Origin of the sequence: Emcibacter sp. SYSU 3D8, assembly GCF_039655875.1 — a bacterium.
Lineage (GTDB): Bacteria > Pseudomonadota > Alphaproteobacteria > SMXS01 > SMXS01 > RI-34.
This window is the reverse complement of sequence record NZ_JBBYXK010000001.1, coordinates 962,411-1,073,117: the sequence shown is the minus strand read 5'-3', so window position 1 is coordinate 1,073,117 and position 110,707 is coordinate 962,411. Positions and strand designations below refer to the sequence as shown.

General features: G+C 65.0%; 112 protein-coding genes and 1 tRNA gene (2 of these 113 cut by a window edge). 47 read left to right on the top strand and 66 right to left on the bottom strand.

Annotated features, from left to right (window positions below):
- The 8 genes from WJU21_RS05135 to WJU21_RS05100 all read right to left on the bottom strand — a co-directional run.
- A protein-coding gene (locus tag WJU21_RS05135; protein ID WP_346322303.1) for an MFS transporter crosses the window boundary here: on the bottom strand, nt 1-670 show its 5' portion. The gene continues 623 nt to the left of window position 1, outside the view; 670 of the gene's 1,293 nt are visible here — the first part of the coding sequence; its start codon is at nt 668-670; the stop codon falls past the left edge of the window.
- A gap of 54 nt (nt 671-724) precedes the next feature.
- Nucleotides 725-1,858, bottom strand: a complete 1,134-nt coding sequence (locus tag WJU21_RS05130; protein WP_346322302.1) for a nucleotidyltransferase family protein — start codon at nt 1,856-1,858, stop codon at nt 725-727.
- Nucleotides 1,859-1,864: 6 nt separating this feature from the next.
- The gene (locus WJU21_RS05125) at nt 1,865-2,560 is read right to left on the bottom strand and encodes a glycosyltransferase family A protein (RefSeq protein WP_346322301.1); all 696 of its coding nucleotides are present in this window, start codon (nt 2,558-2,560) and stop codon (nt 1,865-1,867) included.
- Between the two features lies 1 nt (nt 2,561).
- On the bottom strand, nt 2,562-2,969 hold the full coding sequence (locus WJU21_RS05120) for a PqqD family protein (protein WP_346322300.1): 408 nt from the start codon (nt 2,967-2,969) through the stop codon (nt 2,562-2,564).
- 74 nt (nt 2,970-3,043) lie between these two features.
- Nucleotides 3,044-4,165 (bottom strand): glycosyltransferase family 4 protein, encoded by a 1,122-nt coding sequence (locus WJU21_RS05115; protein WP_346322299.1) that lies wholly within the window; start codon nt 4,163-4,165, stop codon nt 3,044-3,046.
- On the bottom strand, nt 4,162-5,232 hold the full coding sequence (locus WJU21_RS05110; protein WP_346322298.1) for a hypothetical protein: 1,071 nt from the start codon (nt 5,230-5,232) through the stop codon (nt 4,162-4,164). The genes WJU21_RS05115 and WJU21_RS05110 overlap by 4 nt, the downstream gene beginning before the upstream one ends.
- 9 nt (nt 5,233-5,241) lie before the next feature.
- Nucleotides 5,242-6,360: a nucleotidyltransferase family protein gene (locus WJU21_RS05105; protein ID WP_346322297.1), complete on the bottom strand. Its 1,119-nt coding sequence runs from the start codon at nt 6,358-6,360 to the stop codon at nt 5,242-5,244.
- A 79-nt stretch (nt 6,361-6,439) separates the two neighbouring features.
- On the bottom strand, nt 6,440-7,972 hold the full coding sequence (locus tag WJU21_RS05100) for an alkaline phosphatase family protein (RefSeq protein WP_346322296.1): 1,533 nt from the start codon (nt 7,970-7,972) through the stop codon (nt 6,440-6,442).
- A gap of 191 nt (nt 7,973-8,163) precedes the next feature.
- On the opposite strand from WJU21_RS05100, the gene WJU21_RS05095 reads away from it, so the two are divergent.
- The 3 genes from WJU21_RS05095 (at nt 8,164) to WJU21_RS05085 (ending at nt 11,592) form a co-directional block, all read left to right on the top strand.
- Nucleotides 8,164-9,144, top strand: a complete 981-nt coding sequence (locus WJU21_RS05095) for an aldo/keto reductase (protein WP_346322295.1) — start codon at nt 8,164-8,166, stop codon at nt 9,142-9,144.
- Nucleotides 9,144-10,961: a DNA helicase RecQ gene (recQ, locus tag WJU21_RS05090; protein WP_346322294.1), complete on the top strand. Its 1,818-nt coding sequence runs from the start codon at nt 9,144-9,146 to the stop codon at nt 10,959-10,961. Before WJU21_RS05095 ends, recQ begins: the two co-directional genes overlap by 1 nt.
- Before the next feature lie 220 nt (nt 10,962-11,181).
- Nucleotides 11,182-11,592: a GNAT family N-acetyltransferase gene (locus tag WJU21_RS05085; RefSeq protein ID WP_346322293.1), complete on the top strand. Its 411-nt coding sequence runs from the start codon at nt 11,182-11,184 to the stop codon at nt 11,590-11,592.
- Nucleotides 11,593-11,626: 34 nt separating this feature from the next.
- Here the strand turns inward: WJU21_RS05085 and WJU21_RS05080 are convergent, their stop codons facing one another.
- The 9 genes from WJU21_RS05080 to WJU21_RS05040 all read right to left on the bottom strand — a co-directional run bounded on the left by WJU21_RS05080 (nt 11,627) and on the right by WJU21_RS05040 (nt 20,639).
- Nucleotides 11,627-11,881 (bottom strand): GlsB/YeaQ/YmgE family stress response membrane protein, encoded by a 255-nt coding sequence (locus tag WJU21_RS05080; protein ID WP_346322292.1) that lies wholly within the window; start codon nt 11,879-11,881, stop codon nt 11,627-11,629.
- 161 nt (nt 11,882-12,042) lie between these two features.
- Nucleotides 12,043-12,456, bottom strand: a complete 414-nt coding sequence (locus WJU21_RS05075) for a nuclear transport factor 2 family protein (protein ID WP_346322291.1) — start codon at nt 12,454-12,456, stop codon at nt 12,043-12,045.
- A gap of 23 nt (nt 12,457-12,479) precedes the next feature.
- Complete coding sequence (locus WJU21_RS05070) at nt 12,480-13,808, bottom strand: aromatic ring-hydroxylating dioxygenase subunit alpha (protein ID WP_346322290.1); 1,329 nt, start codon at nt 13,806-13,808, stop codon at nt 12,480-12,482.
- Nucleotides 13,809-14,052: 244 nt separating this feature from the next.
- Nucleotides 14,053-14,223, bottom strand: coding sequence for a hypothetical protein (locus WJU21_RS05065; protein ID WP_346322289.1), 171 nt, complete (start codon nt 14,221-14,223; stop codon nt 14,053-14,055).
- A gap of 301 nt (nt 14,224-14,524) precedes the next feature.
- The gene (locus WJU21_RS05060) at nt 14,525-14,698 is read right to left on the bottom strand and encodes a Nif11-like leader peptide family natural product precursor (RefSeq protein WP_346322288.1); all 174 of its coding nucleotides are present in this window, start codon (nt 14,696-14,698) and stop codon (nt 14,525-14,527) included.
- A 105-nt stretch (nt 14,699-14,803) separates the two neighbouring features.
- Nucleotides 14,804-16,183, bottom strand: a complete 1,380-nt coding sequence (locus WJU21_RS05055) for an aromatic ring-hydroxylating dioxygenase subunit alpha (protein WP_346322287.1) — start codon at nt 16,181-16,183, stop codon at nt 14,804-14,806.
- A gap of 116 nt (nt 16,184-16,299) precedes the next feature.
- A complete protein-coding gene (locus WJU21_RS05050; RefSeq protein ID WP_346322286.1) occupies nt 16,300-17,502 on the bottom strand; it encodes an acyl-CoA dehydrogenase family protein in 1,203 nt (400 codons plus the stop codon).
- A 69-nt stretch (nt 17,503-17,571) separates the two neighbouring features.
- Nucleotides 17,572-18,747, bottom strand: a complete 1,176-nt coding sequence (locus tag WJU21_RS05045) for an aromatic ring-hydroxylating dioxygenase subunit alpha (protein WP_346322285.1) — start codon at nt 18,745-18,747, stop codon at nt 17,572-17,574.
- Nucleotides 18,748-18,824: 77 nt separating this feature from the next.
- Complete coding sequence (locus WJU21_RS05040) at nt 18,825-20,639, bottom strand: acyclic terpene utilization AtuA family protein (protein WP_346322284.1); 1,815 nt, start codon at nt 20,637-20,639, stop codon at nt 18,825-18,827.
- A 113-nt stretch (nt 20,640-20,752) separates the two neighbouring features.
- On the opposite strand from WJU21_RS05040, the gene WJU21_RS05035 reads away from it, so the two are divergent.
- The gene (locus WJU21_RS05035) at nt 20,753-21,571 is read left to right on the top strand and encodes a ThuA domain-containing protein (RefSeq protein ID WP_346322283.1); all 819 of its coding nucleotides are present in this window, start codon (nt 20,753-20,755) and stop codon (nt 21,569-21,571) included.
- Between the two features lie 16 nt (nt 21,572-21,587).
- On the opposite strand, the gene WJU21_RS05030 is transcribed toward WJU21_RS05035, so the two are convergent.
- From WJU21_RS05030 to leuA, 3 genes are all read right to left on the bottom strand, one after another.
- Nucleotides 21,588-21,764, bottom strand: a complete 177-nt coding sequence (locus WJU21_RS05030) for a DUF1508 domain-containing protein (RefSeq protein WP_346322282.1) — start codon at nt 21,762-21,764, stop codon at nt 21,588-21,590.
- 83 nt (nt 21,765-21,847) lie between these two features.
- Nucleotides 21,848-22,273: a DUF1810 domain-containing protein gene (locus WJU21_RS05025; protein WP_346322281.1), complete on the bottom strand. Its 426-nt coding sequence runs from the start codon at nt 22,271-22,273 to the stop codon at nt 21,848-21,850.
- 116 nt (nt 22,274-22,389) lie between these two features.
- On the bottom strand, nt 22,390-24,060 hold the full coding sequence (leuA, locus tag WJU21_RS05020; RefSeq protein ID WP_346322455.1) for a 2-isopropylmalate synthase: 1,671 nt from the start codon (nt 24,058-24,060) through the stop codon (nt 22,390-22,392).
- Between the two features lie 442 nt (nt 24,061-24,502).
- On the opposite strand from leuA, the gene WJU21_RS05015 reads away from it, so the two are divergent.
- The 3 genes from WJU21_RS05015 to WJU21_RS05005 all read left to right on the top strand — a co-directional run bounded on the left by WJU21_RS05015 (nt 24,503) and on the right by WJU21_RS05005 (nt 26,718).
- Nucleotides 24,503-25,768 (top strand): DUF2254 domain-containing protein, encoded by a 1,266-nt coding sequence (locus tag WJU21_RS05015; RefSeq protein WP_346322280.1) that lies wholly within the window; start codon nt 24,503-24,505, stop codon nt 25,766-25,768.
- A gap of 73 nt (nt 25,769-25,841) precedes the next feature.
- Nucleotides 25,842-26,153, top strand: coding sequence for a ferritin (locus tag WJU21_RS05010; RefSeq protein ID WP_346322279.1), 312 nt, complete (start codon nt 25,842-25,844; stop codon nt 26,151-26,153).
- Nucleotides 26,154-26,262: 109 nt separating this feature from the next.
- Nucleotides 26,263-26,718: a hypothetical protein gene (locus WJU21_RS05005; RefSeq protein WP_346322278.1), complete on the top strand. Its 456-nt coding sequence runs from the start codon at nt 26,263-26,265 to the stop codon at nt 26,716-26,718.
- 26 nt (nt 26,719-26,744) lie between these two features.
- Here WJU21_RS05005 and WJU21_RS05000 read toward each other — a convergent pair whose 3' ends face one another.
- The 3 genes from WJU21_RS05000 to WJU21_RS04990 all read right to left on the bottom strand — a co-directional run bounded on the left by WJU21_RS05000 (nt 26,745) and on the right by WJU21_RS04990 (nt 30,070).
- Complete coding sequence (locus WJU21_RS05000; protein WP_346322277.1) at nt 26,745-27,569, bottom strand: peptidoglycan-binding protein; 825 nt, start codon at nt 27,567-27,569, stop codon at nt 26,745-26,747.
- Nucleotides 27,570-27,649: 80 nt separating this feature from the next.
- Nucleotides 27,650-29,530, bottom strand: a complete 1,881-nt coding sequence (locus WJU21_RS04995; protein WP_346322276.1) for an ABC-F family ATP-binding cassette domain-containing protein — start codon at nt 29,528-29,530, stop codon at nt 27,650-27,652.
- A 57-nt stretch (nt 29,531-29,587) separates the two neighbouring features.
- A complete protein-coding gene (locus tag WJU21_RS04990; protein ID WP_346322275.1) occupies nt 29,588-30,070 on the bottom strand; it encodes a DUF1772 domain-containing protein in 483 nt (160 codons plus the stop codon).
- 159 nt (nt 30,071-30,229) lie between these two features.
- Between WJU21_RS04990 and WJU21_RS04985 the strand changes: the two genes are divergently transcribed.
- The 4 genes from WJU21_RS04985 to WJU21_RS04970 all read left to right on the top strand — a co-directional run bounded on the left by WJU21_RS04985 (nt 30,230) and on the right by WJU21_RS04970 (nt 34,382).
- Entirely contained in the window at nt 30,230-30,775 is a 546-nt protein-coding gene (locus WJU21_RS04985) for a glutathione peroxidase (protein ID WP_346322274.1), read from the top strand.
- A gap of 143 nt (nt 30,776-30,918) precedes the next feature.
- On the top strand, nt 30,919-32,100 hold the full coding sequence (locus WJU21_RS04980) for an epoxide hydrolase family protein (protein ID WP_346322273.1): 1,182 nt from the start codon (nt 30,919-30,921) through the stop codon (nt 32,098-32,100).
- A 106-nt stretch (nt 32,101-32,206) separates the two neighbouring features.
- Entirely contained in the window at nt 32,207-32,866 is a 660-nt protein-coding gene (gene mtgA / locus WJU21_RS04975) for a monofunctional biosynthetic peptidoglycan transglycosylase (protein ID WP_346322454.1), read from the top strand.
- 4 nt (nt 32,867-32,870) lie between these two features.
- Complete coding sequence (locus tag WJU21_RS04970) at nt 32,871-34,382, top strand: helicase HerA-like C-terminal domain-containing protein (RefSeq protein ID WP_346322272.1); 1,512 nt, start codon at nt 32,871-32,873, stop codon at nt 34,380-34,382.
- Between the two features lie 55 nt (nt 34,383-34,437).
- Here the strand turns inward: WJU21_RS04970 and WJU21_RS04965 are convergent, their stop codons facing one another.
- The 3 genes from WJU21_RS04965 to WJU21_RS04955 are packed head-to-tail and all read right to left on the bottom strand — an operon-like array spanning nt 34,438 to nt 35,409.
- Nucleotides 34,438-34,881: a hypothetical protein gene (locus WJU21_RS04965; RefSeq protein ID WP_346322271.1), complete on the bottom strand. Its 444-nt coding sequence runs from the start codon at nt 34,879-34,881 to the stop codon at nt 34,438-34,440.
- A complete protein-coding gene (locus WJU21_RS04960; RefSeq protein WP_346322270.1) occupies nt 34,881-35,192 on the bottom strand; it encodes a hypothetical protein in 312 nt (103 codons plus the stop codon). Before WJU21_RS04960 ends, WJU21_RS04965 begins: the two co-directional genes overlap by 1 nt.
- A gap of 46 nt (nt 35,193-35,238) precedes the next feature.
- Nucleotides 35,239-35,409 (bottom strand): DUF1328 family protein, encoded by a 171-nt coding sequence (locus WJU21_RS04955; protein ID WP_346322269.1) that lies wholly within the window; start codon nt 35,407-35,409, stop codon nt 35,239-35,241.
- A gap of 231 nt (nt 35,410-35,640) precedes the next feature.
- On the opposite strand from WJU21_RS04955, the gene WJU21_RS04950 reads away from it, so the two are divergent.
- Genes WJU21_RS04950 through WJU21_RS04925 form a run of 6 tightly spaced genes read left to right on the top strand, consistent with a single transcriptional unit; the run spans nt 35,641 to nt 39,970 of the window.
- Nucleotides 35,641-36,303 carry a CerR family C-terminal domain-containing protein gene (locus WJU21_RS04950; protein WP_346322268.1) on the top strand — a complete coding sequence of 221 codons (663 nt, stop codon included), beginning with the start codon at nt 35,641-35,643 and terminating at the stop codon, nt 36,301-36,303.
- A complete protein-coding gene (locus WJU21_RS04945; protein WP_346322267.1) occupies nt 36,300-36,509 on the top strand; it encodes a hypothetical protein in 210 nt (69 codons plus the stop codon). Before WJU21_RS04950 ends, WJU21_RS04945 begins: the two co-directional genes overlap by 4 nt.
- The gene (locus tag WJU21_RS04940) at nt 36,509-37,255 is read left to right on the top strand and encodes an HlyD family efflux transporter periplasmic adaptor subunit (protein WP_346322266.1); all 747 of its coding nucleotides are present in this window, start codon (nt 36,509-36,511) and stop codon (nt 37,253-37,255) included. The genes WJU21_RS04945 and WJU21_RS04940 overlap by 1 nt, the downstream gene beginning before the upstream one ends.
- On the top strand, nt 37,245-37,868 hold the full coding sequence (locus WJU21_RS04935) for an ABC transporter ATP-binding protein (protein WP_346322265.1): 624 nt from the start codon (nt 37,245-37,247) through the stop codon (nt 37,866-37,868). Before WJU21_RS04940 ends, WJU21_RS04935 begins: the two co-directional genes overlap by 11 nt.
- Before the next feature lie 2 nt (nt 37,869-37,870).
- Nucleotides 37,871-38,992, top strand: a complete 1,122-nt coding sequence (locus WJU21_RS04930) for an ABC transporter permease (RefSeq protein WP_346322453.1) — start codon at nt 37,871-37,873, stop codon at nt 38,990-38,992.
- A 27-nt stretch (nt 38,993-39,019) separates the two neighbouring features.
- A complete protein-coding gene (locus tag WJU21_RS04925; protein WP_346322264.1) occupies nt 39,020-39,970 on the top strand; it encodes a metal-dependent hydrolase in 951 nt (316 codons plus the stop codon).
- Here the strand turns inward: WJU21_RS04925 and WJU21_RS04920 are convergent.
- Complete coding sequence (locus WJU21_RS04920) at nt 39,942-40,307, bottom strand: hypothetical protein (protein ID WP_346322263.1); 366 nt, start codon at nt 40,305-40,307, stop codon at nt 39,942-39,944. The genes WJU21_RS04925 and WJU21_RS04920 overlap by 29 nt on opposite strands.
- Nucleotides 40,308-40,413: 106 nt before the next feature.
- On the opposite strand from WJU21_RS04920, the gene WJU21_RS04915 reads away from it, so the two are divergent.
- Nucleotides 40,414-40,947 (top strand): helix-turn-helix domain-containing protein, encoded by a 534-nt coding sequence (locus WJU21_RS04915; protein WP_346322262.1) that lies wholly within the window; start codon nt 40,414-40,416, stop codon nt 40,945-40,947.
- Nucleotides 40,948-41,029: 82 nt separating this feature from the next.
- Nucleotides 41,030-41,653 (top strand): glutathione S-transferase family protein, encoded by a 624-nt coding sequence (locus WJU21_RS04910; protein WP_346322261.1) that lies wholly within the window; start codon nt 41,030-41,032, stop codon nt 41,651-41,653.
- A gap of 72 nt (nt 41,654-41,725) precedes the next feature.
- Here the strand turns inward: WJU21_RS04910 and WJU21_RS04905 are convergent, their stop codons facing one another.
- From WJU21_RS04905 to WJU21_RS04870, 8 genes are all read right to left on the bottom strand, one after another.
- The gene (locus WJU21_RS04905) at nt 41,726-42,274 is read right to left on the bottom strand and encodes a F0F1 ATP synthase subunit B (protein ID WP_346322260.1); all 549 of its coding nucleotides are present in this window, start codon (nt 42,272-42,274) and stop codon (nt 41,726-41,728) included.
- Nucleotide 42,275: 1 nt separating this feature from the next.
- Nucleotides 42,276-42,860, bottom strand: a complete 585-nt coding sequence (locus tag WJU21_RS04900; protein ID WP_346322259.1) for an ATP F0F1 synthase subunit B — start codon at nt 42,858-42,860, stop codon at nt 42,276-42,278.
- A gap of 26 nt (nt 42,861-42,886) precedes the next feature.
- The gene (locus tag WJU21_RS04895) at nt 42,887-43,111 is read right to left on the bottom strand and encodes a F0F1 ATP synthase subunit C (protein ID WP_346322258.1); all 225 of its coding nucleotides are present in this window, start codon (nt 43,109-43,111) and stop codon (nt 42,887-42,889) included.
- 37 nt (nt 43,112-43,148) lie between these two features.
- On the bottom strand, nt 43,149-43,892 hold the full coding sequence (locus WJU21_RS04890; RefSeq protein ID WP_346322257.1) for a F0F1 ATP synthase subunit A: 744 nt from the start codon (nt 43,890-43,892) through the stop codon (nt 43,149-43,151).
- A 15-nt stretch (nt 43,893-43,907) separates the two neighbouring features.
- Nucleotides 43,908-44,222, bottom strand: coding sequence for an AtpZ/AtpI family protein (locus WJU21_RS04885; protein ID WP_346322256.1), 315 nt, complete (start codon nt 44,220-44,222; stop codon nt 43,908-43,910).
- A 154-nt stretch (nt 44,223-44,376) separates the two neighbouring features.
- Nucleotides 44,377-47,832 carry a chromosome segregation protein SMC gene (smc, locus tag WJU21_RS04880; RefSeq protein ID WP_346322255.1) on the bottom strand — a complete coding sequence of 1,152 codons (3,456 nt, stop codon included), beginning with the start codon at nt 47,830-47,832 and terminating at the stop codon, nt 44,377-44,379.
- Nucleotides 47,833-47,851: 19 nt separating this feature from the next.
- Nucleotides 47,852-48,586 carry a thioredoxin domain-containing protein gene (locus WJU21_RS04875; RefSeq protein ID WP_346322254.1) on the bottom strand — a complete coding sequence of 245 codons (735 nt, stop codon included), beginning with the start codon at nt 48,584-48,586 and terminating at the stop codon, nt 47,852-47,854.
- Between the two features lie 71 nt (nt 48,587-48,657).
- On the bottom strand, nt 48,658-49,143 hold the full coding sequence (locus WJU21_RS04870) for a DciA family protein (RefSeq protein ID WP_346322253.1): 486 nt from the start codon (nt 49,141-49,143) through the stop codon (nt 48,658-48,660).
- A 117-nt stretch (nt 49,144-49,260) separates the two neighbouring features.
- On the opposite strand from WJU21_RS04870, the gene WJU21_RS04865 reads away from it, so the two are divergent.
- The 3 genes from WJU21_RS04865 to mutY all read left to right on the top strand — a co-directional run bounded on the left by WJU21_RS04865 (nt 49,261) and on the right by mutY (nt 53,321).
- A complete protein-coding gene (locus tag WJU21_RS04865; protein ID WP_346322252.1) occupies nt 49,261-51,420 on the top strand; it encodes a vWA domain-containing protein in 2,160 nt (719 codons plus the stop codon).
- 50 nt (nt 51,421-51,470) lie between these two features.
- Complete coding sequence (locus WJU21_RS04860; RefSeq protein WP_346322251.1) at nt 51,471-52,196, top strand: hypothetical protein; 726 nt, start codon at nt 51,471-51,473, stop codon at nt 52,194-52,196.
- A gap of 69 nt (nt 52,197-52,265) precedes the next feature.
- Complete coding sequence (mutY, locus tag WJU21_RS04855) at nt 52,266-53,321, top strand: A/G-specific adenine glycosylase (RefSeq protein ID WP_346322250.1); 1,056 nt, start codon at nt 52,266-52,268, stop codon at nt 53,319-53,321.
- Nucleotides 53,322-53,855: 534 nt separating this feature from the next.
- On the opposite strand, the gene WJU21_RS04850 is transcribed toward mutY, so the two are convergent.
- The 6 genes from WJU21_RS04850 to WJU21_RS04825 all read right to left on the bottom strand — a co-directional run bounded on the left by WJU21_RS04850 (nt 53,856) and on the right by WJU21_RS04825 (nt 60,500).
- Entirely contained in the window at nt 53,856-54,941 is a 1,086-nt protein-coding gene (locus tag WJU21_RS04850; RefSeq protein WP_346322249.1) for a site-specific DNA-methyltransferase, read from the bottom strand.
- Between the two features lie 103 nt (nt 54,942-55,044).
- Complete coding sequence (locus WJU21_RS04845) at nt 55,045-55,644, bottom strand: ribonuclease HII (protein ID WP_346322248.1); 600 nt, start codon at nt 55,642-55,644, stop codon at nt 55,045-55,047.
- Between the two features lie 42 nt (nt 55,645-55,686).
- Entirely contained in the window at nt 55,687-56,793 is a 1,107-nt protein-coding gene (locus tag WJU21_RS04840; RefSeq protein WP_346322247.1) for a PA0069 family radical SAM protein, read from the bottom strand.
- Nucleotides 56,794-57,323: 530 nt separating this feature from the next.
- Nucleotides 57,324-57,866 (bottom strand): molybdenum cofactor biosynthesis protein B, encoded by a 543-nt coding sequence (moaB, locus tag WJU21_RS04835; RefSeq protein ID WP_346322246.1) that lies wholly within the window; start codon nt 57,864-57,866, stop codon nt 57,324-57,326.
- Entirely contained in the window at nt 57,863-59,659 is a 1,797-nt protein-coding gene (locus WJU21_RS04830; protein ID WP_346322245.1) for a transglycosylase SLT domain-containing protein, read from the bottom strand. Before WJU21_RS04830 ends, moaB begins: the two co-directional genes overlap by 4 nt.
- 25 nt (nt 59,660-59,684) lie before the next feature.
- A complete protein-coding gene (locus tag WJU21_RS04825) occupies nt 59,685-60,500 on the bottom strand; it encodes a uracil-DNA glycosylase (RefSeq protein WP_346322244.1) in 816 nt (271 codons plus the stop codon).
- 83 nt (nt 60,501-60,583) lie between these two features.
- Between WJU21_RS04825 and WJU21_RS04820 the strand changes: the two genes are divergently transcribed.
- Nucleotides 60,584-60,874, top strand: a complete 291-nt coding sequence (locus tag WJU21_RS04820) for a DUF1244 domain-containing protein (RefSeq protein WP_346322243.1) — start codon at nt 60,584-60,586, stop codon at nt 60,872-60,874.
- A gap of 5 nt (nt 60,875-60,879) precedes the next feature.
- On the opposite strand, the gene WJU21_RS04815 is transcribed toward WJU21_RS04820, so the two are convergent.
- Nucleotides 60,880-61,035, bottom strand: coding sequence for a hypothetical protein (locus WJU21_RS04815; protein ID WP_346322242.1), 156 nt, complete (start codon nt 61,033-61,035; stop codon nt 60,880-60,882).
- Nucleotides 61,036-61,223: 188 nt separating this feature from the next.
- Between WJU21_RS04815 and WJU21_RS04810 the strand changes: the two genes are divergently transcribed.
- The 4 genes from WJU21_RS04810 (at nt 61,224) to WJU21_RS04795 (ending at nt 66,452) form a co-directional block, all read left to right on the top strand.
- Nucleotides 61,224-62,870: an electron transfer flavoprotein-ubiquinone oxidoreductase gene (locus tag WJU21_RS04810; protein ID WP_346322241.1), complete on the top strand. Its 1,647-nt coding sequence runs from the start codon at nt 61,224-61,226 to the stop codon at nt 62,868-62,870.
- An 86-nt stretch (nt 62,871-62,956) separates the two neighbouring features.
- Nucleotides 62,957-64,657 carry a tetratricopeptide repeat protein gene (locus tag WJU21_RS04805; protein ID WP_346322240.1) on the top strand — a complete coding sequence of 567 codons (1,701 nt, stop codon included), beginning with the start codon at nt 62,957-62,959 and terminating at the stop codon, nt 64,655-64,657.
- A 3-nt stretch (nt 64,658-64,660) separates the two neighbouring features.
- Complete coding sequence (locus tag WJU21_RS04800) at nt 64,661-65,545, top strand: 4-(cytidine 5'-diphospho)-2-C-methyl-D-erythritol kinase (protein WP_346322239.1); 885 nt, start codon at nt 64,661-64,663, stop codon at nt 65,543-65,545.
- Nucleotides 65,546-65,678: 133 nt separating this feature from the next.
- Nucleotides 65,679-66,452, top strand: a complete 774-nt coding sequence (locus WJU21_RS04795) for a hypothetical protein (protein ID WP_346322238.1) — start codon at nt 65,679-65,681, stop codon at nt 66,450-66,452.
- On the opposite strand, the gene WJU21_RS04790 is transcribed toward WJU21_RS04795, so the two are convergent.
- Both WJU21_RS04790 and WJU21_RS04785 read right to left on the bottom strand, forming a co-directional pair.
- The gene (locus WJU21_RS04790) at nt 66,413-67,177 is read right to left on the bottom strand and encodes a YdcF family protein (RefSeq protein WP_346322237.1); all 765 of its coding nucleotides are present in this window, start codon (nt 67,175-67,177) and stop codon (nt 66,413-66,415) included. The genes WJU21_RS04795 and WJU21_RS04790 overlap by 40 nt on opposite strands.
- Nucleotides 67,174-68,148 carry an NAD-dependent epimerase/dehydratase family protein gene (locus WJU21_RS04785; RefSeq protein ID WP_346322236.1) on the bottom strand — a complete coding sequence of 325 codons (975 nt, stop codon included), beginning with the start codon at nt 68,146-68,148 and terminating at the stop codon, nt 67,174-67,176. The genes WJU21_RS04790 and WJU21_RS04785 overlap by 4 nt, the downstream gene beginning before the upstream one ends.
- Nucleotides 68,149-68,261: 113 nt before the next feature.
- On the opposite strand from WJU21_RS04785, the gene wecB reads away from it, so the two are divergent.
- The 3 genes from wecB (at nt 68,262) to WJU21_RS04770 (ending at nt 70,815) form a co-directional block, all read left to right on the top strand.
- The gene (gene wecB / locus WJU21_RS04780; RefSeq protein ID WP_346322235.1) at nt 68,262-69,431 is read left to right on the top strand and encodes a UDP-N-acetylglucosamine 2-epimerase (non-hydrolyzing); all 1,170 of its coding nucleotides are present in this window, start codon (nt 68,262-68,264) and stop codon (nt 69,429-69,431) included.
- Nucleotides 69,432-69,439: 8 nt separating this feature from the next.
- Nucleotides 69,440-70,687, top strand: a complete 1,248-nt coding sequence (wecC, locus tag WJU21_RS04775; RefSeq protein WP_346322234.1) for a UDP-N-acetyl-D-mannosamine dehydrogenase — start codon at nt 69,440-69,442, stop codon at nt 70,685-70,687.
- A 53-nt stretch (nt 70,688-70,740) separates the two neighbouring features.
- Nucleotides 70,741-70,815: transfer RNA gene (locus WJU21_RS04770), tRNA-Gln, on the top strand.
- A gap of 872 nt (nt 70,816-71,687) precedes the next feature.
- Here WJU21_RS04770 and WJU21_RS04765 read toward each other — a convergent pair.
- Nucleotides 71,688-71,918, bottom strand: coding sequence for a hypothetical protein (locus WJU21_RS04765; RefSeq protein WP_346322233.1), 231 nt, complete (start codon nt 71,916-71,918; stop codon nt 71,688-71,690).
- A gap of 330 nt (nt 71,919-72,248) precedes the next feature.
- On the bottom strand, nt 72,249-72,953 hold the full coding sequence (locus WJU21_RS04760) for a Crp/Fnr family transcriptional regulator (RefSeq protein WP_346322232.1): 705 nt from the start codon (nt 72,951-72,953) through the stop codon (nt 72,249-72,251).
- A 301-nt stretch (nt 72,954-73,254) separates the two neighbouring features.
- On the opposite strand from WJU21_RS04760, the gene WJU21_RS04755 reads away from it, so the two are divergent.
- A complete protein-coding gene (locus WJU21_RS04755) occupies nt 73,255-73,614 on the top strand; it encodes a response regulator (RefSeq protein ID WP_346322231.1) in 360 nt (119 codons plus the stop codon).
- A 39-nt stretch (nt 73,615-73,653) separates the two neighbouring features.
- On the opposite strand, the gene WJU21_RS04750 is transcribed toward WJU21_RS04755, so the two are convergent.
- From WJU21_RS04750 to WJU21_RS04725, 6 genes are all read right to left on the bottom strand, one after another.
- Nucleotides 73,654-74,451, bottom strand: a complete 798-nt coding sequence (locus tag WJU21_RS04750; RefSeq protein ID WP_346322230.1) for an ABC transporter permease subunit — start codon at nt 74,449-74,451, stop codon at nt 73,654-73,656.
- Nucleotides 74,451-75,386, bottom strand: coding sequence for an ABC transporter permease subunit (locus tag WJU21_RS04745; protein WP_346322229.1), 936 nt, complete (start codon nt 75,384-75,386; stop codon nt 74,451-74,453). Before WJU21_RS04745 ends, WJU21_RS04750 begins: the two co-directional genes overlap by 1 nt.
- Entirely contained in the window at nt 75,383-76,525 is a 1,143-nt protein-coding gene (locus WJU21_RS04740; protein WP_346322228.1) for an ABC transporter ATP-binding protein, read from the bottom strand. Before WJU21_RS04740 ends, WJU21_RS04745 begins: the two co-directional genes overlap by 4 nt.
- A complete protein-coding gene (locus WJU21_RS04735; protein ID WP_346322227.1) occupies nt 76,526-77,665 on the bottom strand; it encodes a polyamine ABC transporter substrate-binding protein in 1,140 nt (379 codons plus the stop codon).
- 148 nt (nt 77,666-77,813) lie between these two features.
- Nucleotides 77,814-78,452, bottom strand: a complete 639-nt coding sequence (locus WJU21_RS04730; protein WP_346322226.1) for a carbonic anhydrase — start codon at nt 78,450-78,452, stop codon at nt 77,814-77,816.
- A gap of 1 nt (nt 78,453) precedes the next feature.
- Entirely contained in the window at nt 78,454-78,945 is a 492-nt protein-coding gene (locus WJU21_RS04725; RefSeq protein ID WP_346322225.1) for a MaoC family dehydratase, read from the bottom strand.
- An 82-nt stretch (nt 78,946-79,027) separates the two neighbouring features.
- On the opposite strand from WJU21_RS04725, the gene WJU21_RS04720 reads away from it, so the two are divergent.
- Complete coding sequence (locus WJU21_RS04720) at nt 79,028-80,641, top strand: tetratricopeptide repeat protein (RefSeq protein WP_346322224.1); 1,614 nt, start codon at nt 79,028-79,030, stop codon at nt 80,639-80,641.
- Here WJU21_RS04720 and WJU21_RS04715 read toward each other — a convergent pair.
- Both WJU21_RS04715 and WJU21_RS04710 read right to left on the bottom strand, forming a co-directional pair.
- Nucleotides 80,612-81,193 (bottom strand): uracil-DNA glycosylase family protein, encoded by a 582-nt coding sequence (locus WJU21_RS04715; RefSeq protein WP_346322223.1) that lies wholly within the window; start codon nt 81,191-81,193, stop codon nt 80,612-80,614. The two genes, WJU21_RS04720 and WJU21_RS04715, sit on opposite strands and share 30 nt — an antisense overlap.
- 146 nt (nt 81,194-81,339) lie before the next feature.
- Nucleotides 81,340-82,884: a choice-of-anchor I family protein gene (locus WJU21_RS04710; RefSeq protein WP_346322222.1), complete on the bottom strand. Its 1,545-nt coding sequence runs from the start codon at nt 82,882-82,884 to the stop codon at nt 81,340-81,342.
- 261 nt (nt 82,885-83,145) lie between these two features.
- On the opposite strand from WJU21_RS04710, the gene WJU21_RS04705 reads away from it, so the two are divergent.
- From WJU21_RS04705 to rpsD, 5 genes are all read left to right on the top strand, one after another.
- A complete protein-coding gene (locus WJU21_RS04705) occupies nt 83,146-84,801 on the top strand; it encodes a nitrite/sulfite reductase (RefSeq protein WP_346322221.1) in 1,656 nt (551 codons plus the stop codon).
- Entirely contained in the window at nt 84,788-85,273 is a 486-nt protein-coding gene (locus WJU21_RS04700) for a DUF934 domain-containing protein (protein WP_346322220.1), read from the top strand. Before WJU21_RS04705 ends, WJU21_RS04700 begins: the two co-directional genes overlap by 14 nt.
- 8 nt (nt 85,274-85,281) lie before the next feature.
- The gene (locus tag WJU21_RS04695; protein ID WP_346322219.1) at nt 85,282-86,025 is read left to right on the top strand and encodes an RNA methyltransferase; all 744 of its coding nucleotides are present in this window, start codon (nt 85,282-85,284) and stop codon (nt 86,023-86,025) included.
- Between the two features lie 16 nt (nt 86,026-86,041).
- Nucleotides 86,042-86,332 (top strand): putative quinol monooxygenase, encoded by a 291-nt coding sequence (locus WJU21_RS04690; RefSeq protein WP_346322218.1) that lies wholly within the window; start codon nt 86,042-86,044, stop codon nt 86,330-86,332.
- Nucleotides 86,333-86,655: 323 nt separating this feature from the next.
- Nucleotides 86,656-87,273, top strand: a complete 618-nt coding sequence (rpsD, locus tag WJU21_RS04685) for a 30S ribosomal protein S4 (RefSeq protein ID WP_346322217.1) — start codon at nt 86,656-86,658, stop codon at nt 87,271-87,273.
- A gap of 89 nt (nt 87,274-87,362) precedes the next feature.
- Here rpsD and WJU21_RS04680 read toward each other — a convergent pair whose 3' ends face one another.
- Nucleotides 87,363-89,366, bottom strand: a complete 2,004-nt coding sequence (locus tag WJU21_RS04680; RefSeq protein WP_346322216.1) for a PhoX family phosphatase — start codon at nt 89,364-89,366, stop codon at nt 87,363-87,365.
- A gap of 82 nt (nt 89,367-89,448) precedes the next feature.
- Here WJU21_RS04680 and WJU21_RS04675 point away from each other — a divergent pair, with 82 nt between their 5' ends.
- On the top strand, nt 89,449-89,760 hold the full coding sequence (locus WJU21_RS04675; protein WP_346322215.1) for an antibiotic biosynthesis monooxygenase: 312 nt from the start codon (nt 89,449-89,451) through the stop codon (nt 89,758-89,760).
- Nucleotides 89,761-89,836: 76 nt separating this feature from the next.
- Here WJU21_RS04675 and grxD read toward each other — a convergent pair whose 3' ends face one another.
- From grxD to purC, 6 genes are read right to left on the bottom strand one after another with little or no spacing between them, the layout of a single operon-like run.
- Nucleotides 89,837-90,175, bottom strand: a complete 339-nt coding sequence (gene grxD, locus WJU21_RS04670; protein WP_346322214.1) for a Grx4 family monothiol glutaredoxin — start codon at nt 90,173-90,175, stop codon at nt 89,837-89,839.
- A 9-nt stretch (nt 90,176-90,184) separates the two neighbouring features.
- Nucleotides 90,185-90,418 carry a BolA family transcriptional regulator gene (locus WJU21_RS04665; RefSeq protein WP_346322213.1) on the bottom strand — a complete coding sequence of 78 codons (234 nt, stop codon included), beginning with the start codon at nt 90,416-90,418 and terminating at the stop codon, nt 90,185-90,187.
- 18 nt (nt 90,419-90,436) lie between these two features.
- Nucleotides 90,437-92,626: a phosphoribosylformylglycinamidine synthase subunit PurL gene (gene purL / locus WJU21_RS04660; protein ID WP_346322212.1), complete on the bottom strand. Its 2,190-nt coding sequence runs from the start codon at nt 92,624-92,626 to the stop codon at nt 90,437-90,439.
- A complete protein-coding gene (purQ, locus tag WJU21_RS04655) occupies nt 92,623-93,282 on the bottom strand; it encodes a phosphoribosylformylglycinamidine synthase subunit PurQ (RefSeq protein ID WP_346322211.1) in 660 nt (219 codons plus the stop codon). Before purQ ends, purL begins: the two co-directional genes overlap by 4 nt.
- Complete coding sequence (gene purS / locus WJU21_RS04650; RefSeq protein WP_346322210.1) at nt 93,279-93,521, bottom strand: phosphoribosylformylglycinamidine synthase subunit PurS; 243 nt, start codon at nt 93,519-93,521, stop codon at nt 93,279-93,281. The genes purQ and purS overlap by 4 nt, the downstream gene beginning before the upstream one ends.
- On the bottom strand, nt 93,518-94,285 hold the full coding sequence (purC, locus tag WJU21_RS04645) for a phosphoribosylaminoimidazolesuccinocarboxamide synthase (protein WP_346322209.1): 768 nt from the start codon (nt 94,283-94,285) through the stop codon (nt 93,518-93,520). Before purC ends, purS begins: the two co-directional genes overlap by 4 nt.
- Nucleotides 94,286-94,439: 154 nt before the next feature.
- On the opposite strand from purC, the gene WJU21_RS04640 reads away from it, so the two are divergent.
- Both WJU21_RS04640 and WJU21_RS04635 read left to right on the top strand, forming a co-directional pair.
- Nucleotides 94,440-94,769, top strand: a complete 330-nt coding sequence (locus WJU21_RS04640; protein WP_346322208.1) for a DUF1476 domain-containing protein — start codon at nt 94,440-94,442, stop codon at nt 94,767-94,769.
- Between the two features lie 173 nt (nt 94,770-94,942).
- Entirely contained in the window at nt 94,943-96,775 is a 1,833-nt protein-coding gene (locus tag WJU21_RS04635) for an SLC13 family permease (RefSeq protein ID WP_346322207.1), read from the top strand.
- A gap of 3 nt (nt 96,776-96,778) precedes the next feature.
- Here WJU21_RS04635 and purB read toward each other — a convergent pair whose 3' ends face one another.
- The gene (purB, locus tag WJU21_RS04630) at nt 96,779-98,086 is read right to left on the bottom strand and encodes an adenylosuccinate lyase (RefSeq protein WP_346322206.1); all 1,308 of its coding nucleotides are present in this window, start codon (nt 98,084-98,086) and stop codon (nt 96,779-96,781) included.
- A gap of 168 nt (nt 98,087-98,254) precedes the next feature.
- Nucleotides 98,255-99,589, bottom strand: a complete 1,335-nt coding sequence (locus WJU21_RS04625; RefSeq protein WP_346322205.1) for an aromatic ring-hydroxylating dioxygenase subunit alpha — start codon at nt 99,587-99,589, stop codon at nt 98,255-98,257.
- Between the two features lie 167 nt (nt 99,590-99,756).
- Between WJU21_RS04625 and WJU21_RS04620 the strand changes: the two genes are divergently transcribed.
- The 6 genes from WJU21_RS04620 to WJU21_RS04595 all read left to right on the top strand — a co-directional run bounded on the left by WJU21_RS04620 (nt 99,757) and on the right by WJU21_RS04595 (nt 105,260).
- Complete coding sequence (locus tag WJU21_RS04620) at nt 99,757-100,437, top strand: TetR/AcrR family transcriptional regulator (RefSeq protein ID WP_346322204.1); 681 nt, start codon at nt 99,757-99,759, stop codon at nt 100,435-100,437.
- 245 nt (nt 100,438-100,682) lie between these two features.
- Nucleotides 100,683-101,528: an enoyl-CoA hydratase-related protein gene (locus WJU21_RS04615; RefSeq protein ID WP_346322203.1), complete on the top strand. Its 846-nt coding sequence runs from the start codon at nt 100,683-100,685 to the stop codon at nt 101,526-101,528.
- 4 nt (nt 101,529-101,532) lie between these two features.
- A complete protein-coding gene (locus WJU21_RS04610; RefSeq protein ID WP_346322202.1) occupies nt 101,533-102,660 on the top strand; it encodes an acyl-CoA dehydrogenase family protein in 1,128 nt (375 codons plus the stop codon).
- A 15-nt stretch (nt 102,661-102,675) separates the two neighbouring features.
- A complete protein-coding gene (locus WJU21_RS04605) occupies nt 102,676-103,893 on the top strand; it encodes an acyl-CoA dehydrogenase family protein (protein ID WP_346322201.1) in 1,218 nt (405 codons plus the stop codon).
- Nucleotides 103,894-103,901: 8 nt separating this feature from the next.
- Nucleotides 103,902-104,879: a nitronate monooxygenase family protein gene (locus WJU21_RS04600; RefSeq protein ID WP_346322200.1), complete on the top strand. Its 978-nt coding sequence runs from the start codon at nt 103,902-103,904 to the stop codon at nt 104,877-104,879.
- Between the two features lie 183 nt (nt 104,880-105,062).
- The gene (locus WJU21_RS04595) at nt 105,063-105,260 is read left to right on the top strand and encodes a hypothetical protein (RefSeq protein ID WP_346322199.1); all 198 of its coding nucleotides are present in this window, start codon (nt 105,063-105,065) and stop codon (nt 105,258-105,260) included.
- A 13-nt stretch (nt 105,261-105,273) separates the two neighbouring features.
- On the opposite strand, the gene WJU21_RS04590 is transcribed toward WJU21_RS04595, so the two are convergent.
- Nucleotides 105,274-107,340, bottom strand: a complete 2,067-nt coding sequence (locus WJU21_RS04590; RefSeq protein ID WP_346322198.1) for a PAS domain-containing protein — start codon at nt 107,338-107,340, stop codon at nt 105,274-105,276.
- A complete protein-coding gene (locus WJU21_RS04585; RefSeq protein ID WP_346322197.1) occupies nt 107,337-108,827 on the bottom strand; it encodes an ATPase domain-containing protein in 1,491 nt (496 codons plus the stop codon). The genes WJU21_RS04590 and WJU21_RS04585 overlap by 4 nt, the downstream gene beginning before the upstream one ends.
- A 354-nt stretch (nt 108,828-109,181) precedes the next feature.
- Between WJU21_RS04585 and WJU21_RS04580 the strand changes: the two genes are divergently transcribed.
- Complete coding sequence (locus tag WJU21_RS04580) at nt 109,182-110,525, top strand: aromatic ring-hydroxylating dioxygenase subunit alpha (RefSeq protein ID WP_346322196.1); 1,344 nt, start codon at nt 109,182-109,184, stop codon at nt 110,523-110,525.
- Nucleotides 110,526-110,538: 13 nt separating this feature from the next.
- Here WJU21_RS04580 and WJU21_RS04575 read toward each other — a convergent pair whose 3' ends face one another.
- Nucleotides 110,539-110,707, bottom strand: the end of a protein-coding gene (locus WJU21_RS04575) for a class I SAM-dependent methyltransferase (RefSeq protein ID WP_346322195.1). 524 nt of this gene lie beyond the right edge of the window; only the last 169 of its 693 coding nucleotides appear in the window; its start codon lies beyond the right edge, outside the window; its stop codon occupies nt 110,539-110,541.

Genomic DNA, 110,707 nt, shown 5'->3' with positions numbered 1-110,707 from the left:
CCATGGCGTCCTGGAACACCGGGCTCTCGACCAGCTTGAGCCGGACATAGAGGCCCACCACGAGCAGGGCCGCACTGGCCAGGAATGGAATGCGCCAGCCCCAGCTGCGGAACTGGTCGTCGTCCAGCGTCGCCGCGAGCACCAGGAACAGGCCATTGGCGGCGATGAAACCGACCGGCGCGCCGAGCTGTGGGAACATGCCGAACCAGGCGCGCTTTTCCGGCGGCGCGTTCTCCACGGCGAGCAGCGCCGCGCCGCCCCATTCGCCGCCAAGACCGATGCCCTGGCCAAAGCGCAGGATGCAGAGCACCACCGGCGCAACCAGTCCGATGGATTCGTAGGTTGGCAGCAGGCCCACCAGGGTCGTCGAGACGCCCATGATCATCAGCGATGCGACCAGCATGGATTTGCGCCCGATACGGTCGCCGAAATGTCCGAACAGCGCCGAGCCCAGCGGCCGGGCGATGAACGCTATGCTGAAGGTGGCGAAAGCCACGAGCTGGGAGGCGCTCGCCGATTCCTGGGGGAAAAACAGCAGTCCGAATACCAGCGCCGTGGCAGTCGCATAGACATAGAAATCATAGAATTCGATGGCCGTGCCGATGAAGCTGGCGACGACGATCTTGCCGGTTGTGTTGGTCGGCGCGGCCGCGATGGCTGCTGTGGACATGTGCTGTTCCCCCTAAGCGCGCAGAACCATTGCATCATCGGGCCAGGCGCGCAACTAACCCGCCAACCGCTGACGCGTCCGCTCCACCACGTAGGCGACAGGACGGTGAAGGCGTTGCAGCGTGCGGGCGACGGTCCCCGCCGGACCGTAGGTCCAGCCGAGGCACTGCGGCGAGGGCAGGGCAAGGAAGCGCGCGATCTCCAGCCGCTCAGGCAATCCTGCCCCGGGCGCCGAAAGTGCGCGGCGGGCCGCCGACAATCCGGTAAGAGCGCCCGCGAGGGCCGCTTCGCGGTCAATGGGCCGGGCGCGGGCCGCCTCGTCTTCCAGCCGCGCGATCACGCCGGCGGGAATGGCGGCATCGAGTGCCTCGGCCAGCCCCCGGCATAGCACGGCGAAAGGCAACGACAGACGGCGCCGGACGGTTTCGTCCACGAAAAGCCGCCAGTCCACGTCCGGCGCGGTCAGCCAGACGTCGCAGGCCCAGCGAAGGTTGCCGCGGTCTGGCGTGGATGCGGCGCGCGACAGCGCCATGATCAGGCGGTCGGTGGCGCCGGCGCCGGGCGCGGCCCGGTCTCCCAGGTCGACTGGCTGGGCGCGCGCCGCGATGCCGCCGTCCGGCAGCTGGTGGTGAGGATGAAATGCGATGTCCTGCCGCAGATTGAGCATCAGCATCTCGGCGTGCTGGAACGCGCCGGGCGAACCGGTGAGCGGCGTAAAGCCGGCCCGGGCCAGTGTGCCTGCCGCGCTGTCCGGCGCCAGCAGGTCGATGGCGTGACAATGGCGGTGGCTCGGTACCGGATAGACCGTATGGGCGGCGACGATTCCGCCCAGCAGGACATAGGGGATGCCATCGGCCTCGAGCGCTTCGAGCGTACCGAGCAGGATACGGTGGATGATCCGCGTGCGCAGGTCCTCGCGCAGCGTCGATGCCTTCAGATAGATGCCCATGCCATCCGGTCCGGGCAGGGCGTGGGCCCGCGTGGACGCGTCGAGCAACGGCAGGATGCCCTTCAGGCCCCGCGTTTCGGTTTCCAGCTCGCGTTTGGGGTTTCCGACGGCACCGCACCATGCGGCCCAAGCCCGTGTCGCGGGCTCCTTCTGCAGCAGGCACGCGCGCAACAGCTGGACGTCCTGCCAGTCCGGCAGGATGGCGGCCGCGAGCGCCGCATTCGATGGCGGTCGCCTCATCTCGGCCTAGCCGCGACCATCCGGCCGCCGGCGCTGCATCCTCTTGCGGGCGATCACCATTCGGTCCTGAATCTCCTGGTCGCCTCGCTGGCGGCTGGCGTTGGTGTGGTGGATGCGCCGGCGCACCAGAGTGTCGGGAATGGTCTCGACCACGCCGCCCACATCCTTGACCCGGAGCATCCATTCCACCAGGTCGAGATGCCTGAGGGTGTCGTCGAGCGGCCCTGTGCGCTCGAACAGGCTACGCCGCGCGAGGACGGTGGGAAATGCGCCGGTCTGCCTGTCATTGAGCAAAGACGAGTGGGTTTCCGCCTCATGTTGCAGCTCGGGGATCCACCAGTGCTCGGTACCGCAGAGACTGAGGTCGAGTTCGGGGCGGTGCTCGAAGCGCGCCATCTGCACGGCAAGCTTTTCCGGCTTCCACTCGTCGTCGGCGTCCAGGAAGGCGAAAAATGATCCCGAGGCGTGCGCCATGCCGAGATTACGGGCCGACGCGGAACCGCCGTTTTCCTTGCGAAAAGCGCGTATCCGCGTGCCGAGACCGGCGATCATGCGCGGCGTGTCGTCGGTCGAGCCATCATCGACGACGATGATTTCTACCGGCCCCCAACTTTGCGCCTCGATACTGGCGACCGCTTCCTCGAGGTAAAGGCCGCCATTGTAGATCGGCACCACGCAACTGATCGACTCGGCCGACGGCATATCAGCGTGGGGCGGCGGGCAGAGGCGGATCCAGGGCTAGCAACTCGGCCATGTCGTCGTAGCGCATCAGCGCGGGACTCTGATAGGTGGCAGGTGCCTCGCCGGGCAGGGCGCTGCCAGACGGCGAAGGACCGTCGGCCGGAACGATCAGTTCCGCGGCGACGAGTTCCCCGACAAGCCGGGCAATATCGGCCTCGGCCGTGTTCCGGTCCAGGGCATATTGCGCGGCAACGGCGTCGATGACCGCGCCGATCTCGTGACCGCTGGCAATGCCGTCCCAGACCAGGCAGCCGACGCCGTCCATGCTGTAATAGACGCCTGTGCCCAGATGAATGATGACAGCCTCGCCATCCATGACCTTGGCGGTTACATCCGGCTCGTTGAGTTTGAATCTGGTGGTATTGCCCATGGTCGACCCCTCTATTTCCATTGGCTTATTAGCACGGCGTGCCCGCAAAGCAAATTGGGGCCCGTGGCTGATCGCTACGCCGATGCTGCCATGCGGCGATATAACGCGTCATGGCTATCGGTGGACGCCTCCAGGCTGAACAGGCGCAGCGCCCGTTCGCGGGCCTTCCGTCCCATGGCGGCGAGGCTGGCGCGATCGGAGAGCAGCCCAATCGTCGCCTCGGCCAGACCGTCCGCGCTGTTGCGCGGCACCAGGCGCCCGGTGACGCCATCGACGATGATCTCGGTCAGGCCGCCATCCTCGGTGCCGATGACCGTCCGTCCCTGAAGCGCAGCCTCGACGGCGACGAGACCGAAGGGTTCGCGCCAGCGGGATGGCATGATCACCATGGTGGATTCGGCCATCAATTGTCCGACGTCGCCGGGCCGGATCCAGCCTACGAAGTCGACGGATCCGGCGATGCCGAGCGACGCTGCCAGCGCCTCCAGCGCCGCCCGCTGGTCGCCATCGCCGGCAATTACAAGACGCGCATCCGGGTATCGGCCGAGAACGGCAACGAATGCCTGCAGCGCCAGGTCGACGCCCTTGTTGTGGATCAGGCGCCCGACATACAGCAGTCGCGGCGGCCCGGACAGGTCCGGCGGACGCACCGTGGCCGAGGGCTCGACACCGCAATAGATGACCGAGGTCCGCGCGGTCGCGTCCGGCACGGCCTGGTTAATGTCCGCCTTGACGACATGCGAATTGGCGATCAGCCAGTCCGACCCGGCGAATATGCCTTGCATCAGCGATCCATCGCGCCGGACCTCGTCGAGGGTGCCGTGGAAGGTGGTGACCATCGGCGACGGCTGCACCTTGGCTGTCCTCATATGAAAGAATGCCATTGGCCCGCAGAAATTGAGGTGCATCACGCAGGGGCCGATTTCCTGCTTCAGCCGCCGGACCTGCCCGATTGTGTCCAGCAACATCGCCGGATCGCCGGAGTCGATCGCGGCGCGCACGGGCAGCCGGTGGACAGGGATGCCGTTGATGATTTCCAGGCCCGGTTCCTCGCCTTCCATGTTCGACGTCAGCACACGGATGTCGTAGCCCCGCTCGGCCAGCCGGGGCAGCATCGCGGCACAGAATGTTTCGATGCCGCCGACGGTGGGCCAGTAGAGTTCGGACCAGAAGAACAGCTTGGGAGGAGGGCTCATTTCCCGGCGCTTTCCGCATTGGCGTCGAGTTCATCGAACAGGGCGTTTACCGCGTGGGGGATGTCGTTGACGTCGCGGCCCAGCTCCAGCCAGTAGGCAGGCACTGCGTCGACCAGCCCCGCGAGGCGGTCCATGGCGCCATGCACCATGATGGGCAACGACATGACCGAACTTGGCGCCATGGTCAAAAGCGCCTGACCCTTGGTGGCGCGCCGGTAGATGGTGTCCGGACGGTCGACGATCCTGGGCATGACGATGGCGGCGATGGGCACGCTGGCGGCGAGGCGCATGTCGTCGATGGGCGCCATGTAGACCACGGCCTTGTCCTCATAGTCGTTGCGCGGCGCCAGAGAGACTGCGTTCAGGTCGGGAAAGCGCTTGAGATGCTCGACATTGACGAGGCAGGAACCGAAGAGGCCATGACCGGCGAAACCGTCGGCGGTCTGCTCGAGGCCGATGAAGTCGTCGCCAAGATAGGTCAGACCGCCTCGGAAACAGGCAATCGACGAGGTCGTCTTGCCGCTGCCGCTTTTGCCGACGAACAGCACGCCTTTCATGCCGCCGCTGACCGCATCCTCGCGGGCGACAAGGCCGGCATGCACGAACTGGACCCCCAGATCCCACATCCAGGCCGCGAGCAGCCGATGGAAAGGGCGGGCGCGCTCGTCGAGCGACCGCCGGGCCAGGCCCTCGGCGCAGCCGACGATCCGGCCGGCGGCGCAGTCCTGCCAGTAAGCCCCGGTCGCCCGCTGCATCCCCAGATAGCGCCTGTCGTCGGACATGAAGAAATTGCCGTAGGGCGAGTCCAGCCGGCCGCGGTCGCCCATTACGGCCGGCACGCCGCATTCCTCGGCATTCCACATGTCGGCGGTCAGCGCCGGCGAATCGCACGGCGGCATGCGTAGATGACGCAGGGGCAGGTCGATCTCTTCCGCCAGCATGGGCCCGGCGACGCGCACGCGGACAGGTTGGCCGGCGATGCGGTAGAAAGCGGTCGTGCCGCCCTTGGCGAAGGCTGTCTCGAATGCGGCTGAAGCCGCATCATAGTCGGTTGCGATTGTGGTCAAGTAGTCCCCCTAAACGTCGTATTGCCGCCGTTGCCAGAGGCGGCCCAGAAGGTTGCCGCGATATTTGCGGGCAACCTGGCGGATATGGCGCAGTCGAGCCTTCGCCAGCTTCACCGGATGGCCGGTGCCGCAATGGTACAGCAGGTCCATGCGGTGCAATTTGAACGGCGCCATCAACGCTGCCCACATCCGCGTGACGGCCATGGTTCTTGGAGCCTTCAGCAGCAGGCTGGCGCGGTGCAACCGCAACCGCGCGGCGGGACCAGGAGGCGCGCGCAGCGGCCACGGCAGTCCGAGAAGGCGCTCGGCCTGCAACAGTCTGGCGCGCATGACACCGTCCATGCCCGCATCTGTCATCATCTGGTCCAGGGCGGCCCAATCGATGCTCTCGCCGTGCCGGCGGCAGATGTCGACCAGGTCCGCGAGTTGGCGCAGCCAGATCAGGCCCGTACTGTGGCCCTGATCCTGAACCTGAGAGTGGAAGATATTGTGCCAGACCCGGTGCGTAGGCGACAGCACGCGTAGCCGCGGTTCCGTTTGCAGCGTCCGGATGTCACGCCAGGCCATGTCGGCCGACAGCAGCGAGCGCTGCTGCCCGACGCGGTGGTGCAATTCCACCGCCACCACGCCGCCGGGACGTTGCAGCGCCGGGTGGGTGTAGGTCGTGTCGTCGTCCGCCTCGTCCTTGACCATGTATCCCTGGTCCAGCATGGCGTCGACCACTGTATCCACCTGGTCTGCTGGGAGCAGGAAGTCCAGGTCGCGCATGGATCGGCCACCCAGCATCTCGGGCGGGGCTTCGAACAGGTAGGCGCCGCCCTTGAGGACCACAGGGGCGATCCCCAGCCTTTCGCACAACGCCGTCACGTGCAGTGCATCCTCGCGAATGCGTTCGTTGAGCAGGGCATTCATGGTGTAGCGGCGGTGCAATTGCGCCCGAACCTGAGCGGGCATGGCATCGTCCAGCCCCTTGCGGGCCAGTGCGAGCCGGAGGGCCGGCGCGAGCATATCGGCGTCCGCCGTCTGGACCAGGCCGGCCCACCCGGCCGCGTCGTCCAGGCGGGGCAATGAGGCGCGCAACTCGGCAACGGCGTTGGCGGAATCGTCGACCGACAGACATCGGCACAACAAAAGGAAAGGTATCATCGAACGTTAGACCAGCTTGTTGACCGCCAGTTTACGAGTGATGCCGTAAACCGTACAGGGTTTAGTCCAATTTTTGCCCCGCCGGCGCCGCATTATCCGCTGGAGCGAGCGGCAATGGATTGCCTTCGCAGCCCGGCAACACCACGCCCAGCAGCGCGCCGGCCGTCGCTGCCAGATCCACCAACGGACGCGGTTCCGATAGTCCGGCCGCGGCGATGCGGGGCCCGGCGGCAAACAGGATGCCGCCCGCAACATGCGCTCCTGTCCTTGGCGGCGCGCCCTGCTTCCTGACCTCTCCAACCCTGGCGGACACCGCCGCCGAAACGGGCCGCGACAGATTCCAGAACACGACCAGGTCAGGCAGATCGTCCAGATGCGGGCCCTGATGAATATCGCCAATGGGCACCACGTCCTGGATCACCCGTTCACCCGATTCCGGATCGACGAGATCGCGCAGGCCGCTGACCAGCTGGCGGCAATAATCCTCCACTTCGTGGGGCCGCAGGAGACCGTGCGGGTCGCGGCCGGCCAGGTTCAGCCGGATGCCGCTGACGTGTTCGCTGGGCTCGATGGCGAAGCACCGTTGACTGGCCCGGTAGTGCGCACCCACACCGCGGGCGGTGCGAACGACAATCGATCGGGCGGGGCCTCCGGTCATCCGGTAGAGCGCCCTGGCAAACGGTTTGAGCATGCCGCGAAAGCGCTTTGACGCTGGTCTGGGCGTTGGATCAAGCCGCTCGAGTATCTCCGACAGCAGCTTCGCCAGTCCATAATTGGGCCCCATGCCCAACACAGAAAAGACCAGCACCGTGGTCTCCGGTCCGGCCCGGTCGATCACCGCGCGCAGCGCGTCGTCGATCGCGCGGTAGCTGCGCAACAGCGGATCGCCTGTCCGCGCTGCGATGTCTGGATCATGGAGCGGATGGTTCGCGTCATGTAGGTGCCAGCCGTGATGTCCCGCGCAGTGGCTCTCCTTGAACACGGCGAGGAACAGATCCCAGGGTTCCCGGTCGAGTACCGACAGGCAGAGGTCCCGTTTCATCCTCACGGCAATGTCGAGCCGGTCCTGCATGGCCAGGTAGCCATCGGCATCGAGCGACGGCTGGGTAAAACCGCACAGACTTTCCGGCGCGGGGCCGAAACCCGCGACGGTCGCTTGCGCAAACCCTTCGGGAACGCTCACCGACGCGCTGCGACACCTGCCGTGAACCAGCCAGTCGCCCAGATAGATGCCGTTGAGCGCCCTGGGCAGCGGACTCTTGGGCACGTCGATGATTGCCACTCTCTTGCCGGCCTCTCCCAGGCTGATCCAGAACGGCTCGTGCCGCAGATCGCCATCGCCGAAATCGGGCAATTCATAGTTCCCGGCCCGCATTCGCCGGAAGAAATAGCGCCCGTGGGTTGCCGGCGAGACGCCCGTATAGGCTGTCGCCCATGTGCCGTCGTCGCCACAGCCGGGCGGGCCCTCCAGCGGGCAGGTGGTGCCGCGTTGCCGCAGTGACTGGATGGTGGGCAGCAGGCCCGCGTCGCTCCAGCGCAGGAGCAGATCGGGGTTGGCCCCGTCCACGCCAAGCATCAATACCTTCTCCGGCATCCCCGCCCCCTGAACGGTGCCCGATTCGTCGCAATGCGGCGTTTGTCGCACGTTGCGCTGCGGCGTGGCCAGCGTCCACGATGGCGCGCCGCCGCCGCCGCTTATCATAGCGCGGTATTGCGCAAGACATGAGTTCTGGTTGGCAGGCGCCGGCGGAGCGTCCAAGCTGGCGCCCGGAACGGGAGCACATCATGGAAACGAGACATCTGGGAAACCTCTGGCCGGTCAGCAGCCTGACGCTGGGCGGCGGCGGCATCGGCAACGTCTGGGGCGCGACGACCCGCGATGAGGCGGTCGCGACGGTGAAGGCGGCGGTCGATTCGGGAATCACGCTGCTCGATCTGGCGCCCGGTTATGGTCGGGGCGAGGCCGAGACGGTGGTGGGTGAAGCCTTCGGCGGCCGGCTGCCTGACGGCGTGCGCACCACGACGAAGTACCAGCTGGGATCGCCGGCCGGGCACGATGTCTACCTCAAGACCGAGCAATCGCTGCGCCGCAGCCTGCAGCACATGAAGCGCGAGCAGGTGGATCTTTTCTTCCTGCACTCGAACATCTGTCCCGACGATTTCAGCTATCCGCGCTTCGCCGAGCGGCAGGACAGGTTTGCGACCCGCTGGAGCCTCTATCTCGATGCGGTCATCCCGGCCATGGAGAAGCTGAAGGCGTCCGGCCTGATCGGCGCCTGGGGGATCACCGGTACCGGCGTGCCCATGATGATCCGGCAGGCGCTGACGCATTCGGTGAAGCCGGCGGCGGTGCAGGCCGTCGCCAATCTGATGGATGCCGTGGGCAACATGAAGCAATACGATGAGCCGGGCGAACCCCGCGCCATCATCGACACTGCCAGACAGAACGGCACCGGCGTCATGGGAATTCGCGCCGTCGCCGCCGGATCGTTGTGCGCCGAGGTCGACCGCGACCTGCCCGACGACGAGGCGACCATCGTCGACTATAACGCCGCCGCGCCGTTCCGCGCGCTGTGCGCGACATGGGGCGAGGACCCGGCCATCGTCGCCCATCGCTATGCCCTGTCCATGAAGGGCGTCGACACGGTGGTGCTGGGCGTGAAGAACCGGGCCGAGCTGGCCCAGTGCGTCGAGGCTGCCGATCGCGGCGCGCTGGATATCACAGAGGTGGCGGCGATCGATGCATTGGGGCTAAAACGGCCCTGATGATTCGAGCGGACGCGGCAGATTCCAGATACCAGGTCCTGAAGGACGTTTTCGGCTTTGACGGCTTCCGGCCCGGACAGGAGGAGGCGGTCGACGCGATTCTGGCCGGGCAACATGTGCTCACGGTGATGCCGACGGGCTCTGGCAAGTCGCTGTGCTTCCAGGTGCCGGCGCTCGTCCTGGGCGGGCTGACCATCGTGGTCTCGCCGCTGGTGGCGTTGATGCAGGACCAGGTGGCGGCGCTGCAACTGGCGGGGGTGGCGGCCGAGAGCATCAATTCGTCACGCCACCGGGATGACAACGTCATGGCGTGGAAACGCGCCGCTTCCGGCCAGACCCGGCTGCTCTACATGGCGCCCGAGCGGCTGATGACCGAGCGCATGCTGGCGGCGCTGGCCAAATTGCCGGTCAGCCTGATCGCCATCGACGAGGCTCACTGTATCTCGCAATGGGGGCCGGCGTTCCGGCCGGAATACGAAATGCTGTCGCGGCTGCGCGACGTATTTCCCGGCGTCCCGATCGCCGCGTTCACCGCGACCGCCGATGAGGTCACCCGCGCCGATGTCGCCCAGAAACTGTTCGGCGGCGCCGTCGAGGCGCAGGTGCTTGGTTTCGACCGGCCGAACATCAGGCTTACCGTCGAGCCCAAGCGCGAGTGGAAGCGCCAGCTGCTGGCTTTCGTGAAGGGCCATATGGGCAAGAGCGGCATCGTCTATTGCCTGTCGCGCAAGAAGACCGAGGAAGCCGCGCGGCTGCTGGCTGAAAACGGCGTGCGCGCCCGCGCCTATCACGCCGGCATGGACAAGGACGAGCGGGAGGCCAACCAGAACGCCTTCATGACCGAGCCGGGTATGGTCATGGTGGCGACCATCGCCTTCGGGATGGGCATCGACAAGTCGGACGTGCGCTATGTGTTCCATGCCGACCTGCCGGGAAGCCTGGAAGCCTATTACCAGGAAATCGGCCGCGCCGGTCGCGACGGCGAGGCGGCCGAGGCGCATATGCTGGTGGGCCTGGGCGACATTCGCATGCGCCGCATGTTCATCGATGACGAATCCTCGGACGCCGAGCGCAAGCGCCGCGAGCATCAGCGGCTCGACGCGCTGCTCGGCTATTGCGAGGCGCCGACCTGCCGCCGCCAGATCCTGCTTTCCTATTTCGGCGAAGCGTCCGAGCCCTGCGGCAATTGCGACGCCTGCCTATCCCCGGTGGCGCTGGAGGATCGGACGGTCGATGCCCGGAAGGCGATGACCGCCGTCCTCAGCACCGGCGAACGCTATGGCGCGGCCCATGTTATCGACGTGCTGCGCGGCGCCCAGACCGAAAAGGTGATGATGGCCGATCACCACCGCCTCCCGGCCTTCGGCACCGGCGAGGCGGTGAAGAAGGAGGAATGGCGCTCGATGGTCCGCCAGCTCGTGGCGGGCGGGCTCCTGAAGATCGACATCGGCGGTTTCGGCGGCTTGTCCATGACGCCCAGGGGCCGCGCGCTGTTGAACGGCGAGGGGATATTCGAGTTCCGGCCGGAAGTCCTGAAGCCCGTGTCTCGAAAGAAGGGGCGCGAGGCGGCCGCTGTGGAGATGACGGAGGAAGATCACTCCCTGCTCGACGCGCTGAAGGAAGTGCGGCTGCGCCTGGCCCGCGACCGGCAGGTGCCGGCCTATGTGATTTTTTCGGACAAGACCCTGACCGACATGGCCTCGCGCCGGCCCCGCGACAGCGATGAATTTGCCGAGGTCAACGGCGTCGGCGCCGCCAAGCTGCGGGAATTCGCCGACATATTCCTGACGGCGATCCGGGATCATGACGCCGCCTGACCCTCAGTGTCGTCTGTCACCCGAGGCAATGCCCTTGCCGGACTTTGGGATTTGCCTGTGGCATGGGATAATCGAGGCTGCTTCGACGGAGAAACCGCATGAGCAGCATCGTGCGCTTCACCGCCGGCGGGTTCCGGACCGCGCTGGCCTGCGTGATGAAGGACTAGCTGTGCCGGCTGTGGCTGAAGTCTCTGGAGGACGGGCGGCGTTGTGCCAGGCAGTGCTTGACGACTTGCCCGAATGGTTCGGCATTCCCGAAGCGAAAGACGCTTATGTGGCGGGCGCCGACACTTTGCCGATGCTGTCGTGCCGCGCCGGCAGCGACATTGCGGGGTTCCTGTCGCTGAAGCCGCAGACGGCGGCAGCAGCCGAGATCTATGTGATGGGCGTCCGGCGCAGTTTCCACCGGCAGGGCATCGGGCGTGCCCTGACGGATGCGGCGGCCCGGTGGGCCGTGGGGCGCGGATTGCGGTTCCTGACCGTGAAGACGCTGGCGGCGGACAATCCCGATCCGCATTACGCCCTGACCCGGCGCTTCTACGAGGCCGTCGGATTTCTGCCGCTGGAGGTGTTTCCGGCGCTGTGGGATGAACGCAATCCGTGCCTGCTGATGGTCCGGCCACTGGACTGATCAGCGGCGGATTCCTGTCGCGAGGTCGTGGCGGTCAGGCGTTCTTGCGCGCGGCAGCGGCCCAGATGGCGCAGAGTATGACCGCGCCGACCAGCGCACCGAGGAAGCCCGCGGTTTCGCCGGGCGCGTACCAGCCCATGTACCGCCCCGCAAAGGTGGCCAGGAAGGCGCCGGCAATACCCAGTATGGTGGTGAGGATGAAGCCCTTTGGCTCGTTGTTTCCCGGGGTGATGAATTTGGCGATCACGCCGACGATAAAGCCGATGATGATGGTCCAGAGTATCGCCATAGCGACCGCCCTCCGTTGCGCAGGCGCCGGTTGCGCCGCGATCCGTTCAGGGTAGCAGAGTGGTCCAATGGACGCTATCGGCTGGCGTCCGGGCTCTGGCGGCTACCGGCGTTGTCCCCTGCGCCGTGGAACGCGATCTCTCTGTCGCTTGCGGCCGTAACTTAGCTGGTGTGTAGCACCTTGAACACACGGCTCTTGAACAGCCACCGGCCGTTCTGCTTCACGAACTGGTCATCGTAGCACCCGGTCACCCGGTAGGTGGCGCCGGTGGAGTCGGTTACCAGTTCGGAGGTGTAGGCCCGCCCGGCGGCGGCGTCGCCGGTCACGGTCACCGCGCCCAGGGACTGGACGTTGATGTTCATCGGGTAGTTCTTCATGGCCTCGACCCAGGTCGAGACGATGGTGGACTTGCCCGACATCATCTCCCAGCCGGGAAAGTCGGGCATCGCCCAAGACGAGTCCTCGGCCCATAGCGCGGCCCAGTCCTCCGCGTTGTTGCGGGTGACCGCGTCGCCATAGGCGGCGACGAGTTCGCCGATCGCCAGCCGGTCCTCGGCAGGTCCGTCAAATGACATGATTTTCTCCGGCCGCAGGAGCCCTAGCGGCGCCCTTCGATGTAGTCGTTCAGGACTTCGTGGAAGCGCCGCACCCGGGTTTCCTGACCGCTGAGAAACGCGTCGGTGTAGCCGCGTGAATGGAAACCGTTCTGCTGGCCCACCGCCACGCCCAGATCCTGGATCAGGAACGAGTCCAGCATGTCCGGGATCGGCGTGCCGCTGCCATAGGGGACGAATTCATAATCGGCCTCGCGCAGCGGACGGGTGCCGACGATGGTCGCCACCTCGGTCTCGCCTTCGATCATCGGCACAAGAGCCCAATAGTCGAACGTGCATTTCTCCGGATCGGTCGGGTGCGGCTCGGTGCGGAAGAAGTGCACGCCGTCCGCCGTGCCGGTCATGGTCACGTTGGGAAACAGGGTGTGGTGGAAATAGTCGGTCAACTCGTCGTCGGACCACTCGGCGTAATGGTGATAACCCTTCTGCGGCCCCAGCTTGCGGCGCTGCTCCTGCAGCGCCAGGCGGCCGTCGCGGGCGCGACCGGCGAAGTTCTTCGGATCGAGACCCCACTGCGCGAGCATGGCGTCCCAAGGTTGCTCGACCTCGTTGGGATGGGGCGCGCGCATGGATGGCTGGCCCTGCTCGATCATCCGGTTATGGCCGTTGGGATACATCTCGAAGATGGTGTTCTTGTAGTCCTCGTCCGTGGTGGTCGCCAGCTCCGGATGAACCGTCGGCAGGTGATAGGACTCGTTGAAATTGTCCGACGAGAACTTCCAGTTGGCGTCTACGTCGAAGGTGCGCCACACCACGCGGACCATGTTCTCCAGGTCGCGGTTGCGGAACAGAAACGGGATCGGGTCGAGGAAATCCAGCAGCGGGCGCGGATTCGGGTCCATGTTGTACCAGATGAAGCCGCCCCAGGTGTCGACCGCGACTTCGGACAAATGCAGCTTGCCGCAGGGGTCGCCGCCCTCGAAATCGTCCGGATCCTGCACCTGCTCGAGGGTGCCGTCGATACCCCAGCGCCAGCCATGATACGAGCAGACCAGCTCGCCGCCGCCCAGTGTGCTCCAGGCCAGGCGGTTGCCGCGGTGCTTGCAGGAATTGTAGAAGCCGCGGACCGAGCCGTCGGCCTGGCGGAACACCACCACCGATTCGCGCTTGAAGTTGTGGACCACGTAGTCGCCGGTCTCGGGAATATCGCTCAGGCGGCCGGCGACGTGCCAGACCCGGGTCCACATATGGTCCCATTCCTGCTTCGCGAATTCCGGCGAATAGTAGCGGTCGCCGGTGATCGGGTCGCCGCGCAGCCGGTCGTTGATTGGCAGAGTGCCGGTGTTGATGCCGGCGATTTCGTCTTTCCCCATTTTCCGCTCCTGATGTCCGTCCTGTCCCGTCATTGGACAAACGACCAATAATCTTCCCCGATGGACGCCGTCCTGTCAATCGACGGCGGCGTATATGTCAGTTGTTATAAACCGAGGAGAAGCGAAACGCAAAGCGGCGGGACCGAGGATGCGCGGGTTTCAATCTGGCGCCGGTCACCAGCTGGCGCACGACGCCGCAGACAGGTGCGCGCGAGGCGCGCGATCAATGGCAGGGAGGCGTGGTTCAGTTGGGCTGTTCGCCGGCGCGGCGCAGGCATTGCCGGCACGTCACGCCGACGGCCGTAAGTTCTACGTTGTGCCGGGGCACGAGATAGCCGCAGAGCGTGTAGAACGCGGGAAGCGCCGCGTCGTGGGCTTGCCGCTGCACGCATTGATGAATATCGCGGTCGACCATTGCTGTCAGTTTTCGGTCCTGGACCGCCGTTGACCTGAACGCCGCGCTCGTTGATTGTTGAGTTCTGCGCCGCACCGGGGTCCGGAACGCCGCAATGCAAGTATTGTGCATCTGTTGGTCCTCCTGAAGCGTCGGCAGCGCTGACTATTGCTGTCCGACCGGCAAGATTTACAGATGATTATGCTTGAAGCTTGCTGACAATTTGCTGAACGGCCCACAGGCGGTGTCAGGCGCAGGACCCTTCAAACGAAAACAGCGCCCCGAAAGGCGCTGTCCGATGGATCGCGGTGAGGCGTTCCTGTTACTTCTTCAGGCCGTCGAGCACGGCGCAGACGAAATCGAAGGCGGAGCAGGAGGCACCGGCTTCGGCGCTGACCTTCTCGAAATTCTCCGGACCGGCCGATTTCACCTTCTGGATCAACGCCGGGTCTTCCTTGATGAATCGAATGAACCGGTCTGCATTCTCGACTGACATGTCTCGTTCCCCTGTTTCCCTGAATTCGTGCTGCCCAACCAGCAGGTGTAAATGTTTTAAGGCATTTACGCGGGCTGGCCAAGAGGGCAGTGGGCGAAAGCTCGCCTACCGGTTCAGGTACTTGTCCATGGTCTCGTGGACACGGCGGATGCGCGATTCCTGGTAGCGGGCGAGGGTTTCGGCACCCTTTTCGCTGGCCTGCATGCCCTCGTGCTGCCACGCGAGAATCTGGGTATCCTGGTCGAGCACGTCGCCCATGAACTCGCTGACACCGGGCACTTCCTTGTAGGAATTGGCCTCGGTGATCTTCACCACCTGTGCCGGTTCGGGCTCCTCGCCGGGTCTGGCGGGGCGGAACACCATGACCTCGAGGGTGCAGCGATTGACGTCGTTGCCCAGCGGCCGGACCTGCTGGATCTGCGGCAGGCCGGGGCCGCCATAGATGAACAGGTTGGGGAAGATGTTGTACTTCAGCGAGTCGATAACCTCGGCGTCGGACAGGTGCGACAGGTCGAGATCGTAGTTGTCCTTGAAGGTCTTGCGCATCTCGCGCGCCATGACGATGCGGGCGGTCTCGCCGTCGCCCACCTTTACCCGCTTCTCGGCGGGCACGATCTCCGGATCGCCCAGCAGCGACCGGTCGAGCAGGTCCTGCTCGCTCAGGCCCAGCTTGGATGTGGGGCTGGACACGGCGAGGGCGCACAGGTCGCGGCTGACATGGTCGCCGAAGATATCGTGCTGCATGTTCCAGTCGCCGACCACATGGGTCATCTCGGGATGGACCAGCGGCGTGTGATAGGCCTCCATGAAGGCTTCCTGCGCGGTCTTCCAGTTGCAACTCAGTTCCTTCTGGATGTGCAGGTAGGGATACCAGTTGGTGAAGTCCCAGTTCCTGAAGTGCTCGGGCACGACCTCCAGGTAGTCGAGCAGGGGCACGGCGTTCAGGTCCATGTTGATGAAGATGAAGCCATTCCAGCTCTCGACCAGCGCCTCGGGCAGGCTGTTCTTCTCATAGTCGAGATGCGGGAATTCCCACGCGCAGGGCACTTCCTGCAGCTTGCCTTCAAGGCTCCAGGTCCAGCCGTGATAGGGACACTGGATGCTGGCGGAATAGCCCGACGAGGCTGACGGCTTCAGCTTGGTGCCGCGGTGCAGGCAGGAATTGTGATAGGCCTTCAGCCCGCCGCCGTCCTGGCGGACGATGACGATCGAATAGCGGCCGATGTCGTAGACGTAATAGTCGCCCGGCTCGCGCACATGTTCGTCACGGCAGGCGAACTGCCAGACCTTGCGCCAGATCTTCTGCATCTCGAGCTCGAAGAATTCGGGCGAGATATAGCGATGGAACGGAATGTCGTCGGTGCCCTGCGGCGGGTTCGACCGTTGCAGCAGCACCTCTGCAGGCGGCGTGCTGTCGCCCCGGATGATGTCCTCGTAGGACTTGCCGGGAGTCTTGCTCTCGATCTTGCCAACTTCCACGTTCATTCGCCGTCTCCCCGAACTGCCGAGCGTCGTCTGGTTACCAACAGGATGGTCAGTTTATACCGCAATATAGTTCTTGAGTCACGGAGATGTGCGGCCGCGCCGCCCATGGCGGCCTGCTAAAGGTGCAGCACGGCCTTGGAGATGATCTCGCGCTGGATCTCCTTGGCGCCGCCATAGATCGAGGCGGCGCGCTTGTTGAGGTACTTGCCCATCACCGCCGCGCCGTAGGACGGGCCGGGATAATGGTCGTCATTGACCATGCCCGACGGGCTGGGCGGCGGCAGCGGCGCGGCGTAGTAATCCATCGCCTCGACGGCCAGCTCGCTGATCCGCTGGTTGATCTCGACGCCGGTGGCGCTCAGCACCGAGCCTTCTGGCCCCGGCCGCTGGCCGGCGGCGACCGACGACATGATGCGCCGCTCGGTCATCTCGAGGGCCATGACGCCGATCTCCAGCCTGGACAACTCGGTGGCAAAATACGGGTCCTTGATCAACGGTACCTGACCGCTGACCTGGGCGGCGCACATGCGGCGCAGCTTCTGGATGGCGGCCTTGTACTCGCCCGACGCGCCGCCCGCCCGCTCGAATTCCAGCAGGAACTTGCCGTAGTCCCACCCCTGGCCCTCGTCGCCGACCCGCTGGCTCACGGGAATGCGGACGTCGTCGAAGAACACCTGGTTGACCTCGTGGTCGAGGCCCAGCGTGATGATCGGGTCTACCTTGATGCCCGGCGACTTCATGTCGACCAGGACGAAAGTGATGCCTTGCTGCTTCCTGCCGCTGTTGTCGGTGCGCACCAGGCAGAAGATCCAGTCGGCGACATGGGCGTTGGTGGTCCAGATCTTCGAGCCGTTCAGCACATACTCGTCGCCGTCGCGCACCGCGCGCATGTTCAGCGACGCCAGGTCCGAGCCGGCGCCCGGCTCGGAATAGCCCTGGCACCAGTAATGCTCGCCCGACAGGATCCTGGGCAGGAAGTAGTCCTTCTGCTCCTGGGTGCCGTAGGTGAAGATCACCGGGCCCACATAGCGCAGGCTCATCGGAATGAGGCGGGGCGCGCCGGCCTGGGCACATTCCTGCAGGAAGATATATTGCTGGGTCGGGCTCCACCCGGTGCCGCCATATTCCTTGGGCCAGAAATAGCCGATCCAGCCCTTGCGGTAGAGCCGGCGGTGCCATTCCATCACGACCTCCTTGTCCACCCAGACGGTCGTGGTCTTGGCGGTGGCGTCGCGGATGTCCTGGGTCAACTGCTCGTCGAGGAACGCGCGCACTTCCTGCTGGAAGGCTTTCAGGTCGTCATCGAATTCCAGGTCCATGGAAGTATACCCCGGTATAGTTTGATCGCGGACGTTACCGCCGATCGGTCCGGCGGTGCAAGCGGAACCCTAAAGCTCGGGCGGACGCTCGTTGGGATTGCCGTTGATGTAGTAGTCCACCCAGCGATGGAAGTACTGGTTGCCGCGTTCGTTGCGTCCGAACACCACATTCTCGAACGGCTGGGCGTTGAGGCTCTTCTGGATGCGCTCGCCGAGCACATAATCCTCGCCATAGGTCACGTCGTACAGGAACTGGGCGGTCGCCAGCAGCGAGGCCTCTTCCTCGGCATCCTTCGGCGGGCGCGGATGGACGTAATAGAGGATGGTGCGGTTCTTGTCCGGCGTCGGCCCGGGGATGATCTGCGCGATCTGACCGAGGCCCAGGCCCAGATACATGGAGATGTTGGGAAACAGGGTGCGCACGAAGGTAAAGCCCTGCTCCTCGAACTTGTGCAGGTCGTCCCGGCCGGCGTCATCCATGACCGCGATATTGGTGGTGCCGTAGGCGACCCGCATATGCGGCCCGAAGGCATGGAACTCCATCAGGTTGTTGAGGGTCACCTTCAGGATGGTTTCCTTGTGCAGGGTCGAGAAATGATAGCCCTCGAGATAGCCGTCGAATGCGATCTTCCAGTTGGCGCCGGTCATCTCCTTGGCAATCAGGAAGTGCCAGTTCTCGAAACCGTGCGGGGCCACGTCCTCGGTCATCCCGCCCAGCCAGTCGTCCAGATCCATGTCGATGCCGGGCTTCAGGATGGCGAAGATCATGCCGGCGCGCTCGTCGCAGGACAGCTCGGTCAGGCCGAAATCGTCCTTGTCGATCTGACCGAACTTGTGCGGCTCGGACACGGCGAACAGCGAGCCGTCGTTGCGGAACGTCCAGCCGTGATAGGGGCAGACGAACCGGTTGGCGTGACCGAGACCATGGACGGCGATCGGCGCGCCGCGGTGGCGGCAGGCATTGATGAAGGCGCGCGGCTTGCCGTCCTTGCCACGGGCGATCAGCAGCGGGATGCCCACCATCTCGAACGCCTTGTAGTCGCCGGGCTTGGGCATCTCGCAGGTCAGCGCCACCATCACGGGCAGCTGCTTGAAGATCAACTCCACCTCGCGCGCCCAGCGACGGGGATCGCTGTAGGAGATGACCGGCACCTCCATGATGCCCTCGGCCTGATCGGTGGTGTCGTTCCGGTGATGCGCGACGATGCGCTCGGCGATGGCGTTGTATTCTTCCGCGCGGTCCATGGTGTTCCCCGTATGGCTAGACGGCTCTGCCCATCCTAACGGATTGCCGGACTGGCGGCTATGGCGGCCACCGGCGTCTAGGCCGCCAGCTTGATGCCCTTGGCCAGGGCGACGGGGATGGGGATGGAGATTTCCAGCAATTGCTGGGCCTTGCCCTTGGCGAGCTGGTCGAGGCGAAGGGTCGCCATGCCGCCGCCGCCCAGCGCCTCGTGGCACAGGAAATTAAGGGCGTTCATGCCGGGGACGTCGAAGCGCTCGACCCTCGGATTGGCGGCGCCCCTGAACTCGTGGGCGAACCAGTCCTTCACGACATTCTCGGTCAGCGCGGCGCGGATAAATGGCAGGAATTCGGGGCGGCGGGCGATGATGCCGACGTTGAACTTGTCGCCCTTGTCGCCGGACCGGCCCCAGGCGATGTCGACCAGCCTGACCCTGACCGCGTCCTGCCCCAGGGGCGGCGCCTCGGCGACGGACGGGCGCTCGATGGCGGCGGGATCGAAGCCGCCCGCGGTGGTGATAGAAACCGGCTCGGTCTTGCCGCCCAGGTCGATGGCCACCTTGACCCGGTCCTTCGGCAGGGCGAACGAGAACAGGCGCACCACCTTGTTCACATCCGGCCTTCCGCCATGCCAGCCGGTATTGCCCACCATCATGGAGGTCATCGGCGCGGTGATCTCGCGGGCGAACAGGGCGCAGGCATGCTTGTCGGCGTGCTCGATGGAAATCTTGGAAATCACCTCGCGGGCGCCGCGCATGCGGGTGTGGGCGCCATAGGTGCTCTCCGCGCCCAGGGTCTCGATGTTGACGGCGCGGAACGGCCCCATATTGCGCTCGCGCAGCATCTCCTCCATGCGCTCGATCAGCGCCGCCGCCTGCCGCTCGGCCTTGGCGGCGGCGTTCATGCCCAGGATCGGCAGGATGCCGATGCAGCGGTAGCCGTCCTCGAAGGTGGCGCAGACCTTGAACGTGCCGGTGGGCGCACGGCCCCTGGCGCCGGAGACGCGCACCCGGTCCTTGCCCGCCTGTTCGATCTTCACCTCGGTCCAGTCGCAGGCCACGTCGGGCAGCAGATAGGCCTGCGGGTCGCCGATTTCGTAGAGAGTCTGTTCCGAGATGGTGCCGACCGTGACGAGGCCGCCGGTGCCCGGCGCCTTGGTCATGACGAAGCTGCCGTCGGCCTGGCACTCCGCGATAGGATAGCCGATATGGGCCCAGTCCTCGACCAGTTCCCAGTCGGTGAACAGGCCGCCCGTGGCCTGCGCGCCGCATTCCAGCAGGTGGCCGGCCAGGCTGCCAGCCGACATCATGTCGTAATCCGTGTCGGCCCAGCCGAATTCGTGCATCAGCGGGCCGAGGACCAGCGCCGAATCCACCACGCGGCCGGTGATCACCACGTCGGCGCCGCGCGCCAGCGCCTCGGCGATGGGCCGTCCGCCCAGATAGGCGTTGGCGCTGGCGATGCGGGTGGGTTCGGGGAACGCCTCGCCGGAATACATCTCGGTGATGCCGCTTGCCGCCAGGGCCGGAATCTGGTCGAGGATGTTGTCGCCCTCGACGATGGCGATGTTCAGCGCCACGCCGGCCTCGGCGGCCAATTGTTCCATGCGGGCGCGGCAGGCGCGCGGATTGACGCCGCCGGCATTGGTGATCAGCTTGATTCCCTGGCGCGCGATCTCACGCAGATTGTCCTTCCATACCCAGTCGGTGAAGTCGTGGGCGTAACCGCCGTCGGGATTCTTGGCGTGGGCCTTGGCGAGGAACGACATGGTCATCTCGGCCAGATAATCCAGCACCAGATAGTCCAGTTCGCCGCCTTTGATGAGCTGGGGTGCGGCCACCGAGCTGTCGCCCAGGAACCCGCCCGCCGAACCGATCCGTACAATCCTGCTCATCGTCTTCTCCCGCTCGCCTTCAGCGCGCCGTATTGATAACCTGCGCCCGCGCTGGTTCCATCGGCTGTCTGGCTATCGTATAACCGGCGCGGGGAAAACTGGGGAAGTAAACAATGACCTTGAATGTTCTGCTGGTCACCAAGGGCCATCCGTTCGACTACAACGGCTTCTACGCCATCTTCGACGAGAACCAGGAGCTGAACACGACGGTGGTCGAGCAGCCCGCGGCGCAGATCATCCTGCGGCCGGAATACGTCAAGGATTACGACGCGGTGGTATTCTACGACATGTGGGGCACCGAGCATGACGGCGCCCGCGCGTTCAAGCAGCCGCCTGAGCATTTCATCAAGACCATGGGCGCGCTCCTCGAGAGCGGCAAGGGCATCGTGATGCTCAACCATGCGCTGGTGCAGTGGCCGGGCTGGGACCTGTGGCGCAGCCTGTCGGGTACCTCGTTCATGCTGGAAGAAGGCGAACTCTACGGCGAGACGGTGCCCGGTTCGGGCTATCGCGGCGGCGGCGGCGAGCCGCACCGGAACGGCACCCATTTCCTGTCCGTGGTCGACCCGGCGCATCCGGCGACGAAGAATTTGGGCAAGGGCTTCACGGTAACCGACGAGATCTACATCAAGACATCGGGCTTCGAGAAGAACCCGGACATCGTGCCGCTGCTGCGCAGCGATTACGATTTCTCGCCGGCCAACTTCAATCCGCCGCCGCTTGCGCCCCAGGAACAGCAGGAAAACTGGAACCATCCGCACGGCTCCAACCTGATCGCCTGGGCCAAGCGCAGCGGCAACAGCCCGGTGGTGTGCAGCGAGGCCGGTGACGGTCCGGCCGCCTATTCCAACCCGGCATTTCGCCAGTTTCTCGCCGATTCCATCAAGTGGGTGGCATCGGACGAGGCAAAGGCGTGGGCGCGGAAGAAGTAGGGAGACGCCCTGTCGGCTAGCTGTTGTCCTCGACGGCTGCACCGGGGCCGTTTTTCTTGATCGAGTCGATGGCGTTCTGGGCCGAGGCCTTGGACGAGTAGCCCTCGGTGGAGAACATGGTCTCCGAATTGTATTTGAACTTCACGCGGTACTCGCCCGCCTTGTCCTTCCATATCTCGAACTTGTGCGCCATGGGCCTGCTCCTCGGTCATCGGAAAGGCGCAGCGTACCATGGCACCGCCGGATTATCGGCATCCATCGATCACGACACCGTGATCAGTGGAGCAATTCCAGGGTCCGCGGGTCGGGCTGGCCGCCGTAGAAGGCGCCGAGCGCCGCATCGAACAGCGCGCTGTCCGCGCCGCTCGCGGCTTCGCGGAACAGCGTGAGACAGGAGCGGAGCTTCATGTCGTCGGGCGCACCGAGAATATCGGTCGCCGACCGTCCCGCATGGCGGAGCATGAGTTGCACGCCCTCGCGCAGCCGCGTCCCCAGCACATCATCGGCCAGATAGCGCCGGGCGTGGTCCAGGTCCTTGATGGCGTAAACCTGCGCCCGGTGGCTGAAGCCCAGCCCGGCGATTTGCGGGAACACGAACCACATCCAGTGGGTCCGCTTGCGCCCGGCCGCCAGCTCGGCAGTCACCTGCGGCCAGACGGCGTCCTGTGCTTCGATGAAGTGGCTGAGGTCTGAGGAAGACATGCGTTGAAAATACCATCGTCATGGCGATGCGGCGACGCCGGCTGAGCAACCCGGGCGTTGTTGCCGCCGTACCGGGTTGCCGCGCCACTGTGCGCCCCGCAATGACGAAGGTTCTGCTACCCCAGCATCCGGTTCACCGCGCTGGTCACTGCCAGCAGCGAGGCATCGACGATGTCGGCGCTGACGCCGACGCCCCAGACGGTCTTGCCGTCGGCCTGCTGGGCTTCGATATAGGTGACCGATTTCGCCTCGGCGCCGTGGCCGATGGCGTGCTGGTGATAGTCGAGCACGTTGAAGTCGATGCCGCAGTTCTTCCTGACCGCATCCACATAGGCGGCGATCGGGCCGTTGCCGAAACCCTCGATATCCTGCTTCACGCCGTTGAACACCACTTCGGCATGGATGTCGCGCTGGTCGGGCCGGCCGGAGACGGGCAGGGTGCTGTGGCTGTGATACTCGATGGGTGCGTTGCGGTTGAGGTATTCGCTCTGGAAGGTCTCCCAGATCAGGGCGGGCCCGATCTCCTTGCCAGTCTCGTCGGCGATCCGCTGGATCACCCGCGAGAACTCGACCTGCAGCAGGCGCGGCGTATCGAGCCCGTAATCGCTCTTCAGGATGTAGGCGATGCCGCCCTTGCCCGACTGGCTGTTGATCCGGATGATCGCCTCGTAGGAGCGGCCCAGATCGGCCGGATCGATCGGCAGATAGGGCACCTCCCATACCTTGCTGTTCGAGGCGGCCAGTGCGTCGAAGCCCTTCTTGATGGCGTCCTGGTGGGAACCGGAAAACGCCGTGAACACCAGGTCCCCGGCGTAGGGATGGCGCGGATGCACCGGCAGCTGGTTGCAATATTCAGCGGTCTGGCGCACCTCGTTGATGTGCGAGAAGTCCAGCGACGGATCGACACCCTGGGTGAACATGTTGAGCGCCAGGGTGACGATATCGACATTGCCGGTGCGCTCTCCATTGCCGAACAGCGTGCCCTCGATGCGGTCGGCGCCGGCCATGAAGCCCAGCTCGGCCGCGGCGACGCCGGTGCCCCGGTCGTTATGCGGATGCAGCGACAGGATCATGCTGTCCCGCTTGTGGAAGTTGCGGTGGCACCATTCGATCTGGTCGGCATAGATGTTGGGCGTGGCCATCTCGACGGTCGCGGGCAGGTTGATGATCATCTTGTGCTCGGGCGTGGACTCGAACGTATCGATCACCGCCGCGCAGACGTCGCGGGCGAATTCCAGCTCGGTGCCGGTGAAGCTTTCCGGCGAATATTCGAAGATCCAGTGGGTCTCCGGGTTGGCGTCGGCCAGCTGCTTGACCAGCTTCGCGCCGCGCACGGCGATATCGGTAATGCCGGCCTGGTCCAGTCCGAACACCACCCGCCGCTGCAGGGTCGATGTCGAATTGTAGAGATGGACGATGGCCCGGTGGACGCCCTTGAGCGACTGGAAGGTGCGCTCGATCAGCTCGGGCCGCGCCTGCGTCAGCACCTGGATGGTCACGTCCTCGGGGATCATCTTGTCTTCGATGATCTTGCGCACGAAGTCGAAGTCGGTATCGGAGGCGGCGGGAAAGCCGACCTCGATCTCCTTGAAGCCCAGCTTGACCAGCATGCTGAACATGCGTGCCTTGCGGTCGGCGTCCATGGGCTCGATCAGCGCCTGGTTGCCGTCGCGCAGATCGACCGAGCACCAGATCGGCGGCTTGGTGATGACGGCGGAAGGCCATTGCCGGTCGGTCAGGGGGATCGGCTTGAACTGGGGGTATTTCTGGGTGGCGTCGATGGGCATGTTGGTCACGGTACTGGTTCCTCTGGATGCCGGCGCTCTCGGTGCGCTCTGGCGGAATGGGTCAATGGTTGCGGCGCACGGTGCTGCCGGTGTTTTGGCTCGCGGGCAGGCGCTCTGGCGCCGGTCAGGCCCGCGAACCGCCCATAAGTCGCAGAGCGCGCCCAACCGCCGCGCCGTTTTCGATACTGTGTCTGTGGATTTGAACCGTCACTGTCCTGCTTCCGATCGCGTGTTCGTCTTTTGGCCATAAGGCAGGCCTCGCCCCGTCCTAGAGGGACAGGCCGGTAAGTCGAAGCGACAGCGATTCAGCGGTACGGATCATGAGGACATAACTATCCATGCGCGTGCTCTTGTCAAGTCTGCCGAACGAAACCGAGCTATGCTGCGGGGCGTTACTTGGATCAGGGCGCATTGCGCGCGGCGCATCCGGGGGTAGGGCTTGATGAATTCCAAATGGCAATTTCTTCTCTGGCGCATTACGCGCCAGACTTGGTTTCGCAGCACGCTTTATTGTGTCCTCGGCGCGGTGACCGCCATCGCCGCCCTGATCGTTGGCCCGTTCGTTCCCACGGACTACGCCGACCGGATCGGCGCCGGATCCGTCGATACCATTCTGACCATCCTGGCGTCGAGCATGCTGGCCGTCGCGACCTTCTCGCTGACCACCATGGTCTCGGCCTACAATGCCGCCTCGAACAGCACCACGCCCCGCGCGGCCACGCTGCTGATCGAGGACAGCACCTCGCACAACGCGCTGGCGACGTTCATCGGCGCCTTTCTGTTCAGCGTCGTCGGCATCGTGCTGCTCAGCACCAGGGTCTATGGTGGCGGCGGGCGTCTGGTGCTGCTTGCGGCCACCATTGCCGTCATCGTCATCGTCGTCGCCACCTTGCTCGGCTGGATCAACAAGCTTTCCCGGCTAGGCCGTGTCGGCGAGACCATTGACGAGGTCGAGAAAGTGGCCCAGGCGGCGCTTGTCGACCTGGCGCGCGCGCCATGGATGGGGGGATGCGCCCTCGACGGCCTGCCGGAGGGCGCGGCGCCGGTTCACGTGGACCGGGTTGCCTATGTCCAGCATGTGGATCTCGGCCGGTTGCAGGAAATTGCCGAGTCGCATGACCTGCAGATTCACGCGCCCGCACGCCCCGGCACCTTCGTCGAACCCGAGCGGGCACTGATGTACGTCTCGGGCAAGCCGGACGAGTCGGCGGCGGACTCGCTCAAGGGCGCTTTCACGCTGGCGGGTGAGCGCACCTTTGTTCAGGACCCGCGCTTTTGCCTGATCGCGCTTTCCGAGATCGCATCCCGCGCCCTGTCGCCGGGAGTCAACGACCCGGGAACCGCCATTGACGTGGTGGGGACGCTGGTCCGCCTGCTGGTGCGGTTCGACCGGGAAGCCAGCGAGTCACAGGCCAGCCCGGCATATGACCGTATCCATGTAGAGCCGCTGTCCATGGACGATCTTATCCTTGACGGGTTCCGCCCCATTGCCCGTGACGGCGCCGGGAATATCGAAGTATCCATCAGGTTGCGCAAGGCGCTCCTCAGTCTGGCTGCCTGCCAAACCCCCGACCTGGCCAAGGCGGCGGCGCGCATGGCCGACGATGCGCTCGCCAGGGCGGCGGCGGGCCTCGTCATGGAGCAGGACGTGGCCGATCTGCGGGCGGTTCAGCGCATTTCGACGCGATTTGACCGATCGCGGTATTGATGGGTCGCCTTCCCGCGCCAAGCCGATATCATGGTGCTTCGCCACTACGTTCTAACAAGCCAGGAGCACACCTATGTCGAGCGAAGACCTTCATGCCCCGCGCGAGCGCCTCACCAAGGAAACCATTTCCATGCATCAGGCGATCACGTCGCTGATGGAGGAACTGGAAGCGGTTGACTGGTACCGGCAACGGGCGGACGACTGCGATGACGCGGAACTGAAGGACATCCTGCTCCACAACATGCGCGAGGAAATGGAGCACGCGGCCATGGTGCTCGAGTGGATTCGCCGCAACAATCCGGACTTCGCCAAGCAGCTCCAGAGCAACATGTTCAAGGACGGCCGCATTGCCGGCGATCATGACGATCACGACGAGGAAGGCTGATCGCGGTCCATGCCGCTACGGCGTGCCGATGGGCTGGCGGATTTGACACAAGGTCTCGGAACCGGCTGCCGGACATGGCGCGGGGAAACGCCAGCATGAGCGCTATGCCATGACTCCCGAGGACATGCGGCAGCACGTTGCCGCCATCTGCCGGGACGAAAACATCAGGGTGCTGCCCCATTCGCGCGGCGGACGGGCGTCCAGGACCCACAGGATCATCGCCATCAGGCCGGTGAAGAGCGCCATTACCTATGCGGTGGCGCTGCACGAGCTTGGCCACGTACTGGGGCCGTGGCAGTCGCAGCCGCGGCTCTATGCCGAGGCCGGTGCGTGGAAATGGGCGAGGGAGGTGGCCGGCATCTGGACGCCGACCATGGACGTGAAGATGTCCCGCTCGCTGCACAGTTATGTGCTGTGGGCCGAGCGCCGAGCGCCGAGGGTCAAGTTGCCCGAGGACGACCACGAATTCTGGATATTGCTCGGCACGCCGCCCGAGCCCAGGAAACGGGCGCCGGCCAAGCGCCGGAGGCGGATAGGCGTGCTGCGGATGATCTTCGGACGCTAGGCGCCGGTGCCGGCTGGCGCCGGCGGTCAGCCCAGCCCCAGCGCCTTGAGCAGCGCCTTGTCGACCACGCCCGGCGGCAATCCCTGGTCGATCCTGAACCGGGTGATGGCGGCGCGTGTATTGGGGCCGATGTCGCCATCCGCGGCGCCGACTTCCGGGTAACCCAGGTCGCGGAGCCGACGCTGGATGTCGATCACATCCGGTGCGTCGGGCTGGTCGCTGACGGGAATGGGTGTGCCAAGCGTGCGGCGGACCTTGTTCAGCCATGCTTCCCGGTCCTCCTGGCCGTTCAGTCCGCCGTTGATCCGGCGGGTCACGTTGCCGAAATTGCCGGTGTCGCAGATGTCATTCAGGCCTTTCCAGCGCCAGAAGCCGCAGGCCACGGTCAAGGCGTGCTCGGGCGCGAAGGCGTTATCGGGCGCGGCCTCGAGATCGAGGCCGGCGCGCTGTCCAACCTGCTGGTAGCCGTCACGGCCGGTGATCTGGATGTAGCCGCGGCCGCGATAGCGCCAGCCGTCGCCTGAGTCGCGGCCCCGATTGCCCATGCGCTCGCCATAGACGGTGTTGGCAAGCAATTCCGGATTGCCGGCGCATTGGCCGGCTGACGCGAGGGTCGGGAACCGGCTGGGCCAGACCTCGCACAGCCGCTTGGCGCGATAGTTGAGATTCTCCTGCATGATCGTAAGCCCGCCCGATTCGTGGCCGATCTGAGCGAGGAAGTAGTGCAGGCGCGTGTCGTTGCCGGTGATGCCGAACCGGCCGAGTACATCCTCGGCTTGCGCGGCGAAGGCGGCCAGATGCTCGGCTGGCGCGCGCGGATACAGCGCGCGAATAATGTCGATGGAAAGCATGTCCCCTCCAAACCCCCGGCGCCCATTCCAGGACACCAGTTTACCTGAAGTGGGGCGGCGAGTCCCGGTGCGGGGAGGCGTCAGGCGCTGAGCGCGGCGTCGAGCTGTTCCTGCGCGGCCATCCACGCGGTCTCCTCGGCGGCCAGTTCGGCCTTGATGTCATTGACCAGGCGGCTGAGCCGCTCGATCCGGGCCTTGTCGCCGGCGGCGTAGATCTTGGGGTCGGCCAGGTTGACCTCGGCCTTGGCCAGGTCGGCTTCCAGCTTGGCGATGCGTGCCTCGTGGTCGCGGACCTTGTTGCGCAACGGTGTCGCGTTCTGCCGCTGGGATTTCGAGACCACCGGCCCGGCGGACGGCTTGTCGTTGCCCTTGCGGCCGGAGCCCGGTTCTTTCTTGGGGCCGCGCTGAGAAAGCAGCAGGCGCTTGTAGTCCTCCATGTCGCCGTCGAACGGCGCGACCTTGCCACCCTGGACCAGCCAGAGCTGGTCGGCGACCGTCTCGACCAGATGCGGATCATGGCTGATCAGGATGACCGCACCCGGATAATCGTTGAGCGCGTGAACGAGCACTTCGCGGCTTTCGATGTCCAGATGGTTGGTGGGCTCATCGAGAATCATGATGTGCGGTGCGTCGAGCGCGGCCAATGCCATCAGCAGCCGGGCCTTCTGGCCGCCGGACAGCTTCTCGACCGGATTGAGCACGATATCGGCCCCGATGCCCGCCGCGCCGAGCCGCCCGCGCAGCTGGCTCTGGCCTTCGTTGGGCAGCTTGCGCATGAGGTGCTGCAACGAGTTCTCGCCCTCGACCAGTTCGTCGAGCTGGTGCTGGGCGAAAAAGCCGATGCGCAGCTTGGACGACTTGGTCAGCTTGCCGGCCATCAGCGGCAGCCGCCCGGCCAGCAGCTTGGCGAAGGTGGATTTGCCTTCGCCGTTGGCGCCCAGCAGGGCGATGCGGTCATCCTGGTCGAGGCGCAGGTTCAGATTCTTCAGCACGGGCAGGCCGTCATAGCCGACGACCGCGTTCTCGAACGTCACGAGCGGCGGCGCCAACTCGTCGGGCGCCGGGAAATGGAACGGCGCGACGGCGTTTTCGGACACCGCCAGGATCGGCTTCATACGCTCGAGCATCTTGACCCGCGACTGGGCCTGACGCGCCTTCGAGGCCTTGGCCTTGAAGCGGTCGACGAAACTCTGGATGTGGGCACGCTGGGCGTCCTGCTTGCGCTTCATGGACAGCTGCTGTTCCAGCTTCATCCGGCGTTCGCTGTCGAACTGGTCGTAGGTGCCGGTGTAGTAGGTCAGCTTCTGGCCGGTGAGGTGCAGGATGCCGTCCACCGACCGGTTCAGCAACTCCCGGTCATGGGAGATGATCAGCGCCGTGTGCGGATATTTCGCGATGAAGCTTTCCAGCCAGACCGTGCCTTCGAGATCGAGATAATTGGTCGGCTCGTCGAGCAGCAGCAGGTCGGGCTGCGAGAACAGCACCGCACCCAGCGCGACGCGCATGCGCCAGCCGCCGGAGAATTCGTGGCATGGCCGCTGTTGCGTCTCGGCGTCGAAACCCAGGCCCGACAGGATCTGTCCGGCGCGGCTCTCTGCCGTATAGGCGTCGATGTCGGCCAGCCGGATCTGGATTTCGGCGATGCGGTTCGGCTCGGTCGCGGTCTCGGCTTCCTGCAGCAGTTCGTGGCGCTCCACGTCGGCCATCATCACGGTCTCGAGTAGGCTGTGCTCGGTGGCCGGTGCTTCCTGGGCGACGCCGCCGATGCGGAAGTTGCGCGGCACCTCGATCTCGCCGTCGTCCAGCGACAGCTCGCTGCGGATCAGCCGGAACAAGGTGGTCTTGCCCGTGCCGTTGCGGCCGACCATGCCGACCTTGTGCCCCGTCGGGATCACCGCCGAGGCATTGTCGAACAGGCGGTTGCCCACCATGGTGAAGGTTATGTTCCGGATCGCCAGCATGGCGCGAACAAGTGGCGGTTCGGGCCGCAGATGTCAACGGCCGGGTCTCCATAAGACCTATGCGCGTGGCGCTTGGCGCGTGTCGGCAAGGACCGACAGGAACAGCGCGGCCGCCGCCAGCAGCTTGGCTATGGCGACAGTGGTGTGGCCGAACTCCCATTGCTGGCGAACCGGATCGACGGCGACGGCGCCCACATACGTGCTCCAGTCCGCCATGACCGCGTTCATCGGCGATACCTGCGCGAACCACAGCCCGAGGCCGATGGCCAGCATGATGGCGGCGGTGAGGGAGAACGCGAAAGCGGGACGGCGGGCGCGGACCAGCACGGCAAGGATCGCGCAGGCCCCAATGGCGCTGACATCGATGACGGCGCCGATGCGGCCGAACATGTCGTAGAGACCGTGGAAGGTGGTGACATCAGCCCAGAAAGTGGCTGGCCAACGGAGCCGGACCGGCATTTCGAGCACGTGGGCGAAGGACATGCCCAGACTCAGGCTGGTCAGCAGCAGGCTCAGGAATCTCCACCAATAGATCAGCATTGCGCACCTTGCGGTTCAACGCCTTGCCCCGGTCCGGGTTCCGCCGGTCTGTGCGGAGGGAGTATCCGGTCGGCATATTGACCCGCAGGCGATGGCATGAGTTGCCAGCGGCACGCCCGTTCCCCTAAGCTTGCGGCTCCATCAGGATAGGGGAGCGACATGAGCATCTACGACATTCCGGTTCGCCGGATCGACGGCAAGGAAGCCTCGCTGAAGGACTACAAGGGTGACGTGCTGCTGGTTGTCAATGTGGCGTCGAAATGCGGCCTGACGCCGCAATACGAGGCGCTGGAGAAGACCTTTCAATCCTACCGTGACAAGGGCTTCAAGGTGCTGGGTTTCCCGGCCAACAATTTCGCCGGCCAGGAGCCGGGCTCCGACGCCGAAATCCAGGATTTCTGCTCGACCACGTTCGACGTGGATTTCCCCATGTTCTCGAAGATCAGCGTCCAGGGCGCCGACCGTCACCCGCTCTACAAGGAGCTGATCGCCGAGCATCCCGGCCGCACAAACAAGCCCGACAGCCAACTCAAGAAAATCCTCGACGAGCGCGGCCTTGCCTCGAAGAACGAGACCGACGTCATGTGGAACTTCGAGAAGTTCCTCGTCAGCCGCGACGGCAAGGTGGTCGGCCGCTTCGCGCCGGACATCGCGCCGGACGATCCGGCGATCACCGGCGCGATCGAGAGGGAACTGTCGGCCTAGGGCCGACAGCACCCTTCATCCGGCACCACGCGCCATCGTCTCGCCGGGCGGGGAAGGGACTAACCGATCAGATGGCCCCCTCTCCTCGCCGGGAAGAGGGTAGGGTGAGGGGGCCTTTCCGCGTACCGACGGAAAGGTCGCCCATGCATATCGAATCCTTCGCCGTCGCCATGCCCGACGAGGCCATCGACGACGTGAAGCGCCGCCTGAAGGCCACGCGTTTCCCGGACGACTTCGCCAACGATGACTGGAAATACGGCACGCCGACCGCGTATCTGAAGACGCTGGTCGAGTACTGGATCGACGGCTACGACTGGCGCGCCGCCGAGCGGGAGATGAATAAATTCTCCCACTTCCGGACCGAGATCGACGGCGTCCCGGTCCACTTCATCCACTACAAGAGCCGCAGGAAGCACGCGATCCCGATCATCGTCAGTCACGGCTGGCCATGGTGCTTCTGGGACATGCGGCACGTCATCAAGCCGCTGGCCGAGGGCAAGCCGGCATTCGACGTCATCGTGCCGTCGCTTCCCGGCTTCGGCTTCTCGACGCCGCTCAGGGTGCCCGGCATCAACTGGTGGCGCACCGCCGACCTGTGGCACAAGCTGATGACCGAGGGTCTCGGCTACAAGAAGTATGCTGCGAGCGGCGGCGACTGGGGCGCACTGGTCACCAGCCAGCTCGGCCACAAATACGCCGCCAGCCTCCACGGCATCCACCTGATGCATGCCATCCCGCTGACCCTGTTCAACCACGAGCGGCCCTGGGACATCACCGGCGGCGCGCTGGTGCCGCCGTCGGTCACCGGCGAGCTGCGCGAGGCGGTCCATGCCCGCCAGCGGCGCATCGCCAGCCATGTGGCGGTCCAGGTGCTCGATCCCATGACACTGGCCAATGGCCTCAACGATTCGCCGGCCGGGCTGCTGTCCTGGCTGGTCGAGCGCCGGCGCGCGTGGGGCGACACCCATGGCGACGTGGAATCGCGGTTCCCGAAAGAGCATCTGATCACCACCACCATGCTCTACTGGCTGACCGGCAGTTTCCACACCTCGGCCCGCTACTATGCCGAGGCGGCGCACAATCCGTGGACGCCGTCGCACGACCGGATGCCGGCCGTCGAGGCGCCCACCGCCGTCACCTTCCTCGGCGGCGAGAAGGATCCGGCAGTGACGGATCCGGTGGCCGCCTTCAAGGGCAGCGAGCGGGCGAAGGTCTACAACCTCCGGCAGGTCACGGCACATCCGACCGGCGGCCATTTCGGCCATTACGAGGAGCCGGAAGCGGTCGTCGCCGCGATCCGCGCCATGTTCGGCGCATCGCGCTAGTGAGGCTGCGCCATTGGCCTTATGCTGACGGCGAAACGCCCGCCGTCAGGAGGATTCAGCCATAGCGAAAAGGGCCAAACGCGGCATCGGCCGCCGAATCCTGCGCCTGCTCGGGATGCTGGTGATCTTCGCGCTGCTGGCGCCGCCGGCGATCCTGCTGGCCTACCGCTTCGTGCCGCCGCCGTTCACGCCGCTGATGCTGATCCGGCTGACCGAAGGCTACGGCATCGACAAGGACTGGACCTCGCTCGACCGCATCTCGCCCGATCTCCAGCGCGCCGTGATGGCGTCCGAGGACGCCAAGTTCTGCACCCATGACGGCTTCGACTGGGAAGCGCTCGAGGAAAACATCGACAAGCTCCAGCAGGGGCGGCGCTCACGGGGCGCCAGCACCATTTCCATGCAGACGTCGAAGAACCTGTTCCTCTGGCCGAACCGGTCGTTCATCCGCAAGGGCATCGAGGCGTATCTGACGGTCTGGCTGGAGCTGCTGGTGCCGAAGCAGCGCATCCTCGAGCTGTATCTGAACATCGCCGAGTGGGGCAAGGGCGTCTACGGCGCCGAGGCGGCAGCCCGGCACCATTTCGGCGTCCCGGCGGCAAAGCTGAGCCCGCGCCAGGCGGCGCTGCTGGCGGTGACCCTGCCCAGCCCGTTGCGCTATAACCCGGGCAAGCCCGGCCCCTATCTGTCGTCGCGCGCCGGGGTCATCCAGGGCCGCATGTACGCGGTGCCCTACACCAAAAATGGCGTCTGCAAGGAGCATTGAAGCCATGACACTCCTGAGGCCGGACAGCATCTATCTCGGTACCGGGGCAGCGCCCCAATATCTCAGCCTGAAACGGGCCAACCGGCACGGCCTGATCGCCGGGGCGACGGGCACGGGCAAGACGGTGTCGCTGCAGATCCTGGCCGAGGGCTTTTCCCGCGCCGGCGTGCCGGTGTTCATGGCCGACGCCAAGGGCGACCTGTCGGGGATCTGCCAGCAGGGCGATCCGAAGGATTTCCTGCTCAAGCGGGCGGCGAAAATCGGCCTGGACGATTATGGTTTCGAGGCGTTCCCGGTGGTGTTCTGGGACCTGTTCGGCGAGCAGGGGCATCCGGTGCGCACGACGGTGACGGAGATGGGGCCGCTGCTGTTGAGCCAGATGCTGGATCTCAACGACGTGCAGGAAGGCGTGCTCAATATCGCGTTCCGTGTCGCCGACGAGCAGGGACTGCTGCTGCTCGACATGAAGGACCTGCGCGCCATGCTGAACCATGTCGGCGAGAACGCATCCGAGCTCACCAGCCAGTACGGCAATGTCTCCAAGGCGTCCATCGGCGCCATCCAGCGCGCCCTGCTGACCCTGGAGAATGAGGGCGCCGACGGCTTCTTCGGCGAGCCCGCGCTGGAACTCCGGGATTTCATCGTGCGTGCGTCGGACGGACGCGGCGCCATCAATATCCTGGCCGCGGACCGGCTGATCCAGTCGCCCAAGACCTACGCCATCTTCCTGCTCTGGCTGCTGTCCGAGCTGTTCGAGGAGCTGCCCGAGGTGGGCGATCCGGACAAGCCGGTCCTGGTGTTTTTCTTCGATGAGGCGCATCTTCTGTTCAAGGACACGCCCAGGGCACTGATCGACAAGGTGACCCAGGTGGTGCGGCTGGTACGGTCGAAAGGCGTCGGCGTCTATTTCATCACCCAGAGCCCGGACGACATCCCCGACGACGTACTGGGCCAGCTCGGCAACCGTATCCAGCACGCCCTGCGCGCCTTCACGCCGCGCGACCAGGCCGCGGTGCGGACCGCCGCGCAGACCTTCCGGCAGAATCCGGCATTCGATACCAGCCAGGTAATCACCGAACTGGCCGTGGGCGAGGCGCTGGTCTCGACACTGGACGAGCGCGGCGTGCCGACCATGGTCGACAGGGCGCTGATCCGGCCGCCGCAATCGCGGCTGGGGCCGGCCAGTCCGCAGGAGCGCCGGCAGGTAATGACCGCCAGCGTCATGTCCGGCCGCTACGACACGACCCAGGACCGCGAATCTGCCTATGAGCGCCTGACCCGGCGGGTCGAGCCGCGCGAGGACACGCAGCGGGGCCCTTGGGGCGGCGCCGGCCGCGGCGACACGCCCCCGCCACGCAGCGCCGAGCCGCGTCAGCGGTCTGCACGGCGCACGCCCTCGACCCGACAGCGCCAGGGCGTGGGCGAGACATTCGCCAAGTCGATTGCGTCTTCGGTGGGCAGGGAAATCGGCCGGGCATTGCTGCGCGGCCTGATGGGATCGCTGAAACGCAAATAGCGCGCTTTGATCTTCCCCGCCATGGTGCGGCGTGAGGGCCGCAGGCTGGAGACTTCTAGCGACGCGGCCGATTGAAAAAGATCAGCGAAGCGACCGCTCCAACCAGCAGCGCGCCGCCAAGCGCCGTTATCGGCCGATTCGCCACCCAGTCTTCAGCCGCCTCCACGCCGCGGATCGCCTCGTCGGTCAGCAAGGACAGGTCGTTGCCGGGCTGGCTGATCGGCCGTGTCACCAGATTGTAGAGAGCGAAGGCGAAGATGCCGCCGATCGGCAGCAGGCCCGCGCCGACGGCGAAGGCGGCCCATCCTGCTCCCCAGATCGGGGCGAGCGCCAAGTAGATCGCCGCGAGCAGAAAGCCCGCGGCGGTCGTGAAAATGGCGAAACAGGCGCCGGTTAGAAACAGACCGGCGGGAATCCTGCCCCAGGGAACCGCTGTCGTCGGACGCGCTGCCGCCGAGACCGTCAGGAATAGCGTAACGGCCTTGGCGAGCATGCCCATCAGCGGCGGCCGAGCAACAGTGCGAGGATCGCGCCAACGCTGAACGCGACGCCAAGGCTGGTAAGGGGCTGCTTCTGCACGTTCAGCCTGACCGAATCAACAGCCTGCTGGCTGCGGTCGCTCAGGATGACCCCGAGGTCTTCCAGCCGTTCGCGGAGTGCTTCGATTTCTGCCTTTGCTTCGGTCATTCCCGTCCTCGTTCCTTCTCGCAGGAGTTGCTGAGTCGATACGACCAGCGAGTCCCAATCCTTCTGCAACTTGCGCAGATCCTTCTTCAGGGTGTCTACATCGTCCGTCGTTGCATCCGCCATCGCGTAGTCCTTTCGGTTGTCGTTACTCCGGTCGCAGGGCGGCCATTCATGGGCCGCGACGCCCGAATGCGTTGAAGAGAAGACCGGCCAGGAACAGCACCAGGAACACTACGAACAGGATCTTGGCGATACCGGCGGCCGCGCTGGCAATGCCGCCGAAGCCGAAAACACCGGCAACGAGCGCCAAGACCAGAAACACCAATGTCCAGTATAGCATGTTTCCACCTCCTCTGATGACGAAGGGCCGGTTCCAGGGAACACGGCCCATTCGAGCCATCAACGCAGGTGAAGGACAACGGTTCCTCCAAACTTCGGGTAAGACATTACCAGCGCACGCCTATCCGGCTCAACGGCGATCTGTAGCCCCCGTGCGCGCTGATTCAATCAATTGACTAAGTCAATCGATTGAATATAGTCGGCGTCCTCTGGACAAGAGGAGGTGCGAATCATGCTGGCGGCTGGGGAAAAGGCGGATGCGAAGCAGCGGCTCATCGAAGCGGCGCTGAGAGTGTTCGGCGAGCACGGCTTCAAGGGCGCGTCGACCCGGGCGATTGCCGGCGCAGCCGGCGTCAATATCGCCGCCATTCCCTATTACTTTGGCGGCAAGGAAGGCCTGTATATGGGGGTGGTGGGTCATATCGCTGACCAGATCACTGCCCGCATGAGTCCCGGTCTTCGCGCGGCCGAACAGCTTGCCAGCGATTCCGCGACCACGCCGGAGCAACGCCGTCAGGCCATGCTGGCGCTTGGCGACCGTTTCATATCCATGATGGTCGGCACCGAAGAGGCCGCGCTCTGGGCGCGCATCATGGTGCGCGAGCAATTCGATCCGACCGAAGCGTTCGATGTGCTCTACAGCCGGGTCATGGCGCCGTCCTACATGGCGGTCTCCAGACTTCTCGGTCCGTTGCTGGGTCTGCCGGCCGAATCGGAGGAGCTGAAGCTGCGGATTTTTTCGGTGATCGGCCAGGCGCTGATCTTCCGCGTTGCCCGCACGGCGGTCCTGCGCCGGCTGGAATGGGATGCCTACACGCCTGACCGGCTGGACCAGATCCGCGCCGCGGTACGCGCCAACATCATCGCCATCATGGACGCCGGGAGGCCCGCATGAGGACGCTCGCATCGCTTGGCCTTCTCCTGGCCGGCCTGCTGGCCGCCTGCGGTGACGGCGGATCGCCTTCCTGGCAGGGCTATGTGGAAGGCGATCCACTGCTGGTCGGCCCCAAGAGTTCGGGCCAGCTGAGCAGGCTCGCGGTGGAGTCGGGCGCGCCGGTGGAGCAGGGCGCGCTGCTGTTCATCCTGGAGCCGACACGGTGATGGCCCGGCGCGACCAGGCAGCGGCGCGCCGGCAGCAGGCGCAGGCGCAGCTCGACGACCTGCAAAAGGGCCGGCGCCCCGAAGAGATCGCCGTGGTCGATGCCCAGATCCGCGAGGCCGAGGCGCGCATTGCCGTGGCCCAGCGCGAGTTCGAGCGGATCGAAAAGCTGGCAGCGAGCAAGGTCGCGTCCCTCAAGGCGTTCGACAACGCCAGGGGTGACCGGGACATGGCCGCTGCCGCCCTGGAGCGGCTGAAGCGGGAGCGCCGCAGCCAGCTGCTGCCGGCCCGCTCGGACGCCGTCGAGGCAGCGCGCCGCAACGTGGCCGCCGCCCAGGCCCAGCTCGCCGAGGCCGAGACGGCGCTGCGTGAGCGTTCGGTCTATGCGCCGAAGGCCGGCATGGTTCAGGATGTGTTTTTCCGCGAGGGCGAGGTGGTCACCGAAGGCCGCCCGGTGGTGGCCATCCTGCCGCCTGCCAACCGCAAGCTGCTGTTCTATGTGCCCGAGGTCGATCTGGCGCGGATCAGCCGGGGCGCCATTGTCGGTGTCGGCTGCGACAGCTGCCCCTCGGGCATGACGGCAAAGGTGACATTCGTGTCGGGCGAGGCCGAGTTCACCCCGCCGGTGATCTTCTCGGTCCAGAACCGGGAAAAGCTGGTCTACAAGATCGAGGCGGTGCCGCAGGCGAACGCCGCGGCACTGAAGCCCGGCCAGCCGGTTGATGTGGTGCTGGACCATGAACGGTGAGGTGAACGCCATCGAGGCGGCAGGCCTGACCAAGCGCTTTGGCGAGAAGACGGTCGTCGACCAGGTCTCGCTCGAGGTGAAACAGGGCGAGATCGTCGGCTTTCTCGGCCCCAACGGCTCGGGCAAGACCACCACCATCCGCATGCTGACCGGGCTGCTGACGCCTGACAGCGGCACCGGCAGCTGCCTGGGCTTCGACATCGTCCGCGAAGCCGACCAGATCAAGCGCAACATCGGTTACATGACCCAGCGTTTCAGCTTCTACGAGGATCTGTCGATCCGGGAGAACCTGGAGTTCGTCGCCCGGCTCTACAATTTGACGCCGATGCGGGATTATGTGGACCGGACCCTGGAGCGGCTGGGCCTGACCACCTGGGTGATCCGCGGCGTCGCCAACGGCGCGCTGGCCGAGGACCTGCGCCGCCAGCCGGGTGTCGAGCAGGTCGCCCAGTTCGGCACCACATTGCACGTGGTCGGCGCCGACGCGGTGGCCCTGCGCGCCGCCATTGACCGCTACGCCGACCGTCCGGGCATCGCGATCGCGCCTGGCGAGACCAGCCTCGAGGACGTGTTCATCCGGCTGATGAGCCAGCACGGCGAGGTGCGGTCGTGAGTATGGGCAACCGCATCAAGGCCATCCTGATCAAGGAGTTCATCCAGCTCCGCCGCGACCGGCTGACCTTCGGTATGATGGTCGGTATCCCGATCATGCAGCTCATCCTGTTCGGCTTCGCCATCAACACCGACCCGAAGCAATTGCCGACGGCGATCATCGCGCCCAATCCCAGCGCCTATACCCGCGACATCCTGGCGGGCATGCACAATTCGGACTACTTCCGCTTCAAGGAAGACACCTACACCGAGGCCGAGGCTGAAAAGGGCCTTCAACGGGGCGAGTTGTCATTCGTGGTGACTTTTCCAACCGACTTCAGCCGCGACCTGGTGCGCGGCCAGCGGCCGCAGGTCCTGATCGAGGCCGATGCGACCGATCCGTCGGCCGCCAGCAATGCCGTAAGCGCGTTCAACCGCATCGTGGACGACGCCCTGCGCGACGATCTGGTCGGACCCCTGGCGGTGGAGAAACGCGGCCGGCCCGCCGTCGATGTGGTCGTCCACCGGCTCTACAATCCGGAAGGCATCACCCGCTACAACATCGTGCCCGGGCTGCTGGGCGTGATTCTCACCATGACCATGACGCTGATGACGGCGATCTCGCTGACCCGCGAGGCCGAGCGCGGCACCATGGAGAACCTGCTGGCCATGCCGGTGAAGCCCGTCGAGGTGATGATCGGCAAGATTGCCCCCTATATCGGCATCGGATTCGTCCAGGTGTCGATCATTCTGCTGGCGGCCTATTTCGTGTTCAATGTGCCGATGATGGGCTCGTTCGCGGCGCTGTTCGTCGGCCTGACCGCCTTCATCGCCACCAACCTGGCGCTGGGCTACACCTTCTCGACCATCGCCCGCAGCCAGATGCAGGCCATGCAGATGACGTTCTTCTTCTTCCTGCCGTCCATCCTGCTGTCGGGCTTCATGTTTCCGTTCCTCGGCATGCCGCAATGGGCCCAGTGGCTGGGGGCGGTGTTGCCGCTGACCCATTTCCTGCGCATTGTCCGCGGCACCCTGCTGAAGGGCAGCGACCTGTGGGACATCCTGCCCAATCTGTGGCCGATCCTGCTGATTTTCGCGATCGTCTCGACCATCGCCCTGCTGCGCTACCGCAAGACACTGGACTAGCGGCGGATTCTTTCCGCCAATAGGCGCATGGACAATCTGGCGCATACGCTGGCCGGCGCCGCCCTGGGCGAGGCGGGCCTGAAGAAGAAGACCGGGCTGGGGATGGCCACGCTGATGATCGCGGCCAATTTGCCGGATCTCGACGTCATCGGCCTGTTCTTCGGTGAAAATCTGGCCTGGCGGCGCGGCTGGACCCACGGACCCATCGCGCTTGTTCTGCTGCCGCCCGTGCTCGTTGCAATCATGGTGCGGTTCGACCGCTGGCAGGCGCGGCGAGGGCGGCGGCCGGAGGACCGGTTGCCGGTCCGGTCCGGCTGGCTGCTGGCCCTTGCCTATGTGGGCATCCTGTCGCACCCGTTGCTCGATTTCCTCAATACCTACGGTATCCGCTGCCTGATGCCGTTCTCGGACCGCTGGTTCTATGGCGACGCGCTGTTCATCATCGACCTGTTCGTATGGGCTTCGCTGGCGCTGGGCGTCTGGTTCGCCCGCCGCAGGGGCCGGCGCGGGTCGGCGGCCGCGGGCCGCCCGGCCATTGCCGCGCTGATGTTCGTCGCCGCCTATTCCGTCGCCATGGGCACCGCCAGCGTGGCGGCCGAACGCTTCGTCGCCCGCGACGTGGCGGCGCGCGGCATGGGGACGCCGACGGTCGTGCTGGCCAGCCCTGTACCGGTCGACCCGTTCCGGCGCAGCATCGTCTTCGGAACAGGAGACGCCTACGGATTTGGGGAGTTGCGCTGGAATCCGGCGCCGCATCTGACGCTCGAGCCGGACCTGGTGCCCACCAACATGAAGCATCCGGCGATCATCCGCGCAGCCCGGCAGGAGAAGCGTGTCGCCGATTTCCTCTATTGGTCGCGCCTGCCCTTCGCCGAGATCGTGCGCCGGCCCGGCCAGACAGAGGTTACCATCGGCGACGCGCGCTACAACAGCCTGCCGAGTGGGCGCTTCACCGTACGCGCGAGCGTGCCCGATTGAGCGCCACTGCCCAGCCGAGCGCGGCAAGGCCGGCAGCCAGCATCACCGCCAGCACCACCGCATAGAATCCGGCACTCGCCTTGGGCGGACCCGACATCAGGTGATCGAGCGTCGGCACCAGCAGCGACGCCGTAAAGCCGCAGAATGCACCCCATGCCACACCCAGCGGCATCGGCCCCGCGCGCCCGGCAATGGCCGATGCCGCAAGCAGGGCGGCGGCGATCAGCAACTCGTCGAATGCCAGCGGCAGGAAGCGGGCGTCGCCCCACCAGCGCGCAATTTCGCCCGCAGCGAGCAAAAGGGCGGCAATGGCGGTGACGATTCGCAACGTATTCATGGGGAGTCCCTCGAGTTTTGCTGAAGTTCCGGCCCGGACGCCGTCAAGTCAAGCCGCCGCTGTGCTTGCATGTTGCAACCGGAAGGGCCGCGGCGATAATGCGGGCATGGCCAATGAACATCGCTCTGCATGTCCCATCAACCTGACCGTCGAGGTCATCGGCGACAAATGGAGCATGCTGGTGCTCCGCGACATGATCTTCGGCGGCAGGCGGCATTTCCGCGAATTGCTGACCAAATCGGACGAGGGCATCGCCTCCAATATCCTGGCCGACCGCCTGCGAAGGCTGGCCGAGCAGGGCATCATCACCAGGGCAGACGATCCCAGCCACAAGCAGAAGGCCGTCTACAGCCTGACCGAAGCTGGAATCCAGCTGCTGCCGGTCCTGTGCCAGATGGGCATGTGGGGGCGGCGGCATATGCCGGTGTCCGAGGACATGGCCCTGCGGTCCCGCCTGCTGGAAGAGGGGGGATGGCCGCTGATCAGGGCGTTGATGGACGAGCTGCGCGAGGTCCATCTCGGGATTCCGCGGCCTCCGGGCACCCCGTCGGTCTCGGCTCAGCTGCTGGCCGCCTATGAAGGGGCCGTTGCCAGTCTCGGCCGCACGCCCGATACACAGATTGCCAGCAATAAAAACTGATTGCAAAAAACAACTGGTTTTGAATAAGGTTCTGATTATCGGCGCGACTTTGCGCGTTCGACCCTCAAACTGGGGACATATCATGAAGCTCTACGAATTTGCGCCGACACGCTCGATCCGTGTCCGCTGGACCTTGCAGGAACTTGGCGTGCCCTTCGAGGCTGTCGTCGTCAACATGATGAAGGGCGAGCATCGCGCCCCGGCGTACCTGAAGATCAATCGGGCGGGGAAACTGCCCGCGCTCGTCGACGGCGATCTGGTGCTGACCGAATCCATGGCGATCATCACCTATCTGGCCGAGAAGTATCCTGAAAAGGAGCTCATTCCGGCCGATATCAGGGCGCGGGCCGAGTTCCACAAATGGATCATGTTCACGGCTACCGAGCTTGAGCAGCCGCTCTGGCGCATCTCGCGCAACACCAGTCTCTATCGCAAGGACAAGCGCCAGCCCAGCGACGTGACGCGCGCTGCCGAGGACTTCAAGCCCATGGCGCAGGTGCTTGACGAGCACATGATCGGCCGGGAGTTCGTTGTCGGCGACCGGGCGACGGTCGCTGACTTCGCGCTGGCCTATACACTGGACTGGGCCAACGAAGCCGGGCTGCTGGGAGAGTTCCCCGGACTGGTGCACTACATGGAGCGCATGTACCAGCGCCCTCACGCCGGCACGCGCATCGGCGAGGCATTGGCCAGTCTCCGGAACTGAGGCGGCCTATTCCCGGATACAAAAAACCCCGCCGGACGGGCGGGGTTTTCAGTATCGAGTGGCTGATGCGGCTCAGTGCAGATGCTTGGGCAACTCGCGGATGGCATCTTCTACCAGGGCGTTCGCCTTGCCGGGATCGATGCTGGCGGCGATCACCTTGCGGGCGGCTTCCGTTGCAACCTCTACGGCGACCGTGCGGACTTCCTTCACCGCGGTGGCCTCGGCCTGGGCGATCTTCTCCACCGCCAGTTGCTCGCGGCGGGCGATGTTGGCCTCCAGCGCCTTCTGGGCGTCGGCGGCAACGCGCTTGGCCTCGGTCTCGGCGTGGGCGACGATCTGGTTTGCCTCGTCGTGCGCCTCGCGCTCCTTGCGCTGGTACTGGGCGAGCAGGGCTTCCGACTCCTCACGCAGCCGGCGGGCTTCGTCGATCTGCGTGGCAATGGCCGCCGAACGCTTGTCGAGCGTCGAGGCGATCAGCTTCGGCACCTTCACGTAGAGCAGCAAGGCAACGAAGGCCAGGAACGCAATGGCGACCCAGAACTCCGGCGACTGGTAGAAGGGCTCGGCGTGCGCGGCGGCCTCGCGGCCAACCTCGGTCATGGTGCCGTCTTCATACTCCATGCTACTTCACTCCCCGGCGCGACAGTTCCTCGCTCACCGCCTGGTCGACGCTGGCGCTGTCCGGCTGGGTGCCCAGCAGACGGCTGACCACGGCGACCGCCGTATCGGTGGCGATTTCCCGGACCTGGCCCAGGGCCTGGTCGCGGGTGGCGCGGATGCTGGCTTCGGCTTTGGCGGCCTGTGCCGACAAACGGGCTTCGGCTTCCGCCTGACGGGCGTCGGCTTCGGCCTGAATGGTGGCGCGGGTCTGCGTGGCGATCTCGGTCGCCTTGGCACGGGCTTCCGCCAGTGCCTGCTCGTAACCCTTCAGCGCCGCATCGGCTTCGCGGTTCAGCTGTTCGGCCCGGTTCAGGTCGCCGGCGATCTTCTCCTCACGGGTGCGGAGAATGTTGCCCACGCGCGGCAGCGCGAGTTTCGACATGAGCAGGTAGAGCAGCAGAAAGCTGACAGCCAGCCAGAACAATTGCGGCGGAAACCGCGTCAGGTCGAGCTGGGGCAGTCCGCCCTCCGCGGCATGCGCGGCCTGTCCGGCCGCGGCGGCGAAGGATCCGGTCAGGACCAGAGCCACTGTTGAGAACTGGCGCATACGGGGCATCCCCGATCCGGTTCGCTTTAGCCGAACAGGATCATCATGGAGACAAGCAGACCGAACAGGCCAGTCGCCTCGCAGAGCGCGAAGCCCAGGAACATGTTGGTGGTCTGGGTCGAGGCGGCGGCGGGGTTGCGCAGTGCACCCTGCAGATAGCTGCCGAATACGATACCCACGCCGATACCGGCGCCAATGAGGGCGGTGGCGGCGATACCGGCACCAATGAGCTTTGCGGCTTCAGCTTCCATGGATCAGTTCCTTAGCTGTGTGTTGTTGTTTTCTTGTTTAGTGCAGATGGATTGCATCGTTGAGATAGATGCAGGTGAGGATCGAGAAGATGTAGGCCTGCAGGACGGCGACCAGAACTTCAAGGCCGGTCAGCGCGACCATGAATGCCAGCGGGAAGATGCCCAGCGGGACCAGAATGGCGCCCAGCGAGATCACGAAGCCGGCGAACACCTTCAGCATCACGTGACCGGCCATCATGTTGGCGAACAGTCGGACCGAGAGGCTGATCGGGCGCATCAGATACGAGATGATCTCGATCGGCACCAGCAGAAACAGGACCGGAAGCGGCACGCCCGACGGCGCGAACAGTTTCAGGTAGCCCAGGCCGTGCTTGGCGAAGCCGATCAGCGTGACGCCGATGAAGACCACGGCGGCCAGGGCGAAGGTGACGGCGATATGGCTCGTCACGGTAAAGGTATAGGGGATCATGCCGGTCAGGTTGGCCACGAGCACGAACATGAACAGGCTGAACACGAACGGGAAGTACTTCTTCCCGCCGGAGCCGACGGTATCGCGGATCATGCCCGCGATGGCTTCGTAGCTCATCTCGACCATGGACTGCCAGCGGCCGGGCACCATGGCCTTCTTGCGGGCGCCGATCAGCATGAACAGCGTGATCACCGCGATGGTCGAAACCATGAACGCGGACGAATTGGTAAAGGAGATATCGTAGCCACCTGCTTCCAGGGGCACGAGTGTCTTGATCTGGAACTGTTCGAGCGGATTATGACCAGCAGCCACGGGACGTTCCCTGTATCAGGGCCCGGTGTCGGTATCCTTCCGGGCCTTACTGTTATCCTCTTGCGCGGCGCGAATGGTATTTCGCAATCCGGCCGCGATGCCCAGTATCATGAGCACGACCATCAGCCAGGGCGCGGTGCCAAGCCAACGATCCAGGGCAATCCCGGCGATGAGCCCGAACGCCACACCCGCAAACAACTCGATCCCTGCTCTCATGCTCACAGCTTTGGCGCTGGGAGCTTTCGATGGGGGCGGCGCGGCCTTGCGGCGCGCCTCGTCGATGCGGGCCTGGAGGTCCGACGCCGCGCGGGGCGGATCACGATCGTCCAAACAAGCCTCCTTTAGGGTGCCGACTCGGTCCCCCAAAGGCGCGTGCACCATAGGCGGGCCGATATGGCGTGTCAAGCATAGGGCGGAACGTCATAACCTATTGACTGATATGCAAAAATTGGAACCGGCGAGTTACTGCAACAGTGCCTTGCACTTACTCGGCCGCAACCAGATGTTCAGCTTCTCCCAAGTCCACGGAAACCAGCTGGGAGATGCCGCGCTCGGACATGGTAACACCATAGAGGCGGTGCAGGTTGGCCATGGTCAGCGCATGGTGGGTGACCACCAGGAATCGGGTGCCGGTCTGGCCGGAGATGTCGTGCAGCAGGTTGCAGAACCGCTCCACATTGGCGTCGTCCAGCGGCGCGTCGACCTCGTCGAGGATGCAGATCGGCGCCGGATTGGTCAGGAAGACGGCGAAAATCAGGGCCAGTGCCGTCAATGCCTGCTCACCGCCCGACAACAGCGCCAGATGCTGCAGCCGCTTGCCGGGAGGGCTGGCGTAGATTTCGAGGCCTGCATCCAGGGGATCGTCGGAATCCGTCAGCGTCAGATGGGCGGCGCCGCCGCCGAACAGATGGGTGAACAGCTGCTCGAAATGGGCATTGACCGTGCCGAACGCGGCCTGCAGCCGCTCGCGGCCTTCCTTGTTCAGCGCGGCGATGGCGTGGCGCAGCTTGCCAATCGCGGCGTCGAGATCGTCGCGCTCGCGCACCATGTTGTCGAGCTGAGCCTGAACCTCGACGGCCTCTTCGTCGGCGCGCAGATTGACCGGCCCCATGGTGTCGCGTTCGCGGCGCAGCCGATCGAGATGCTGGGAGACGTTTTCGATCTCGGGCAGGGGCGCGCCTTCTTCGTGTTCGGCAAGCGCCAGGGTTTCCCCGGGCGTGCAGTCCAGATCCTCGGTGATCTGGGCGACGACGGTGTCGAAGCGTTCCTGGGCATGCTCGGCGTCGGCTTCGGCGCGCACACGCAATTCGCGGGAACGTGACAGGTCCTGCTCGGCGGCGCGCAAGGCCGCATCCATCCGGGACAGTTCGGATTCCGCCTCGGCCAGTACGGCGGCCGACGTCTGGCGCCTGTCCTCGGCTGCGGCGATGAGGTCGGCGAGCTGCATGCGTTTTTCTTCCAGGCCGGCGGGCTGGTCCTTTACCTCGGCCAGCGCCGCCTCGGCTTCGGCCTGGCGGGCGCGAAGCTGGGCTATCTGGCCGGCGGCGCTTTGCGCCCGCGCCTTCCACGACGTCTCGTCGCGGCCATTGGCGGCAATGCGGTTGGCGCGGAAACCGGCCTCGCGGTTCAGGCCGTCGCGGGCGGCCTTGGCCTCGGACAGGGCGTTGCGCGCGGCATCGACGGCCCGGCGCAGGTCCTGCAGCGGCGCGGCAAAGCTGTCGGCGGGCGGCAGTGTCTCGATGGATCGGAGAATGTCCTTCAGCCGGTCGTCGTTCCCACCCAGTTCCTCGCGCAGCCGGCCACCGGTCTCCTGCAGCGCGGCGATGCGGCTGTTCTGTTCTGCCAGCAACCGGGCAACCCTGGCTTCGGCGTTGCGGGCGGCGATCAGCCCGTCTTCGGAGTCGCGCACCTGCCGCTGGGCGGTCTTGTCGCGGTTGGCGGCCGCGTCGAGCGCATCGACCAGCGCTGAAAGCGCCTGCTGCGCCGATGCCTGTTCAGCCTCGACCTCGGCCAGTTCCCTGCGGACCGTCTCCAGCCGGTTGCGTTGCTCCAGCCGCGTCGCGGCGGCGCTCGGTGCGCCGGCCCGTGAAACCTTGCCGTCCCAGCGCCAGGCATCGCCCGTGCGGCTGACCAATATCTGGCCGGGGAGCAGGGTGGGCTGCAGCCGGTCGCCGTCACCGGTATCGACGACGCCGATCTGCGCCAGCGCACGCGCCAGTGCGGCGGGGCCGGTGACAAAGCCGGCCAGCGCCTTGGCGCCGCCCGGCAGCGCGGCGGCGCCATCAACCGGCGGCAAGGTCTGCCAGAAGGCGGCGGCCTCGCTGCTGTCGGACAGGTCGAGATCCTCGCCGAAGGCCGCGGCCAGCGCCGCCTCATAGCCGGATTTCACCTTGATCTGATCGAGAATGGGCGTGAAACCGCCCTGGGCGGTCTGGGTGAGGGCGGCGAGACCGCGTTCCTCGGCCTGCAGCTCCCGCGCCCGGCCCCTGATTTCGTCGAAGGCGGCGCGCGCCCCGGTTTCCTCGGCCTGCGCCGTTATCCGGGCGGCGCTCGCGGCTTCGGCTTCCGCACGTGCCTCGTCGACCTTGTGGCGCGCCAGTTCAACAGCGCGGGCCGCCTCCTGCTCGGCGTTGTCGGCGGACTTGCCGGCGATCAGCCTGGCCATCTCCGCTTCCGTCGCCTGCAGCCGATCCTTCAGCCGGGCGACCTGCTGGGACAATTGGTTGGCCTGCTCGGTCAGGCCGCGGCGGCGTGCGGCGGCTTCCTGGGACTTGCCATTCAGGGTATCGAGCGCGCTTTCGGCGGCCAGGGTCTCGGCGGCGATCCGGTCGACCGCCTTCACGGCCGCATCCATGCGCGCGGGATGGCCGGCGTCTTCCTTTGCCAGTTCCGCCTGCTCGGCGGCGAGTTGCCCGAGATGGCCCGCGGCGTCCTTTGCCTGGGCTTCCTCGCGGCCGATGTCGCCGGCGATCTGGGCCAGCCGCGACTGGAACCCGGCGATGGCGTCACGCAGGCGCCGCGCCTCGGCATCCAGATTTTCCTGCTCGACCTTCAGCCGGTGGGTGGCGGCGGCGGCCTCGGCGGCGGCCTCCCGCAACGGCGGCAGCCTGGCGCTGGCCTCAGCCTGCGCGGTGCTGGCGGCGGCAGCGGCGCGGGTGCGCTCGGTGACGACGGCTTCGGCCTCCTTCAGGTGTTCCTTGGCGGCGGCCAGCGCCGCGGTCGCATGCAGCCAGCGCAGGTGAAGCATCATGGCCTCGGCGGCCCGCAGCCGACCGCTGAGGGTCTTGTAACGCGCCGCCTGCCGCGCCTGCCGCTTCAGGCCGGCCAGTTGGGCCTCGATCTGCACCATGATGTCGGAGAGCCGCTCCAGATTGGTCTGGGCCGCCTTCAACCGCAGCTCCGCCTCGTGCCGGCGCGAGTGCAGGCCGCTGGTGCCGGCGGCTTCCTCGAGAATGGCCCGGCGATCCTTCGGCTTGGCGGCGATCAGCGCGCTGATGCGGCCCTGCGACACCAGCGATGGCGAATGGGCGCCGGTTGCCAGGTCCGCGAACAGCAATTGTACGTCGCGGGCCCGGACTTCCTTGCCGTTCAGCCGGTAGACCGAGCCGCTTTCCCGCTCGATGCGGCGCGATATCTCGATCTGTTCGTGCTCGTTGAACGTCACCGGTGCGGTGCGGTCGGCGTTGTCCATCATCAACGTGACTTCGGCCAGATTACGCGGCGGCCGCAGCGCCGTGCCGGCGAAGATCACGTCTTCCATGCCTTCGCCGCGCATGTTGGTGGGCTTGGTCTCGCCCATTACCCAGCGCAGCGCCTCGAGCAGATTGGATTTGCCGCAGCCGTTCGGACCGACGATCCCCGTCAGACCGGGTTCGATATAAAGCTCCGTCGGATCGACGAAGGACTTGAACCCGGTCAGTCTGAGGCGCTGAAACTGCAAGCGGTTTCTCCGTCGGGTCTCACTTGGGCGTGGCGTCCTTGATCGCCTGCGCCACGTCGGCATAGGACGACGAGGCCGCGAGCTTGCCGTTGACCACGACCGCTGGCGTGCCGTTCACCTTGTAGCGTTCCCTGGCCTCGTCCATGCGGTTGGCCAGATGATCCTTCAGCGGCTTGTTGTCCAGGCAAGCCTGGTACTTCTTTTCGTCAACGCCGAACTCCTCGCCATAGGCGGCCAGGCGGTCCTGCGTCGCCTCGCGCGATACTTCGCTGATCGGGCCGGGCGCCGGCATCCACTGCAGCTGCTCGGCGAACAGCTTGTTCAGAACCTTGAAGTAGTTCTCGGTGCCGGAACAGCGGACCAGGATCGAGGCGTCGACCGCGTAGCTGTCGAGCGGAAATTCGCGGAAGATGAAGCGGATCTTGCCGGTGTCGATGAAATCGCGCTTCAGCAGCGGAAAGGTTTCCTGCTGGAAGTGCGCGCAGTGCGGGCAGGTCATCGACGCGAACTCGATCACGGTCACGGGCGCGTCGACCGAGCCTTCCGCCATGTCGTCGAGCGGCACGCCGGGGATGGGCTTGGCGTTTGCCGGATCTTCGGCGGCAGGTGCCGCGGTGTCGGCTGTCTCGGCCTTTGCCGGTTCCGGAGCCTTGGCCCCGCCATCACCGCACGCGGCCACGGAAAGGCCAAGCGCCAGCAAGAGGGCGGCGGGCAGGCGAAACACTTTAGACATGAGATGTTGTTGGTGTGTCATGGCTCATCCACAAGATGTTGTGAGTATAAGAGGTTCATGAGGGCGCGACAATAGTCCGCGAACGCCGTTGGTCACGCTTTTCCATCGGCCAGGATTCGCCGTCCAAGGCGGCCCAGCGCCTCCTTCAATGGCCCCGGCTTGAGCGTGTCGAGGCTGCGTGCCAGTCCCGCCTCCGTCTCGGCCGGCAAGGCCGCCACGGTAACGGAAGGACGCGGCGCGGCGCGCGGGATGGGGCCCTGCTTCATCACCAGCTTGGCGACCGCCCGATAGCCATAGAACGTGTTCACCTTTTCCAGGATCTGGGGGGTGAGGTGCTGGAACTCCAGCGCGAAGCTGCTTTCCACGCGGATAAACAGGACGCCGTCGATTCGCTCGCCCTGCGGAAAGCGCAGACGTTCGGGCATGGAGCGGGAGGCGAGCAGCGCGCCGACGACATCGCGCCAGCGGGTCACGATTTCGTTCTGGGCGAAGCCCTGCTTGCGCAGCGCGGGACTCAGCAATGGCCGCGCCAGGTCGCCGAATCGGCGGGGTCCATGGCCTGAGCGTTTGTTGGTCATGGAGCAGAGTTTTGACAGCGCCCCGGTGGACTGGCAACGATTTTCCGGGCCGCCGCGGGTTGTCTCCCGTGTCCAAAGCCGCCATGGTCAAGGCTTCTGGGGAGCAGGGGGCAGATCATGCAAACACTTCTTCGGACCGCCATGGTGCTGGCGTCGACGGGCGCCGTGCTGTTGGCAGGTCACCAGAGTTTCGCTGAAAGCGGTGCGGCCGGCGGCGCGCCGGTGACGGCTTCCCGGGACACGATCCTGATCCTCGATGCCTCCGGTTCGATGTGGGGGCAGATCAAGGGCGCCAACAAGATCGTCATTGCCAAGGACGTCGTCGAAGGGCTGGTGCGGGGATTGCCGGCGCAGCAGCGGGTCGGCCTGGTGGCATACGGCCATCGGCGCGAAGGCGACTGCGGCGACATCGAGACGCTGGCCGATGTGGGCGCCGAGCGGGGCAAGATCATCGGCGCGCTGCGAGAGCTTTCGCCCAAGGGAAAGACGCCGCTGACGCGTTCGGTGGAGCATGCCGCCACGGCGCTGAACTACACGAAAAAGGCGGCGACAATCATCCTTGTGTCCGACGGACTCGAAACCTGCAATGCGGATCCCTGCGCGCTGGCGCGGGCGCTTGAGGAGGGCGGTCTGGATTTCACCGTGCATGTGGTGGGCTTCGACGTGACCGAGAAGGAGCGCGCCGGCCTGCGCTGCATCGCCGAGGAAACCGGCGGGAGGTTCCTGGCGGCCGGCGATGCCGACGAACTCACCGATGCGCTGGCGCAGGTCGCCGGCGAAGGAACCGGCGGCACGGCGGCGCCTGAAGGCGAGCCGGTGCCCTCGACCCTGGCCATGAAGGCGACCATCCTCGATGGCGGTCCGCTGATCGATTCGGGGCTGTCCTGGACGGTGACCCCCGCCGTCGGCGGCGTTCCCGTCTTCACCGCCAATGGCGGGGCGGCGGAAACCGAGATCGTGCCGGGCGAGTATGTGGCGGAAGCGGTCTGGACCGGGTGGCGGGATGGAAAGCCGAAGAAGGGAAAGCTCGCATTTACGGTGAAGGAACAGCAACCCAAGGTCATCACGGTGCCGATCGACCTGGAAATTCCGGTTAGCTTGTCTGCGCCGGCGACTACGGCCGAAGGCGTGGCCATCGACGTGGCATGGTCGGGCCCGGACGATCTGGGTGCAGCGGTCAGCATGAACCGGCCCGATGATTCGCCCTTGGCGCACATCTATTTCTTTCCGGCGGCGAGGGCCCGCACCAGCGACAAGAGCGCCGTGGATACGGATGGCGATGGCGATGTCGACCAGGACGACCGGGCGACGGCGAAGCTGGGCGCGCCGACAGTGCCGGGCGAGTACGAGGTCCGCTATGTCCTCAACGATCCGGCGCTGATCCTGGCAAGGCGGCCCATCACCGTGACCGACAGCCTCTATGCCATCGACGCGCCCGCCGCCGTTCCCGTCTCGACCAGGCTCGACATTGCATGGAGCGGGCCGCTGACCCCTGGCGATGTCCTCACCCTGGTGCCCGCGGGCTTCGAACGGCCTTTTGACAACAAGCGCTACACGCCGCTCAAGGAAGGCCAGCCCGCGGTGCTGACGACGCCCGAGACGCCCGGCGACTATGAGATCCGGTATGTGATGTATGGCGGCTACACCACCTATCCCGGCATGATGCACGCCGTGCAGCACACCGTCCCCATCACGGTGACCGATGTGTCCGCGAGCGTCTCGGCGCCGGAGACGGCGGTCGGCGGCTCGACCATCGACGTCATATGGCAGGGACCGACGCAGGACTGGCAGGACGATTTCGTCTCGGTCGTCGAGCCCGGCGCCGAGGCCTACAACCGGAACAGCTGGGCACGGATATCCAGGAATGACAACCCCGTCAGCCCGGCGCCGATTCGGGTTCCCGCGATCGAGGGACAATACGAGGTGGTCTATGTGCTTCAGCCCGGCGGCCGGGTCATGGCGCGCACACCCCTGACCGTGACCCGGGCAAAGGCCACCGTGGATGCGCCCGCGACAGTCAAGGCGGGCGAGGACTTCGAGGTTGCCTGGACCGGCGACGGCTTTGGCCAGGACCGGGTCGTCGTCGTCGAGGCGGGCTATCCGGACCACAAAATGTGGAGCATCGGCAGCAATTACGGGTTCGCCGCCACCACGGGCGCCGCCACTGGAAAGGTCCACGGCCGGGTGGTCAAGAAGCCGGGACAGTACGAAGTGCGCTATGTCACAGGGTTGCAGCATCAGGTGCTGGCGCGTGACATCTTCACTGTCACCGAATAGCAGGGGGCAATGATGGATCGATGGAACGGTCAATCGGCGGGAGTGGCGGCATGACGCGCGGCAAACGTATCGCCCTGGGCGTCGTCTTCGTCATCTTCCTGGTGCTCTGCGGCCTGGTTGCCGGAACATTTGTCGGCGGACGCTTCTTCGTCCCCCCAGGCAGCGGCCTGGCAGGGCCGGCCATCGCCCTGGGCTATGGTCTTCTCGGGGCGGCCGTCGCCGGCGTGGCCGGCGGTTTGCTGGCCTATTTCCTGCCACCGAAATGGCTGCTCGGCGCGGCGCTGCCGGTCTCGGTCGCCGGCCTCCTGATCGGTATCAAGTTGACCGACATCTATCTGGACTCGGCCAGGGCAGGGCAGGCGCATCTCGAACAGGCCTATAACGACCTCAACAAGTTCAGGTTCGTCCTCGTCCATCACGAGCCCGGTGCGCCGTTCCAGCGCCTCGAGGCCGATTGGGGCCAGCGCCGCTATGTGGTCGTCAGCGAAGGCCGCCAGTGCGCCGGCCCGCTTTCGGGAAAGGAAGCGGTGGCGCTGCTGGGAGCGTTGCGGGAGGTGGAAGGGCTTGTCTACAGGACGCCCGATCCTTGCGCCGGCAGCACCGGCAGCGTCGAACGCGAACTCGACTGGTTCATCCCGGAACATCTGCCGCCCGATACGCAGGGCAAACATGCGATCACCGCCAGCTGCGCCGCCCTGCACCCGGAACTCGAGAAGCCGTTCGAGGCCGCCACGGAGATATTCTCGCGCGGCGGACACCGGAAACGCTGCCAGTAACAGGGTCCGTCATCGGTCCCCGCCGAGTCATGGTTTCGTGTTGCTGCCGATTGGTTTAATCACGCTTCGATGATTCTGAACGATGCGCAGCGCCTGCAATCCGATCTGCTCGCCTGGTACGACCGGCACCGGCGCACATTGCCGTGGCGGGCGCCGCCGGGCGAGGTTGCCGACCCCTACGCCGTCTGGCTCAGCGAGATCATGCTGCAGCAGACCACGGTCGCGACGGTGAAGGGCTATTTCGAGCGGTTCCTGACGCGCTGGCCCACGGTTGCGGACCTGGCCGCCGCACCTCTCGACGACGTGCTGACCGAATGGGCCGGGCTGGGCTACTACGCCCGCGCCCGCAACCTGCACAAATGCGCGAACGTCGTGGTCGAGCGCCATGGCGGCCGTTTTCCCGCCAACGAGGCGGTGCTGCTGGAATTGCCGGGCATCGGCCGCTATACGGCGGCTGCCATCGCCGCCATCGCCTTCGATCAAGGCGCGACCGTGGTCGACGGCAATGTGGAGCGGGTGATCAGCCGGCTGCGTGCGATCGAGACGCCGCTGCCCGACTCGAAGCCGGAGATCTGGCGCTGGGCCGAGGCGATCACGCCCGCCGCGCGCGCCGGCGATTTCGCCCAGGCGATGATGGATCTTGGCGCGACCGTGTGCACGCCGCGCACTCCGCTGTGCATGGTCTGTCCATGGTCATGGGCCTGCGAGGCGCGCGCCGCCGGCATCGCGGCCGATCTGCCGCGCAAGAAGGCCAGGAAGCCGCGGCCGACCCGTTACGGCATGGCGTTCTGGCTGGAGCGCGAGGGCAAGGCGGGCAGGGAGGTGCTGCTGCGCCGCCGTCCCGAGGAAGGACTGCTCGGCGGCATGATGGAGGTGCCGTCCAGCCCATGGACCGAGGACCCGGCAGCCGACGGCTGGAGCCACGCACCGGCACAGGCCGAATGGACGGCGGTCGACGAGCCGGTGGTGCATGTGTTCACCCACTTCCGGCTGGAACTGGATGTGGTGCGGGGAGAGGTTTCGGCCGGTGTAGTTGCGGAGGGGGTCTGGGTGCGGCTCGATCGGCTAGCGGACTATGCGTTACCCACGGTGATGACGAAAGCAATCAAAGCCGCAAGGGGTTAGCCTCGCTTCCGCCACCCCAAGGCCGTCATCCCCGCGCACGCGGGGACCCAGCTCTTCGTAGGGCTTGTTGATCCTTGCCTGCGCCCAGCGCAGCCAAAAAGGATTCTTCGTGACCGAGCGGTTGAGATGCCACGTGACGGCCCCGACTGGGTCCCCGCGTGCGCGGGGATGACGATATATTTTAAGGGTTTAGGGTAAGAGCTCGATCAAAAAGCTCAGCTTCGATCTCAAATCACCGAGTGGTCCGAGACGAGCGCAAATTTCTCTTTCCAGGTCCGTGACGCCGTTAGGTCCAACGCACCCGCCCTGGCTTTCACGGCGAGTGCGGCCAGCAGGTAGCACGCGAACAGGATCGAGCACGCTGCATAGAATGCCAGTCCGAGCAGAAACCGTTCGATAAATTACGGCTCGCGACTCAGAAATACGACTAGCCAGATGATGAGGGACAGCCACGCGATATCCCGGAAGCCGACGAGCAGCGCCGGGATGACGTAGCCCGGCAATGGCCTCATGGCTGTTCCTGCCGCGCCGGTGTCAGACCACCATCGCCGATCGCAGCTTCTGGCGCAGCAGGTCGATGGGGATCAGGCTCCCCTTGTCCTCGAAGTGCCAGAAGGTCCAGCCATTGCAGGCGGGGGCGCCCTGGACGCGGGCGCCGATCTGGTGAATCGAGCCGGTGGAATCCATGGATGACAGCGAACCATCGGCGCGCACCTTGGCGCGGTGGCGCCGGGTCGGGTCGAACAGCACGGTGCCGGGCTGCAGCAGGCCCTGCTCGACCACCGTGCCGAACGGGATGCGGGGCTGGGCGCGCTTGGATACGGTAGTGTCGAGGGCGTCATCAGGCAGGGTGCGGACCTTGGCCAGCCGGTCGAGCGCCACCTCGATATAGCGGCGTTCGCGCTCGACGCCGATATAGTGGCGGCCGAGCCGCTTGGCGACGGCGCCAGACGTGCCCGAGCCGAAGAACGGGTCGAGGATCACGTCGCCGCGATTGGTGGTCGCCAGGATCAGGCGGTGGAGCAGGGCTTCGGGCTTCTGTGTGGCGTGCGCCTTGTGGCCGTCCACCTTGATCCGCTCGCGGCCCGAGCAGATCGGGAACAGCCAGTCGGAACGCATCTGCAGGTCGTCGTTGGAGACCTTCATGGCCTCGTAGTTGAACGTGTAGCGTTTCTGGTGCTCATCCTTGGCGCACCAGATCAGTGTCTCGTGGGCGTTGGTGAAGCGGGTGCCCTTGAAATTCGGCATCGGGTTGGTCTTGCGCCAGACCACATCGTTCAGCATCCAGAAACCCAGATCCTGCAGCGCCGCGCCGATACGGAAGATGTTGTGATAGGTGCCGATCACCCACAGCGCGCCGTCGTCCTTCAGCACGCGCTTGGCCTCGGTCAGCCAGGCATGGGTAAAGCTGTCGTAGTCGCCGAAGCCGGAGAATTTGTCCCAGTCGTCATCGACGCCGTCGACCCTGGAATTGTCGGGCCGGTGCAGATCCTGCTTGAGCTGGAGGAAATAGGGTGGATCGGCGAACACCAGGTTGACTGATTTGTCCGGCAGCGAACGCATCACTTCGATGCAATCGCCCTCCATGATGGTGTCGAGCCGCAAGCCCGGAGTCGCCATGTTTCCCGCCCTTATGTCGCACGGCCTTTTTGCCGATTCGCGCCATGGTGAGTCAGGCGATTATTCACGTCAACGATTAACTTTTAGGATTCACTGCGTGGAATCAATTGCTTGTGCGTGAATCCTGATTCATGAGTCGATATATCGGTTCGAAGCTTCTGCGATGATGAGGCGATATTCCTACCAGAGATAGCGCCCGCTGGTGCTCCGGCGTACCATATCCTGCGTTGCGCTCCCAACCGTAATGGGGGTGATCGAGCGCCAGCGCGGTCATGATCCGGTCGCGCGTGACCTTGGCGATAATCGACGCGGCCGCGATGGACAGGCTGATGGCGTCGCCGCGGATCACCGTCCGGCAGGCGCAGGGCAGGGATCCGGGCTGCCGGTTGCCGTCGATCAGCACGTGGTGCGGCGCGACCGGCAGCGCCTCGATGGCGCGGGTCATGGCGAGCAACGTCGCCTGCAGGATGTTGATGCTGTCGATTTCCTCGACGCTCGCCATGCCGACGCCCACCTGGGCCGAGGCCGCGATCAGGCCATGCAGCATTTCGCGCCGCTCGCGCGGCACCTTCTTGGAATCGTCGATGCCGTCCGGGAGGCGGCCGATGTCGAGAATGACCGCGGCCGCGACCACCGGTCCGGCCAGCGGCCCGCGCCCCGCCTCGTCCACTCCGGCAACCATGCCGCCGATCTCGAGTTCCATGGAATAATCCGGCATGGGGCGGTTTTAGCCCGGTGGCCGGTTTCAGAAAAGCGCCAACTGATCCCCGGCCGCAGGCGGCGGACTGAACCTGGAAAAATCGACCGGATGGGGCGCCTTGTTCATGTCCAGCCGCCGGCACGCCGCCCGGAAGCGCTGGCCGATCAGTTCGGCATAGGGACCCTTGCCCTTGCCGCGGGTGAAGAACTCGCTGTCATAGTCCCTGCCGCCGCGCGCCGCGCGGATCAGGTTGATCACCTTCTTCGCCCGGTCCGGATAATTCTCGGCAAGCCAGTCGCGGAACAGATCCTTGATCTCGAACGGCATGCGCAGCAGCACGTAGCCGGCGCGGCGGGTGCCCGCATCGTGGGCGGCCTGGAGCAGCGCGTCGATCTCGTGGTCGTTGAGGCCCGGGATCAGCGGCGCGGTCATGATGGTGGTGGGCACGCCGGCCTTGTTCAGCGCCTCCAGCGTCGCCAGGCGGCGGTGCGGCGTCGCCGCGCGCGGCTCCATGCGCCGGGCGAGCTCGCGGTCGAGCGAGGTGATCGACACCGCGGCCATGACGAGCTGGCGCTCCGCCATGTCGGCAAGGATGTCGATGTCGCGCTGGATCAGCTGTGACTTGGTGATGATGCTCACCGGATGGTTGAAGGCGCTCAGCACCTCGAGGAGGCGGCGGGTGATGCGGTGCTCGCGCTCGATGGGCTGGTAGCAGTCGGTGTTGACGCCCAGCGCGATCATGGCGGGCTGGTAACCTTTCTTGCGCAGCTCCTTTGCCAGCAAGTCGGGCGCGTCGAACTTGGCGAACAGCCGGCTCTCGAAATCAAGGCCCGGCGACAGGCCCAGATAGGCATGGCTCGGCCTGGCGAAGCAGTAGACGCAGCCATGCTCGCAGCCCCGGTACGGGTTGATTGACCGGTCGAAATGGATGTCGGGCGACTGGTTGTAGGTGATGACGCTGCGCGCGGTGTCCGCCTGTACGGTGGTGCGCAGCGGCGGCGGCTCTTCGTCGACGGTGTCCCAGCCGTCGTCGAACACTTCAGTCTGGAACCGCTCGAACCGCCCGGCGGATTTCGAGGCGGCGCCGCGCCCGCGCCGGGCGTCCGACTGGACGGCGTGAACGGTCGCGGGTGGTTTGTAGAGGCGGGGCATGAGTCGATAATAGATCGGCGGGAGCGAACAAAACAAGAACATTAGTCTCCATACCATCATCGTCACCCCGGCGGAGGCCGGGGCCCAGACTGGAGAATCCGGCGCATTTTGCGCCGGTTTCTTCGTAAGAGGGACTGGGTCCCGGCCTTCGCCGGGATGACGAACGAGGGGTTGGCGCGTGCGGAGGTTAGCTCGTTCGCTCGCCGCGATCATAGGTCGCGACGACCTGTATCACGCCGACAATCCGGGCGTTGAATGCGTCCAGTTCCTCGGCGGGCACCCAAAGCTCCCGGTGCATGCTCGCGCCGACGGTCTGCGGCTCGTAGCGAGCGGCAAAATCGTCGTCGACCTCGAACCCCGATAACCCGTGTCCTCGCGCTTGGAGTTCCAGTCGCGGGCGATCTGCTCGGCATAGGGGAAGTTCATCACCGGGTAGAATATCGGCTGGTCAGGTAGGCGCGGTGGAAACGTCTTGAAACCGCTCTGTTCGATCAGCGCCAGCTCACTTGGGCCGGTCGGCCGAAACAGGATCACTTCCGCCCCTTCACATGCTCCTGCAGCCGGGGCATCAGCTCGACGAAGTTGCAGGGCTTGAAGCGGTAGTCGAGCTGGTCCTTCAGGATGCCGTCCCAGCCGTCGCGGCAGGCGCCGGGCGATCCGGGCAGGGCGAACAGGTAGGTGCCGCCGGCGACGCCGCCGGTGGCGCGGGACTGGATGGTCGAGGTGCCGATCAGCTTGTAGCTGAGCATGCGGAACATCTCGCCAAAGCCCTCGATCTTCTTCTCATAGACCTGCTCGAACGCCTCGGGCGTCACGTCGCGGCCGGTCACGCCGGTGCCGCCGGTGGAGACCACCACGTCCACCTCGGGATCGGCGATCCAGGCGCGGAGCTGGCCGGTGATGGCCTCGACGTCATCGGTGACGATGGCGCGGGCCGCCAGAACATGGCCGGCCGCCGCGATCCGGTCGACAAGGGTCTGGCCCGATTTGTCGTCGTCCAGCGTGCGGGTATCCGATACGGTCAGCACGGCGATGCGGACCGGGACGAACGGCCTGCTCTCGTCGATGCTCATTGGGCCGCCAGCTCGCGCGGGTCGCTGCGCGAATACAGCGGCGCCTCGCCCACCACCATGGCGTCGAGCGACGGCGACGGCTGGTTGAAGCGGGCGCGGTAAACCCAGAGATTTTCGAGGACGTGCTCCACATAGGCGCGGGTCTCGAAAATCGGGATCGATTCCATGAACAGCAGCCAGTCGCCCAGCGAATCGTCCCGGTCGAGCCATTTCGACACATTGCCCGGCCCCGCGTTGTAGGAGGCCGCCACCAGGATCAGGTTGCTCTGGGTCACGCCCTTGTCGAACAGATAGAGCAGGTATTTCTGGCCCAGCATCATGTTGAAGGACGGATCGAACAGTTTCTCGGCGTTGCGGTTCTTGAGGGTCGGATCCGCGGAGATATAGGCGGCGGTCGACGGCATCAGCTGCATCAGGCCGCGGGCGCCGGCGGAACTCACCACCCGGGCCATGAAGTTGGATTCCTGCCGGGTGAACGCAAACAGCAGCGCCCGGTCAAGCTTGAAGCCGTCCTGCGGCTGCCATTGCGGCAGCGGATACAGCGCCGCCTCGATAACGGGGCCGCCCTTGCGTTCGGCCTGGCGGGCCAGGGTGACCGCCGAGCCGATGAAGTCGAGCCGGAACGCCACCCGCAGCAGGCTGGCGCGCGGCGAGTCCGGCGCAAGGCGGCGGATCACCAGCCGCATTTCCTCGTCGGCCCTGGCCGTGTCGCCGACCTGCGCCAGCGCAGCGGCGCGTCGGACACCCTGATTATCCAGCGCTTCGTTGAAGTCGGCCTGGGTCAGCTGAGGGGCCGACCAATCGTAGGGCAGGGGCATGCCGAGCTGGCGGGCGGCCAGGATGCCGTAGAAGGTGCGGCGATTCTGAACCGCCAGATTCAGCATCTCGAAAGCCTTTTCCGGCTCGCGGTCCTTCAGATGGGCGCGGGCCGACCAGTAAGCCCCGGCCGAGCCCAGGCTGTTGCCGGAATCGCGGGCGCGGGCGCACTTCTCGAACAGCTTTGCCGCCCGGCCGTATTTCTGCATGCGCCAGGCCGACAGGCCGGCAACCCAGGCCGCCTCGGCGATCTCGCCCTCATTGCGCTCGGCGGCGTCCGAGCCAAGGTCCAGCGCCTTCTTGTATTTCTGGTTGAAATAATAGGCCTTGGAGATCAGCGACATCTGGGTGTCGAAGCCGGCAGAGGTGAAGATGCCCTTGCCCTTCACCGCCATCAGCGCGCGCTCGGCCTTCTCCGGATCGCGGCTCCTGAGCGCCGAGGAGATCTGCGACCGAATGGCGGATTCCTTCCGGCGGCGCTCCAGTTCCTCGGGCGGCAGCGGCTCGCCCTCGCCGATGATTTCGGGCGGCACGTAGCGCTGCGGCACGGGTGGCACCGGCGCGACATCCCGCTTCGGCTTGCGCCGCATGGCCAGCGAATAGATGTCGTTGGCTTCGGGATGGTCGGCATAGAGCGTCATCCAGTCGCGCAGCTCGTGGAAGGTCGAGCGGTACTTGGTCGGATGCATGTAACGCTGGTAGAGCACATGGCCCATCAGCGCCGTATCCTTGATTTTCCTGATGAGCTTGTCGGCCTCGGCCCAGCGGCCATCCTGCTGCAGCTCGAATATCTTGCGATAGGCCTGGGCGTCGTCGGGCGAAAGCACCTTTGGCTCGATGACCGCAGGCACGGTGGTGCTGGCGGCCGAGGCTGCCGTCACGGCCGTCTGTGGCGCCGCCGCGTTCTGGGCAGCCGCCGCGTTGCCCACCAGCAGGGACACGCCCGCCGCCATGATGATCCTGAACTGCAATTTCATGCGCTTTGTCGACCCGTTCTTTCCGTCATACGCCGCTCATGGACGCCAGACGATTCTTGACGTCCAGGAAATCCCGCCACGCCTCGCGCTTCGCCGGCGCATGACGCAGCAGATAGGCCGGATGGTAGGTGGGCATGACCGGCACGTCGAGACCGCTCTTGGTGTAGGTCTTCCATTTGCCGCGGAGGCGGGTGATTGCGTCGGCGGTCTCCAGCACGACGCCGGCCGCCTGCTTGCCAACCAGCAACAGCACCTTGGGGCGCACCAGCTCGATGTGACGCTCGAGAAACGGCATGCACAGCGCCGATTCCAGCTGGGTCGGGGTGCGGTTTCCCGGCGGCCGCCAGAAAATGGTGTTGGTGATATAGGCCGTGGTCCTGTCGCGGCCGATCGCGGCCAGCATGCGGTCGAGCAGCTTGCCGCTGGCGCCCACGAATGGCAGGCCTTGCCGGTCCTCGTCGGCGCCCGGCGCCTCGCCGATCAGCATCAGCCCGGCGTCCGGGTTGCCGTCGGCAAAGACGAGATTGGTTGCCGTCGCCCTGAGCGGACACAGGTCGAAGCTGGACAGGGCCTCGCGCAGCTCGTCCAGGCTGGTGCAGCCCTGAGCGATGCGGCGGGCGGTGGAGACGGATTCCTGCACGGCTTCCAGCGGCAGCGCCTGCGATGCCTGGGCTGCACCCCGCGCCGGCGCGGAAGGCTGACGCGGCGCCTCGGGCAGGGCGGCTGGCGGGGGCGGCGGCGCGGCAAGCCGGTTGACGGACACGTCGCCGATGGCCTCGTCCGCGCCCATCTCCACCTGCCAGCGCAGCAGGGCAAGGGCGAGGTCGCGATCATCGGTCATGTCGGCTCCGGGATAAGGGCTGGGTTGGCGGTCTGGCCGCGCCGAACATATAGTAAGACAAATCCCGACCAAGGAGCACTGTTATGGACAAGCAAACCCAGACCGAAATCGAGGCCGCCGCGTTCCGGCGGCTTGTCGAGCACCTGCGCACGCGGCCCGACGTGCAGAATCTGGACCTGATGAATCTGGCAGGGTTCTGCCGGAACTGTCTGTCGAACTGGTTCCAGGAAGCGGCCAAGGATGTGGGTATCGATGTCACCCGTGACGCGGCTCGCGAACGGGTCTACGGCATGCCCTACGAGGAATGGAAGGCGAAGCACCAGACCGAGGCGCCCGCGGAAAAGCTCGCGGCCTTCCAGCAGCACAAGCACTGACGCGTCTAATCCCTGTCCCGCCCGCGGCGCAGGATTGCCGCCATGGCGATGCCAAGGGCGATACCTATGCCGATGCCCATGACCGGGCTGCCGTACATGGCGCCGATCGACACGCCGATGATCACACCCACGATGATGCCGGCCGCTGATCCAGTATCCATGAGGATCAGGTAGCGCTTTGCAGGCGTTGCACAACTGCCGATCGAGTGCTGTCGCCACGCACATGGCGGAAAAAGGCCGCGCGCCGGGATTTCATTGGGGCGGCGCCGCGATTCGACCTATCGTTGACCCTCGTGCCCGGCGGCGCATATAAGGCGGGCACCTCAGGAGCGAATATAAGGGGCGCAATATGGAACGTGAGTCGATGGAGTTCGACGTCGTCATCGTGGGCGCTGGTCCGGCCGGACTGGCTGCCGCGATACGGCTCAAGAAGCTCTGCCAGGAGAATGACGTCGACTACAGTGTCTGCGTCATCGAGAAGGGCTCGGAAGTGGGCGCCCACATCCTGTCGGGCGCGGTATTCGAACCGCGCGCGCTCAGTGAGCTGATTCCGGACTGGAAGGAACGTGGCGCGCCGATCGACACCCCGTGTGTCGAGGACAAGTTCATGTACCTCACCGAGAAAAGCTCGATCAGCTTTCCGAATTTCATGCTGCCGCCGGTGCTGCACAACAAGGGCAATTACATTGTCAGCCTGGCGAACGTGACCCGCTGGCTTGCGACCCAGGCGGAGGAGCTTGGGGTCGAGATCTATCCGGGCTTCGCCGCCGCCGAGGTGCTGTTTCATGAAGATGGCAGCGTCAAGGGCGTGGCCACCGGCGACATGGGCGTGCACCGTGACGGCAGCCATGGCCCGAACTTCACGCCGGGCATCGAGCTTCATGCCAAATATACGTTCTTCGCCGAAGGCGCGCGCGGCTCCCTGACTCGCCAACTCACCGACAAGTTCGACCTGCGCGACGGTGTCGGACCGCAGAAATACGGTATTGGCATCAAGGAATTGTGGGAGATCGATCCTGCCAAGTTCAAGGCGGGATATGTCCAGCACAGCTTCGGCTGGCCGATGGACACGCAGACCTATGGCGGCTCGTTCCTCTATCATTTCGGCGAGAACCTGGTGTCGGTGGGCTTCGTGGTCGGCCTCGACTACGCCAACCCCTACCTGTCACCGTTCGACGAGTTCCAGCGGTTCAAGAACCATCCGGCGGTGCGGCCATTCTTCGAGGGCGGCAAACGCATCGCCTATGGCGCCCGCGCCATGACGGCGGGCGGCTTCCAGTCGGTGCCAAAGCTGGTATTCCCCGGCGGCGTGCTGATCGGCTGCACGGCGGGCTTCATGAACGTGCCCAAGATCAAGGGCTCGAACAACGCCATGAAGACCGGCATGCTCGCGGCCGACGCGGCATTCCAGGCGCTGAAGGAAGGCTCCGAGGGCCATGACGAACTGACCGGCTATAGCAAGGCCTACCAGAAGTCGTGGGTCTACGAGGACCTGAAGAAGGTGCGCAACGCCAAGCCGGCCTTCGCCTGGGGGCTGATTCCGGGCGTGCTGATGACCGGCATTCAGGGCTGGCTGGGCGGCCATCTGCCATTCACGCTCAAGCACAAGAAGGCCGACCACGAGGCGCTGCGGCCCAAGTCCGAATTCCAGCCCATCGCCTATCCCAAGCCGGACGGCCTGGTCACCTTCGACAAGCTGTCTTCGGTGTTCGTGTCCAACACCAATCACGAGGAAGACCAGCCGATCCACCTGACGCTGAAGGATCCGTCGGTACCGATCGAGATCAACCTGGCCCAGTACGACGCCCCGGAGCAGCGCTATTGCCCGGCCGGCGTCTACGAAATAGTTCGGGATGAAAACGGCGAAAATCCGCGCTTGCAGATCAATGCCCAGAATTGTGTGCACTGCAAAACTTGCGATATCAAGGACCCGACGCAAAATATAGTGTGGGTGACGCCCGAAGGCGGCGGCGGTCCCAACTATCCGAACATGTAAGGAGCGGTATGACGACAGCGGCGCGCTCGGGGCGCGAAACAGCTCCAGGATCAAGGCCGGGCCGTCGCCGGGTGTGGCGGCTGTTGTTGGCGGGGGGATTGGCGCTGGCGGTGCCGCTGACGTCGGCCGCGTCGCAGCAGCCGGTCCAGGGCCGGCCGGACCGCGCCACACAGGATGCCGATGCGAAGGCGTTCGGCGATTATCTTGCCGGCCGCTTCGCCATCGTCAACCGCGACACCGAGGCCGCGGCCGATTACTACATCCGTGCCGTTCAGGGCGATCCCCGGAACGCCGAACTGGTGCACCAGGCATTTTCGGTAGCGGTCGCCAGTGGCCGGCATGAAGACGCGGTTCGCCTGGCCCGCCAGCTCGCCGACCTGAAGGAGAAGCCCACCGGCCTGACCGAGTTGGTGCTGCTTTCGGACGAACTCAGGAAGAACGATCTGGCTGCCGCCCGCGCCCGGCTCGGCACCATCGCGAAGACCGGCATCGTCGAGTTGATGGCGCCGGTCATCTTGGCCTGGATCGATGCCGCCGAGGGCAATACCGACAAGGCGCTGGTCAGCCTCGATGCGTTGGCGGGCAACAAGGGCTTCATGTCGTTCATGAAGACCCACCGCGCCTACATCCTGGATTTCGCCGGCGAGGTCGATCTGGCAACGGCCGCATATGACGAAGCGATCGCCCTGCAGAAGGGATCGGATCTGCGGCTGGTGCTGGCCTACGGCCGGTTCCTTTCCCGCCACGGCAAGGACGAGCAGGCCAAGGCGGTCTACAAGGCCTACCTGGATTCCTATCCGAGCAACGTGCTGATCGAGGCTGCCCAGAATGGCTCCAAGGACGACGGCGCGCTCTATCCGGTGATCCGCAACGCCGCGGACGGCGCGGCCGAGGCGTTTTTCAGCACCGGCCGGGCGCTGGCGCAGGAGCGTTCGCGCGGCCCGGCGGTGATGTATCTGCGTCTGGGCCTCGCGTTGAAACCCGACTTTCCCGTGGCCTATCTGCTGCTGGGCGACGTTCTTGACCGTGACGGCCAGTTCGACGAGGCGCTGACCGCCTATCAGGCTGTGGTGGATGATCCGGTGTTGGGCTGGGACGCGCGGTTCGAAGCGGCGCTGCTGCTGAACCAGATGGAGAAGCCCGAGGAATCGATCGAGGCGCTGCAGGGCATGCTTGCCGAACAGCCCGAAAACCTCAACGTGCTGACCTCGCTGGCCGATACGCTGCGCGCGCAGCAACGGCTTCCGGAAGCCGAGGCTGCCTACGACAAGGTGGTCGCGAAAATCGGAACGCCGGCCGAGCGGCACTGGGCGCTGTTCTATGCCCGCGGCATCACGCGGGAGCGCCAGGGCCGCTGGGAGGAGGCCGAGGCCGACCTGCAAAAGGCCCTCGAACTCTCGCCCGACCAGCCGCTGGTGCTGAACTATCTCGGCTACAGCTGGATCGAGCAGCGCATGAACCTGGACCAGGCGCTGACCATGATCCAGAAGGCGGTGGAGCAGCGGCCCGACGACGGCTACATCGTCGATAGCCTGGGCTGGGCGCTCTACAAGCTCGGCCGCTTTGCCGAGGCCGTCGACTGGCTGGAGAAGGCGGCCGCGCTGATCCCCGAGGACCCGACCATCAACGACCATCTGGGCGATGCGTACTGGCAGGTCGGGCGCCGTCTCGACGCGACCTTCCAGTGGCGGCATGCGGCGGCGATGAAACCCGAAGCCGATGCACTGGGCAAGATCGAGGCCAAGATCAAGTCGGGCCTCGACGCCGAAAAGCGCAGCGAGAAGTGACGCTTGACGGTATCGGCTGACGGCCCGCTGATCGAGACTGCCTGGGCCAAACTCAACCTCTATCTCCATGTCACCGCCATCCGCGAGAATGGCTATCACGAGCTCGACAGCCTGTTCGCCTTCGTTGGCGTTGGCGACAGGCTGACGGTGACGCCGGCGGCTGATATCGACTTTGCCGTGGATGGTCCCTTCGCGGCGGGCATTCCGGAGGGCGGCGACAATCTGGTGGTCCGCGCCGCCCGCGTCCTGTCGCCCAACGGGACGCCCGGCGCGCGCATCACGCTGACCAAGAACCTGCCCGTCGCCTCCGGCATCGGCGGCGGCTCGGCCGATGCCGCGGCCACCTTGCGCGCGCTCAACACCCTGTGGCGCCTGGACCTGCCCGCCAAACGGCTCGAGCGCATCGCCGAAGGGCTGGGCGCCGACGTGCCGGCCTGCGTGGGCAGCGTACCGGTGCAGGTCTCCGGGATCGGAGAAATTCTCGCCCCAGCCGCCGCGCTGCCCGAATGCTGGGTGGTGCTGGTCAATCCGGGCGTCGCGGTCTCGACGCCGGCGGTATTCCGCCGGTTCGACGCGGATGTGACCCGCTTCCGGGCACCGGCGCCGATCGGTCCGTCGGGAACGGCAGCGGAGCTGGCGGCGGCGCTTGCCGAGCGCGCCAACGATCTGGAACCGGCCGCGCGGGCCATGGCGCCGGTGATCGGCGAGGCACTGGCCCTGATCCGCGACACGGCCGGGTGCCTGCTGGCGCGCATGTCGGGTAGCGGCGCTACCTGCTTCGGCCTCTATGCGTCCGAGAGCGAGGCGGGTATGGCGGCCGCGAGGGTTGCCGATCACAATCCGTCATGGTGGGCTGCTCACGGCGCCCTTCGTGGTGGCGGCGCCTGACGGGCCTGCGTATCATGCCCGTCCAGTGGCGCAGCATCCCGGACCGGTCTTGAGAAATCTTCGTGTCATTTCGGCTCTAGCAGCGGCCCTGACGGTTGCGGCCTGCGCCAGCAATCCGACCCCTGCGGGCCGCATGTCCGATCTGGAGCTGACCTGGCACCAGGCACAGTCGGCGGTGCCGGAAATGGTCGGCGGCGGCGTCACGTTCCTGTCGGACGCCTCCCGCCAGGAACAACTCGCGCGCACCGGCCGCAAGTTCCCGGTGGTCGTCTACATGCATGGCTGTACCGGGATCAGCGATTCCGACCGCGGCCTGATGCGGACCATCGCCAAGGCTGGCTACGTGGTCGTCGCGCCCAACAGCATGGCCCGCAAGTTCCGGCCGCTGCAATGCGCCTCGTGGAACAAGCAGGGCGGTTTCAACCTGTTCGTCTTCGACTTCCGCCAGGAAGAGATCAACTTCGCCCTGCAGGAGATCGCGGGCGCGGGCTGGGCCGACTGGGACAATCTGTTCATCGTCGGCGTGAGCGAGGGCGGCCTCGCGGCGGCCCATTTCAGGGGCGGCCTGTTCAAGGCGCGGGTGATCACCCAGTGGACGTGCCAGGGCTCCACCTGGGTGCGCGGGATCGACGGCCCCGAGGATACGCCGGTGCTCGCGGTCGTGCGCAAGGACGACCCCTGGTACAACGGTGGCTCGGGCAAGCAGGCCGGCGATTGCGGCAGCTATTTCGGTGACAAGCGGCCCGGCTCGGAATCGGTGGTGCTGGAACAGGGCAAGGGACACGACGTCATCGACGACCCCGCGGTGGCGGCGCGGATCGTCGACTTTCTGGGACGCTACCGGGTTGCGACGCCCCAGCCGCCGGTTCAGCGCGGGAACAATTCGGGCGTCCTGCCCATCAGGTGATACGCCACGAGCGCCGCCCACTCGCGCACCACATAGTCGAACTCGCCCAGCCTGTAGCCCACATTGTCCAGATCCCAGCGCACCGACCCGTCGGTGAAATAGTCCACCGGATAGGGAATGACCTGCCAGCCCAGTTCGCGGAAGACACCGACGGCTCGCGGCATGTGGAACGACGACGTCACCAGCACCCAGGTTTCTCCCGGTGCGGGTTTGACCAGATCTCGGCTGAGTACGCCGTTTTCCCATGTCGTACGTGACTTGCCCTCGAACATGGTGTGATCGAGCGGATGGCCCAGCTCGCTGAGCAGGCCGCGCGCGATCTCGGCTTCGGCGAGCGTGTCGGCCGGGTCGTAGTGGCCGCCTGAAATCAACAGCGCCGCATCGGGATAGCGCTGCGACAGGGTGATCGCTTCGGTCAGCCGTTCGGCGTGCTCGTTCATCTGCGGCCTGCCCCAGCGTTGGGTGCTGCGGCTGTTGAGCGCGCCCCCCAGCGTGATGATGCCGTCAACTTTCTCCGGCAGTTCGGAAGCCGGAAAGCGCGTTTCCAGCGTGACCATGAGATAGCTCGACAGCGGCAGCACCATGATCGCGGCGAAGGCGATCACCGACAGGGACATCAGCCATTTCCCCGCCCGCCGGTGTCCGGCGACCAGCAACACGAAGCCAAGCGCGAACGCCAGGAACAGGCTGTTGCTCGGCTGGAAGATGTCCCACAGCAGCCTCATGCGCGTTGTCCCCGCCAGTTGCGATACCAGTCCACGAACTTCGGCACGCCCTGCTCGAGCGGTGTCGTCGGCTCGAATCCATGGTCGCGCCTGATGGCGGTGATGTCGGCATAGGTCGCCGGAACGTCGCCGGGCTGCATGGGTTCGCTGATGATCTCGGCCTTTCGGCCGGTAGCCTGTTCGATGATCTCGACCAGCCGGGTCACCCGTTCAGGCTTGTTGTTGCCGATGTTGTACAGCCGGTGCGGCCGTTCCCCCGAGGGCGGGCCGTCAAGCACCGCAAGGACGCCGGCGACGATATCGTCCACATAGGTGAAGTCCCGCTGCAGCGAGCCGTTCTCGAACAGCCGGATGGGCCGACCCTCGAACAGCGCCTCGGTGAACAGCCACACTGCCATGTCGGGCCGTCCCGATGGGCCATAGACCGTGAAGAACCGAAGCCCGGTCTGCGGGATGCCGTACAGATGGGCATAGGTATCGCTCATCAGTTCGTCGGCCCGCTTCGTGGCGGCATAGAGCGACACGGGATGCTCGACCGGGTCGGTTTCCGAGAACGGCAGCTTGGTGTTGCCGCCATAGACCGAGCTCGAGCTGGCGTAAACCAGATGCCTCAGGCTCTTGATGCCGCGCGCCAGTTCCAGAACGGCCAGATGTCCGGTCAGGTTGGCAGCGGCGTAGGCCATCGGATGGTCGATGGAATAGCGGACGCCGGGCTGGGCGCCGAGATGGACGATGCGGTCGATGCCGCTGCCGCCGACAGCCGCGCGCATCCCGTCCAGATTGGCGAAATCCTGCCTGATGAAGGTGAAACCACGGTGAGGCTTCAGTTCGGCGACACGGGATTCCTTGAGCGTGGTGCTGTAGTAGCTGTTGACGTTGTCGATGCCGATGACCTGTTCGCCGCGCGCCAGCAACGTCTTGCAGACGTGATAGCCGATGAAGCCGGCGGCACCGGTAACCAGAACGCTCATGCGGGAAACCTCACAGGACGGCAGACTGACCGGAGGATACAGGAAACGCGTTGCGGTTTCATGTGCGTGATCGGTAATGTCGGCCACATGACAGCGAAGGCGGCACGACGCCCATGACCAGCCGGCACCGCATTCTGACCGTGTTCGGCACGCGCCCCGAGGCGATCAAGATGGCGCCTGTGGTCAAGGCGCTGGAGGAAAGCGCCGTGCTTGATGCCCGGGTCTGCGTCACCTCGCAGCACCGCCAGATGCTCGACGGGGTGCTGGACCTCTTCGCCATCCGGCCCCGGTGGGACCTGGACATCATGAAGCATGGGCAGACCCTGGATGACGTTACCTCGGATGTGCTTGCCGGCATGACCGGCGTCTTCCGCGACTGGCGGCCCGACCGCATCCTGGTTCATGGTGACACCACAACCACCTTCGCGGCCTCGCTCGCGGCCTATTACCACAAGGTGCCTGTGGGCCATGTCGAAGCCGGGCTGCGCACCGGCGATCGCTATAGCCCGTGGCCCGAGGAGATGAACCGGCGTTTGACCGGCGTGCTGGCCGATCTGCATTTTGCCCCCACCGGTCGGGCCCGCGACAACCTGCTGGCCGAGAACACGCCCGCCGGCAGCATCTATGTGACCGGCAATACGGTAATCGATGCGCTTGCCATGATCAGCCGCCGCCTGACCGCCGATCTGGACCAGGCGCGCAGACATGACGAACGGTTCGCCTTCCTGGGAACGAAGCGGCTGATCCTGGTGACCGGCCACCGCCGGGAGAGCTTCGGGGAGGGATTGCGGCAAATGTGCCTGGCGCTGGCCGACCTGGCGGCGCGTGGCGATGTCACGGTGCTTTATCCAGTGCACCTCAATCCCAATGTGCGCCAACCGGTGCATGACATTCTCGGCGGCCTGCCGGACATTCACCTGACCGAGCCGGAGGAGTACCTGCCTTTCGTCTATCTGATGAACCGCAGCGCGCTGATCATCACGGATTCCGGCGGAATCCAGGAGGAGGCGCCGTCGCTGGGCAAGCCGGTCCTGGTGACACGCGACACCACCGAGCGTCCCGAGGCCGTCGACGCCGGCACGGTCATCATGACCGGCACCGACCGGAACAGGATCGTGGCCGAGGCATCGCGCCTGCTGGACGACGCCGATCATTACGACCGCATGTGCCACGCCCACAATCCCTATGGCGACGGCCACGCGGCGGGGCGCATCGTGCGCTATCTCGAGGCCCTGGCCGGGCAGGGTGAGCCGCCGGAGCCCTGGGCGGGCCGGGCGGCCTAGGAGGCATCATGGCGCGTTTCGACAAATCCATCTGTGTGCTGGGGCTTGGCTATATCGGCCTGCCGACGGCGAGTCTGCTGGCGACGCGGGGCTACACGGTGCTGGGCGTGGATGTGGACAGCCGGGTTGTCGGTGCCGTGCAGGCCGGCAATCTGCACTTCCATGAGCCCGATCTCGACATCTTGGTCGCATCGGCGGTCGGCAGCGGTCAACTCACGGCGGATCATGTGCCGGCGCCCGCCGACATCTACATTATCGCCGTGCCCACGCCATTCGCCGACGATCATGCGCCCGACATGTCCCATGTTGAGGCCGCCACCAGGGCGCTGGCGGCGCATCTGCGTCCCGGCAACCTGGTTATCCTGGAATCGACCAGCCCGGTCGGCACCACCGAGCGCATTGCCGGCTGGATCGGCGAGGAACGTCCCGATCTGGGACCCGATGTCACCAGGAGCGACGCGCGCATCTTCCTGGCGCATTCGCCCGAGCGGGTGCTGCCCGGCCGTGTGCTGCAGGAACTTGTGGTCAACGATCGCATCGTCGGCGGCATCGACACCGCCTCGGCGGAAGCCGGCGCGGCATTTTACCGCACCTTTACCACCGGCACCGTTTTCACAACCAGGGCGCGCACCGCCGAGTTGTCGAAGCTGGCCGAGAACGCGTTCCGCGACGTCAACATTGCCTATGCCAACGAGCTGTCGCTGATCTGCGACCGGCTGGGGGTGAATGTGTGGGAGTTGATCCAGCTTGCCAACCGGCATCCGCGGGTGAACATCCTGCAGCCGGGACCGGGCGTGGGCGGACATTGCATTGCCGTCGACCCGTGGTTCATCGTCCATTCGGCACCCGAGCAAAGCCGGCTGATCCAGACGGCGCGGGAGGTCAACGACGCCAAGCCGCGCTGGGTCATCGACCAGGTGAGAAGCGCCGCGGATCGCTTCAAGGACCCGGTAATTGCCTGCCTCGGCCTCGCCTTCAAGGCCAATATCGATGATCTGCGCGAGAGTCCGGCCCTGGCGATCACCGCAGCGCTGGCTGAGGAATGTTCGGCAAAAATCCTTGCGGTCGAACCCTTTGTGGATGAATGCCCCGCAAGCCTTTCGGCCTTGCTGAATGTGGAATTTGTCGGCGTCGACGAGGCGCTGGACCGCGCCGACATCCTGTTGCTGCTGGTCGACCATGACCGCTTCAAGCTGATCGAACGCGAGCAACTCGCGCGCAAGGTGCTCATCGACACAAGGGGCGTGTTCCGCTGAGCTTTCTGGCGGTTGATCGGGTGCGTTTCTCGCACTATTGTCCGCCGCCTTGCTGGGGCGTAGCCAAGTGGTACGGCAACGGATTTTGATTCCGTCATTCGCAGGTTCGATCCCTGCCGCCCCAGCCAATCTCCCGCCAGATCCCGACATTTGCGTTTTCCGGATTGGCCATGATCCGGACCCCGGATCATCCGGCGCAGCGAGACCGTTTCACGATAACCCCGGACCGGCACCGCGCCGCAGCTTGCGCGGCGGCTGATCCGTGGTTCAAAGGTTCCCAGGGTGGCCCGAATGTAAGAGTGGCGCATGCGCGCATAAGTTGTGCAAAGAAGAAGGACTAAATTACCGTGGTATAATATGATCTTATGAAGTATACTTCGAGTTATTGATCAAATAGAGGGCGGGATGGATTCTTGTTCAATCCAGCAACTGCTCGTCGACATAGGGCGCGCCGCAAGGCGGTTCATATTTGTCAGGGATGCGGTCTTTGCCGCACAAGGTGCCGGGGCGTCGGGGCGGAACCGGAGACGTTCAGGGGGATCGCAATAGCTGGATCGGATCTGGTGTGGCCGACTGCCCCGAGAGCGCGGCACGGCGGGATCCGGCGTGTGACGGGATGGAGCAAACCGGAGCGACGGGGAGGCGTGAGCGCGCCGCCCTGCGAAATACTGGGTCAGCACGGGTCATGGCCTCGCAAGGCGATGTCCCGAGTGGGGAGCGAGCCATGCAAAATATCAACATCGCCAAGACCAAATGGTGTCCTCTGGCGCGTGCGGAGGGGGATAGCCTCTCAAAAGCCGGTATCAATCGAGCATCCGACGGAAGTGCACATCCAGAGTGCCGTTGCCTTGCCAGCGGATGCATGCTCTGGGTAGAGCACAGCTATGATCACGGCTATTGCGGATTGAGCGGATCCGCCAAGTAAGCGCTGCTGCTGATTGCCGGCCGCACGGCAATGAATTGCAGTGCGGGCCTGGCGGGCGCCCTGGGCTGGGTGTGGCTACTTCTTTTTGGCAGCGGCCTTCGCGGCGGCCTTCTCGGCCTTCTCTATTTTTGCCTGCTCCGCCGTTTCCTTGTCAGCGGCTTCCTTGGCAATCCTGAGGGCCTTGAGCCGCGCGGTCTTGTCCATCAGCTCCTTGTGCGCCTTGTCGCGCGCCTTGATGGCGTCGTCTTCGGCGGGGCGCAACTTGGCGAACTTTTCCTCGGCACGGGATCTTGCTGGGTCGGCCATGGATGTCTCTCCTCCAATTCGATGAAAACGCCTCTGGCGCACGCGGCGGCCGAGGGCTGGGCAGAAGCGGAATTAGGACGTGCTCGTCGGCAAGGCCGGGCGCGCCCGTCTGGTCTTTGGTCGAAGGGCCGCGCCGGTCCCCAAATACCGGCGCAGAAGGCGGCATTGGCGCACAGCCACCTGTGACATGAGGCGGATCCCTGAGGACGCGCCTGACTGTCTCTCGGTCTTACCTTATAGGGAAACCGGTGCGCCGGGCAATCCTGTATGGAGCCGGCGACCGAGACGCCGGCGCCGGCTGTCAGCAGGCTCGAACCCTATCCCGGCAAATCAGGCCGATGAGGCAGAGAGTTTTTCCGCCACGCCGTAACCATCGCCGGCGATCTTCTCGAGCGCCAGACGATCGGTGATCGCGATCACACCGCGCCGCGAACTTAGTATGCTCCGGGTCTGGAGCGACTTGAGCGTCAGCGACACGCCCGCCCGGCGCACATTGAGCATCAGCGACAGAATTTCATGTGTCATGAACAGGTCGTCGCCATCCGAGCGGTCGTGATACATGAGCAGCCAGCGCGCGAGACGCTCCTCGAGGGTGCATGATGCGTTGGCGAGGGTGGTGCTCGAGACCTGGACCAGCAGCGCATGGGAGTATCGCAGCAATTCGCTGCGCAGGGTCTCGCTGCGTTGCAGCGCACCCTGTATCGCCGCGATCTGGATCCGGTAGGCCTGGCCGGCCGCCTGCACGAATACGCGTAGCGACGAGTGGTTCAGGGTGTGGAGCACGGCAACATCGACCATGCCATCACAGCCAACCAGACCGACTTCGGTCTGGTCGCCGCGAAGCGTGCCGGCAACGATCGAGGCGATGCCGGCCTCGATGAACCAGCAGAACTGCATCTCCTCACCCGGCTCGATCAGGATCTGGTGCTTTTCAAGGTCGACCAGCACGAGGTGAGGCGTCAGCAGCGCCGCGTCACTGCCGGACAGCGCGGCAAGCAACCGGTTGCGAAGGGGTTTCGTGATAACGGATTGCACATTGCCTCCCTTCAGCCAGGGCGGGAGGACATACTCTCAGCCGGCCGCGCCCAACGAGCATCTGCAGGCCGATGCCCCTTATATAGGGCGCACACGCTATGTTCATGAAATTATTCTGTCGGTACGAACACGTACACAATCCGTACGGAATGATGATTCTTGGCGAACCAATCAGTGAACTGTACGTTATCGTACGAATAGTGCCGATAATCTTGCGGCTGCTCATGCTCAAGGGAGCCTGAAGCCGCGAGAGAAAAGTTCGGTGCTCGAATATCTTGGAAATCTTGCGGGACGGTGTGACATGTTCGATGGCGTCCCAATCCTCATCGTTGAAGATGAACCCTTCATTGCCATGGACCTGGCAGATGCCGTCAGAACTGCCGGTGGCGCGGTCATTGGCCCGGTTTCGACGGTGAGGCAAGGCCTGGCGCTGCTCAGGGATGCGACCGTCGCCGGCGCCATCCTGGATTGCAACCTGAGGGACAGGGACGTCACGCCGCTCGCGGAAGTGCTCCTCGCGGGCGGCGTTCCCATTGTCCTGTTTACAGCAGCCAATCTGCCGGCCGCCCTGGAGCCGCGGCGCGGCGAAGTGGCGCTGCTCCGCAAGCCTGCGCCACCCGATGAGGTGGTGGCGCTGCTGGCCGCTCTGATCGCAAAATGAGGTCGGGGACCGGGGTGAACCGGCCACCCGCCGACGGCCCTAGGCGCGCCGGCGAAAGGCGATCTGGTTGGCGATGACCACCATGCTGGTCACCACGACGATGAAGATGGTGGCGAGCGCATTGATCTGGGGGCTGACGCCCATGCGGACGCTGGAGAAGACTTCCATCGGCAGGGTTTTGGCGCCCGGTCCCGAGGTGAAGGTGGCAATGACCAGATCGTCGAACGACAGGGTGAAGGCGAGCAGCCAGCCGGCCAGCATGGCGGGCCAGATCAGCGGCAGGGTGATCACCCGCACCACCTTGAACGGCTTTGCGCCCAGGTCCAGGGCCGCTTCCTCGAGGCTCATGTCCAGTTGGCCGAGCCGTGACTGGACGACGACGGTCACATAAGCTGTCGCGAAGGTGGCGTGCGCGATGACGATGGTCATCATGCCGCGTCCGGGCCACCCGATAACGCCCTCCATGGCGACGAACAGCAGCAGAAGCGAAAGCCCCGTGATCACCTCGGGCATCACCAGGGGCGCGGTGACCATGCCCGCGAACAGGGTGCGGCCCCGAAAATTTCCGAACCGGATCAACGCGAACGCGGCAAGGGTGCCCAGCACCACCGCCAGCGTTGCCGTCAGGAAGGCGATCTGCACGCTGCGCCAGGCGCCCTCGAGCAGCGCGTCGTTGTGCATCAGCTCGCCATACCACTTGGTCGAGAAGCCGGCCCACACCGTGACGAGACGCGATTCGTTGAACGAATAGACGATCAGCGAAACAATGGGGCTGTAGAGAAACAGGTAGCCCAGGACGAGCATGGAGATGGCGAACCAGGGCGTGCGTCCAGCCATCAGCGTGCCCGGAAATATTTGCTGGCGAAGCGGTCGAACATCATGACCGGCACGACCAGCAGCGCCAGCATGGCGACGGCGACCGCCGACGCCACCGGCCAGTCGCGATTGTTGAAGAACTCGGCCCATAACACCTTGCCGATCATCGGCGAGCCGAGGCCTCCGAGCAGCTCGGGGATAACAAACTCGCCCACGGCCGGAATGAATACCAGCAGCGAGCCGGCGATCACGCCGGGCATGGACAGGGGCAACGTCACCCGCAGGAACGCCTTCCACGGCTTCGCGCCCAGGTCGCTGGCCGCCTCGAGCAGACTCGGGTCCATGCGCTCGAGCGCCGCATAGATCGGCAGCACCATGAAGGGCAGGTAGGAGTAGACGATGCCGATATAGATGGCGGCCGGCGTATACATGATCGGCAGCGGCTGATCGATGACGCCCAGCGCCATCAGCACATTGTTGATCAGCCCGTTGTCCTTCAGGAAGCCGATCATCGCGTAGATGCGGATCAGGAAGGACGTCCAGAACGGGATGATGATCAGCATCAGCAGCAGGTAGCGCCAGCGCAGCGGGCTGCGCACGATGCCGTAGGCCATGGTGTAGCCGAGCAGGACCGACACCAGCGTGGAGATGGCGGCGATCTTCACCGAATTGAGGTAGGCAACCACATACAGATTGTCGCGCAGCAGCAGCATGAAGTTCGAGAAGGTCAGGTGTATCTGCACCCGTGCGTTCTCGGCGGCCTTGAAGATCGGCTCGTAGGGCGGAATGCCCATGACGCTTTCCGACACGCTGATCTTCAGCACGATCAGCAGCGGCAGCAGGAAGAACAGGGCAAGCCACGCATAGGGTATGGACAGCGCCACCAGACGCCCGCCAGCGCCGGGCTGGTGAAGCCTGCGGACCGCGGCGGCCAGGGTTTTGGCGGGCGACCTCATATCACCAGCAGGATGCCGTTGGCGGGATGCCACTGGAACCGGACCTTGTCGTCCCAGGTCAGCGGGTTGTCGGTTGTGTGCAACAGGTTGGCGCGGGTGAACTGGATGCGTTTTCCCGACGGCAGTTCGACATGATAGACCGACACGTCGCCCAGATACGCGATCTCGCGAACGATGCCCTCGGCCCAGTTGAAACCCGCCGCAGGGCTGCCGTCGGCGATGACCTGGATTTTCTCCGGCCGCACCATGACGCTGACAGACGCGCCCACCGCCGCCGTGCCGCCGGTGCCGACGACGATGTCGGCGCCCAGGTCAGGCGATGCCACGCGGGTCTGTGTCGGGCTTGCCTCGATCACCACGCCGTCGAACAGGTTGGCGGCGCCGATGAAGTCGGCGACGAAGCGTGAATTTGGATATTCGTAGACTTCGGCCGGCGCGCCGACCTGTTCGACCATGCCCGCATTCATCACGCAGACGCGGCTGGCCATGGTCATGGCCTCTTCCTGGTCGTGGGTGACGATGACGAAGGTCATTCCCAGCTCTTCCTGGATATTGACCAACTCGAACTGGGTCTGTTCGCGCAGCTTCCGGTCTAGTGCGCCCAACGGCTCGTCGAGCAGCACCAGCTTGGGACGCTTCACCAGCGCCCGGGCCAGCGCCACGCGCTGCCGCTGGCCGCCGGAAAGCTGATCGGGCTTGCGCTTTTCCAGCGCCCGGATCTGTACCAGATCCAGCATCTCGGCCACGCGCCCGGCGATTTCGGCCCTGGCGACCCCGTCCTGCTGCAGGCCAAACGCCACGTTCTGGCCCACGGTCATGTGCGGAAACAGCGCGTAGGACTGGAACATCATGTTCACCGGGCGCCGATAGGGCGGGATGCCCGCCATATCGACGCCGTCGATGAATATCCTGCCGGCGCTGGGCGTCTCGAATCCGGCGAGCATGCGCAGCAGGGTGGTCTTGCCGCAGCCCGACGCGCCAAGCAGGGCGAAGAACTCGCCCCGGTAGATATTGAGGTCGACGCCGTTGACCGCCGCGACGTCACCGAAGTGTTTCGAAACGCCTTCGATACGGATGAATGGCTCGGCGGTCGGATCGGTCCATGGTTTGTCCTGCAGGCCGCCAGACCCAACGGCCAATTAATTGATCTCCGTCTTGAGCGTCGACCATGCCCGGGTGCGCTCCCGCTCGTAATCCTTGTCGGCAGGCGGCACCGAGAAGCCCTTGGCGCGCTCCTCGTCGGAGGGATAGATGAACGGATCGGACTTGATCGCGTCGTCAACGTTCTCGAGCGACGCCGGCACGGCGTTGGCATAGCCCGTGGTGTTGGTGATCGCCGCCACCACGCCGGGCCGCATCATGTAATTGATGAAGATGTGGGCGTTGCCGGGATGCGGCGCATCCTTGGGAATTGCCATGGTGTCGATGACGAACGCCGTGCCCTCCCGCGGCAGCAGGGCCATGATCTCGACGCCGTTGTCGGCTTCCTTGGCCCGGTCGCGGGCCTGGATCAGGTCGCCGCCATAGCCCTGCGCCACGCACAGGTCGCCATTGGCCAGGTCGTTGATGTAGGACGACGAGTGGATGTATTTCAGGTTGGGCCGGATTTCCTTCAGGACCTCCATGGCGGCGGCCAGATCCGCCGGGTCCTGGCTGATCGGATCCTTGCCCATCCAGGCGAGTACCGCCGGAATCACATCGACGGGATCGTCCAGCAGGCTGATGCCGCAATCCTCCAGCTTCGCCGTGACCTCGGGGCTGAACAGCAGGTCGCCGCTGCCCTGCGGCACGGCGCCCAGGCGCTCCTTCACCTTCGCCACGTTAATGCCGATCCCGGTGGGCGCGACCATGTAGGGCACGCTGTAGGTGTTTTCCGGGTCGTTCTTCGACATCGTCTTGAGGATCGTCGGCGACAGGCCGGCGGAATTGGTCAGCTTCGACCAGTCGAGTGGCTGGTAGATGCCTGCCTTGATCTGCTGCGCCAGAAACGGGGTCAGCGACGGAAACACCACGTCATAACCAGACCCGCCGGCAAGCAGCTTCGCCTCGAGCATGGACATGGAATCATAGACGTCGTACCGGACCTTGATGCCGGTTTCCTTCTGGAAGTTCTCCAGTGTGTCGGCGGCGATGTAATCGGACCAGTTGTAGACGTTGACGATTTTCTCTTCGTTGTTCGCCGCGCCTGCATCGGATTTGCCGCTGACGGTGTCGTCGCCGCAGGCCGTGAGCGCGGTGCCCAGAACAATGAGAACGCCCAGAGATATCCAGTTCCGCATCGGTTGCCCCTCCGTCGGTGCGAGCCGGCTCTGCAGCCGGGTCTGTCGTACACAGCACTCGCCGCAGGTGCGGCGGTCAGGAAACTCTGCTGATATCAGTCGCGGCAGTCAACGGATGTGCCGAACGCGGCTTGATCCTTGCCGGCTGTCAGAACGGCAGTGGGCCAAATGCATCGGACGCCGAATCGTAGGCGAGCAGGTCGCCGGAATGAATGTCGAACCACCAGCCATGAATGAACAGGCTGCCCGCCTGGACACGTTCCACGACGAAGGGAAAGCTGTCCAGGTTTCGCAGCGACTGCACGATGGAGCGCTGCTCGAGCAGGCGTTGCTGCTCGGCCACCGGGCGATCGCCGGCTTCCTTCAGCACTGCATTGCGGATCGGCGAGATCATCGACACCCAGGTGCCGATGAACTGGCTCTCGCCGGCCAGCTCGCCCGCCAGCGCCGCGGCAATGCCGCCGCACTCGGCGTGACCCATCACCACGATATGGCTGACACCCAGATTCTTTACCGCGAACTCCAGCGCCGCGCTGGTGCCGTGATGGTGCATGTCCGGCTCGTAGGGCGGAATCAGATTGGCGATGTTGCGGGCGATGAACAGGTCGCCGGGACCCGCGTCCAGGATGAGCGACGGCTCGACCCGCGAATCGCAGCAACTGACCAGCATCACCTTGGGTGTCTGGCCATCGCGCAACTGTTGGAACAGCTGCCGGTTCTTCTCGAAATAGTTCTGGCGGAAGGACCTGTAGCCCTGCGCGAACCGCCGGATCCAGTGTTGCGGCATCTTACTCCTTGGACAGGCTGTTGGTGCCCGTGCCGGGATACATCAGTCCGAGGCTCTCGGCAATCAATGCCGGACGCTCCTGGCCTTCGATTTCCACGGTGACCTCGTAGGTCATCTGCTTGCCCCCGTCCTTGCGGGTTTCGACGTTCTTCAGGGTCTGGTGGGCGCGCACGCGCGAGCCGACCTTGACCATGTTGGTGAAGCGCACCTTGTTGCTGCCATAGTTGATGCCGTGTCCCACACCCTCGACCGCAAGGATATCCTGCATCAGACCGGGCAGCAGCGACAGCGTCAGATAGCCATGGGCGATGGTGCCGCCTGCCGGAAATTCCTTGGCCGCGCGTTCCGGATTGACGTGGATCCACTGGAAATCACCGGTCGCCTCGGCGAATTTATTGACCCTGTCCTGATCCACCAGCAACCAGTCGGACGTACCAAGCTTCTTGCCGATCAATTCCTCGATCTTGTCGAAATGAGTCGTTACCTGTGCCACGCGGCGTCTCCCGTTTCCCGAATGTCCCTTGTCGGGCCGACCCTAGCTCCACATCTCTTGTCCGGTAAAGGGGATAGACTGCATGGCCGCTAAGAAGCTTGGATGGCTGGTGCTCGTGACCATGTTCGCCGTAACGGCGGCACCCTCATGCGCCGGCGCCGCCGATGTCAGCAAGATTGCCGAAGCTTCGTGGACCGAGGCGCGCACCGACAATTTCGTCGTGCTGACAAACGCCGGCGAGGGCCGCGCCCGCTACCTCATCGAGAATCTCGAGGACTTCCGCAGGTTGGTGATCGAGGCGACCAACCTCGATATCGAATCGAATCCGCTGCCGTTCCATATTGTCGCGCTGGTTGGCGCCAGCCAGCTCAAGGCGCTGATCGGCACCGATAACGTGTTCGGGGCATTCCAGCAGAGTTATCGCGGCGGTCTGGCCGCGGTCAACCTGACCGCCCGGGCGCCCGACGGCACCGACAGTCTCCAGATCACTTATACCGCCTATGGCCCGATCTACCGCGCCAGGCAGAATACCCGCACTGTCGGCATGGACGGCGTGTTCCATGAATATGTCCACTACCTGCTGGAGATCGATGCCAAGAGGCGATATCCGCTGTGGTTCCATGAGGGCTATGCCGAATTCCTGTCGACGTTCGACGTCAGCGGCGACGGGCGTTACAAGGTCGGGGCGCCGCCCATGCACCGTGTGCTGACCCTTGAGAAGACGCGGCGGATTCCGATTGGCTCGTTGCTCAACGCCAGGGGTTACGAGACCGGCCACGGAAACAGCGACTTCAATGCGGAATCCTGGCTGGTTGTGCACTATCTGATGACCGACCCGGACCGGCGGGCGAAGCTCTATGCGTTTCTCGATCGCCTCAATACGCCCATGGTCGACTTCGTGCCGGCGTTCGAGGATGTCTTCGGTGAGTCGATCGAGGACTTTTCGCGCCATCTGCGGCAATACCGGCGTATGGCCCGCTATGGCGTGGAGCGATTCGAACGGCCTGCGGGCCCGTTGCCGCAGCCCGCGATTCGGGTGCCGCCGGCCGATGAAGTCCGCGAGCAGCTGGCCTATACGCTGCTGCATTTTTCACCCGTGCAAAGCAAGGGCGTGGAACTGCTGCAGAGCGCCATTGCCACCAATCCTGGCAATATGAGGGCAAGGGCGCTGCTTGCCGCGGTCGCCATTACCAACGACGACATCGCCAAGGCAGAGACAATCCTGGCACAAGCCGGCCCGGCCGCTGACGCCGACCCGGACGTGGCAAGCCTCAGGGGCGAGTTGGATCTGCGGCGCGCGGCGGAGCTGGTTTCTGCGGACAAACCGGGCGGCGAGGGGTTCCTTGCTGCCGCGACCAAGTCGTACCGCCGGGCGCTGGCAATCGATCCTGATCATGCCCAGTCCCTGTCGGGACTGGCGCGCACCTGGTTGATCCAGCCGGGCAGGCCTCCCGACGAAATAATCGCGCTGGTCCAGCGGGCGCAGCGGCTGTTGCCCATGAACCAGGAGATCGAGCTGATCGCGGCCCATACCCACCTGAAGCGCGGCGAGATCGTTGATGCGGTCCGGTCCTATGAGCATGTGGTCGCGTGGGGCCGCGATCCGGTCGTGGTGCGTCAGGCGCGCGAACGGCTGGAGGCGATTTACGCGGTCGCCGGAGACTCGCTAAAGCAGGGTCTCGAGGCGACGCCTTAGCGCGGGCAGGGCCACATCCGAGAACCACGGATTTTTCTTCAGCCAGGCCGTATTCCGCCAGCTCGGATGCGGCGTCGGAAAGAAGTGCGGCAGGTAATCGGCCCAGCGGCCGACAGTCTCGGTCATGGTGGAGCCGCGCCTTTCGCCCAGATAGCGGGCCTGCGCGTAGGCGCCGACCAGCAGGGTGAGTTCGATGTCCGGCAGCTGGGCGCGGAGCTGGTCGTGCCATAGCGGCGCGCATTCCGGCCGGGGCGGTGCGTCGCCGCCATTGGGGTGGGTGCCGGGATAGCAGAATCCCATGGGTACGATGGCGATGCGGCTCTCGTCATAGAATGTGTTGCTGTCCAGCCCGAGCCATTCCCGCAGCCGGTCGCCGCTGCGGTCGTTCCACGGGATGCCGGTTTCATGGACGCGGGTGCCCGGGGCCTGGCCAACGATCATGATCCGTGCCGATCGGGCGGCGCGCAGCGTCGGACGGGGCCCGAGCGGCAATCTGGCCTCGCACACGCGGCAGGCCCGGATATCGGCAAGAAGCTGGGCAAGGTCGGTCATGCACCTTGATTCCATGCCTGCCGCGGAAATGCAAAAGCCGTTGTGGTCTGCCGGCTGTCGAGCGGGCATCGCCAAAATGACGAAGGACCGCTTCAGCCTTGGCCGAAGCGGTCCTTCGAGGATAAGTGGCGCCGGAAGGAGCGCGTTTACCTGGAGACCGTGTAGAGGGTGACGGTGCCGCTCACCTCGGAGGCGACGGCTAGCAGCGGCACGCCGTACGGGCTCTTGTCGGCGGGAATGAACCTGACGCATTCGGGGCCCAGATCGCCTGCCGCCTTGAGGTCGCCCGGCAGCGAGAAGTCGAGCGAGGTGGTGAAGTCGCGGTTGTTCTCGTAGCCCGCATAGGTTGGGCTGGCGGGATTGGACACGTTGAACATCATCACGCCGCCGACGCGCTCCAGTCCGATGAACGCATAGGTGTAGCCATCGATCACGCCGACATCGACAGTTTCGGGCTCGGGTCCCTTGTCGTCGCTGCGGCTTTCGTATTTGTTCTCGTCGTTGTTGTTGTTGAAGTTGTTGCCCAGGCGGGCGGCGGTGATCTTTTCGATCTGGTCGCCGCTGTCCCATACCACCTTGCCGTCAATGTCCCAGATGGTGACCGAACGGGCGCCGTAGGCGTGCAGCGCGTCGATGTCGCCGTCACCGTCGGTATCGCCGTCGATGGTCGAGATTTTCAGCCGCTCCAGCTTTTTCCTCTGATCACCGGACAGGGCGGCGGGGTCGATCTTCGCCTTCTCGACCCGTTCGTCTTCATTGCGAGCATCACCCTCGTTGGCGGTGATGAGATACGCATTACCGCCGACACTGAACGCGGCGATGGTGTCGGGCATGTAGAGTCCGCGCACCGGCACCGGCGCAATGTCGATCTTGCCGTCCTTGTCGTTCGGATCCATCCCCATGCCTGCCTGACTGTGGTCCTTGGTGCCCAGCGGCAGCACGGCGGTCAGGGTGGCGGTGGCGATGTCGAATTTGGCCAGCGCGTTGTTCTCCTGCAGCGACACCCAGGCGGTGGTGCTGTCAGCCGACACGGCGATGTATTCCGGCTCGAAATCGGTCCGGGGTTCCTTGCCCGGGAACACGCGAACGCCGGCGGCCCGCATGGCGTCGGCGGTCAGACTCTCGAAGCCGATGGTAACGGCCCTGGCCGCGGCGGCGCCGCCCGAGATATCGATGATGCTGACCGACCCTTCCGGGTCCATATCGTCGGTCGGCTCGCCCTCATTGGCCGTGAGCACAAACTTGCCGTCGGGTGTGAAGGTGACCATGTCGGGAAGGAAGCCGGTCTCGACTTCGGCCAGCCTTGTGCCCGCGGCGTCGAAGAAGATCACCTTGCCCGGCCGGCCCAGTTCCTTGGCGCCGTGCACCGCCGCGACCACCAGGCCGTCATGGACGGCGACGCTGGTCGGCGATTCGTTCTCCCCGAGGGCGAGCGTGCCCGCTTCGGACCACGAGGCGGTGTCGGCCGACGATCCGTCGCCCAGTTGCAGGATGTCGATCGAGGGGGAGGCGCCATTGACGACGTAGAAGCGCTTGCTGCCCGCGTCGAAGACCACGATTTCGGCGGCGCTCTTGTCGAAGACGCCGCTTTCGTGGCGGAGAATTTGTTTGAGGGTCAGCGCCGATGCGTCCTGGGCGGCGAACAGCCCGGCGGCCGCGGCAGCCAGGGCAAGCGTAAGAATGGACCGCATGGGAGTTCTCCAGTGCATTTTTTGTTGCGTCTTCTCTACTGCGGCCGAGCGTCAATCCGGTGACCGATCGGTTTCGGATTTGTGACATGGCGCTGGAGTCCCACGCGAAGGTTACAGTTGATCCGCGCAAAACCACCCTGTAGAATGTGAAATCATATTAACAACACACATATAGTGTGGAATAGGGGTTGCTCTCGGCGGGCAAGGCGAGTAAAAGGCGCCTGCCTGCGGTCACCGCAGAGCGCTCAGGAGCGGCACGACATGTATCAGTACGACAGCTTCGACCATCAGGTTCTGGCCGAACGCAATGCCCAGTTTCGTGGACAGGTGGAACGTCGCCTGCGCGGCGACCTCACGGAAGAGGAGTTCCGGCCGCTCCGGCTGATGAACGGCCTTTACCTGCAGCTTCACGCCTACATGCTGCGCGTCGCGGTGCCCTATGGTGTCCTGTCATCGGACCAGCTGCGCCAATTGGCGATGATCGCGCGCAAGTACGACCGCGACTACGGCCATTTCACCACCCGGCAGAACCTCCAGTACAACTGGATCAAGCTGGAAGACATGCCCGATATCCTCGACGATCTGGCCAAGGTCGAGATGCACGCCATCCAGACCTCGGGCAACTGCATCCGCAATATTTCGACGGACCAGTTCGCCGGTGTCGCGCGCGACGAACTCGAAGACCCGCGGCCCTATGCGGAAATCCTGCGCCAGTGGTCGACCTTCCACCCCGAATTCTCGTATCTGCCGCGCAAGTTCAAGCTTGCACTGACCGGCGCCGAGCGTGACCGCGCGGCCGTCTACTTCCACGACATGGCCTACCGGCTGGTGAAGAACGAATCCGGCGAGGTCGGTTTCCAGATCATCGTGGGTGGCGGCATGGGCCGCACGCCCATCGTCGGCAAGATCATCAAGGAATTCGTGCCGAAGAAGCATCTGCTGTCCTATTCGGAATCGGTGATGCGCGTCTATAACGGCTACGGACGGCGCGACAACATCTTCAAGGCCCGAATCAAGATTCTGGTGCAGGATCTGGGCATCGAGGAATTCCGCCGTCAGGTCGACGAAGACTTTGCAAAGAACATGAGCCGTTCGCTCGAGCTGGACGACGCCGAAATCGAACGCATGAAGGCGTTCTTCACGCCGCCGTCCTACCGGGCGCTGCCGGATGGCGACGCGGCGGTCGACTCGCTCGTTGCGAGCAACAAGCAGTTCAAGATGTGGCATGACCGGAATGTGACCGCGCACAAGGCGCCCGGCTATTCCATCGTCACCATCTCGCTGAAGCCGAAGGGCGTTGCACCGGGCGACGCGACCACCGACCAGATGTACGCCGTGGCCGACCTGGCCGACGATTATTCGTTCGGCACGCTGCGGACCACCTTCAAGCAGAACCTGGTGCTGACCGATGTCGAGACGTCGCGTCTGCCCGAGCTGTGGGGCAAGCTGAAGGACCTGGGCATGGCCAGCGCCACGGTCGATACCCTGACCGATATCATCGCCTGCCCCGGCCTGGATTATTGCAGCCTGGCCAACGCGCGCTCGATTCCGGTTGCCCAGCGCCTGATCGACCGGTTCGACGATCTGGATTTCGTCCACGACCTGGGCGATCTGCGGCTCAACATCTCCGGGTGCATCAACGCCTGCGGCCACCACCATGCCGGCAATATCGGCATTCTGGGCGTGGACAAGAAGGGCGAGGAATTCTACCAGGTCACCCTCGGCGGATCGCCGGAGGATGACGCGTCGGTGGGCAAGATCATGGGGCCCGCATTCTCCGAGGCGGACGTCGTGCCCGCCATTGAAAAAGTCATCGAGGTCTTCGTCGCCAATCGCGAGCCCGAGGAGCGGTTCATCGACTGCTACCGGCGCATCGGCATGGAACCCTTCAAGGAACGCGTCTATGCAGATCATTAAGGGTCGCACCATCGTCGAGGACGGCTGGCAGCATGTGGAAGACGGTGCGCCGCTTCCCGAGGGCAAGATCATCGTGTCGCTGTCGCGCTGGCGGACCGAGCGCGAGGCGTTGATCGGCCGCCGCAACAGCGGCCTGGGCATCCAGCTTGCGTCCAGCGAGCATGCCGAGGACATTGCCGCCGATCTCGACAATTTCGAGGTCGTGGCGCTGAACTTTCCGATCTTCCGGGACGGCCGTGCCTTCACCACGGCCCGGCTGCTGCGCGAGCGTTACGGCTTCAAGGGCGAGTTGCGCGCGACCGGTGACGTGTTGCGCGACCAGATTTTCTTCATGCACCGCGTCGGCTTCGACGCCTTCGAGGTGCGGCCCGATCGCAGCATCGAGGATGCACTGAAGGCGTTCGACGATTTCACGGTCACCTATCAGCCCTCGACCGACCAGGACCAGCCGCTCTGGCGGCGCCGGGGCTAGGCACGGCCTTGGCCGCTCCTGCCGTCATTCTTGTCGTGCCGCAGATGGGCGAGAACATCGGCGCGGCCGCGCGGGCCATGAACAATTTCGGCCTGACGGACCTGCGCCTGGTGCGGCCCCGCGACGGCTGGCCCAATCCCGATGCCGTGCCCATGGCGGCGGGTTCGACCGACATCCTCGACAACGCCACGGTGTTCCGCACCACCGAGGATGCCATCGCCGATCTCAATTATGTGGTCGCCACCACGGCGCGCCAGCGCGGTATGATCAAGCCGGTGCTGAGCCCGCGTGCGACTGCCGAGGATCTGTGGTCGCGCAGCGGGCGGGGAGAGAAGACCGGCATCCTGTTCGGCGGCGAACGGTCCGGGCTCGCCAACGAAGACGTGGCGCTGGCAGACGCTGTCGTCACCATCCCGACCAATCCCGACTATGCCTCCATCAACATTGCCCAGGCCGTGCTGCTGCTGGGCTATGAGTGGATGATGGCGACCGGCGGCACGGTCGCCGCGCCCGCGGCCGACGAGCGCTCGCGGCCGGCGACCAAGGAAGAGCTGGTCGGCTTCATGGAACACATGGAGCAGGCGCTCGACCAGGCGGGCTTCCTGTTCCCGCCGGCCAAGCGTCCCAGCATGATCCTGAACCTGCGCAACATGTGGCAGCGCGCGGATTTTCGCGAACAGGATGTGCGCACGCTTCGGGGTATCATCGTCGCCCTGTCTTCGTATAAGACTCGGGGCGTCAAGAACGACTGACCGAGGGGAGAAACGCATGACCACGTGGTGCATCGTCGCCAAGATCAAGGCGAAGGACGGCAAGGCCGAGGATTTCGTGAAGGCCGCCAAGGCGCTGTCGGCGGCGGTGAACGCCAATGAGCCGGGCTGCATGTTCTATGAACTGCACAGCACCGAAGACCCGCTGCAGTTCGTGTTCGTCGAGCGCTATGAGAGCGAGGACGCCATGAAGGCGCACCGTGGCTATCCCCACTTCAAGGAACTGGGCCGCGCCATGGGCGAATTCATGGACGGCGCACCCGAGATCATGCGCCTGCCGCAGGTCTGAGTCCGCCTTGGCGGAATGGACGGCGAGCTGCGAATCGATCCCGTTGCAGGGGCATGACGCCCCGACAGCGGCGGTGCACCGATCCGTCCGTTCCGCGCCGGCGCGGACATCCATATCACCGGCCCGCTGATGCCGCTGATGGGCGGCCGGATCATGCTGCAAGGGCGCGGGCGCGCCATCATGGCGTCGATGCCGAAACGGGCCGTTTTCCGGTCTCTAACCGTTTGACATCGAGTTTGTGCTGCGTATAGTGCGCCCACCCAAGCGGGCAGCGATGCCCGCAATTATTTTTTGCACGAACGCGAACCGAGAAGAACGGCTGAATGACCAAGCGGATCAACGCGAAGTACAAGATCGACCGACGCCTGGGCGAAAACCTCTGGGGTCGTCCCAAGAGCCCCGTCAATAACCGGTCCTATCCGCCGGGCGAGCATGGCCAGCGCCGTCGCCGCAAGCCGTCGGATTTCGGTAACCAGCTGATGGCCAAGCAGAAGCTGAAGGGCTTCTACGGCTCGATCACGGAAAAGCAGTTCCGCAACATCTACGCCGAAGCCGTCCGCCTGCGCGGCGACACGGGCGAGAACCTGATCGGCCTGCTGGAGCGCCGGCTGGATGCGGTCATCTACCGCGCCAAGTTCGTGCCGACCGTTTTCGCCGCCCGCCAGTTCGTCAACCACGGCCACGTGCTGGTCAACGGCAAGCGCGTGAACATTGCTTCCTACCGGGTCCGCGAAGGCGACGTGATCTCGCTGCGCGACAAGTCGAAGCAGCTGCTGGTCGTGCTGGAAGCCGTCGAATCGGCCGAGCGCGACACCCCCGAATATCTCGACGTGGACCACAAGGCCATGTCCGCCACCTTCGTGCGCACGCCGAAGCTGGGTGACGTGCCCTACGCCGTCCACATGGAGCCGAACCTGGTCGTCGAGTTCTACTCGCGCTGAGTTTGCTGCCATAGAATTTCAGACGGGCCGGATGCAAATCCGGCCCGTTTTTATTGGGGCGCCTGACAGGCCGGCGTTCCATCGGCCGCTCAGGTGCCGATGCGGCCGCCGCCCTGCCTGGTCACCACCACCACCGATGGACGCGGCGGCATGTCCGGCCTGAAGTCGGGCCAGCGTGTGCCGGGATTCGCGAAGCTGGAGGGCCCCTTGAACAGGGGCCATCTGTCGCAGCTGTCGTCGCCGGGGTGCTGGATGGCCAGGAACAGGGTTTGTCCGTCGGGTGTGAAGCGCGGGCCGCACATTTCCGCGCCGATGGGGCAGCGGAACAGCATCCTTGCCAGCCCGCGGCCCGGACCTTCGGTTTCGATCGCCCAGAAGCCGTCGGCGGAGACGCCCTCCGGCACCTCGCCCTTGGGGGTATCGGATGCGGGCTTGCCGGAATTGAACACCCAATTGTCGCCCTGGTCGGTCGCCACCCAGAGATTGCCTGCCGGATCGACCGCGCAATTGTCGGGTGACGAGAACCAGCCATTCTCGCCGGTCGCCGGATTCCATACCGCGCCGATCCCGTCGCGCTGGGGGTCGCCGCAGCGGACCAGCAGGTCCCAACGCGCTGTCGCGGCCGTGTGATCGCCGCCATCGGGCGTGATTTCGAGGATCTGGCCGCTGGAATTGCCGGCGCGCGGATTTGGGCCGTCAGGCGCGGCAAAGCCGGCCTTGCCGCGCTGGGAGTTGTTGGTAAGCATGACATAGACCTTGCCGCTCACCGGGTTGGGTTCCACATCCTCGGGCCGGTCCATGGGCGTGGCGCCGACCAGGTCTGCGGCCAGCCGGGCATGGATCAACACATCCGCCTGGCTTTCGAAGCCATTGGCCTTGTCCAGGCCGTGCTGGCCATGCACAAGCGGGATCCAGGCCAATGCGCCGGCGTCGTCGAACCGGGCGACGGACAGCGTGCCCTCGTCCAGCAGTGCGGCATTCTCCATGCGCTGGCCCGGGTCGTAGCGTTCGTCGGAAACATAGCGGTAGAGATATTCGAACCGCGCGTCGTCGCCCATATAGACGACGAGGCGTCCGTCGCGGTTGACGATGGGTTCCGCGCCTTCGTGCACAAACCGTCCCAGAGCGGTGTGCTTGACCGGCATGGATGACGGGTCGAACGGGTCCACCTCGACGACCCAGCCGAAGCGGAAAGGCTCGTTGGGTTCCGAGCCCACGTCGAACCGGGAATCGGCCTGTGCCCAGTTGCCTTTTCTGGGAATGCCGTATCGCTTGTGGCTTTCGCGCCGGGGATCGCCGCCGTGCAAGGCGCCGCTGAAGTAGAAGTGGAAATTCTCTTCCGCCATCAGATAGGTGCCCCACGGCGTGATGCCGCCAGCACAATTGTTGAGGGTGCCCAGGACGGTCCTGCCTTCCGGGTCGGCGTTGGTCCGCAACCATGGATGGCCGGCCGCAGGTCCGTGCACCTTCATGGGAGTCGCGGCGGTGATGCGCCTGGCGTATTTGCTGTCCCTTACCACCTGCCAGGCGCCGTCCTGCCTGCGGACCTCGATGATCGAGCCCCCATGGGCGGCGATCTCGGTGTGTACCCGTCGTTTCAGGTATTCGGCGCGGGCGGTCTCATCAAGCTCGCCCGGGATCGGCGGGTGCATGATCTCTGATGAGACATATTCATGATTCACGCACAGCAGGCCGTGTTCCGAATTCTTCGAACCGGCGGGCAGCGGGACATAGCCGATGAAGTCGTTGTTGTAGCCGAATTGCAGCGCCTGGGACTCAGCCGACTGATTGGACGGGTCGAAAGCGGGCGCGCCGGGCAGCACGGGATCACCCCAGCGGATCAGCACCTGGGCGTCGTAGCCGTCCGCCACATGATGGGTTTCGTCGACGCCGCGTTCCAGCCCCTTGAAGGTGAAGGGCTGTGCAGTCGCCGTCTCCACGGCCCGCAGCGCCGCCGGACTGACCGTCGCCAGCGCCGCCGAGGCGGCGAGGCCACCCTTCAGCACCGTGCGCCGGCTGATCCGGCGGGAGATGATCTCGTCGAGACTGGTCGAGTTGAGGGGGCGGTCGCAGAAATCGTCGTCGTCGGTCATGGCAGGTTCCGGCTGGCGCTCTGGGGCGGAGTCTGGCAAGGCTAGCAGACCGCCAGTGTCACTATTGTGAAGGGGCTATGCCATGGAAAAAGGCGCCTACGCCGTCATCTTCACGTCCCGTTTGGGCGCCGATGCCGAGGGCTATGGCGCCGTGGCCGACCGCATGGAGACGCTGGTCCGGGGCCAGCCCGGCTATCTGGGCCACGACAGCGTCCGGGGCGAGGGCGGTCTGGGGATCACGGTGAGTTACTGGGCATCCGAGGCGGCGGTGGCCGCCTGGCGCGCCAACGCCGAACATCTCGGCGCACAGGCCATGGGCCGCGCGCGGTTCTACGACTGGTTCAGGCTGGATGTGTGCCGCGTGGAGCGGACCCATGGCTTCGCGAGGGACTGATCCGCCCTGTCACAGCGCCCCGTCGTCACCACGGGCCCGTTCCGGGTGACAAGAGCGGGGAGAGGGGGCGAGCCGGTTACACGTATTCGGGATCGAAGCCCTTGGACTTCATGTATTCGTGCAGCTCGCCGGTCTCGTACATCTCGCGGACGATGTCGCAGCCGCCGACGAATTCACCCTTCACGTAGAGCTGGGGAATGGTCGGCCAGTCGCTGAATTCCTTGATGCCGTTGCGGATCTCGTCGTCGGCCAGCACGTTGATGCCCTTGAACGGCACGTTCATGCGCTTGAGGATCTCGACCGTGGTGGCCGAAAAGCCGCACTGCGGGAAAAGGGGCGAGCCCTTCATGAACAGCACGATCTCGCTGGCGTCCAGTTCGGACTGGATCTGGTCGAATACGGGGTTGTCGCTCATCGCTGGTTCCTACTCCGGTACGGAGGTCTGCAGCGCCAGGGCATGCAATACGCCGCCCATATTGCCCTGCAGTGCCTTGTAGACGATCTGGTGCTGTTGTACCCGGTTCTTGCCCCGGAACGCTTCGGAAATCACACGGGCGGCATAATGGTCGCCGTCGCCGCGCAGGTCCTCGATGGTGACCGTCGCGTCGGGCAGGGCTTCCTTGATCAGCTTTTCGATTTCGTGTGCGTCCATCGCCATGGGCGATCGGCTCCTGCGTCAGGGGATGGCCATGAAGGCTGGCAGCCAGCCTTCATGAACCTGGGTCAGTTCTGCGACTGATATGGAATCGAACTGGGAAATTTTCAATGCGGCGCCGCCGGTCTTGCCGATGACCGACGCGTTGACGCCGTCGACGGCGGCCTGCTCCAGCACCAGTTCCGGATTGTTCGTGGTGATGACGTAGCGGCCCTGGTCCTCGCCGAACAGGAAGGCATAGGATGGTACCTCGCCGCGGTCGTAGTCCAGGGTGGCGCCGATGCCCGAGGCCATGGCCATTTCGGCGATGGCGACCAGCAGGCCGCCGCCGGAGGCATCGTGGCACGAGGTGGCGGCACCGGTCAGGATCAGGCCGCGCACCAGATCGCCGTTCCTGCGCTCGACCGACAGGTCCACGGGCGGCGGCGCGCCGTCCTCGCGGCCGCAGAGTTCGCGGGCATAGAGCGACTGGCCCAGGTGACCCTCGGTGTCGCCGATCACCACGATGGTCTCGCCCTCGGCGGGAAACGCGATCGAGGCGCGCTGGTCGTAATTGGTCAGGATGCCCACGCCGCCGATCGCGGGTGTCGGCAGGATGGCCTGGCCGTTGGTCTCGTTGTACAGCGACACGTTGCCGGAGATGACCGGATAGTCGAGCGCCAGGCACGCTTCCGCCATGCCCTCGATGCAGCCGACGAACTGGCCCATGATGGCCGGCTTTTCCGGATTGCCGAAGTTCAGGCAGTTGGTGATGGCGAGCGGGATGGCGCCCGTCGCGGTGATATTGCGCCAGGTCTCGGCGACCGCCTGCTTGCCGCCCTCGACCGGATCGGCCTTGCAGTAGCGGGGCGTGCAGTCGGTGCTGATGGCCAGTGCCTTGTTCGTCCCGTGGACGCGCACCACGCCGGCGTCGCCGCCCGGGCGGCCGATGGTGTCGCCCATGACCATGTGGTCGTATTGCTGGTAGATCCAGCGCTTCGAGGCCAGGTCGGGCGTCGCCAGCAACTCGCGCAGGGCGTCGGCGTTGCTCTCGGGCGCGGTGAACGCGTCGGGACCGAGCACGTCCTGTTTCTCGGTCTCCTCATGGGGGCGGTCGTAATTGGGCGCGTCCTCGACCAGCGGTTCCAGCGGAATGTCGGCCACGATCTCGCCCTGATGCTTCAGCACCAGATGGCGGGTGTCGGTGACCTTGCCGATGATGGCGAAGTCCAGGTCCCATTTGCGGAAGATCGCCAGGGCCTCGTCCTCGCGGCCGGGCTTGAGCACCATGAGCATGCGCTCCTGGCTTTCCGACAGCATCATCTCGTAGGCCGTCATGCCGGTCTCGCGCTGCGGCACGTGGTCGAGGTCCAGTTCGATGCCGACCTCGCCCTTCGAGCCCATCTCGACCGACGACGAGGTGAGGCCGGCGGCGCCCATGTCCTGGATGGCGACGATGGCGTCGGTTGCCATCAGCTCGAGGCATGCCTCGATCAGCAGCTTTTCGGTGAAGGGATCGCCAACCTGGACGGTCGGGCGCTTCTCCTCGCTGTTCTCGCCGAATTCGGCCGATGCCATGGTCGCGCCGTGGATGCCGTCGCGGCCGGTCTTGGATCCCACATAGACGATGGAATTGCCGATGCCGGCAGCGGCCGAATAGAAGATCTTGTCGGTGTCGGCGATGCCCACGGTCATGGCGTTGACCAGGATGTTGCCGTTATAGGCGGGGTGGAAGTCGCACTCGCCGCCGATGGTCGGCACGCCGACGCAATTGCCATAGCCGCCGATGCCGGCGACGACGCCGGCCAGCAGATGACGGGTCTTGGGATGGTCCGGGCTGCCGAAGCGCAGCGCGTTCAGGTTGGCGACCGGCCGGGCGCCCATGGTGAACACGTCGCGCAGGATGCCGCCCACGCCCGTCGCCGCGCCCTGATAGGGCTCGATGAAGCTGGGATGGTTGTGGCTTTCCATCTTGAAGATGGCGGCCTGGCCGTCGCCGATGTCGATGATGCCGGCGTTCTCGCCCGGGCCGCAGATCACCCACGGCGCCTCGGTCGGCAGCTTGCGCAAGTGACGGCGCGAGGACTTGTACGAGCAATGCTCGGACCACATCACCGAGAAGATGCCCAGCTCGGTGATATTGGGCTCGCGGTTCAGCGCCCGCTTGATGCGATCGTATTCGTCGGACTTCAGGCCGTGCTCGGCCACCATTGCGGGCGTGATCGCGTTCATAGGGAGGCCACCAGGCTTTCGAACATCCTTGCGCCGTCGGCGCCGCCGAGATCAGATTCGATCATGCGCTCCGGATGGGGCATCAGCCCCAGCACGTTGCGCTTTTCATTGAAGATCCCGGCAATGTCGTTGCGCGCGCCGTTAGGGTTGTTCACGTAGCGGAAGGCGACCTGGCCGTTCTGCTCGATCCGGGCCAACGTGGCGTCGTCGGTGAAATAATTGCCCTCGTGGTGGGCGACCGTATAGGTGACGATCTCGCCCGCCCGATAGCGATTGGTGAACACGGACTCGTTGCTCTCGACCGTCAGTGCCACATCCTTGCAGACAAACTTCAGGTGCGCGTTCATCATCAGCGCGCCCGGCAGCAGCCCCGCTTCGGTCAGCACCTGGAAGCCGTTGCAGATGCCCAGAACGGGCGTGCCCCTGTTCGCCCGGTCGACCACTTCGCGCATCACCGGCGAACGGGCCGCCATGGCGCCGCAGCGCAGGTAATCGCCGAAGGCGAAGCCTCCCGGGATCACAATCAGGTCCAGATCGGGCAGCGTGCTATCGCCGTGCCAGATCATTTGCGGCTTCACGCCACAGATTTTCTCGATGGCGACGGCGGCATCCCGGTCGCAGTTCGAGGCGGGGAAAACGATGACAGCCGGCTTCATTCCACCAGATCGATGCTGTAGTTCTCGATGACGGTATTGGCGAGAAGCTTCTCGCACATGTCCTTTACCGCCTTTTCCGCGGCGGCGCGGTCGGTCTCGGCCAGATCCAGCTCCAGGTACTTGCCCTGGCGCACGTCCGATACGCCACCGAATCCCAGCGAAGCCAGCGTGTGCTGGATGGCGCGTCCCTGCGGATCCAGTACGCCCGGCTTCAACGTCACATGCACCCGTGCCTTCACTGCATGACCTCCGGTCCCTTCATGTCGGTGGGGCCGCTCTCCGGCAGGATACCCAGCCGGCGCGCCACTTCCTGATAGGCTTCCGCCTCGCCGCCAAGGCCGCGGCGGAAACGATCCTTGTCCATCTTTTCCTGGGTGTGCAGGTCCCACAGCCGGCAATTGTCCGGGCTGATCTCGTCGGCCAGCACGATACGCATCTGATCCTGGTCGTCATACAGGCGGCCGAACTCAAGCTTGAAGTCGATCAGCTTGATGCCGATGCCCAGGAACAGGCCGCTGAGGAAGTCGTTGACCCGCAGCGCCAGCGCCATGATCTCGTCCAGCTCGGGCGGCGTCGCCCAGCCAAAGGCGGTGATGTGCTCCTCGGCCACCATGGGATCGCCCAGCTCGTCGTTCTTGTAGAAGTATTCGACGATGGACCGGGGCAACGGCGTGCCCTCGGCGATGCCCAGGCGCTGCGAGATCGAGCCCGCGGCCACATTGCGCACCACGATCTCGATCGGGATGATCTCGACCTCGCGCACCAGTTGCTCGCGCATGTTCAGGCGGCGCACGAAGTGGGTCGGGATACCGACTTCACCAAGACGCAGCATGATGAATTCGGAAATACGGTTGTTGAGCACGCCCTTACCGGTGATCGTGCCCTTCATCTTGTTGTTAAAGGCAGTGGCGTCGTCCTTGAAGTACTGGACGAGCGTTCCGGGCTCAGGGCCTTCGAAAAGGACCTTGGCCTTGCCCTCGTAGATTTGCCGGCGCCGGCTCATTGGCTGATTCCTTGCCGCATCATGGGGCAGATTTGGAGCGCGGGAACATAGAGCAATCATGCTGTCCCGACAAACGATTTACACGGTTGATTATAAGGACCCCTCTCGCTATCTGGATAGGAGACCCAAGTCACCCCGGCGGGAGCCATATGCCATGACCCAGTTCGACAAGCGCGAAAAAGGCTTCGAATCGAAGTATGCCCACGATCAGGAACTTCAGTTCAAGGTCATGGCCCGGCGCAATAAATTGCTGGGAATGTGGGCGGCCGAGCAGCTCGATCTGAAGGATGATGCCGCCCGGGAATACGCGCTCGACGTGGTCCGCTCCGACTTCGAGGAAGCCGGCGATGAAGACGTATTCCGCAAGGTCAGGGCTGACCTCGACGCCAAGCAGGTCTCGGTGAGCGACCATCACCTGCGCAAGCAGATGGAAGACCTGCTTGATGTCGCCAAGCAGCAGATCCAGGACGAAGTCCAGCTCTGACGCGCGGCCTGACGTGGCCTTTTTCCCGGTCGAGCACGCGCTGGACCACCGTCGCGGCTCCCTGTCCGGAGCGGGCGGCCTTACATCCGGATTGACCGTCCGTGGAGGGCGCCCTTGACGCGCTGCCCCTGAAGGGCTTCCCTGCAAGGATGAGCAGCGGGGAGTAACCAAGCGTGACACTGGACCAGGGGATGCTGTTCGGTCTCTCCGCCGCGATTCTCGGCATGCTGCTGTGGGGTCGCTTCCGGCATGACCTCGTGGCGGCCGCCGGTCTCGTCATTGCCGTCGTGCTGGGGTTGGTGCCGGAGGAACGGGCCTTTTCCGGCTTCGCCAGCCACGCGGTGATCATTGTCGCGCTGGTGCTGGTGGCGTCGCGGGCGTTCGAGAATTCCGGCGCGCTGGGCCTGCTGTCCGACAAGATATCCAAGGGCGCCCGTTCACTGCCGGCGCACATCCTGCTGACCGGCGGCATCGGCGCGGCGCTGTCGGCGGTCATCAACAACGTGGCCGCCCTGGCGCTGCTCATGCCGCTGGACATGCAGGCCGCGCGCAAGGCCGGCCGGGCGCCCGGCCTGACCCTGATGCCGCTGGCATTCGCCACCATCCTGGGCGGCATGGTCACGCTGATCGGCACGCCGACCAACATCGTCGCCTCCGAGGTGCGCACCCGGCTGCTCGGCGAGCCCTTTCACATGTTCGACTTCGCCCCGGTGGGGATTTGCGTGGCCCTTGCCGGTCTTGCATTCGTCGCCGTGATCGGATGGCGGCTGGTGCCCCGGCGCGCGGACGACATGCCCGAGACCGCATCCGGCGCGTCCTTCAAGGCCGAGCTGCTCCTCGCGGACGGTTCGCCGGTGGTCGGCAAGGTCGGCGCCGAACTGGACGAAGACGCCGAGCGCGCCGACGTGCTGATTATCGGCCTGCTCCGCGGCGGCGAACGGTTTGTCAGCAGCCTGCGATCCAAGCTTCTGGAGGCTGGCGACGTGCTGGTGGTCGAAGGCTCGACCGAGGGTATCGCCGCCTTCATGAAGGCAGCCGATCTGAGCGCCGCCAGCAAGAGCTCGAAGGAAACCGCCGAGACCGCCGAACAGGCCGACGCTAAAAGTGCCGAGGCCGGTGAGGAAGACGCCGCCGCCGCGGCGCGGCCCCGCGATCCGGAAGTCGTCGAGGCTGTCGTCCGCGGCGATTCCAGGCTGGTGGGCCGGTCGGCCCGGACGGTGGAGTTGCGCAAGCGTCACGACATCACCTTGCTGGGGATGGCCAGGGCAGGCAGTTTCAGAAGCCAGCAGGTGCATTCGCGGCCGATCCAGGCCGGCGACGTGCTGCTGATCACCGGTTCGGGTGCGGTTGCCACCCAGACGCTGGACGATCTCGGCCTGATCTCGGTCAGCCGGGTCGGCGCCGCGCCGTTCCGGCCCCGCGAGGCCATGATCGCCATTGGCCTGTTTGCCGCCGCCATCATCGCCGCGACGACCGGGCTGCTTTCCTTCACCATCGCCATCGCCATCGCGGTGATCGGCTACGCGGCCATCGGGCTGGTGCCGGCGCGCGAGTTCTACCAGCAGATCGAATGGCCGGTGGTGGTGCTGCTGGCCTGCCTGCTGCCCGTGGGCGCGGCCTTCGAATCACTCGGATGCACGGCGCTGATCGCGGATGGGATCAGTTCCATGACGCAGGGCTATCCGCCGGTGGTGGCGCTGGTGACGATCATGGTGGTGACGATGACCCTGTCGGATGCCCTTAACAACATCGCGACCATGGTCATCACCGGACCGGTCGCCATCGACCTGGCGCAGCGGCTCCAGGTCAATCCGGACACGTTTCTGATGGGCGTGGCCATCGCCTGTTCCTGCGCGTTCCTGACGCCGATCGGCCACAAGAACAACACCCTGATCATGGGACCGGGCCGGTTCCGGTTTTCCGATTATTGGCGGGTGGGGCTGCCGCTCGAGCTGCTGGTGATCGCGGTTTCCGTGCCCATGCTGCTGATCGTCTGGCCGCTCTGAGCGTCAGGCTTCCCCGAACACCCGGCGGAAAATCGTGTCCACGTGCTTGGTGTGGTAGCCGATGTCGAACACGGCCTCCAGTTCCGCATCGGGAATGATCACGCCCGGATCGGCCTTCAGCAGGGCAAGGAAATCGGCGTCGCCGCCCTTGTTGGCGGCATCCCACACCTTCATGGCGTTGCGCTGGACGATGGAATAGCTGTCCTCGCGCGACACGCCGGCCTGGGTCAGCGCCAGCAGGACGCGCTGCGAGAACACCAGGCCGCGCAGCTTGTCCATGTTGCGCTGCATGTTCTCGGGATAGACCAGCAGCTTGTCCATGACGCCGGCGAGACGGACCAGCGCGAAATCCAGGGTCACGGTCGCGTCGGGGCCGATGCCGCGCTCGACCGACGAATGGGAGATGTCGCGCTCGTGCCACAGCGCCACGTTCTCCATGGCCGGCACGACCGCCATGCGCACGAGACGGGCAAGGCCGGTGAGATTCTCGGTGAGCACCGGGTTGCGCTTGTGGGGCATGGCCGAGCTGCCCTTCTGGCCGGGCGAGAAATATTCCTCGACCTCCAGCACCTCGGTGCGCTGCAGGTGGCGGATCTCGGTGGCGAGCCGCTCGACCGAGCTGGCGACAACGCCGAGTACCGCGAAATACATGGCGTGCCGGTCGCGCGGGATGACCTGGGTCGATACCGGCTCGGGCTCCAGGCCCAGCGCCTTGGCGACATGTTCCTCGACCCGCGGGTCGATGTTGGCGAAGGTGCCGACGGCGCCCGAGATGGCGCAGGTGGCCACTTCCTTGCGCGCGGCGACCAGCCGGGCGCGGCAACGGTCGAACTCGGCATAGGCCTGCGCCAGCTTCAGCCCGAAGGTGGTCGGCTCGGCGTGGATGCCGTGGCTGCGGCCGATGGTGACCGTGTTCTTGTGCTCGAAGGCGCGGCGCTTGAGCACCGCCAGCAGCGTGTCCATGTCCTCGATCAGCAGGTCGGCGGCGCGCACCAGCTGCACGTTGAGGCAGGTGTCGAGCACGTCCGACGAGGTCATGCCCTGGTGGACGAAGCGGGCTTCCGGGCCGACATGCTCGGCCAGATTGGTGAGGAAGGCGATGACGTCGTGCTTCACCTCGCGCTCGATGGCGTCGATCCGGTCGACTTCGAACGCGCCGCGCTCCCAGACGGCTTTCGCTGCGTCCTTCGGGATCACGCCCAGCTCGGCCAGTGCGTCGCAGGCATTGGCCTCGATCTCGAACCAGATGCGGAACTTGGTTTCCGGTTCCCAGATGCTGGCCATTTCGGGACGGGTATAGCGCGGGATCATGCTGTGCTCTTCTTCGGGAAGTTCGCGGTTGGTTAGCAGACCGTGCGCCCCGCGACAAGGACGGCCCGACAGAGGGCCGCGAAACCAGCTGCACGGCAACGGCGCGATCTGGCCGTCAAGCCGGATCGCGCCGTGCGGTTCTCAAGGGCGAGGTGGGACGCGGAAGCCTTATTTCCGCCCCTCGATATAGTCGTTCAGCGTGTCGTGGAAGTGCTGCACGCGGCGCTCCTGGTTGGTCAGGTGCGCGCCCCGGTAGCCGGCCGAGTTGAAGCCCAGCTGCTGGTTCTCCGAGATCGACAGGTCCTGGTCGTTGGTGCGGCCCAGCGTCTTCTCGCCGTATCTGAAATGGTCGACGGGCGCGTCCTCGAACGGAAGGTCCGGGCCGCCGGCGGGCGAGGGAACCGTGTCGACACCGTCGATCTTCGGCACGAAGTACCAGTGATCGAACTCGCATTTCTGTGGATCGGTGGCGTGCGGGCGCGGGCGCAGCAGCTGCACGCCATCCGGACCAACCGTGATCACGTTGTTGGGAAAGATGTTGTAGATGACGTAGTCGGTCAGCTGGTAGTCCTTCAGATGCGCGTAGTGGTGGTAGCCCTTCGACGGGCCGATCTTGCGCTTCTGCTTCTGGATATCGAGGCGGATCTGCTTCATCCGCGCATTGCCGTGGTAATCGGCCGGGTTCAGCTCCCACTTTTCCATCATCGCCGCCACGTCGGCGGGCGGCTCGTCGCCCGTATAGGAGGCGGTGGGCCGGTGCGACGGGAACCAGCCGCTGTTGGTGCCGTTCTCGCGCAGGTCGAACTGGCATTCCGAGAACACGGTCTCGATATAGGGCGCCAGCTCCGGGTGCAGCACCTGGACGTGATAGCCCTCGTTGAAATTGTCGGTGATCACCTTCCAGTTGCAGTTGGCGTCGGCGGTCAGGGCCAGCACCCGCACCATGTTCTCCATGCGGTAGCCCTCGATCTCGTCGCCCGAACTGCCCAGCGCCTCGCGCAGCGGGATGGCGTTGGGGTCCATGTTGAACCAGACGAAGCCGGCGAATTCCTCGCAGGGCATGTCCACGAGGCCCAGCTTGCCGATCTGGCTGCCGCCCGGGAAATCCTCGGCGTCGGGCATGTCCCTGAGCAGGCCGTCGGCGCCCCAGGTCCAGCCATGATAGGGGCAGGTGAAGCCGTTCGTCGCACAGCCTTCGTCGGCAAAGGTCAGGCGCGCGCCGCGGTGCTGGCAAACGTTGAAGAAGGCGCGGACGCTGCCGTTCTCCTGGCGGACCATCAGGATGGATTCGCGGCCCAGCGTGGTGTTCAGATAGTCGCCCGGCTCGGGCATGTGATAGGACAAACCGCCGATCTGCCAGGTGCGCATCCAGACACGGCGCCATTCCCGTTCATAATACTCGCTCGAGATGTAGCGCTCGGCGTCGATGATGTCGCCGCGCAAGGTGGGTTCCGGAATCTTCGCCGGACGTTCGACATCCAGCCTGTTGCTTACCGTGCTCATGATCTGTCCCCGATCTGGTCTTGCATCACCCGTTTTGATCGTGCAAAATTTCAACGATCGTTCAACAACCGTGCCGAAGCCGATGGTTGTTGTCAAGAGAGTCAATATCGGTCGCACTGGTCCGTTCGCCAAGGCCCGGCTGCGTTGGGGGAAAGGGATTTCGGGCCATGGAGATAGCCGACATCGAGCGCCGCCCGGCGGACGAGCCCAAGGTGACGACCAAGGACAAGATCCTCGACGCCGCCGAGGAATTGTTCGCCGAGCGCGGCTATTACGGCGTGTCGATTCGCGACATCACCCGGCATGCGGGCGTTGAACTGGCGCTGGCCAACTACCATTTCGGGCCGAAGGAAGAGCTGTTCCGCCATGTCATCGGCCGCCGCGCCGAGGAGAACAGCAGCCGGCAGACGGCGTCGCTCGAGCGCGCGGTCGCGGCGGCGGGCGGCCGGCCGCCGTCGGTCGAGGCGCTGGTGCGGGCGTTCTGCGAGCCCATGTTCGAGCGCACCATGCGCGGCGGACCGGGCTGGAAGCATTACCTGCAGCTGCTGTCGCACACCGCCAATACCAGGCAGAGCCACGGTTTTCTCGCGCCCATGAACGAGCGCTACGACCCGGTGGTCGAGGCCTATACGGATGCGTTCAAGCAGGCGCTGCCGGCCGCCTCGCCGCGCAACATCCACTATTCGGTGTTCTTCCTGCAGGGCGCCATCGTCTACGCGCTTGCCGAAACCGGCGCCATCAACCGCCAGTCGGGCGACCTGGTGGACGCCTCGGACTTCGATGCCATTCTCGATCGCATGGTGCCGTATTTCGCTGCGGGGTTTTATGCGCTGGCAGGGCGGGCATAGGCCCGCTGCGTTATACAATCGTTCAAGTCTCGCTATTATAATTTAGCACCCCTTTGCCGTCATTCCCGGGCCCGCGGGAATGATGATCGTGGGTGGTGGCTCGTCCACACATTCAAACATGTTCGAATTTATGTTACCCACCGGTTATTTTTCCGCCGGGGCGGGCTTGCGGCCCCTTTCAAACTCTTTAAAGTGCTCCCACCGTCTTCTTGGGGAAGATACCCGCCCGCTGGGGAGCCTGATCCGTGTCCGACTACGAATTCATCCTGGTGGATGATCCCGCGCCCTTCGTGCGCCGCATCACCCTGAACCGGCCTGAAAAGCGCAATGCCATGAACAACGGCCTGCGCGGCGAGGTGTTCAGGGCGCTGGAGGCGAACGACAAGGACGAGAGCATCCGGGTCACCATCCTGCGCGGCGCGGGCAAGGCATTCTGCGCCGGCTACGATCTGGCGGGCGCCAACGACCAGGAACAGCCCTATTACACGCCGGGCGGCATCGGCAACTGGCCGCGCCATGTGGTGCAGGGCTGGTTCACCATCTGGGACCTGGCCAAGCCGGTGATCGCCCAGGTGCATGGCTATTGCCTCGCCGGCGGCACCGAGCTGGCGACGGCGTGCGACCTCGTGTACGTGGCCGAGGACGCGCAGATCGGCTATCCGCCGGTGCGCACCATGAGCCCGCCCGACATGCAGTTCCATCCCTGGATGCTGGGCATGCGCCACGCCATGGAACTGATGCTGACCGGCGACGCCATGAGCGGGCTGGACGCGGTCGACAAGGGATTCGCCAACCGGGCCTATCCGGCGGACGAACTGGAAGCGAAGGTGCTGGAGCACGCCGAGCGCGTCGCCAAGGTGCCGTCCGACATCCAGCAGATGAACAAGCGCAGCATCCATCACGCCATGGAGATCATGGGGATGCGCGCGGCCATCCGCGCCGGCACCGAAGTGCAGGCGCTGGCCTTCTTTACCGAGACATCGCAGACCTACCGGGCCGAACTCCGCAAGGGGGTAACCCAGGCGCTGACAAAGCGCGACGAGGTGTTCGGCGACTACCGTACCCAGGGACAGAAGAAAGCAGGGGAGTAGACCCATGAACTTTGAATTTTCCGACGACCAGAAGCTGCTGAAGGAACAGGCCCGCGGCTTTCTCGCCAGCAAGTGCTCCGCCAAGGAGGTGCGCCGCATCCTTGACGGCAACGAGCCCTACCATCCCGAACTGTGGAAGGGCGTGGCCGAGATGGGCTGGCTGGGCGCCTCGATCCCCGAGGAATATGGCGGGCTTGGCCTGGGCTATCTGGAACTGTGCGTGATCGCCGAGGAACTGGGCCGCGCGGTGGCGCCGATCCCGTTCAGCTCGACCGTCTATTTGTTCGCCGAGGCGGTGCTGATCGCCGGTACGGAAGAGCAGAAGCAGAAATACCTGCCGAAGGTGTCGGAAGGCGCGATCATCGGCGCCCTGGCGCTGTCCGAAGGCGCCGGCGCGGTGACGCCCAAGACCATCAAGACCTCGGTCGCCGGCGGCAGGCTGACCGGCGTGAAGCTGCCGGTCACCGACGGCGACGTGGCCGACTACGCGGTGGTCGCGGCCAGGACCGGCGCGGGCAACGACGAAGGCTCGATCTCGCTGTTCATCGTCGACATGAAGGCCGGCGGCGTGACGGCCGAGGCGGTCGATACGGTCGATCCGACCCGCAGCCACGCCAAGGTCAGCTTCGACGGCGCTGGCGCCGAGCCGCTGGGCGCGGCCGGGCAGGGCTGGGCGATTCTCGACAAGGTATTCGACCGTGCCGCCGTGCTCTATGCGTTCGAGCAGGTCGGCGGTTCGCAGGCCGCGCTGGAGATGGCCCGCGACTACGCCATGGGCCGCTATGCCTTCGGCCGGCCGATCGCCTCGTTCCAGGCCATCAAGCACAAGCTGGCCGACATGTATGTGGCGACCGAGCTGGCACGCTCGAATTCCTATTACGGCGCCTGGGCGCTGTCGACCGACGCGCCCGAGCTGGCCATCGCCGCGGCGACCGCCAGGGTCAGCGCCACCGAGGCCTATCACGAGTGCTCCAAGGAGAACATCCAGGTGCATGGCGGCATGGGCTTCACCTGGGAGTTCGACTGCCACCTGCATTACCGCCGCTCGAAGGTTCTCAGCCTGGTGCTGGGCAGCCTGCCGCGCTGGAAGGACCGGCTGATCAGCCGTCTCGAAGAGCGCAACGCGGCCTAACGGAAAGACAGTTTCATGGATTTCAACGATACCCCGCAGGAAGCCGACTTCCGGGCGCAGGCAAGGGCCTGGATCGCCGCGAACCGTCCGACCGACTGGCAGAACAAGACCGGCCGCGACGTCGACGGCATCGCCATGTCCAAGGCGTGGCAGAAAAAGAAGTACGACGCGGGCTGGGCCTGCATCCATTGGCCGCAGGAATATGGCGGCCGCGGCGCGACGCCCATCGAGCGGGTGATCTGGTCGCAGGAAGAGGGTGAACTGGGCCAGCTCGGCGGCGTGTTCATCATCGGCCAGGGCATGTGCGCCCCGACGATCATGGCGCACGGCTCCGAAGCCGCCAAGCAGCGCCATGTGCCCAAGATTGCCAGCGGCGAGGAGATCTGGTGCCAGCTGTTCTCAGAACCGGGCAGCGGTTCCGACCTGGCCGGCCTGCGCACGCGCGCCGAAAAGCAGGGTGACGAATGGGTGATCAACGGCCAGAAGATCTGGACCTCGGGCGCCCATTACGCCGATTTCGGCATCGTCATCACCCGTACCGATCCCACCGTGCCCAAGCACAAGGGCCTGACCATGTTCTATCTGGACATGCGCTCGCCCGGCGTGACCGTCAAGCCGATCAAGCAGGTCTCGGGCCGGTCCGACTTCAACGAGGTCTATTTCGCCGACGTCCGCATTCCCGACAGCCAGCGCCTCGGCGCCGTCGGTGACGGATGGAAGGTGTCGCTGACCACGCTGATGAACGAGCGTCTTGCGGTGGGCGGCGGTTTCCCGACCAATTTCGAGGAAATGTTCGAGCTGACCAAGGTCATCGAGGGTGAGGACGGCCCCGCCATCGAGGACCAGTCGGTGCGCGAGAAGCTGGCCGACTGGTACATTCGCGCCGCCGGATTGCGCAACACGCAGAACCGCATGATGTCGGCGCTGTCGCGGGGGCAGGCGCCCGGTCCGGAAGCCTCCATCAGCAAGCTGGTGCTGGGCATAAACCGCCAGAACATGGCCTCGACCATGCTGGACATTCAGGATACCTATGGCGTCATCAGCCAGAAGGACCTGGCGGTGAACGGCGGACAGTTCCACGAGATCTTCTTCCGCGCCGTGGCCCACCGGATCGAGGGCGGCACGGACGAGATCCTGCGCAACATCATCGCCGAACGCGTACTGGGCCTGCCGGGCGACATCCGGGTCGACAAGGACCTGCCGTTCAACAATATCCCCACCGGGGCGAACTGAGAGAGACCATGATCAAGACTCGTTTCACCGAAGAGTTCGGCATCAAGCATCCCATCGTGCAGGGCGGCATGCAGTGGGTTGGCCGCGCCGAACTGGTGTCGGCCGTGGCCAATGCCGGCGCACTCGGTTTCATCACTGCCCTGACCCAGCCGACACCCGAGGACCTGGCCAAGGAAATCAAGCGCTGCCGCGAGATGACCGACCAGCCGTTCGGCGTGAACCTGACGATCCTGCCGACCGTGAAGCCGACGCCCTATGACGAATATGCCCGTGCCATCATCGATGGCGGCGTGAAGATCGTCGAGACGGCCGGCCGCAACCCGGAGCCCTACATGCCGTGGTTCAAGGAAGCCGGCGTGAAGGTGATCCACAAATGCACCTCGGTGCGCCACGGCGTGAAGGCCCAGCAGGTGGGCTGTGACGCGGTATCCATGGACGGCTTCGAGTGCGCGGGCCATCCGGGCGAGGACGACGTGCCGAATCTGGTGCTGTTGCCGGCAGCCGCCGACCAGCTGACCATCCCGATGATCGCCTCGGGCGGTTTCGGCGACGGCCGCGGCCTCGTCGCCGCGCTTGCCCTGGGCGCCGAAGGCATCAACATGGGCACCCGCTTCATGGCCACGAAGGAAGCGCCGGTGCACGAGAACGTGAAGCGCAAGCTGGTCGACAGCAACGAGCGCGACACCCAGCTTGTCTACCGCAAGTTCCGCAACACGGCGCGCATCTACAAGAACGATATCGCCAAGCGGGTCCACGAGATCGAGACCACCAAGGCCGATGCCACGTTCGAGGATATCAAGGAACTGGTGGTCGGCGTGAAGGGCCGTTCGCTGCTGGAGACCGGCGAGATGGAATCGGGTGTGTGGAGCGCCGGCACCGTCATGGGCATCATCAAGGACATCCCCACGGTGAAGGAACTTGTCGAGCGGATCATCCACGACGCCGAAGAGCTCATCAACCAGCGTCTGAGGCGCATCGCCAACTGATTGTTCGGACTTCGAAGCCGCCCGCGCCCTGGGGCGCGGGCGGCTTTTTCGTGTCGTCACAGCCTAAATCCATGTTAAGGCGCGGTTCATCACTACCGTGCAAAATGATCTCAATCGGCGAACCTGTATGGCGACCGCCGACCGAGAGACGTGTGTGCTCCCGCCCGATTCCGGAGCTGAAAAGTGACTTGCTGTAAGCCGCCACACGAAATCATCGACGCGATCCTTTTTCAGATGGCGACGCACCATCCGCATCTGTCGGAGGCCGAGGAGGCCGCGCTGAAGTCTCGGCTGTTCGCGATCGTGGCGGGCGCCGAGGAAGCCTGCATCGACCCGGACCACATGGCTCGCCTGTACCGCGAGGCCACTGCGGCGCGCTGACGGCGAGGTCCCGTCAGGCGGAGGCCAGCAGATGGTCGATATGAGCCTTGAGCGCGGCCTGTTCATAAGGCTTGGCGAGACGCGGCAGGCCCGTCGCCTGAACCGGAAGTTCGACATAACCCGTGGCCAGCAGCACCGGCATACCGGGGCGGCTGCGATGGACCGCGGCAGCGAGTTCGATGCCGTTCATGCCGGGCATCGCATGATCGGTCACTATCAGGTCGACGCCGAGTCCGCTCTCGAGGATGTCCAGCGCCTCCCGGCCGGAATTGGCCTCCACGACAATGTGCCCAAGATCCGCCAGCATCTCGGCGGTGCTTCTGGCAATGAGCGGGTCGTCATCGACCACCAGGATGGTCGCGCTCCGGCCAGCCTCCTCGGGCAAGACCGGGGCCGGCGCGGCGGCCTCGGCAATCGCTGCCGGGGCAGCTACGGGCAGCCAGAGAGTGGCGGTCGTGCCTTTTTCGGGGACGCTGGACAATTCCAGCAGGCCGCCCAGCTGTTCGGCCAGTCCGTGCACCATGGACAACCCTAGTCCGGTACCCTTGCCGACGGGCTTGGTCGAAAAGAACGGTTCGATCGCCTTTTTCAGCGTTGGCTCGTCCATACCGACGCCGCTGTCCACAATTTGCAACTTGAGGTACTGGCCGGGCGCCAGATCGGGGTGCACCTTGGCCGCCAGGCTGACCGAGATGTCGATGCCGCCGCCATCAGGCATGGCATCGCGGGCGTTGATCGCCAGATTCAGGGTGGCCAGCTCGATCTGGTTGGCGTCGACCTGGGCCGGCGGCAGGTGGTCCGGAATATCGAAGGTCAAGCTGACCTCGGGGCCGAGCGTGCGGTCGAGCAGATCGCGCATGCCGGTCAACAATTCTCCCAGATCCGCCGAGCCGGTTTTCAGGTCTTGCTGCCGGGCGAATGCCAGCATGCGCTGGGTCAGCGCGGCGCCGCGGCGGGCGCCCTGCATGGCGCCGTCGATCAGCCGGTCCAGCCGTGGGTCGTCGGGCAGCCGCTTGCGCAGTAATTCCAGGTTGCCCATCACCGCCGCCAGCAGATTGTTGAAGTCATGGGCGACGCCGCCGGTCAACTGGCCGATGCTCTCCATCTTCTGCGCCTGCAGCAGCTGGACCTGGGCGCGCTCGCGGGCGGCGACTTCGGTCATCAGCGCATCGGTGCGCTCGCGCACGCGCTGTTCCAGGGTCGCCGTCAGGTCGGACAAGGTGGCCCGTTCGGCGGCGAGCTGGGCCAGCAGCTGCTCCCGTTCCAGTTCTGACGTCTTGCGCGGCGTGATATCGGAGGAGACGCCGATCATCTGCTCGATCACGCCGGTGCTGCTGCGCAGCACCCGCGCGCGGACATCCATCCATCGGAGCGACCCGTCCGGCCAGACGATCCGGTATTCGATCGAGTAGTTCTCGCCCGTCCGCAGGCTATGCTCGACGGCGCTGCGCATGCGCTCGCGGTCATCGGGATGGATCGCCTCGATCACGTCGTCATAGGTCAGCGGATCCTTGGGCAGGCGGCCGAAATGCGCCTTGCAGCTATCCGAGGCACGCAACGCCATCGTGGTGATATCAAGAGTCCACGACCCGAGATTGCCGGCGCGCAGCGCGGTCTGCAGCTGTTGTTCGTTTTCATACAGCTCGATCAGCCGGCTGCGGGCGTCGTATTGCCGCCGCCGGCCGCGCACGGCGGTGCGCACCACGCTGACCAGGGTCGTCGGATGGAACGGGCGTTCGAGGAAGGTGACATTGCCGAGAAGCTCGGCAAGACGTGCGGCCACCGGATTCCGCTCCGGCCCGCCGCCGCGCTGGGTCAGCAGGATCACTGGAAAATCGGACCATGGCGGCTGGGCGCGCAGGACCTCGGCGATGGGCGCGATATCGACGCCGCGCAGCGCCTCGTCGGCGATGAGGGCCAGCCCGGCGCCCTTGCCGATCTCGTGATGCAATGCCGTCAGATCGTTGCAGCCCTCTGCCGGGAAGCCCGCTCTCTGAAGAATCGATACCGCGAGTGGGCCGTCTCGTCCGCTGGGTGCGAGCACGATCGCCCGCTCGGAGAGTGGTCCCGGTTCACTCAACTGGGCTTCCTTTGCAGCAGGGGATTGCCGCTGCCCGAATAGGTGGGCACGCCCCTGAGAACACCGTGGAAGTCCGTCAGTGGTTCGCCGATGGTCAGGCCATCCTCGCCGATCCCGAATTCGCGGATCGTCGGTTCGTGCCGGCCGGTGCGCTTCTTGATGATCGATATGGCGCGGCGCACCTCGCCGATTGCCTCGAAATAGCGCAGCAGGATCACCGTGTCGGCCAGATAGGTCACGTCGACTGGCGTCTTCATGTCGCCGACCAGTCCGTGCTGGGCCACGGTCATGAAGGTGGCCGCGCCGTGGCGGTTCAGATATTGCAGCAGCTCGTGGATATGCAGGATCAGCGAGTTTTCTTCCGGCATCGAGGCGCGGTAGCCGTTGAGGCTGTCGATGACGACGGTCTTGATATCCTGGGTATTCACGATCTGGCAGACCCGGTGCGAGAATTCGCCAGGAGACAGTTCGGCGGCGTCGATCTGGTTGACGAACAGCTTGCCTTCGGCCTGCCATTTCTCCAGGTCGATGCCCAGGCCGAGCATCCGGTCGAACAGCAGGCCCAGTTCCTCATCGAACAGGAACAGGGCCGCCTTTTCGCCTCGGGTGAGCGCCGCCATCACGAAAGTCATTGCAACCAGCGACTTGCCCGTGCCGGCCGGACCGAGGATCAGCGTACTTGAGCCAGCGTTCACGCCGCCGCCGAGCAGGGCGTCGAGTTCGGGGATGCCCGCCGATAGCACGCGTCGCTCGAACCTGTTGCGATGTTCCGCTGACACCAGGCGCGGAAACACCCCGATTCCGCCGGTCTTGATGACGAAGTCGTGGAAGCCTCCGCGGAATTTCTGGCCACGATATTTCATCACCCGCAGACGCCGGCGCTCGGCGCCGTACTCGGGCGCGATCTCCTCGAGGCGGATGACGCCCTGGGCGACGCTGTGCACGGTCTTGTCGGCGGCCTCGGATGTCAGGTCGTCCAGCAGCAGCACCGTGGCGCTGTGGCGTGCAAAATAGTGTTTGATGGCGAGAATCTGGCGCCGGTAACGGAGCGAGCTTTGCGCCAGAAGCCGGATCTCGGAGAGGCTGTCGATAACGACGCGCGATGCCTTGGCTCGGTCGACCGTCGCGAATATCTGCTTGGTCGTTTCCACCAGTTCCAGGTCGGAGGCATAAAGCAGACTTTGCTGATGTTCGTCGCTGAGAATGCTTTCCGGCGGGATGAGTTCGAACACTTCGATATGCTCATCCAGTTCCCAGCCGTGCGACGCCGCGCCCTGGCGCAATTCGTCCGGCGTTTCCGACAGCGTGATGTAAAGGCACTTTTCGCCGCGCCGGGCGCCGTCCATGAGAAACTGAAGCGCGATGGTGGTCTTGCCGGTCCCCGGTTCGCCTTCGAGCAAGAACAGGCTGCCGCGCGACAATCCGCCGGCGAGAATTTCGTCGAGGCCTTCAATGCCGGTGGCTGCCGTGATCATCGGGTCGAGCATGCTTTTCCTCGTGGACAAACCAGCTGCGGTGGCGGAATGCACTTTACCGAGGTGCCCGACGGCCGCCAACAAGACAGGCGGTTTACCGGGGTGATTGATAGATTAGCTTTTCAAGCATTGTATGGTGCCAACGCACCAATGCCACAGGCGGTTCCGCGGTATCGCGGTGCCGCTTGCAGCGTCCCTCTGTCGGGACCGGCCGAGACCGCGCCTTGGCTGCGCAGTGTCGTCCGGAACTGACCAGTTTTCCGGATTCGGATTGACAGGATGCCGCCGCGGTTTACGCTCCCAAAGCTGTTCGACAGCCGATCAATAATCGCGATCTGGCCGAAAACGGGAAACGGGGAGACGGACATGACCGAGATCATCACTCATCCGCTGGCCATCAACGGCAAGGACCCGCGCAATGCGCGCGGCGACCGGATTTCACAGGACCGCTATTATTCGCGCGACTGGATGCAGCGGGAATGGGATCACCTGTGGACCAAGGTGTGGCACATCGCCGGCCGCGAGAACCAGCTGCCTGAGCCGGGCGACTATATCGTGCACGATTTCATGCACGAATCGGTCATCATCGCCCGCCAGCCCGACGGCAGCTTGAAGGGTTTCTACAATGCCTGCGGCCACCGGGCCCAGAAACTGGTGTGGGACAAGGGTTCGCAGGACAGCTGGACCTGTCCGTATCACGGCTGGGAATGGAGCATCGACGGCAGCCTGCTCGACGCCTGCGACCGCGACGACTTCCCGCAGGGCGACCCGGTCGGCAAGATCCGCCTGATCGAGGTGCGGGTCGACACCTGGGGCGGCTTCGTCTGGTACACCATGGACAACGACGCGCCGCCGCTGCTGAAGTACCTGGAGCCGATCCCCGAGATCTACAGGAACTTCCCCTTCGAGACGCAGATTCGCGTGCGTTGGGTCCGGGTCGAACTGGGCTGCAACTGGAAGTTCTCGTCGGACAATTTCAACGAATCGTATCACACCCGCACCGCTCATCCGCAGGTGCCGCCGATCATCGACCAGGACCATTTCACGTCGCGGTTCGAGATGTTTCCCATGGGGCACGCGCGCATCATCCAGATGGGACGCCCGTCCTTGCGCGACCGCGTGCCCGAGGGCCAGCCGCATCCGTTCGACGATACCCTGCGCGAATGGGGCATCGACCCCGACAGCTATGCAACCTACGAAGAGAAGGCCATGCAGGGCTGGCTCGACCTGAAAGCGGCCAAGCGCAAGCTGGGACCGGAGCGCGGCTACAGGCATTTCGAGACGCTGAACGACGAGGACCTGACCGAAAGCCCGTTCGGCGTGGTGTTCCCGAACATCGCCTTCGGCGCCGGCGCGGAAGGCATGTCGTTCTTCCGCTGGGAGCCGCACCGGGACGATCCGGAGAAGTGCTATTTCGACCTGTGGGACCTGGCGTTCCCGATCGACGGCCAGTACCGCGCCCGCCTCACCGAGACCGAGATGGAGATGAAGGAAGCCGAATACGACTTCCGCGTCTATTCCGGCCCCGATGCCGTTGCCGACCTGCACGATCAGGTGGTGTTCCAGGACTGGGCGCTCAGTCCCGGCCAGCAGTCGGGATGGCGCTCGCGCGGTTATCAGGAGCCCTATCTCGCGGGACAGGAGACGCGGGTGAGGCGGTTCCACGAGGTGCTGAACGACTATCTGGACGGCAAGCCGCCGGGCTGGTGAGGCGGCGGGACGGCTACTTCGTCTTGACCGTCAGTTCGTTGCCACGCCCTGGACTGAACGGCAGCGGCACGGAAAGGTAGCCGTTCCGAGGATCGCGCACATAATCGATATAGCCCGACGCCTGCTGCAACGCGTTCTCCCCGATGATGATCGCGCCCGGCCTCAGGTGCGGCTCCAGCAGC

What these genes read in the sequence shown, in the direction of transcription:
- WJU21_RS05130 (WP_346322302.1), bottom strand. Translation starts at nt 1,858, where the DNA reads ATGAGGCGACCGCCATCGAATGCGGCGCTCGCGGCCGCCATCCTGCCG.
- WJU21_RS05125 (WP_346322301.1), bottom strand. Translation starts at nt 2,560, where the DNA reads ATGCCGTCGGCCGAGTCGATCAGTTGCGTGGTGCCGATCTACAATGGC.
- WJU21_RS05120 (WP_346322300.1), bottom strand. Translation starts at nt 2,969, where the DNA reads ATGGGCAATACCACCAGATTCAAACTCAACGAGCCGGATGTAACCGCC.
- WJU21_RS05115 (WP_346322299.1), bottom strand. Translation starts at nt 4,165, where the DNA reads ATGAGCCCTCCTCCCAAGCTGTTCTTCTGGTCCGAACTCTACTGGCCC.
- WJU21_RS05100 (WP_346322296.1), bottom strand. Translation starts at nt 7,972, where the DNA reads ATGCCGGAGAAGGTATTGATGCTTGGCGTGGACGGGGCCAACCCCGAT.
- WJU21_RS05095 (WP_346322295.1), top strand. Translation starts at nt 8,164, where the DNA reads ATGGAAACGAGACATCTGGGAAACCTCTGGCCGGTCAGCAGCCTGACG.
- recQ (WP_346322294.1), top strand. Translation starts at nt 9,144, where the DNA reads ATGATTCGAGCGGACGCGGCAGATTCCAGATACCAGGTCCTGAAGGAC.
- WJU21_RS05080 (WP_346322292.1), bottom strand. Translation starts at nt 11,881, where the DNA reads ATGGCGATACTCTGGACCATCATCATCGGCTTTATCGTCGGCGTGATC.
- WJU21_RS05075 (WP_346322291.1), bottom strand. Translation starts at nt 12,456, where the DNA reads ATGTCATTTGACGGACCTGCCGAGGACCGGCTGGCGATCGGCGAACTC.
- WJU21_RS05070 (WP_346322290.1), bottom strand. Translation starts at nt 13,808, where the DNA reads ATGGGGAAAGACGAAATCGCCGGCATCAACACCGGCACTCTGCCAATC.
- WJU21_RS05065 (WP_346322289.1), bottom strand. Translation starts at nt 14,223, where the DNA reads ATGGTCGACCGCGATATTCATCAATGCGTGCAGCGGCAAGCCCACGAC.
- WJU21_RS05060 (WP_346322288.1), bottom strand. Translation starts at nt 14,698, where the DNA reads ATGTCAGTCGAGAATGCAGACCGGTTCATTCGATTCATCAAGGAAGAC.
- WJU21_RS05055 (WP_346322287.1), bottom strand. Translation starts at nt 16,183, where the DNA reads ATGAACGTGGAAGTTGGCAAGATCGAGAGCAAGACTCCCGGCAAGTCC.
- WJU21_RS05050 (WP_346322286.1), bottom strand. Translation starts at nt 17,502, where the DNA reads ATGGACCTGGAATTCGATGACGACCTGAAAGCCTTCCAGCAGGAAGTG.
- WJU21_RS05045 (WP_346322285.1), bottom strand. Translation starts at nt 18,747, where the DNA reads ATGGACCGCGCGGAAGAATACAACGCCATCGCCGAGCGCATCGTCGCG.
- WJU21_RS05040 (WP_346322284.1), bottom strand. Translation starts at nt 20,639, where the DNA reads ATGAGCAGGATTGTACGGATCGGTTCGGCGGGCGGGTTCCTGGGCGAC.
- WJU21_RS05035 (WP_346322283.1), top strand. Translation starts at nt 20,753, where the DNA reads ATGACCTTGAATGTTCTGCTGGTCACCAAGGGCCATCCGTTCGACTAC.
- WJU21_RS05030 (WP_346322282.1), bottom strand. Translation starts at nt 21,764, where the DNA reads ATGGCGCACAAGTTCGAGATATGGAAGGACAAGGCGGGCGAGTACCGC.
- WJU21_RS05025 (WP_346322281.1), bottom strand. Translation starts at nt 22,273, where the DNA reads ATGTCTTCCTCAGACCTCAGCCACTTCATCGAAGCACAGGACGCCGTC.
- leuA (WP_346322455.1), bottom strand. Translation starts at nt 24,060, where the DNA reads ATGCCCATCGACGCCACCCAGAAATACCCCCAGTTCAAGCCGATCCCC.
- WJU21_RS05015 (WP_346322280.1), top strand. Translation starts at nt 24,503, where the DNA reads ATGAATTCCAAATGGCAATTTCTTCTCTGGCGCATTACGCGCCAGACT.
- WJU21_RS05010 (WP_346322279.1), top strand. Translation starts at nt 25,842, where the DNA reads ATGTCGAGCGAAGACCTTCATGCCCCGCGCGAGCGCCTCACCAAGGAA.
- WJU21_RS05005 (WP_346322278.1), top strand. Translation starts at nt 26,263, where the DNA reads ATGACTCCCGAGGACATGCGGCAGCACGTTGCCGCCATCTGCCGGGAC.
- WJU21_RS05000 (WP_346322277.1), bottom strand. Translation starts at nt 27,569, where the DNA reads ATGCTTTCCATCGACATTATTCGCGCGCTGTATCCGCGCGCGCCAGCC.
- WJU21_RS04995 (WP_346322276.1), bottom strand. Translation starts at nt 29,530, where the DNA reads ATGCTGGCGATCCGGAACATAACCTTCACCATGGTGGGCAACCGCCTG.
- WJU21_RS04990 (WP_346322275.1), bottom strand. Translation starts at nt 30,070, where the DNA reads ATGCTGATCTATTGGTGGAGATTCCTGAGCCTGCTGCTGACCAGCCTG.
- WJU21_RS04985 (WP_346322274.1), top strand. Translation starts at nt 30,230, where the DNA reads ATGAGCATCTACGACATTCCGGTTCGCCGGATCGACGGCAAGGAAGCC.
- WJU21_RS04980 (WP_346322273.1), top strand. Translation starts at nt 30,919, where the DNA reads ATGCATATCGAATCCTTCGCCGTCGCCATGCCCGACGAGGCCATCGAC.
- WJU21_RS04970 (WP_346322272.1), top strand. Translation starts at nt 32,871, where the DNA reads ATGACACTCCTGAGGCCGGACAGCATCTATCTCGGTACCGGGGCAGCG.
- WJU21_RS04965 (WP_346322271.1), bottom strand. Translation starts at nt 34,881, where the DNA reads ATGGGCATGCTCGCCAAGGCCGTTACGCTATTCCTGACGGTCTCGGCG.
- WJU21_RS04960 (WP_346322270.1), bottom strand. Translation starts at nt 35,192, where the DNA reads ATGGCGGATGCAACGACGGACGATGTAGACACCCTGAAGAAGGATCTG.
- WJU21_RS04955 (WP_346322269.1), bottom strand. Translation starts at nt 35,409, where the DNA reads ATGCTATACTGGACATTGGTGTTTCTGGTCTTGGCGCTCGTTGCCGGT.
- WJU21_RS04950 (WP_346322268.1), top strand. Translation starts at nt 35,641, where the DNA reads ATGCTGGCGGCTGGGGAAAAGGCGGATGCGAAGCAGCGGCTCATCGAA.
- WJU21_RS04945 (WP_346322267.1), top strand. Translation starts at nt 36,300, where the DNA reads ATGAGGACGCTCGCATCGCTTGGCCTTCTCCTGGCCGGCCTGCTGGCC.
- WJU21_RS04940 (WP_346322266.1), top strand. Translation starts at nt 36,509, where the DNA reads ATGGCCCGGCGCGACCAGGCAGCGGCGCGCCGGCAGCAGGCGCAGGCG.
- WJU21_RS04935 (WP_346322265.1), top strand. Translation starts at nt 37,245, where the DNA reads ATGAACGGTGAGGTGAACGCCATCGAGGCGGCAGGCCTGACCAAGCGC.
- WJU21_RS04930 (WP_346322453.1), top strand. Translation starts at nt 37,871, where the DNA reads ATGGGCAACCGCATCAAGGCCATCCTGATCAAGGAGTTCATCCAGCTC.
- WJU21_RS04925 (WP_346322264.1), top strand. Translation starts at nt 39,020, where the DNA reads ATGGACAATCTGGCGCATACGCTGGCCGGCGCCGCCCTGGGCGAGGCG.
- WJU21_RS04920 (WP_346322263.1), bottom strand. Translation starts at nt 40,307, where the DNA reads ATGAATACGTTGCGAATCGTCACCGCCATTGCCGCCCTTTTGCTCGCT.
- WJU21_RS04915 (WP_346322262.1), top strand. Translation starts at nt 40,414, where the DNA reads ATGGCCAATGAACATCGCTCTGCATGTCCCATCAACCTGACCGTCGAG.
- WJU21_RS04910 (WP_346322261.1), top strand. Translation starts at nt 41,030, where the DNA reads ATGAAGCTCTACGAATTTGCGCCGACACGCTCGATCCGTGTCCGCTGG.
- WJU21_RS04905 (WP_346322260.1), bottom strand. Translation starts at nt 42,274, where the DNA reads ATGGAGTATGAAGACGGCACCATGACCGAGGTTGGCCGCGAGGCCGCC.
- WJU21_RS04900 (WP_346322259.1), bottom strand. Translation starts at nt 42,860, where the DNA reads ATGCGCCAGTTCTCAACAGTGGCTCTGGTCCTGACCGGATCCTTCGCC.
- WJU21_RS04895 (WP_346322258.1), bottom strand. Translation starts at nt 43,111, where the DNA reads ATGGAAGCTGAAGCCGCAAAGCTCATTGGTGCCGGTATCGCCGCCACC.
- WJU21_RS04875 (WP_346322254.1), bottom strand. Translation starts at nt 48,586, where the DNA reads ATGACACACCAACAACATCTCATGTCTAAAGTGTTTCGCCTGCCCGCC.
- WJU21_RS04870 (WP_346322253.1), bottom strand. Translation starts at nt 49,143, where the DNA reads ATGACCAACAAACGCTCAGGCCATGGACCCCGCCGATTCGGCGACCTG.
- WJU21_RS04865 (WP_346322252.1), top strand. Translation starts at nt 49,261, where the DNA reads ATGCAAACACTTCTTCGGACCGCCATGGTGCTGGCGTCGACGGGCGCC.
- WJU21_RS04860 (WP_346322251.1), top strand. Translation starts at nt 51,471, where the DNA reads ATGACGCGCGGCAAACGTATCGCCCTGGGCGTCGTCTTCGTCATCTTC.
- mutY (WP_346322250.1), top strand. Translation starts at nt 52,266, where the DNA reads ATGATTCTGAACGATGCGCAGCGCCTGCAATCCGATCTGCTCGCCTGG.
- WJU21_RS04850 (WP_346322249.1), bottom strand. Translation starts at nt 54,941, where the DNA reads ATGGCGACTCCGGGCTTGCGGCTCGACACCATCATGGAGGGCGATTGC.
- WJU21_RS04845 (WP_346322248.1), bottom strand. Translation starts at nt 55,644, where the DNA reads ATGGAACTCGAGATCGGCGGCATGGTTGCCGGAGTGGACGAGGCGGGG.
- WJU21_RS04840 (WP_346322247.1), bottom strand. Translation starts at nt 56,793, where the DNA reads ATGCCCCGCCTCTACAAACCACCCGCGACCGTTCACGCCGTCCAGTCG.
- moaB (WP_346322246.1), bottom strand. Translation starts at nt 57,866, where the DNA reads ATGAGCATCGACGAGAGCAGGCCGTTCGTCCCGGTCCGCATCGCCGTG.
- WJU21_RS04830 (WP_346322245.1), bottom strand. Translation starts at nt 59,659, where the DNA reads ATGAAATTGCAGTTCAGGATCATCATGGCGGCGGGCGTGTCCCTGCTG.
- WJU21_RS04825 (WP_346322244.1), bottom strand. Translation starts at nt 60,500, where the DNA reads ATGACCGATGATCGCGACCTCGCCCTTGCCCTGCTGCGCTGGCAGGTG.
- WJU21_RS04820 (WP_346322243.1), top strand. Translation starts at nt 60,584, where the DNA reads ATGGACAAGCAAACCCAGACCGAAATCGAGGCCGCCGCGTTCCGGCGG.
- WJU21_RS04815 (WP_346322242.1), bottom strand. Translation starts at nt 61,035, where the DNA reads ATGGATACTGGATCAGCGGCCGGCATCATCGTGGGTGTGATCATCGGC.
- WJU21_RS04810 (WP_346322241.1), top strand. Translation starts at nt 61,224, where the DNA reads ATGGAACGTGAGTCGATGGAGTTCGACGTCGTCATCGTGGGCGCTGGT.
- WJU21_RS04795 (WP_346322238.1), top strand. Translation starts at nt 65,679, where the DNA reads ATGTCCGATCTGGAGCTGACCTGGCACCAGGCACAGTCGGCGGTGCCG.
- WJU21_RS04790 (WP_346322237.1), bottom strand. Translation starts at nt 67,177, where the DNA reads ATGAGGCTGCTGTGGGACATCTTCCAGCCGAGCAACAGCCTGTTCCTG.
- WJU21_RS04785 (WP_346322236.1), bottom strand. Translation starts at nt 68,148, where the DNA reads ATGAGCGTTCTGGTTACCGGTGCCGCCGGCTTCATCGGCTATCACGTC.
- wecB (WP_346322235.1), top strand. Translation starts at nt 68,262, where the DNA reads ATGACCAGCCGGCACCGCATTCTGACCGTGTTCGGCACGCGCCCCGAG.
- wecC (WP_346322234.1), top strand. Translation starts at nt 69,440, where the DNA reads ATGGCGCGTTTCGACAAATCCATCTGTGTGCTGGGGCTTGGCTATATC.
- WJU21_RS04765 (WP_346322233.1), bottom strand. Translation starts at nt 71,918, where the DNA reads ATGGCCGACCCAGCAAGATCCCGTGCCGAGGAAAAGTTCGCCAAGTTG.
- WJU21_RS04755 (WP_346322231.1), top strand. Translation starts at nt 73,255, where the DNA reads ATGTTCGATGGCGTCCCAATCCTCATCGTTGAAGATGAACCCTTCATT.
- WJU21_RS04750 (WP_346322230.1), bottom strand. Translation starts at nt 74,451, where the DNA reads ATGGCTGGACGCACGCCCTGGTTCGCCATCTCCATGCTCGTCCTGGGC.
- WJU21_RS04745 (WP_346322229.1), bottom strand. Translation starts at nt 75,386, where the DNA reads ATGAGGTCGCCCGCCAAAACCCTGGCCGCCGCGGTCCGCAGGCTTCAC.
- WJU21_RS04735 (WP_346322227.1), bottom strand. Translation starts at nt 77,665, where the DNA reads ATGCGGAACTGGATATCTCTGGGCGTTCTCATTGTTCTGGGCACCGCG.
- WJU21_RS04730 (WP_346322226.1), bottom strand. Translation starts at nt 78,452, where the DNA reads ATGCCGCAACACTGGATCCGGCGGTTCGCGCAGGGCTACAGGTCCTTC.
- WJU21_RS04720 (WP_346322224.1), top strand. Translation starts at nt 79,028, where the DNA reads ATGGCCGCTAAGAAGCTTGGATGGCTGGTGCTCGTGACCATGTTCGCC.
- WJU21_RS04715 (WP_346322223.1), bottom strand. Translation starts at nt 81,193, where the DNA reads ATGACCGACCTTGCCCAGCTTCTTGCCGATATCCGGGCCTGCCGCGTG.
- WJU21_RS04710 (WP_346322222.1), bottom strand. Translation starts at nt 82,884, where the DNA reads ATGCGGTCCATTCTTACGCTTGCCCTGGCTGCCGCGGCCGCCGGGCTG.
- WJU21_RS04705 (WP_346322221.1), top strand. Translation starts at nt 83,146, where the DNA reads ATGTATCAGTACGACAGCTTCGACCATCAGGTTCTGGCCGAACGCAAT.
- WJU21_RS04700 (WP_346322220.1), top strand. Translation starts at nt 84,788, where the DNA reads ATGCAGATCATTAAGGGTCGCACCATCGTCGAGGACGGCTGGCAGCAT.
- WJU21_RS04690 (WP_346322218.1), top strand. Translation starts at nt 86,042, where the DNA reads ATGACCACGTGGTGCATCGTCGCCAAGATCAAGGCGAAGGACGGCAAG.
- rpsD (WP_346322217.1), top strand. Translation starts at nt 86,656, where the DNA reads ATGACCAAGCGGATCAACGCGAAGTACAAGATCGACCGACGCCTGGGC.
- WJU21_RS04680 (WP_346322216.1), bottom strand. Translation starts at nt 89,366, where the DNA reads ATGACCGACGACGACGATTTCTGCGACCGCCCCCTCAACTCGACCAGT.
- WJU21_RS04675 (WP_346322215.1), top strand. Translation starts at nt 89,449, where the DNA reads ATGGAAAAAGGCGCCTACGCCGTCATCTTCACGTCCCGTTTGGGCGCC.
- grxD (WP_346322214.1), bottom strand. Translation starts at nt 90,175, where the DNA reads ATGAGCGACAACCCCGTATTCGACCAGATCCAGTCCGAACTGGACGCC.
- WJU21_RS04665 (WP_346322213.1), bottom strand. Translation starts at nt 90,418, where the DNA reads ATGGCGATGGACGCACACGAAATCGAAAAGCTGATCAAGGAAGCCCTG.
- purL (WP_346322212.1), bottom strand. Translation starts at nt 92,626, where the DNA reads ATGAACGCGATCACGCCCGCAATGGTGGCCGAGCACGGCCTGAAGTCC.
- purQ (WP_346322211.1), bottom strand. Translation starts at nt 93,282, where the DNA reads ATGAAGCCGGCTGTCATCGTTTTCCCCGCCTCGAACTGCGACCGGGAT.
- purC (WP_346322209.1), bottom strand. Translation starts at nt 94,285, where the DNA reads ATGAGCCGGCGCCGGCAAATCTACGAGGGCAAGGCCAAGGTCCTTTTC.
- WJU21_RS04640 (WP_346322208.1), top strand. Translation starts at nt 94,440, where the DNA reads ATGACCCAGTTCGACAAGCGCGAAAAAGGCTTCGAATCGAAGTATGCC.
- purB (WP_346322206.1), bottom strand. Translation starts at nt 98,086, where the DNA reads ATGATCCCGCGCTATACCCGTCCCGAAATGGCCAGCATCTGGGAACCG.
- WJU21_RS04625 (WP_346322205.1), bottom strand. Translation starts at nt 99,589, where the DNA reads ATGAGCACGGTAAGCAACAGGCTGGATGTCGAACGTCCGGCGAAGATT.
- WJU21_RS04620 (WP_346322204.1), top strand. Translation starts at nt 99,757, where the DNA reads ATGGAGATAGCCGACATCGAGCGCCGCCCGGCGGACGAGCCCAAGGTG.
- WJU21_RS04610 (WP_346322202.1), top strand. Translation starts at nt 101,533, where the DNA reads ATGAACTTTGAATTTTCCGACGACCAGAAGCTGCTGAAGGAACAGGCC.
- WJU21_RS04605 (WP_346322201.1), top strand. Translation starts at nt 102,676, where the DNA reads ATGGATTTCAACGATACCCCGCAGGAAGCCGACTTCCGGGCGCAGGCA.
- WJU21_RS04600 (WP_346322200.1), top strand. Translation starts at nt 103,902, where the DNA reads ATGATCAAGACTCGTTTCACCGAAGAGTTCGGCATCAAGCATCCCATC.
- WJU21_RS04585 (WP_346322197.1), bottom strand. Translation starts at nt 108,827, where the DNA reads ATGCTCGACCCGATGATCACGGCAGCCACCGGCATTGAAGGCCTCGAC.
- WJU21_RS04580 (WP_346322196.1), top strand. Translation starts at nt 109,182, where the DNA reads ATGACCGAGATCATCACTCATCCGCTGGCCATCAACGGCAAGGACCCG.